At 60.6% G+C, this 114,531-nt stretch carries 101 protein-coding genes and 2 pseudogenes (2 of these 103 cut by a window edge); 54 read left to right on the top strand and 49 right to left on the bottom strand.

What is annotated here, in order from left to right:
* The 4 genes from GLW01_RS14080 to GLW01_RS14065 form a co-directional block, all read right to left on the bottom strand.
* A protein-coding gene (locus GLW01_RS14080; RefSeq protein ID WP_160899455.1) for a BMP family ABC transporter substrate-binding protein crosses the window boundary here: on the bottom strand, window positions 1–904 show its 5' portion. It extends 173 nt beyond the left edge of the window; 904 of the gene's 1,077 nt are visible here — the first part of the coding sequence; its start codon is at window positions 902–904; its stop codon lies off the left edge, out of view.
* 36 nt (window positions 905–940) lie between these two features.
* The gene (locus tag GLW01_RS14075; RefSeq protein WP_160899454.1) at window positions 941–1,864 is read right to left on the bottom strand and encodes an ABC transporter permease; all 924 of its coding nucleotides are present in this window, start codon (window positions 1,862–1,864) and stop codon (window positions 941–943) included.
* Window positions 1,861–2,778 (bottom strand): ABC transporter permease, encoded by a 918-nt coding sequence (locus tag GLW01_RS14070; protein ID WP_340162460.1) that lies wholly within the window; start codon window positions 2,776–2,778, stop codon window positions 1,861–1,863. Before GLW01_RS14070 ends, GLW01_RS14075 begins: the two co-directional genes overlap by 4 nt.
* A 175-nt stretch (window positions 2,779–2,953) precedes the next feature.
* Window positions 2,954–4,501: an ABC transporter ATP-binding protein gene (locus GLW01_RS14065; protein WP_160899452.1), complete on the bottom strand. Its 1,548-nt coding sequence runs from the start codon at window positions 4,499–4,501 to the stop codon at window positions 2,954–2,956.
* Window positions 4,502–4,667: 166 nt separating this feature from the next.
* On the opposite strand from GLW01_RS14065, the gene GLW01_RS15675 reads away from it, so the two are divergent.
* The 7 genes from GLW01_RS15675 to GLW01_RS14030 are packed head-to-tail and all read left to right on the top strand — an operon-like array spanning window position 4,668 to window position 12,696.
* Window positions 4,668–6,146: a xanthine dehydrogenase small subunit gene (locus GLW01_RS15675; RefSeq protein ID WP_202405748.1), complete on the top strand. Its 1,479-nt coding sequence runs from the start codon at window positions 4,668–4,670 to the stop codon at window positions 6,144–6,146.
* Complete coding sequence (xdhB, locus tag GLW01_RS14055; RefSeq protein ID WP_160899451.1) at window positions 6,139–8,466, top strand: xanthine dehydrogenase molybdopterin binding subunit; 2,328 nt, start codon at window positions 6,139–6,141, stop codon at window positions 8,464–8,466. The genes GLW01_RS15675 and xdhB overlap by 8 nt, the downstream gene beginning before the upstream one ends.
* 5 nt (window positions 8,467–8,471) lie before the next feature.
* Window positions 8,472–9,308 carry a xanthine dehydrogenase accessory protein XdhC gene (gene xdhC, locus GLW01_RS14050; RefSeq protein ID WP_202405747.1) on the top strand — a complete coding sequence of 279 codons (837 nt, stop codon included), beginning with the start codon at window positions 8,472–8,474 and terminating at the stop codon, window positions 9,306–9,308.
* Window positions 9,305–9,823: a 2-oxo-4-hydroxy-4-carboxy-5-ureidoimidazoline decarboxylase gene (gene uraD / locus GLW01_RS14045; protein WP_160899449.1), complete on the top strand. Its 519-nt coding sequence runs from the start codon at window positions 9,305–9,307 to the stop codon at window positions 9,821–9,823. Before xdhC ends, uraD begins: the two co-directional genes overlap by 4 nt.
* A complete protein-coding gene (uraH, locus tag GLW01_RS14040; RefSeq protein WP_160899448.1) occupies window positions 9,813–10,151 on the top strand; it encodes a hydroxyisourate hydrolase in 339 nt (112 codons plus the stop codon). Before uraD ends, uraH begins: the two co-directional genes overlap by 11 nt.
* A gap of 5 nt (window positions 10,152–10,156) precedes the next feature.
* Entirely contained in the window at window positions 10,157–11,497 is a 1,341-nt protein-coding gene (gene guaD, locus GLW01_RS14035; protein ID WP_237416597.1) for a guanine deaminase, read from the top strand.
* Entirely contained in the window at window positions 11,497–12,696 is a 1,200-nt protein-coding gene (locus GLW01_RS14030) for a urate hydroxylase PuuD (RefSeq protein WP_160899447.1), read from the top strand. The genes guaD and GLW01_RS14030 overlap by 1 nt, the downstream gene beginning before the upstream one ends.
* 28 nt (window positions 12,697–12,724) lie before the next feature.
* Here GLW01_RS14030 and GLW01_RS14025 read toward each other — a convergent pair whose 3' ends face one another.
* From GLW01_RS14025 to GLW01_RS13995, 7 genes are read right to left on the bottom strand one after another with little or no spacing between them, the layout of a single operon-like run.
* Window positions 12,725–14,038: an MSMEG_0569 family flavin-dependent oxidoreductase gene (locus tag GLW01_RS14025; RefSeq protein ID WP_160899446.1), complete on the bottom strand. Its 1,314-nt coding sequence runs from the start codon at window positions 14,036–14,038 to the stop codon at window positions 12,725–12,727.
* Window positions 14,035–14,322 carry an MSMEG_0570 family nitrogen starvation response protein gene (locus tag GLW01_RS14020; RefSeq protein ID WP_160899445.1) on the bottom strand — a complete coding sequence of 96 codons (288 nt, stop codon included), beginning with the start codon at window positions 14,320–14,322 and terminating at the stop codon, window positions 14,035–14,037. The genes GLW01_RS14025 and GLW01_RS14020 overlap by 4 nt, the downstream gene beginning before the upstream one ends.
* Before the next feature lie 2 nt (window positions 14,323–14,324).
* On the bottom strand, window positions 14,325–15,305 hold the full coding sequence (locus GLW01_RS14015) for a sll0787 family AIR synthase-like protein (protein ID WP_160899444.1): 981 nt from the start codon (window positions 15,303–15,305) through the stop codon (window positions 14,325–14,327).
* Window positions 15,305–15,859, bottom strand: coding sequence for an MSMEG_0567/Sll0786 family nitrogen starvation N-acetyltransferase (locus GLW01_RS14010; RefSeq protein WP_160899443.1), 555 nt, complete (start codon window positions 15,857–15,859; stop codon window positions 15,305–15,307). The genes GLW01_RS14015 and GLW01_RS14010 overlap by 1 nt, the downstream gene beginning before the upstream one ends.
* Complete coding sequence (locus GLW01_RS14005) at window positions 15,849–16,949, bottom strand: MSMEG_0568 family radical SAM protein (protein WP_202405746.1); 1,101 nt, start codon at window positions 16,947–16,949, stop codon at window positions 15,849–15,851. The genes GLW01_RS14010 and GLW01_RS14005 overlap by 11 nt, the downstream gene beginning before the upstream one ends.
* On the bottom strand, window positions 16,888–17,925 hold the full coding sequence (locus GLW01_RS14000; protein ID WP_160899442.1) for a Nit6803 family nitrilase: 1,038 nt from the start codon (window positions 17,923–17,925) through the stop codon (window positions 16,888–16,890). The genes GLW01_RS14005 and GLW01_RS14000 overlap by 62 nt, the downstream gene beginning before the upstream one ends.
* Window positions 17,926–17,943: 18 nt before the next feature.
* The gene (locus GLW01_RS13995) at window positions 17,944–18,426 is read right to left on the bottom strand and encodes an MSMEG_0572/Sll0783 family nitrogen starvation response protein (protein ID WP_077531005.1); all 483 of its coding nucleotides are present in this window, start codon (window positions 18,424–18,426) and stop codon (window positions 17,944–17,946) included.
* 273 nt (window positions 18,427–18,699) lie between these two features.
* Between GLW01_RS13995 and GLW01_RS13990 the strand changes: the two genes are divergently transcribed.
* From GLW01_RS13990 to GLW01_RS13930, 14 genes and pseudogenes are all read left to right on the top strand, one after another.
* Window positions 18,700–20,100, top strand: a complete 1,401-nt coding sequence (locus GLW01_RS13990) for a PLP-dependent aminotransferase family protein (protein ID WP_160899441.1) — start codon at window positions 18,700–18,702, stop codon at window positions 20,098–20,100.
* 579 nt (window positions 20,101–20,679) lie between these two features.
* The gene (locus tag GLW01_RS13985; protein ID WP_160899440.1) at window positions 20,680–21,084 is read left to right on the top strand and encodes an FxLYD domain-containing protein; all 405 of its coding nucleotides are present in this window, start codon (window positions 20,680–20,682) and stop codon (window positions 21,082–21,084) included.
* 557 nt (window positions 21,085–21,641) lie between these two features.
* A complete protein-coding gene (locus GLW01_RS15885) occupies window positions 21,642–21,746 on the top strand; it encodes a PEP-CTERM sorting domain-containing protein (protein ID WP_160899439.1) in 105 nt (34 codons plus the stop codon).
* A 563-nt stretch (window positions 21,747–22,309) separates the two neighbouring features.
* The gene (locus tag GLW01_RS15880) at window positions 22,310–22,777 is read left to right on the top strand and encodes a PAS domain S-box protein (protein ID WP_353653838.1); all 468 of its coding nucleotides are present in this window, start codon (window positions 22,310–22,312) and stop codon (window positions 22,775–22,777) included.
* Window positions 22,707–23,036, top strand: a pseudogene (locus GLW01_RS15875) (PAS domain-containing protein); the annotation flags it as partial. The gene GLW01_RS15880 and the pseudogene GLW01_RS15875, both read left to right, overlap by 71 nt.
* Window positions 23,016–23,534, top strand: coding sequence for a GGDEF domain-containing protein (locus tag GLW01_RS15870; RefSeq protein WP_353653837.1), 519 nt, complete (start codon window positions 23,016–23,018; stop codon window positions 23,532–23,534). The pseudogene GLW01_RS15875 and the gene GLW01_RS15870, both read left to right, overlap by 21 nt.
* A gap of 205 nt (window positions 23,535–23,739) precedes the next feature.
* Complete coding sequence (locus GLW01_RS13965; RefSeq protein WP_160899436.1) at window positions 23,740–25,317, top strand: methyl-accepting chemotaxis protein; 1,578 nt, start codon at window positions 23,740–23,742, stop codon at window positions 25,315–25,317.
* Between the two features lie 18 nt (window positions 25,318–25,335).
* Window positions 25,336–25,623 (top strand): annotated as a pseudogene (locus tag GLW01_RS15865) (diguanylate cyclase domain-containing protein); the annotation flags it as partial.
* A 92-nt stretch (window positions 25,624–25,715) separates the two neighbouring features.
* Complete coding sequence (locus GLW01_RS13955; RefSeq protein ID WP_160899435.1) at window positions 25,716–28,340, top strand: sensor domain-containing phosphodiesterase; 2,625 nt, start codon at window positions 25,716–25,718, stop codon at window positions 28,338–28,340.
* A gap of 99 nt (window positions 28,341–28,439) precedes the next feature.
* Complete coding sequence (locus GLW01_RS13950) at window positions 28,440–30,017, top strand: methyl-accepting chemotaxis protein (protein ID WP_202405745.1); 1,578 nt, start codon at window positions 28,440–28,442, stop codon at window positions 30,015–30,017.
* Window positions 30,018–30,263: 246 nt separating this feature from the next.
* Entirely contained in the window at window positions 30,264–30,932 is a 669-nt protein-coding gene (locus tag GLW01_RS13945) for a cupin domain-containing protein (RefSeq protein ID WP_160899434.1), read from the top strand.
* A gap of 40 nt (window positions 30,933–30,972) precedes the next feature.
* On the top strand, window positions 30,973–32,031 hold the full coding sequence (locus GLW01_RS13940; RefSeq protein WP_160899433.1) for a flavin monoamine oxidase family protein: 1,059 nt from the start codon (window positions 30,973–30,975) through the stop codon (window positions 32,029–32,031).
* A 30-nt stretch (window positions 32,032–32,061) separates the two neighbouring features.
* A complete protein-coding gene (locus tag GLW01_RS13935; protein WP_160899432.1) occupies window positions 32,062–32,613 on the top strand; it encodes a DUF2058 domain-containing protein in 552 nt (183 codons plus the stop codon).
* A gap of 197 nt (window positions 32,614–32,810) precedes the next feature.
* Window positions 32,811–34,913: a putative bifunctional diguanylate cyclase/phosphodiesterase gene (locus tag GLW01_RS13930; RefSeq protein WP_160899431.1), complete on the top strand. Its 2,103-nt coding sequence runs from the start codon at window positions 32,811–32,813 to the stop codon at window positions 34,911–34,913.
* An 18-nt stretch (window positions 34,914–34,931) separates the two neighbouring features.
* Here the strand turns inward: GLW01_RS13930 and GLW01_RS13925 are convergent, their stop codons facing one another.
* The 4 genes from GLW01_RS13925 to GLW01_RS13910 form a co-directional block, all read right to left on the bottom strand.
* Window positions 34,932–35,153, bottom strand: coding sequence for a hypothetical protein (locus GLW01_RS13925; protein WP_237416596.1), 222 nt, complete (start codon window positions 35,151–35,153; stop codon window positions 34,932–34,934).
* A gap of 16 nt (window positions 35,154–35,169) precedes the next feature.
* On the bottom strand, window positions 35,170–36,381 hold the full coding sequence (locus tag GLW01_RS13920) for an enoyl-CoA hydratase (RefSeq protein ID WP_202405744.1): 1,212 nt from the start codon (window positions 36,379–36,381) through the stop codon (window positions 35,170–35,172).
* A 119-nt stretch (window positions 36,382–36,500) separates the two neighbouring features.
* The gene (locus tag GLW01_RS13915) at window positions 36,501–37,325 is read right to left on the bottom strand and encodes an SAM-dependent methyltransferase (protein WP_160899429.1); all 825 of its coding nucleotides are present in this window, start codon (window positions 37,323–37,325) and stop codon (window positions 36,501–36,503) included.
* 78 nt (window positions 37,326–37,403) lie between these two features.
* Window positions 37,404–38,174, bottom strand: a complete 771-nt coding sequence (locus GLW01_RS13910) for a class I SAM-dependent methyltransferase (RefSeq protein ID WP_160899428.1) — start codon at window positions 38,172–38,174, stop codon at window positions 37,404–37,406.
* 150 nt (window positions 38,175–38,324) lie between these two features.
* Here GLW01_RS13910 and GLW01_RS13905 point away from each other — a divergent pair, with 150 nt between their 5' ends.
* Together GLW01_RS13905 and GLW01_RS13900 are read left to right on the top strand one after the other, a co-directional pair.
* Window positions 38,325–39,764 carry a PLP-dependent aminotransferase family protein gene (locus GLW01_RS13905; RefSeq protein WP_160899427.1) on the top strand — a complete coding sequence of 480 codons (1,440 nt, stop codon included), beginning with the start codon at window positions 38,325–38,327 and terminating at the stop codon, window positions 39,762–39,764.
* Window positions 39,765–39,836: 72 nt separating this feature from the next.
* Window positions 39,837–41,009, top strand: coding sequence for a response regulator (locus tag GLW01_RS13900; RefSeq protein ID WP_160899426.1), 1,173 nt, complete (start codon window positions 39,837–39,839; stop codon window positions 41,007–41,009).
* Here GLW01_RS13900 and GLW01_RS13895 read toward each other — a convergent pair.
* The 5 genes from GLW01_RS13895 to GLW01_RS13875 are packed head-to-tail and all read right to left on the bottom strand — an operon-like array spanning window position 40,983 to window position 49,633.
* Window positions 40,983–42,758, bottom strand: a complete 1,776-nt coding sequence (locus tag GLW01_RS13895; RefSeq protein WP_160899425.1) for a sensor histidine kinase — start codon at window positions 42,756–42,758, stop codon at window positions 40,983–40,985. The two genes, GLW01_RS13900 and GLW01_RS13895, sit on opposite strands and share 27 nt — an antisense overlap.
* Window positions 42,755–45,115: an ATP-binding protein gene (locus GLW01_RS13890; RefSeq protein ID WP_160899424.1), complete on the bottom strand. Its 2,361-nt coding sequence runs from the start codon at window positions 45,113–45,115 to the stop codon at window positions 42,755–42,757. The genes GLW01_RS13895 and GLW01_RS13890 overlap by 4 nt, the downstream gene beginning before the upstream one ends.
* The gene (locus GLW01_RS13885; protein WP_202405743.1) at window positions 45,116–47,587 is read right to left on the bottom strand and encodes a GAF domain-containing protein; all 2,472 of its coding nucleotides are present in this window, start codon (window positions 47,585–47,587) and stop codon (window positions 45,116–45,118) included.
* A gap of 8 nt (window positions 47,588–47,595) precedes the next feature.
* Complete coding sequence (locus tag GLW01_RS13880) at window positions 47,596–49,254, bottom strand: diguanylate cyclase (RefSeq protein WP_160899423.1); 1,659 nt, start codon at window positions 49,252–49,254, stop codon at window positions 47,596–47,598.
* Complete coding sequence (locus GLW01_RS13875) at window positions 49,247–49,633, bottom strand: response regulator (protein ID WP_160899422.1); 387 nt, start codon at window positions 49,631–49,633, stop codon at window positions 49,247–49,249. The genes GLW01_RS13880 and GLW01_RS13875 overlap by 8 nt, the downstream gene beginning before the upstream one ends.
* Window positions 49,634–49,910: 277 nt before the next feature.
* Between GLW01_RS13875 and GLW01_RS13870 the strand changes: the two genes are divergently transcribed.
* Window positions 49,911–50,441, top strand: a complete 531-nt coding sequence (locus GLW01_RS13870) for a glutathione peroxidase (protein WP_160899421.1) — start codon at window positions 49,911–49,913, stop codon at window positions 50,439–50,441.
* 69 nt (window positions 50,442–50,510) lie between these two features.
* A complete protein-coding gene (locus GLW01_RS13865) occupies window positions 50,511–51,014 on the top strand; it encodes an MOSC domain-containing protein (RefSeq protein WP_225741640.1) in 504 nt (167 codons plus the stop codon).
* Here GLW01_RS13865 and GLW01_RS13860 read toward each other — a convergent pair.
* On the bottom strand, window positions 51,007–51,351 hold the full coding sequence (locus GLW01_RS13860; protein ID WP_151439102.1) for a DUF6482 family protein: 345 nt from the start codon (window positions 51,349–51,351) through the stop codon (window positions 51,007–51,009). The two genes, GLW01_RS13865 and GLW01_RS13860, sit on opposite strands and share 8 nt — an antisense overlap.
* 51 nt (window positions 51,352–51,402) lie before the next feature.
* Entirely contained in the window at window positions 51,403–52,086 is a 684-nt protein-coding gene (locus GLW01_RS13855) for an SOUL family heme-binding protein (protein WP_202405742.1), read from the bottom strand.
* Between the two features lie 101 nt (window positions 52,087–52,187).
* Here GLW01_RS13855 and GLW01_RS13850 point away from each other — a divergent pair, with 101 nt between their 5' ends.
* Window positions 52,188–52,661, top strand: coding sequence for a nucleoside deaminase (locus GLW01_RS13850; RefSeq protein ID WP_151439103.1), 474 nt, complete (start codon window positions 52,188–52,190; stop codon window positions 52,659–52,661).
* Window positions 52,662–52,680: 19 nt separating this feature from the next.
* On the opposite strand, the gene GLW01_RS13845 is transcribed toward GLW01_RS13850, so the two are convergent.
* Entirely contained in the window at window positions 52,681–53,289 is a 609-nt protein-coding gene (locus tag GLW01_RS13845) for a trimeric intracellular cation channel family protein (protein ID WP_095617385.1), read from the bottom strand.
* A gap of 110 nt (window positions 53,290–53,399) precedes the next feature.
* Here GLW01_RS13845 and GLW01_RS13840 point away from each other — a divergent pair, with 110 nt between their 5' ends.
* A complete protein-coding gene (locus tag GLW01_RS13840; RefSeq protein WP_160899420.1) occupies window positions 53,400–53,885 on the top strand; it encodes a GNAT family N-acetyltransferase in 486 nt (161 codons plus the stop codon).
* A gap of 14 nt (window positions 53,886–53,899) precedes the next feature.
* On the opposite strand, the gene GLW01_RS13835 is transcribed toward GLW01_RS13840, so the two are convergent.
* From GLW01_RS13835 to pobA, 6 genes are all read right to left on the bottom strand, one after another.
* Entirely contained in the window at window positions 53,900–54,622 is a 723-nt protein-coding gene (locus GLW01_RS13835; protein ID WP_151439106.1) for an ABC transporter permease, read from the bottom strand.
* A gap of 3 nt (window positions 54,623–54,625) precedes the next feature.
* The gene (locus GLW01_RS13830; RefSeq protein WP_160899419.1) at window positions 54,626–55,330 is read right to left on the bottom strand and encodes an ABC transporter permease; all 705 of its coding nucleotides are present in this window, start codon (window positions 55,328–55,330) and stop codon (window positions 54,626–54,628) included.
* Between the two features lie 18 nt (window positions 55,331–55,348).
* Entirely contained in the window at window positions 55,349–56,101 is a 753-nt protein-coding gene (locus GLW01_RS13825; RefSeq protein ID WP_160899418.1) for a transporter substrate-binding domain-containing protein, read from the bottom strand.
* 112 nt (window positions 56,102–56,213) lie between these two features.
* Complete coding sequence (locus GLW01_RS13820; RefSeq protein WP_160899417.1) at window positions 56,214–57,002, bottom strand: ABC transporter ATP-binding protein; 789 nt, start codon at window positions 57,000–57,002, stop codon at window positions 56,214–56,216.
* A gap of 175 nt (window positions 57,003–57,177) precedes the next feature.
* Window positions 57,178–57,972 carry an IclR family transcriptional regulator domain-containing protein gene (locus GLW01_RS13815; protein ID WP_160899416.1) on the bottom strand — a complete coding sequence of 265 codons (795 nt, stop codon included), beginning with the start codon at window positions 57,970–57,972 and terminating at the stop codon, window positions 57,178–57,180.
* A gap of 106 nt (window positions 57,973–58,078) precedes the next feature.
* A complete protein-coding gene (pobA, locus tag GLW01_RS13810; protein WP_160899415.1) occupies window positions 58,079–59,263 on the bottom strand; it encodes a 4-hydroxybenzoate 3-monooxygenase in 1,185 nt (394 codons plus the stop codon).
* Window positions 59,264–59,435: 172 nt separating this feature from the next.
* Between pobA and GLW01_RS13805 the strand changes: the two genes are divergently transcribed.
* The 9 genes from GLW01_RS13805 to GLW01_RS13765 all read left to right on the top strand — a co-directional run bounded on the left by GLW01_RS13805 (window position 59,436) and on the right by GLW01_RS13765 (window position 69,290).
* Entirely contained in the window at window positions 59,436–60,332 is an 897-nt protein-coding gene (locus GLW01_RS13805) for a helix-turn-helix domain-containing protein (RefSeq protein WP_151439112.1), read from the top strand.
* A gap of 85 nt (window positions 60,333–60,417) precedes the next feature.
* On the top strand, window positions 60,418–61,752 hold the full coding sequence (locus tag GLW01_RS13800) for a class-II fumarase/aspartase family protein (protein ID WP_160899414.1): 1,335 nt from the start codon (window positions 60,418–60,420) through the stop codon (window positions 61,750–61,752).
* 123 nt (window positions 61,753–61,875) lie between these two features.
* Window positions 61,876–62,706, top strand: coding sequence for a CoA transferase subunit A (locus GLW01_RS13795; protein ID WP_160899413.1), 831 nt, complete (start codon window positions 61,876–61,878; stop codon window positions 62,704–62,706).
* Entirely contained in the window at window positions 62,706–63,485 is a 780-nt protein-coding gene (locus GLW01_RS13790) for a CoA-transferase subunit beta (RefSeq protein WP_160899412.1), read from the top strand. The genes GLW01_RS13795 and GLW01_RS13790 overlap by 1 nt, the downstream gene beginning before the upstream one ends.
* A 9-nt stretch (window positions 63,486–63,494) precedes the next feature.
* Entirely contained in the window at window positions 63,495–64,697 is a 1,203-nt protein-coding gene (gene pcaF, locus GLW01_RS13785; protein WP_160899411.1) for a 3-oxoadipyl-CoA thiolase, read from the top strand.
* Window positions 64,698–64,709: 12 nt separating this feature from the next.
* On the top strand, window positions 64,710–65,894 hold the full coding sequence (locus GLW01_RS13780) for an alpha/beta fold hydrolase (RefSeq protein ID WP_160899410.1): 1,185 nt from the start codon (window positions 64,710–64,712) through the stop codon (window positions 65,892–65,894).
* A gap of 40 nt (window positions 65,895–65,934) precedes the next feature.
* A complete protein-coding gene (gene pcaH, locus GLW01_RS13775; protein ID WP_425356597.1) occupies window positions 65,935–66,657 on the top strand; it encodes a protocatechuate 3,4-dioxygenase subunit beta in 723 nt (240 codons plus the stop codon).
* A 13-nt stretch (window positions 66,658–66,670) separates the two neighbouring features.
* Complete coding sequence (gene pcaG / locus GLW01_RS13770; protein ID WP_151439118.1) at window positions 66,671–67,306, top strand: protocatechuate 3,4-dioxygenase subunit alpha; 636 nt, start codon at window positions 66,671–66,673, stop codon at window positions 67,304–67,306.
* Between the two features lie 16 nt (window positions 67,307–67,322).
* A complete protein-coding gene (locus tag GLW01_RS13765; RefSeq protein ID WP_160899409.1) occupies window positions 67,323–69,290 on the top strand; it encodes an FUSC family protein in 1,968 nt (655 codons plus the stop codon).
* Here the strand turns inward: GLW01_RS13765 and GLW01_RS13760 are convergent.
* A complete protein-coding gene (locus GLW01_RS13760) occupies window positions 69,285–70,997 on the bottom strand; it encodes a sigma-54-dependent Fis family transcriptional regulator (RefSeq protein WP_160899408.1) in 1,713 nt (570 codons plus the stop codon). The two genes, GLW01_RS13765 and GLW01_RS13760, sit on opposite strands and share 6 nt — an antisense overlap.
* Window positions 70,998–71,305: 308 nt before the next feature.
* On the opposite strand from GLW01_RS13760, the gene GLW01_RS13755 reads away from it, so the two are divergent.
* The 6 genes from GLW01_RS13755 to GLW01_RS13730 all read left to right on the top strand — a co-directional run bounded on the left by GLW01_RS13755 (window position 71,306) and on the right by GLW01_RS13730 (window position 77,434).
* On the top strand, window positions 71,306–71,683 hold the full coding sequence (locus GLW01_RS13755) for a c-type cytochrome (RefSeq protein ID WP_202405741.1): 378 nt from the start codon (window positions 71,306–71,308) through the stop codon (window positions 71,681–71,683).
* A gap of 4 nt (window positions 71,684–71,687) precedes the next feature.
* Complete coding sequence (locus tag GLW01_RS13750) at window positions 71,688–72,227, top strand: twin-arginine translocation signal domain-containing protein (protein ID WP_160899407.1); 540 nt, start codon at window positions 71,688–71,690, stop codon at window positions 72,225–72,227.
* A gap of 28 nt (window positions 72,228–72,255) precedes the next feature.
* The gene (locus tag GLW01_RS13745; RefSeq protein ID WP_151439122.1) at window positions 72,256–73,803 is read left to right on the top strand and encodes an FAD-binding oxidoreductase; all 1,548 of its coding nucleotides are present in this window, start codon (window positions 72,256–72,258) and stop codon (window positions 73,801–73,803) included.
* 21 nt (window positions 73,804–73,824) lie between these two features.
* Entirely contained in the window at window positions 73,825–75,291 is a 1,467-nt protein-coding gene (locus GLW01_RS13740; RefSeq protein WP_151439123.1) for an aldehyde dehydrogenase family protein, read from the top strand.
* Window positions 75,292–75,363: 72 nt separating this feature from the next.
* Window positions 75,364–76,272, top strand: coding sequence for a SphA family protein (locus GLW01_RS13735; protein ID WP_160899406.1), 909 nt, complete (start codon window positions 75,364–75,366; stop codon window positions 76,270–76,272).
* Window positions 76,273–76,345: 73 nt separating this feature from the next.
* On the top strand, window positions 76,346–77,434 hold the full coding sequence (locus tag GLW01_RS13730; protein WP_160899405.1) for an NAD(P)-dependent alcohol dehydrogenase: 1,089 nt from the start codon (window positions 76,346–76,348) through the stop codon (window positions 77,432–77,434).
* A gap of 326 nt (window positions 77,435–77,760) precedes the next feature.
* Here the strand turns inward: GLW01_RS13730 and GLW01_RS13725 are convergent, their stop codons facing one another.
* The gene (locus tag GLW01_RS13725; RefSeq protein ID WP_202405740.1) at window positions 77,761–78,135 is read right to left on the bottom strand and encodes an ArsR/SmtB family transcription factor; all 375 of its coding nucleotides are present in this window, start codon (window positions 78,133–78,135) and stop codon (window positions 77,761–77,763) included.
* Window positions 78,136–78,270: 135 nt separating this feature from the next.
* Between GLW01_RS13725 and GLW01_RS13720 the strand changes: the two genes are divergently transcribed.
* Window positions 78,271–78,891: a fused DSP-PTPase phosphatase/NAD kinase-like protein gene (locus GLW01_RS13720; protein WP_160899404.1), complete on the top strand. Its 621-nt coding sequence runs from the start codon at window positions 78,271–78,273 to the stop codon at window positions 78,889–78,891.
* 196 nt (window positions 78,892–79,087) lie between these two features.
* On the opposite strand, the gene GLW01_RS13710 is transcribed toward GLW01_RS13720, so the two are convergent.
* The 7 genes from GLW01_RS13710 to GLW01_RS13680 form a co-directional block, all read right to left on the bottom strand.
* Window positions 79,088–79,399, bottom strand: a complete 312-nt coding sequence (locus tag GLW01_RS13710) for a monooxygenase (protein ID WP_160899403.1) — start codon at window positions 79,397–79,399, stop codon at window positions 79,088–79,090.
* 54 nt (window positions 79,400–79,453) lie between these two features.
* The gene (locus GLW01_RS13705; RefSeq protein WP_340162461.1) at window positions 79,454–80,311 is read right to left on the bottom strand and encodes a sensor domain-containing diguanylate cyclase; all 858 of its coding nucleotides are present in this window, start codon (window positions 80,309–80,311) and stop codon (window positions 79,454–79,456) included.
* A 507-nt stretch (window positions 80,312–80,818) separates the two neighbouring features.
* On the bottom strand, window positions 80,819–83,590 hold the full coding sequence (locus GLW01_RS13700) for a cation-translocating P-type ATPase (RefSeq protein WP_340162458.1): 2,772 nt from the start codon (window positions 83,588–83,590) through the stop codon (window positions 80,819–80,821).
* Window positions 83,584–84,267: a Crp/Fnr family transcriptional regulator gene (locus tag GLW01_RS13695; RefSeq protein WP_160899401.1), complete on the bottom strand. Its 684-nt coding sequence runs from the start codon at window positions 84,265–84,267 to the stop codon at window positions 83,584–83,586. The genes GLW01_RS13700 and GLW01_RS13695 overlap by 7 nt, the downstream gene beginning before the upstream one ends.
* Window positions 84,268–84,405: 138 nt before the next feature.
* Window positions 84,406–85,026: a response regulator transcription factor gene (locus GLW01_RS13690; protein WP_160899400.1), complete on the bottom strand. Its 621-nt coding sequence runs from the start codon at window positions 85,024–85,026 to the stop codon at window positions 84,406–84,408.
* Window positions 85,019–86,551: a PAS domain S-box protein gene (locus tag GLW01_RS13685; protein ID WP_160899399.1), complete on the bottom strand. Its 1,533-nt coding sequence runs from the start codon at window positions 86,549–86,551 to the stop codon at window positions 85,019–85,021. Before GLW01_RS13685 ends, GLW01_RS13690 begins: the two co-directional genes overlap by 8 nt.
* Before the next feature lie 62 nt (window positions 86,552–86,613).
* Entirely contained in the window at window positions 86,614–87,585 is a 972-nt protein-coding gene (locus tag GLW01_RS13680; RefSeq protein ID WP_286173316.1) for a 1-phosphofructokinase family hexose kinase, read from the bottom strand.
* Between the two features lie 107 nt (window positions 87,586–87,692).
* Here GLW01_RS13680 and GLW01_RS13675 point away from each other — a divergent pair, with 107 nt between their 5' ends.
* Window positions 87,693–88,463: an SDR family NAD(P)-dependent oxidoreductase gene (locus GLW01_RS13675; protein WP_160899397.1), complete on the top strand. Its 771-nt coding sequence runs from the start codon at window positions 87,693–87,695 to the stop codon at window positions 88,461–88,463.
* Window positions 88,464–88,467: 4 nt separating this feature from the next.
* Here the strand turns inward: GLW01_RS13675 and GLW01_RS13670 are convergent, their stop codons facing one another.
* Window positions 88,468–89,484: a hypothetical protein gene (locus GLW01_RS13670; RefSeq protein WP_160899396.1), complete on the bottom strand. Its 1,017-nt coding sequence runs from the start codon at window positions 89,482–89,484 to the stop codon at window positions 88,468–88,470.
* A gap of 166 nt (window positions 89,485–89,650) precedes the next feature.
* Between GLW01_RS13670 and glgP the strand changes: the two genes are divergently transcribed.
* Window positions 89,651–92,212, top strand: coding sequence for an alpha-glucan family phosphorylase (glgP, locus tag GLW01_RS13665; protein ID WP_160899395.1), 2,562 nt, complete (start codon window positions 89,651–89,653; stop codon window positions 92,210–92,212).
* Here glgP and malQ read toward each other — a convergent pair.
* The 3 genes from malQ to glgC are packed head-to-tail and all read right to left on the bottom strand — an operon-like array spanning window position 92,160 to window position 96,623.
* Window positions 92,160–93,677: a 4-alpha-glucanotransferase gene (malQ, locus tag GLW01_RS13660; RefSeq protein ID WP_160899394.1), complete on the bottom strand. Its 1,518-nt coding sequence runs from the start codon at window positions 93,675–93,677 to the stop codon at window positions 92,160–92,162. The genes glgP and malQ overlap by 53 nt on opposite strands.
* Window positions 93,674–95,356 (bottom strand): glycoside hydrolase family 57 protein, encoded by a 1,683-nt coding sequence (locus GLW01_RS13655; RefSeq protein ID WP_160899393.1) that lies wholly within the window; start codon window positions 95,354–95,356, stop codon window positions 93,674–93,676. Before GLW01_RS13655 ends, malQ begins: the two co-directional genes overlap by 4 nt.
* A complete protein-coding gene (gene glgC, locus GLW01_RS13650; RefSeq protein WP_160899392.1) occupies window positions 95,346–96,623 on the bottom strand; it encodes a glucose-1-phosphate adenylyltransferase in 1,278 nt (425 codons plus the stop codon). Before glgC ends, GLW01_RS13655 begins: the two co-directional genes overlap by 11 nt.
* A gap of 152 nt (window positions 96,624–96,775) precedes the next feature.
* Between glgC and glgB the strand changes: the two genes are divergently transcribed.
* Window positions 96,776–98,749, top strand: a complete 1,974-nt coding sequence (glgB, locus tag GLW01_RS13645; RefSeq protein ID WP_202405739.1) for a 1,4-alpha-glucan branching protein GlgB — start codon at window positions 96,776–96,778, stop codon at window positions 98,747–98,749.
* A complete protein-coding gene (gene glgA, locus GLW01_RS13640; RefSeq protein WP_160899391.1) occupies window positions 98,715–100,181 on the top strand; it encodes a glycogen synthase GlgA in 1,467 nt (488 codons plus the stop codon). The genes glgB and glgA overlap by 35 nt, the downstream gene beginning before the upstream one ends.
* Before the next feature lie 45 nt (window positions 100,182–100,226).
* On the opposite strand, the gene glk is transcribed toward glgA, so the two are convergent.
* Window positions 100,227–101,285, bottom strand: coding sequence for a glucokinase (glk, locus tag GLW01_RS13635; protein ID WP_160899390.1), 1,059 nt, complete (start codon window positions 101,283–101,285; stop codon window positions 100,227–100,229).
* A gap of 230 nt (window positions 101,286–101,515) precedes the next feature.
* Between glk and GLW01_RS13630 the strand changes: the two genes are divergently transcribed.
* The 3 genes from GLW01_RS13630 (at window position 101,516) to GLW01_RS13620 (ending at window position 103,482) form a co-directional block, all read left to right on the top strand.
* Window positions 101,516–101,716 (top strand): dodecin family protein, encoded by a 201-nt coding sequence (locus GLW01_RS13630; RefSeq protein ID WP_160899389.1) that lies wholly within the window; start codon window positions 101,516–101,518, stop codon window positions 101,714–101,716.
* 68 nt (window positions 101,717–101,784) lie between these two features.
* Window positions 101,785–102,786 (top strand): type I glyceraldehyde-3-phosphate dehydrogenase, encoded by a 1,002-nt coding sequence (gap, locus tag GLW01_RS13625; protein WP_160899388.1) that lies wholly within the window; start codon window positions 101,785–101,787, stop codon window positions 102,784–102,786.
* A 123-nt stretch (window positions 102,787–102,909) separates the two neighbouring features.
* Window positions 102,910–103,482 (top strand): ACP phosphodiesterase, encoded by a 573-nt coding sequence (locus GLW01_RS13620; protein ID WP_160899387.1) that lies wholly within the window; start codon window positions 102,910–102,912, stop codon window positions 103,480–103,482.
* A gap of 9 nt (window positions 103,483–103,491) precedes the next feature.
* Here GLW01_RS13620 and GLW01_RS13615 read toward each other — a convergent pair whose 3' ends face one another.
* Window positions 103,492–104,373, bottom strand: coding sequence for a LysR family transcriptional regulator (locus GLW01_RS13615; protein WP_160899386.1), 882 nt, complete (start codon window positions 104,371–104,373; stop codon window positions 103,492–103,494).
* A gap of 113 nt (window positions 104,374–104,486) precedes the next feature.
* Between GLW01_RS13615 and GLW01_RS13610 the strand changes: the two genes are divergently transcribed.
* The 4 genes from GLW01_RS13610 (at window position 104,487) to GLW01_RS13595 (ending at window position 107,552) form a co-directional block, all read left to right on the top strand.
* Window positions 104,487–105,596 (top strand): S-(hydroxymethyl)glutathione dehydrogenase/class III alcohol dehydrogenase, encoded by a 1,110-nt coding sequence (locus GLW01_RS13610; protein WP_151439138.1) that lies wholly within the window; start codon window positions 104,487–104,489, stop codon window positions 105,594–105,596.
* Window positions 105,597–105,605: 9 nt separating this feature from the next.
* The gene (gene fghA, locus GLW01_RS13605; RefSeq protein WP_160899385.1) at window positions 105,606–106,448 is read left to right on the top strand and encodes an S-formylglutathione hydrolase; all 843 of its coding nucleotides are present in this window, start codon (window positions 105,606–105,608) and stop codon (window positions 106,446–106,448) included.
* 198 nt (window positions 106,449–106,646) lie between these two features.
* Window positions 106,647–107,021 (top strand): DUF6746 family protein, encoded by a 375-nt coding sequence (locus GLW01_RS13600; protein ID WP_151439140.1) that lies wholly within the window; start codon window positions 106,647–106,649, stop codon window positions 107,019–107,021.
* A gap of 36 nt (window positions 107,022–107,057) precedes the next feature.
* Window positions 107,058–107,552 (top strand): ankyrin repeat domain-containing protein, encoded by a 495-nt coding sequence (locus GLW01_RS13595; protein ID WP_160899384.1) that lies wholly within the window; start codon window positions 107,058–107,060, stop codon window positions 107,550–107,552.
* Window positions 107,553–107,579: 27 nt separating this feature from the next.
* On the opposite strand, the gene GLW01_RS13590 is transcribed toward GLW01_RS13595, so the two are convergent.
* From GLW01_RS13590 to GLW01_RS13570, 5 genes are all read right to left on the bottom strand, one after another.
* The gene (locus GLW01_RS13590) at window positions 107,580–108,845 is read right to left on the bottom strand and encodes a sensor domain-containing phosphodiesterase (protein ID WP_160899383.1); all 1,266 of its coding nucleotides are present in this window, start codon (window positions 108,843–108,845) and stop codon (window positions 107,580–107,582) included.
* Between the two features lie 410 nt (window positions 108,846–109,255).
* Complete coding sequence (uca, locus tag GLW01_RS13585) at window positions 109,256–112,855, bottom strand: urea carboxylase (protein WP_160899382.1); 3,600 nt, start codon at window positions 112,853–112,855, stop codon at window positions 109,256–109,258.
* An 84-nt stretch (window positions 112,856–112,939) separates the two neighbouring features.
* On the bottom strand, window positions 112,940–113,581 hold the full coding sequence (locus GLW01_RS13580; RefSeq protein ID WP_160899381.1) for an urea amidolyase associated protein UAAP2: 642 nt from the start codon (window positions 113,579–113,581) through the stop codon (window positions 112,940–112,942).
* Entirely contained in the window at window positions 113,581–114,327 is a 747-nt protein-coding gene (locus GLW01_RS13575; RefSeq protein ID WP_160899380.1) for an urea amidolyase associated protein UAAP1, read from the bottom strand. Before GLW01_RS13575 ends, GLW01_RS13580 begins: the two co-directional genes overlap by 1 nt.
* Window positions 114,324–114,531, bottom strand: the final stretch of a protein-coding gene (locus GLW01_RS13570; RefSeq protein ID WP_202405738.1) for an ABC transporter ATP-binding protein. It continues 608 nt past the right edge of the window; the window shows 208 of its 816 coding nt (coding positions 609–816); its start codon lies off the right edge, out of view; it ends in the stop codon at window positions 114,324–114,326. The genes GLW01_RS13575 and GLW01_RS13570 overlap by 4 nt, the downstream gene beginning before the upstream one ends.

Genomic DNA, 114,531 nt, shown 5'->3' with positions numbered 1-114,531 from the left:
GTTCAACAACGGCTTCCGGGATATCCGAGTGCATAGGAGCCATTTTGACAACGCCTTCGGAGAGCCCGTACCAGATTGATTCGGGCTCCCAGCTGTCATTCAGCACCGCCTGAATCTTTTCCTGGTAGATCGGTTCCCAGTGCATCATTACCGATGTGAGATGAGCGTCCGGGCCATAGGATTTCATGTTTGAATTGTAACCGATGCCGTAGACTCCTTCGTCTTGGGCCGCCTGCACGACCGCAGGGGAGTCCGCGTGCATGGTCAGCACGTCCGCGTCCTGACGGATGAGGCTGGCTGCGGACTCACGCTCCTTGGCCGGGTCATGCCAGGAGTTGATCCAGGAGACGCTTACAGAGGCGTCCGGATTCACTTCCCGGACGCCAAGAGTGAATGCGTTAATGCCGCGCAGTACCTCGGGGATTGGGAATCCAGCGACATAGCCGATGGTGTCGGTCTCGGTCATGGCTCCAGCCGCCATGCCTGCCAGATAGCGACCCTGATAGGCGCGTGCCTGATAGTTCCCGACATTCTCCGCCGTTTTATAACCCGTGGCGTGTTCGTAACGCACATTGGGGAACTGCCGGGCTACCCGGAGGGTTGGGTTCATGTAGCCGAAGGAGGTGGTGAATATGAGGTCATGGCCATTGGCGGAGAGGTTGCGGATGACCCGCTGCGAGTCTGAGCCCTCTGAAACGCTCTCCACATAGGTGGTTTCGACCCGGTCGCCGAATTCCTTGTCGACGATCTTGCGGGCGCGGTCGTGCATGTAGGTCCAGCCGGCGTCACCGATGGGGCTGACATAGACAAAGCCTACTTTGAGGGGATCCTCTGCGGCGTGCAGGGGACTGCTGAGGGCCAGCGCCGCGCTCAGGCCCAGGCTGATAAGGGTGGGTGCTTTCATCGGGTGATCCTCCGTAAGTCGGTTGTTTTGAGCAGCCTAATTCTGTGGGTAGTAAGGTTGCCCCAGCGAACGGGGCGCGAGCTGCGCGGTGCCTGCGCGCTGCATCATCATGACCAGGGCGATGATGGTGGCCAGATACGGGAGCATGGCCAGTAGGTTCGGAGAGATGTCGTATCCGAAACCCTGTAGGACCAGGTGAAGGATGCTGGCGAAGGCGAAAAGCCAGGCTCCGATCAGGACCCGTTCGGTGCGCCAGCTTGCAAAAACAACCAGTGCCAGAGCGATCCAGCCACGCCCTGCCGACATGCCCTCCGTCCACATCGGGGTATAGGCCAGGGACAGGTACGCGCCACCGAGGCCCGCCATGGCGCCGCCGAACATCACCGTTGCGTAGCGCACCAGGATAACCCGGTAGCCCATGCTGTGGGCGACCGCTGGGGCTTCGCCGACTGCACGGATGATCAGCCCCAGGCGCGTGCGGCTCATGACGTAATAGATGGAGGCGAAAAGGATGAAAGCACCGTAAACGAGCAGGTCCTGGGCGAAGAAAGCCTTGCCGATCAGCGGAATACTGTGGAGCAGCGGGATCGGCTGCTCGTCGAGACCGTCGATGGACAGGCCAACGTAGTCGACGCCAAGGAAGGCGCTGAGGCCGGTTCCGAAGATGGTAAGTGCCAGGCCGGTGGCGATCTGACTGGACACGAGGCTGATTGCAATGACCGCGAAAATCAGTGAGAAGAGGGCACCGGAGGCGAGCCCGCTGGCTACTCCGATGAGCAGGCTGTCGGTTGTGTAGGCGCCGATGAAGGCGCAGACAGCGCCTACCAGGATCATGCCTTCCTGCCCGAGGTTCAGCACACCGCTGCGTTCTGAAATCATGGCACCCAGTGCTACCAGGAGTAGGGGCGTTCCGGTTCGTATAGTGGCGAACAGGATGTTCTCGATGATGTCCATACTCATGAGCTCGTCACCTCCCGGGTCGAGGTGTTGGAGGGCCGATGACCCCGCATCGGCGTCAGTACAATCCGATGGGAGATCAGGAAGTCGCAGGCCAGCAGGAAGAACAGGAGAAGCCCCTGAAAGACGCCGGTGATCGATTTTGGCAGCCCCAGTGTCATCTGGGCATTCTCGCCGCCAAGATAGGTTAGGCCGAGCAACAGGCTCGCAAGCAGTACCCCCAGCGGGTGCATCCGGCCCATGAACACGATAATGATGGCCGTGTAGCCGTAGCCCAGCGCCAGGTTGGTGGTTAGTTGCCCAACCGGGCCGTTGACTTCGGAAACGCCCGCCATTCCCGCCATACCGCCGCTGAAAAGCAATAGTACCCAGATCAACCGGTTGCCGTTGAATCCAGCGAAGCGGGCAGCCTGGCGGTTCTCGCCCATAACCCGTGTCTGGTAGCCAAGAAGTGTTCGGTTCAGGACCGTCCAGACCACCGCCAGCATGAGAAGGGCGATGAATATGGCGATCGTGACCCGGTATTGACCCCAGAGTGTCGGCAGCAGAGTCTGGGGGCTGAACAGTTCCGACTCCGGGAAGTTATAGCCCGAGGGGCTTTTGAGGGGACCATGCACACTCCAGAGAAGAAGTTGTATGGCGATGTAGTTGAGCATGATGGTGGTCAGGATTTCGTGGGCCCGGAACCGGGTCAGTAGTAGGGCGGCGATCCCAGCCCAGGCCATGCCCGCGAGCACCCCACTTGCGATCACTACCGGGAGGACCCAGAACCCCTGGTGATCGGCAAGCTGAAGCGAGACCGCGCCCGCGATCAGGGCACCGAAAACGAACTGGCCCTCAGCCCCGATGTTCCAGACCTTGGCTCGGAAACACAGTGTCAGGCCGGTTGCACAGAGCAGTAGGGGAGTCACTTTCACGAAAAGCTCTGACAGCCCATAAACCGTCGAAACCGGTTCTATGAAAAACGCATGCAGGCTGGCGAGAGGCGCTTTTCCAAGGGCGCTAAAAATGGCGGCGCCGGTTATGAGTGTCAGCCCGAGAGCGAGTAACGGAGAAAGGTAGCGCATTGTAGGTGATGGGGTTGGGCGGGCTTCAATGCGCATTTTGGACTCCCTGTGTCTGTGGGGCGCTGAACGTCCCCGCCATCCACTGACCCAGGGTTTCCATCGATACCTCATGGCCGGGTTTCAAAGGAGAAAGCTGGCCGCCACAGATGGCGCCCACGCGATCGCAAAGCAGATAGAGTTCGTCCAGGTCTTCTGTAAGGATCAGGATGGCCGTGCCCTCATCACGCAACCGCGCCAGCTCCACATGGATCCGGTTGGCGGAACCCACATCCACTCCCCAGGTGGGGTAGAAGCAGACAAGCACCTTCGGCGCTTGGGCGATTTCACGCCCGATGATGAATTTCTGGAGATTGCCTCCGGAAAGACTGGCTGCCGTGTCATCAGGCCCGGATGCTTTGACCTGGTAATTCTGGATCAACTCCCGTGTACGCTCCGTCAGTGGTCGCCAATGGAGAAAACCGTGGGCGTCGGAATCCGTGACATAAGCTGTGAGGAGCCGGTTCTCAGTGAGGGACATGGCCCCTATCGAGCCGCGTCCGAGCCGGTCCGCGTGAACGGTCGCAAGGCCGGCCCGTCGCCGGGCCAGGACGCCTTCGGCAGTCATATCCCGACCATCCAAAAGCAGCTTGCCTGCGTCAGGGGCAAGTTCACCATTGATGAGGTCAACAAGTTCGTCCTGACCATTTCCGGCTACCCCTGCAATACCGGTGATTTCGCCGGCCCGGAGCGTGAGGTCGATGCTGTGGAGCGCAATGGCGAATGCTCCTCCAGGTGAGACGGATACCCCTTCAAGTGAGAGGCTGTCGTCACCCGGTGCGCCCACCCCCATGCTTTTCTCAATATGCAGGTCGTCACCCAGCATCATGCGTGATATCTGCTCCGAGGTCGTCTCCGCCGGGGTGCAACTACCCGTTACTCTGCCGCCTCTCAGGATGGTGGCGCGGTCGCAGAGCGTTCTGACTTCCTCCAGCTTGTGGGAGATGAACAGAATGCTGCAGCCCTCACTCGCCAGCTGCTTGAGTACTTTCACCAAGTGAGTAACTTCGCCAGGCGTCAACACGGCCGTGGGCTCGTCCAGAATCAGCAGTTGGATCTCCTGCAGCAGGCAGCGCACAATCTCTACGCGTTGCTGCTCCCCGACCGAGAGCGTATGGACATGCCGGTCAGGATTGATATCAAGCCCGTACGCCTCGCCAACGCTCAGGATCCTGTCGCGGAGGCGGCGGAGAGAGCCGTATTCCTGCCGCGGAAGATAAAGAGCGATGTTCTCTGTCACGGTCAGGGTCTGGAAAAGTGAGAAATGCTGGAAGACCATGCCCATGCCGAGCCTGCGTGCATGAGCCGGCCCCTCGATCAGGGTTTCACGGTCGTTCCAGATGAGCTGGCCGGCATCGGGTTTGACCACCCCGTAGATGATCTTCATGAGGGTACTCTTACCCGCGCCGTTCTCTCCCACCAGGGCGTGGATCTCACCGGGTTTTACGGTCATTTCCACCCGGTCGTTGGCAATGCAGCCAGGGTAGGCCTTGGCGATGCCGACCAACTCCAGACGTCTCGATGCTGTTGCTCCCATAAAACTGACCACCAGGACAATACACTCCGGTTCTGGAAGCAATCTATGTGCCAGCTTCTTCGCATCATCTGTCCCGGAAGTCTTTTTTAATAACCTGTCTAGTTGGCCAAAAATTTGCAAAGCAGAGGATGGAAAACAGTCATGAGACTGCGATTGGAATCATTGCGTGGGGGATCGTTTCGTGCGCCTCAAGGTCAACAACCGCCTATACGACAGCGGCGATGAAGCCCCGGACAGGACACTTCTGGCATTTCTCAGGAACCAGTGTGGGCTGACCGGGACAAAGGAGGGATGCGCGTCTGGAGACTGTGGCGCCTGCACCGTCATGGTCCATGATGAACGTGGGGAAAAACCCCGTTCTTACACGGTGAATAGCTGCATATGCCCTGTTGAAAGTCTTAGAGATCAGTCTGTTACAACCGTAGAAGGTCTGGGTGGCGATGGCGTCCACGGAGAGCTTCATCCGGTTCAGGAAGCCATGGTGGCATGCGACGGCTCCCAATGCGGTTTCTGTACGCCGGGGTTCGTGATGTCGTTGGCCGCGCTTCACTCAGAGACACTGGAAAGGGGGATGCCGGAAGATCCCCGGCGGGCGGTTCTGGATGCCATCTCCGGGAACCTGTGTCGTTGTACCGGCTATCGACCGATTGTTGAAGCCGGAATACGAGCTCTCAACAATCCTGACTTTTTGACCAGGAATGGAACAGAGCCGGTGAGTGGTGCACCGTTATCGGGCAGCATGGAAACCCCAAACGAGCCGTGTTCGTTCTGGCAGCCGGGGACAGAAGCCGAACTCCAACGTCTTCTGTCGGCTAACCCCGAGGCGCGGCTGGTGGCAGGGGGAACCGACCTGATGCTGGAGCACACCCAGCTTTTCAGGCGCTTACCCAAGCTTATTGATCTCAACCGGATCGAGTCGTTGCGGAGAATCGAGCTCGGCCCGGAGCACATCGATATAGGCGCGGCTGTCACCTACACGGAGATGGAGACCGCGTTTGCGGACATTGCACCTGAGCTGGTCCGAATGCTTGAGCGTCTGGGGTCCCGACAGATCCGTAATCGCGGGACCATCGGCGGGAATATCGGCAATGCCTCCCCCATTGCTGATATGCCCCCGTTTCTGCTGGTGATGGATGCCGAGCTGGTGATCCGGGATGCCAGGGGAAACAGCCGAAGTGAACCTCTGTGTGAATTCTACCAGGACTACAAGCAGACAACACTGCAGCCGGGTGAGTACATCGCCCTGGTACGGATCGATCGGCCTCGGCCCGGTCAGTGGCTTCGCCTGCACAAGCTCTCAAAGCGTTACGAGGATGACATCACGACCGTCATGGGGGCTTTTCTGTGGGATGCCGAAACCGGGCTGCGCGTGGCCTACGGCGGTATGGCGGCGGTGCCGGCACGGGCCTGGCGATGTGAGCAGGTGATCAATTATGGAGGAACTGCGATTCCGACGTTGGACGACCTCACGATAGAGCGGGCCTGTGCCGAGTTGAATGAAACGTTCTCACCCATTGGGGATGTGCGGGCCTCCGCCGACTATCGCCGGGTGATGGCTGCCAGCCTGTTTGGCCGCGCCTGTCGCGGGCTCAAATCATTTGCCAGCGGCGAGGAACCCAAAGAGGAGCTGCATCATCATGGCTGAGCAACCGGAAAGGGCGGCTGGCAAAGCCTCCCCCCACGAGTCTGCGCGCAAACACGTCTGTGGCAGCGCCCGCTACATCGATGATCTGCCGGTGATGCCGGGAATGGCTCACATCGCCACGGGCAAATCACCCCACCCGCATGCCCGGATCACGCATCTGGACCTTGAGCATGTGCGGCGCTACCCGGGCGTGCTCGATGTTGTCACCCAGGCGGATATTCCGGGAAAGGTGGATGTCGCACCAGTATTCGACGGTGATCCCCTGCTGGCTGGAGAGGTAGTCGAGTTCGTTGGGCAGCCCGTATTCGCGGTCGCCGCGGTCAGTATGGAGGTGGCACAGCGCGCGGTGGCCGAAGCCCGGATCGGCTATGAACCGCTGCCGGCGCAGCTATCAATCGAGGACGCGCTGGCGGCCGATGCGCACGTACTTCCACCCCATGAGATGCGTATGGGCGACGTTTCCGCTGAGATCTCGGCGGCTCCCCAGCGTCTTAACGGTGAGCTCTATGTCCGTGGCCAGGAACATTTCTATCTGGAGGGGCAGGTTGGTCAGGCGGAGCCTACCGAGGATGGGGGCATTCACGTGATCGCTTCCACCCAGCATCCGACCGAGATCCAGCATTTGGTCGCGGAGGTCCTCGATATCCCTTTTAACCGGGTCGTAGCGGAGGTCCGGCGTATGGGAGGCGGTTTCGGCGGCAAGGAAACCCAGGCGGGACCGATCGCCTGCATGACGGCCCTGTTCGCCCATCGTCTCGGGCGGTCGGTGCGTTATCGGATGCCTCGCCGTGATGACATGGTTCAGACCGGTAAGCGTCATGATTTCCTGAACCGCTGGAGCGTCGGGTTCGATGATCAGGGGGTGATCCATGGGCTTGACCTGATGCTCGCCGGCAAATGTGGCTATTCCGCGGATCTTTCCCAGGGAATCGTGGACCGCGCCATGTTTCACGCGGACAACGCCTATTTCCTCAACACAGCGCGAATCGAGGGGCTGCGATGTCGTACCCATACGGTCTCGAACACCGCCTTCCGTGGGTTCGGCGGACCCCAGGGCATGATGGCGATTGAAACCGTAATCGAGGACATTGCGCGCGCCACCGGCCAGGATCCGCTGGATGTCCGGAAACGGAACCTTTATTCGCCCGGGCGGGATGAAACCCCTTACGGCCAGACGGTAGAGCAGCATGTGTTGCCGGAACTGGTGGAGCGGCTTGAAGCGGACTCGGACTACCGCGGTCGCCGGGCCGGGATCGAGGCGTTCAACCAGAAACATCGCTATCTGAAGAAGGGGCTGGCTCTGACGCCGGTGAAGTTTGGGATTTCATTTACGGTCAAGCATCTTAATCAGGCGGGCGCTCTGCTGCAGCTTTATACCGACGGCAGCCTGATGATCAATCACGGTGGCACGGAGATGGGGCAGGGCCTGTTCACCAAGGTCCAGCAGGTGGTCGCCTCCGAGTTCGGGGTTTCTCGAGACCAGGTGATGGTGACCTCGACCCGGACCGACAAGATTCCCAACACCTCGGCTACGGCGGCCTCCTCGGGGAGCGATCTCAATGGCATGGCGGCTCGGGATGCCTGCCAACGGGTCAGGGGAGTGCTCTGTGAGTTTGCCGCTTCAGAATTCGGGGTTGAGCCTGATGCTGTGAGATTTGAGCGAGGGCTTGTCGTGATCGGGGAACGGGAGTGGACGCTGGGCGAGTTTGCCGAGCTTGCCTATACCCACAGGGTCCCGCTGTTCGCGACCGGCTTCTACCGGACCCCAAAGATTCACTATAACCGCGAGGAGGGCAAGGGCAGGCCCTTTTTCTACTACGCCAATGGCGCTGCGGTCTCCGAGGTAACGGTGGACACCGCGACCGGTGAGTATCGGGTGGAAAGGGTGGATATCCTGCACGATGTGGGTGATTCCCTGAATCCGGCCATTGATATTGGCCAGATCGAAGGAGGATTCGTCCAGGGTATGGGGTGGCTGACCACAGAGGAGCTCCTCTGGGACAACCAGGGCCGCGTCATTTCCAACAGCCCGTCCAACTACAAGATACCGACTGCCGGCGACGTACCGGCGGATTTCAGGGTTTCCCTCTACGACCGGCCGAACAATGAGGAGACCATCTACCTGTCCAAGGCAGTTGGTGAGCCGCCGCTCATGCTGGCCATCTCGGTCTGGGCGGCTCTGAGAGACGCCTGTGCCGCCACCACCCGTTATCGTTTCAGCCCTAGGCTTGATACACCTGCCACACCGGAGCGTGTTTACTGGGCCTTGAGGGAGTGCGAGACCTTCAATCTGGAAGGGCACTCAGGGGGGCACGGATGAATGTCATGTCCTGGCATCAGGCCATAACCCAGTGCATGCACGCTGGCCATGCCTATGTGATCGCAACCGTGGTCAATACTCAGGGATCAACTCCCCGTGATGGCGGAAGCAAGATGGTGATCACTGCGGATCAGACCTACGACACCATCGGAGGGGGTCGATTCGAGTTGCTGGTGACGCAGAGAGCCAGGGAACTGCTGGCGGCGGGTCAGGGCTGTCAGCGTCTGGAGCCCTTTCCGTTGGGAGCCCAGGCGGCGCAGTGCTGCGGTGGCAATCTGACGGTCATGCTTGAGTGCATTCCTTGCCGGGACTGGCAGGTGGCTGTATTTGGGGCCGGGCATGTGGGGCAGGCATTGTTGGGCATCCTGGCTGGTCTCCCTTGCCAGGTTACCGTAGTGGACTCAAGGCCTGAGCTGGCGCCTGAATCGATGCCTCCCAATGCCCGCATGGCCATCGACGACAATCCCGTGAGCGCACTGGATACCCTCCCTGATAACACCTGGGTAATCGTGTTGACCCATGATCACGGCCTGGACTTTTCCCTTTGCTGTCGGTTGCTTACCGACTATCGATGGTCATTCACGGGCCTGATCGGCTCGCGGACCAAGGCTGAGCGGTTCCGAGCCAGATTATCGCGTGAAGGGTTCAGTGGCGAGGCGATACGTCGTATCCAGTGCCCTATTGGTCTGGAAGGTGTCGAGGGCAAATACCCCATGGAAGTAGCGGTTTCCATCGCTGCTCAGCTGCAGTCGCTTTACTACCAGAGGCATGAACGCCCAACAGGCGTTTCCACGACCTGGAGAGAGATCAAGTCGGTCCTGAACGGAGAGCAAATGGAATGACCCTGGATGAACTCAACGTACTTACTCAAAGGGCGGCATTCGACATGTTTCATGAATGCTGCCATTGCGAGCGGTGGGCAACCCGCATGGTACTCGCCAGACCCTTCGCCAGCATCGCGAGCCTGCTGGATAAGGCCGACGAGTTTTGGTCCCAGTCGTCGCGAGCCGAGATTCTGGAGGCGTTTTCCGGGCATGCCCGTATTGGCGATATGGAAGCGTTGCGTGAAAAGTTCTCTGGTGCAACAGGCCATGAACAGGGTCAGGTCCTGGAGACCAGTGAGGCAACGCTTGAGCAGTTGTACGAACTCAACCTGCTGTACGAACAGCGCCACGGCTTCATCTTCATTATCTGCGCCACCGGCAAGTCGGCAGACGAGATGCTTGCCGCCCTGAAGGCTCGGATCGATAACCCCACGGGTACCGAAATCATCAATGGAGCCCGGGAGCAGGGCGCCATCAATCAATTGCGCCTTCAGCGGGCTCTGTCGGACACGGGAGAAGGTCATGACGAGTAAAGCCTCCATCAGCACCCATGTTCTCAATCTGGGCACAGGACGCCCGGCGGCTGGTGTCACTGTTGTGCTCTACGGCCCCGATGGTGGGGTTCTGTCTCAGGCCACCACGAATCCTGATGGACGGGTCGACGAGTGGAGCACCGATTTCGAGCTGGTATCCGGTGAATACCAGCTGGTGTTCGAGGTGGGTGACTGGTTCAAAGCGCGTGGTGAAGACAGTTTCTATACCCGCATACCGATTGCATTCCGGATTGAGCGTCCGGATGAGCACTATCACGTGCCACTGCTGATGAATGCGTTCGGTTACTCCACCTACAGGGGAAGTTGAGTTTTATGGGTCATCAACAGATGGGCACTTCGTTCAGGGTCTTCCGAGCGCCAATACTGCACTTTACGGCAAGGCCGGATCCGGTGTCAGGCGGTGGTTATGAATACTTCCCGGATGGGGTGCTTGTGGTGCGTGATGGGCATGTCGAAACCCTGGGTAGCGCTGCTGATCTCAGTCGGCAGGGCCTGGCACTCGAGCAGTGTGAGCATTACCCCGACAAGCTGCTGATGCCGGGTCTGATTGACCCGCATATCCATTATCCGCAGACGGGGGTGATTGCTTCCTACGGGGAACAGCTCATCGACTGGCTCAACCAATACACCTTTCCCGCAGAACAGGCGTTCCGGGACCCTGAGCATGGGCGGATCCGGGCCAGTGAATTTCTGGATCTGCTCCTGGAGAGCGGTACCACAACGGCGATGGTCTATACGACCATATTCCCGCAGTCTACGGAGGCATTTTTTGAGGCGGCTCTTGAACGCAATCTAAGAATGGTCGCTGGTAAGGTGATGATGGACCGCAACGCGCCACAGGGGCTTCGCGACACAGTGGCCAGCGGGGTTGCGGATACGCGCAGTCTGATTGAGCGTTGGCATGGAAGGGGACGTCTGGATTACGCCGTTACACCGCGGTTTGCACCAACCAGCTCCCGCGAACAGCTGGCCGCTGCCGGCCGGCTGCTGCGTGAATACGAGGGTGTCTATCTCCAGACGCACCTGTCCGAGAACAGGGGCGAGATTGCCTGGGTTGGGTCGCTGTTTCCGGAAGCCCGGGACTATCTGGATGTCTACGATAGTTACGGATTGCTGGGCCCAAGGAGTGTCTTCGGGCACGGGATCCACCTCAGCGAGCGGGAGCGCGGGCGTTTGGGGGAGACAGGATCCCGGATTGCCTTCTGCCCCACCTCCAACCTTTTTCTAGGGAGTGGCCTTTTCGATCTTGCTGCAACGGAAGAGGCGGGTATTGGGGTAGGGGTAGCCACTGACGTCGGTGGAGGAACCAGTTTTTCCCTTCTGGAGACGCTGGCCGAGGCGTACAAGGTGCTTCAGATCCAGGGCCAGCCATTGCACCCACTGATTGGTCTTTACATGGCCACGCTCGGCAATGCCCGAACCCTCGCGCTGGATGATCGTATTGGCAACTTTGAGTCGGGGAAGGAGGCTGACTTCATCCTGGTCGATCCTGGTGTCTCGCAGGTCCAGAAACAGCGCCAGGAAAGGGCACGGAGTCTGGACGAAGTCCTTTTTGCACTGATGATGCTCGGAGACGAACGCAATATTGCCGCGACCTATATTCAGGGAGTGCCTGTCTTCCAGCGCGACCAACTGGAACGGGAGAGTGCCTGATGCAGGGAATGATGTTGGAGTGGCTTAATGCAGGATTCCGGCTTTTTCACGTAGTAGCTGCCATTGCCTGGATCGGGGCTTCGTTCTACTTCATCTGGCTTGACCTGAGCCTCGAGGAACCTCCCCGCAATAAACGGGACCGGGGAGTTAAGGGGGATCTTTGGTCGATCCATGGTGGGGGTATCTATGAGATCAGCAAGTACCGACTCGCTCCACCCCGCATGCCACAGACCCTCCACTGGTTCAAATGGGAAGCCTATACCACTTGGCTGACAGGGTCCGGGCTGCTCGTGCTGCTCTATTACGTCCAGGCCCAGTCCTATCTGGTTGGAAACGGTACCTGGCTCCAATCCCCAGCGGCCGCGATTGCTGGCAGCATCTGCTTTCTCGCAGCGGGCCAGTTGGTCTACGAGACCCTCGTTCGCAGTGCGCTGGGCCGGAGGGCAGGCACCCTGGCAGTGGCGCTACTGGTAACGCTGAGCCTGGCGAGCTGGCTGGCTTTCCAGCTGTTCTCGGCGCGTGCTGCCTACATTCACATGGGGGCCCTGATCGGTACCTGGATGGCGGGCAACGTTTTTTGGGGCATTATTCCCGCACAGAAGGCTTTCGTCGCGGATGTCGGTGCGGGACGGGAGCCTGATCCGGAGCGGGCGCGCTTCGCCAAACTGCGTTCGACGCATAACAATTATCTGACACTGCCCGTCGTATTCGCGATGCTGAGCAATCACTATCCCTTCCTTTACGGCGGTGAGTATGCGTGGTTCTTGTTGGTGGTTGTCGGTGCTCTGCTGGCCTGGATTCGGCACTTCTTCAACCTTCGACACCAGGGGCAAAGCCGACCTGGCGTTCTGGTTGGAGCCGGGCTGGCGCTGATATGTGTCGCGCTCCTGACCGCTTTTGCTGAGCATGGGCCAGGCATCGCCGAAAAGAATGATGGTGCGGCTGCCTCGCCGGTCAGTAGTGATTCTGCAAGTGCCATGGTCGCCGAGCACTGTTCGGGATGTCATGCCAGAGAGCCCACCATGGGAGGGTTCCAGGCGCCACCAGCGGGCCTGGTTTTCGAGTCGGAGGCAGACCTGCTCAACCACCGGAGCCGATCTCTGACGGCGATCAGCTCCGGGTATATGCCACTTGGAAACCAGACGGAAATGAGCGAGGAGGAGCGCGGCCGACTGCTCCGGTGGCTCCAGAGCCAGTAAATGGCAGCGTTGCTGGTGTCTCGGGTGATTAAGCCCGCATGGCCTCCTGCTCGGAAGCTGATACCTCTGTGGTAGCCTCCGTACGGTTGGCAATGAATTCCACGACATGGCGTGCGTCGTCGCCAACCGAGGCAAAACGCCCTGACCCCCAGGTATGCAGCCAGGGGAGACCAAGAAAGTAGGCGCCCGGCGTTGGTGTAATGCCACGCTGGTGCACCGGTTCCCCGGCGCCGTCGAAAACCGGGAGATGGACCCAGCTGAAATCGCTGTGAAAACCGGTTGCCCATATAACAGTGGTGATGCTGGTGGCTTCCAGGTCCAGTTCCCTGGGTTCGCGTTCTGGCTCCCAAATGGGGCGGTATTCGGGCTCTGAGGGGGCCTGTATATTGTTCTTTTCGATGTAGCGGTCAATGCTCTCCCGGATCCGGCAGTAGGTGTCGTCCGCCCCGTCCAGGTTCTGTTTCAGATCCTGTCCGAAGATCAGGTGGGTTCCGTTACGGATGTCGGCAACCCGACCATAGAGCTGCATCCCTTCCAGGGCGAAGCGACGCAGGTCGATCTCGCGCCCGCCGTCACGGCCGGTCATGTAGTGGTTGGCCTTGTGGCGCAGATCCCAGGCCGGTTCCGGGTGTTCGTCCACGGTGACCTCATAGGTGCCCATTTCCTCCAGCCAGTCCACGGAATCACGGCCCCGGTACCAGCGCGGCGCCCGGGGTGCCCGGCCGACACAGAGGTGAACCCGGCGTCCGGCCAGGTGCAAGTCCTCCGCGATCTGGCACCCCGACTGGCCCGTGCCGATAACCAGGATCTCCCCGGCGGGCAGCGTTTCCGGGGACTTGTAGTCGGATGAATGCAACTGCTCAATGGACGTTGGCAGGCGTTCGCTGAGCCTTGGCCAGTTGGGGACGTGATAGCCGTTGACCGCCATGACCACCTGGTTTGCGGTAAACCTTCCCTCGGTGGTTACCAGCTCGTAGCCTCCGGAGTCGTGCCGTTGCAGGGTCTCAACCGTCACACCCTGGAGCAGGGGCGGTTTGACGAAGGCGGCGTAGCGTTCGATGTAATCAACGATGGCATCGCGGGGCATGAAGCCGTTCGGGTCATTGCCGTCATAGGGGAAGCCCGGGAGCCGGCACTGCCAGTTCGGCGTTACCAGGCAGAAAGAGTCCCAGCGGTTGTTGCGCCAGGCGTGGCCCACCGAGTGTTTTTCCAGCACCAGGTGCCGGATGCTGTGCTGCTGGAGCCAGTAGCTGGCGGAAAGGCCGGCCTGGCCGCCGCCGATCACGATTACGGGCCAGTGGATCTGGTCACTTACGGGGGCAAAGGGCGTCTGCCAAGTCATGATTCAAACTCCTCCACACGGATCATGGCATCCGTCTGCTCGAGAAAGGGTTGTGCGGTGTGCTCCAGCATGTCGAGCTGGTCCGCTGCACTGCTGCAGGCATAGCCGTATTTCTGTCGGACGCGCTCGCCGGCCTGTGTCAGCGCCTGGCGGCTGCGTTCCAGAAAATCGGCAACAGGGTAGTCTGTCTGCGGCGCCAGATAATCGCGGATCGCGGTGGACGGCGAGTAACACCGGGTCACGCGCTCATCCGGCCAGCGTACGTGAAACCAGACCTGAGGCATGGTTAGGCTCCTTCTTCGGTTGTGACGGTTGGGCACCCCGTCAAAGAGGTCTGACGGAAGTCCCAGATCTCACGCTCACCCTCGCTGCTGCGCAGTCGCACGGTCCGGGTGTCATCGCAGGTGCCGATGCGCGCACACACAATGTCCCTTTCGGCGAAGCGTTTGATCACAGCTTCCTCATGTTCCGGAGACACGGCCAGAAGAAAGCCGTAGCTGGGGAAAGTGTGTACGAGCCAGCGTATGGGGTCCGTGGATTCCGGAATCGGGATATCGTCGATGTAGAGCGTGGCGCCAACGCCTGAGCTTTCGAAAAGCATGAGGGCGGTACCGATTAATCCGGCCATGCTGATGTCCTTGGCCGCACGGCAAAGGCCGGCTTCCGCGATCTCCGGCAGCAGGGCGAGATCCTGACGCAGGCGTTGCGGGTCCTGGCCTGAGCTGGCATCCCAGTTGGACCAGGGTTCGTGGTAGTGGCCCCGAAGGTCGATGGCGGCGAGCAACTGGTCGCCGGGGGCAGCATCAAAGCTGGTCAGCAGTTGGCGGGCCCGGCCGATGATGGCCACTGCCAGCTGTTCCCCGTTGCTGGCCGTGCTGCTGTGGCCGCCTACGACGGGCAGGTTGTAGACGCTGGATGCGTCCATCATGCCCTCGATAATGGGCGTCATGTGTTCCTGGTCGCGGCTCCAGACGGCGTCGGCCACGGCGGTGGGGCGACCGCCCATGGCAGCGATGTCGCTGATGTTGACCAGAACCCCGCAGTAGCCAGCGAAATGGGGCTCTTCCGCAACCAGGGTGTTCAGGAAGCCTTCCATCGCGAACAGCAACCAGCCGTCGCCATCCGGTATCGCCGCGCAGTCATCACCGAGTCGGATAGCACCGGATTCGGCACCATGCGGGGCGAGCCGCTCCATCACCGGTGCGATGTCGGCCTTACCTGCGATGCCAGGGCTGGCATGGATGGCCTCAACCAGCGCATCAAGCATCAGGCGACCCGGTGGCTGGTGGTGACAATGCCCAGCTCGCTCTCCGCGCAGGGCGGGTACTGGGCCAGATCGGCTTCCATAAAGGCGTGGGGCCGACCGCGTACATCGATGGTTTCAAGTACCTGCCAGTGCAGGGACTCGAACAGAGGCACATTGCGCTGCTGAACCTGGGCCAGAAAGCGAGTGCAGCCCCGCGCATGGGCTGTACCCACCGCAAGCCGGATGAGTTCGGTGCCAAGGCAGGCCATGCGGCGGTAGCCTTCGGCCACAGCCAGTCGTGAGCCGTACCAGAGACCGGGGCTGGCCTCGTGGATTCTGACCGTCCCCACGACCTGGTCCGCCATACCGGAGTACCAGGAAAGGGCTACGATTGGCTGGGCGTGGCGGTCGACTTCATCCCTGTCGGATTTGCTGAACAGGCCCTGCTCGACACAGAAAACCTGGCGTCTCAGGGCCAGCGCATGATCCCGCTCCCAGCCCCGGTTGGCCAGCCTGACGGTATAGGCGCCGGGGCGGAAGGGAACTACCGTGTTGTCGGGGGTATCAGGTAACATCGCTGATCGACTCCTCTTCATAGGCGGACAGGGATGAACAGGCCCCACACCGGCCGCAGCCGGCCTTGATCTCGCTTGAATGGAGACCAGCCTCGGAGAGCATCCGGCCTAGGGGCTGCAGTAGCTCGTGCATGAAGGTCGGGTCCGGTGACGGATGGTCCTCAAGCGGTGTGCCCGTTATCGGGACGAAGGGCACCACAAAGGGATAGACCCCGAGTTCGATCAGCTTTTCACTCATCTCGAGAATCGCCTCGCGGCTGTCCCCCAGGCCCGCCAGGATGTAGGTGCTGACCTGGCCGCGTCCGAACACAGCCACGGCCTCCTGGAACGCCTCGAGGTACTGCTCGGGGGTGACCTGGGCCTTGCCCGGCATGATGCGTTCGCGGACCTCTGGCGTTACCGCCTCAAGGTGCATGCCCAGCGAGTCGACGCCGGCGGCCTTCAGGCGCCGGAACCAGACGGGGTCATCCGGGGGCTCACACTGGGCCTGGATGGGAATGTCCACGGCGGAACGCACCGCAAAGACGCTCTCGCACAGAACACTGGCGCCCCTGTCGGTGAAGTTTGGCGTGCCCGTGGTCATCACCATGTGTTGGACGCCGTCCAGATCCACCGCAGCCCGGGCCACTTCCGCCAGCTGCTCCGGGGACTTGCGCTTGATAGTGCGGCCCTCTTCGAGGGACTGGCCAATGGCGCAGAACTGACAGGAGGTGCTGCGCTGGTTGTAACGTACACAGGTCTGGAGAACCGTCGTGGCCAGGACATCACTGCCGTGAAGCTGGGCGATCTTCCAGTAGGGAATACCATCCTCAGTCTGCCGCTGGTAGAAAAGCGGTTCGTGGGCAAACTCGATGGTCTGGATCGACTCGCCGTCACGGGTCAGGTTGCCGTCCCTGTCCGTGGCGAAGGGGGATTCCCGGGCCAGCTCCGTGTGTATGGGAACCATTACGGTCTGGCCGTCCACCGTTACCGCCTTGTGGTCCGATGGGCCGGCACCACCACGGCGGCTGGGCGCCCCGGTCTCCGTTTCAACCAGGCGCAGGCCCTGTGACTGTAGTTCCGTCAGGAGCTTCTGGTTCGGATTGCTCATGGCGTGTTTCCTCCGGAATCGGATGGTGGTGTGACGCCCCGGTTACTCCACGGGTCACGGTGTCCTGGCAGCAGTCATTCATCCAGAGCTGCAGCAGCTCGGGGCGTGCGTAGTGGCCAACGGAGTCCATCATGCGCTTGCGCTTGGTGATCAGGTCCAGGTTGATCGTGGCCGTTACCCGCCCGGGTCCGTCGCGCAGTGGCTCGGTGGCATGAGAGCCGTCGGGCTGGATGATGGCGGTGTAACAGCCACCGGAAATGCCTTTCTGGAGTTTGGCGTCCTCGGTGACGCTGGCGATCTGGTCCGCGTCCAGCCAGGCTGTGGCATTAACTACGAAGCATCCGCTTTCAAGGGCGTGGTGACGCAGGGTCACTTCCTGTTGTTCGGCAAAGATGGGGCCGACGAGCGACCCCGGGAATTGGCTACAGTGGATCTGCTCGTGATCCGACATCAGGGCATAGCGGGCGAGCGGATTGTAGTGTTCCCAGCAGGCCAATGCCCCAACACGCCCGACGGTTGTGTCCACTGCGTGAAGCCCGCTGCCATCACCCTGACCCCAGACCATGCGTTCGTGGTAGGTCGGGGTGATCTTGCGGCGCTTGAGTGCGATACGCCCATCGGCATCAAACACAAGCTGGCAGTTGTAGAGGGTGCCGTGGTCGCGCTCATTGACACCCAGAACGACTACGATGCCGTTTTTGCGGGCAGCGCCGGCCACCGCATCGGTGACCGGGCCGGGGACCGTGGGTGCGTGCTCATAGAGGGCCAGGTGCGCTGGTCCCATGGCCATGGGAGGCATCACGAAGGACCAGTAGGGGTAGTATGGGACCGCTGTTTCGGGAAACACGATCAGTTCCACCCCATCTCTGGCGGCTTCGGCAATCTCTCCGAGCACGCGTTCCACTGTCCCGTCCGGTGAATCGAGCACCGGTTGCAGCTGGACGGCGGCAACGCGCACGGTCTGCGGTTCGGCCATCGTCTTGCTCCTTTGCGCCTACATGGTCCAGGTGTGGACGACGTAAGCGTTTTCGTTACGGTGAATCAGCTGGAGATCGAGCACATCCAGGGGGTTGATGGGACGGATGCCCTCGACCAGTGCCGGTTCCCCGTGGCCGTAGAGGGCCTGCAGCGCAAACCGGCAGGCATAGACCTTGCCCCCTTCGGACATGAAGGACTTGAGCTGTTCCTCGTAGTTCTGGTGCCCGGGAAAAGCCTCGTCACCGATGGTGGGAAAGCCGCGCTGTACGCCCAGGGTGACGCCGGGGCCGTAGAGCAGGATGCTGGTCTCGAAGCCCTTGCGCTGGAGGCGCTTGGCCTGCAGCAGGTTCACGAGGCCAATGGAGCCTTCAAAAGCCACCGTATGAAAGGTGACCAGGGCTTTCTCGCCGGGTTCGGCCTGGACGTCCTCGAAGACCTTTTCCTCGTAGTCGACGTAGAAATCACCCTTCTGATAATTGGGAGCACTGACTTCGGGCATGATGGATACTCCTGGTAGCGGTCATGGCTGTAAGAGGAAGGCCGGCCTGGCATAGCGCCGGCCGCCTTCATCGGGAGTAATTCAAGCTCCGTGCCAATCATTGCGATCGATATCCGATCATTGACCCATCAATTGCCGTAAGTATAGGCTGCACCGGAAACAAAGAATTGTGTGCAGATACCCCCCGCCAGTGTCCTGCCCTAAACGGGCGCGGGTTGGATGCACCCCTTGGAAGCAGGAGGTGTCAGCGTTGAACCAGAGTGGAGCACAGGGATGAGCAATGATCTCAACCGATGGGCTAACCGGATCCACCGCAGTGAACGGCCCACCTATCATGCGATCGCTGATGCGATCGATGAGGATATACAAAGCGGCCATTTGCGATCGGAGCAGAAACTGCCCGCCCTGAGGACAGTGGCGAGGGCCCTCGGAATCAACTTCACCACGGCGGCACGAGGCTACGCGGAAGCCGCAGACCGTGGCCTGATCCGGGGGAGGCCTGGGAGTGGCAGTTACGTCAGGGGGGAGGTGGCTTCCACGCCGGTTAAGCGCAGCAGCCCCATCGGTGTCATTGATATGTCCATGAACATGCCCCCAGAACCCCATGATCCCGATCTGATGAACCGGTTGCGTTCAGGGTTCGCCAGCCTGGTAGAGGAAGAGGATCTTTACGGTTTGCTCCGTTACCAGGAGTTCGGTGGAACCATGGTGGATCGCGAGGCGGCGGCGAGCTGGCTGTCCAACCGACTCACAGGCGTGGACCCGGCCAATGTGCTGATCTGTCCGGGCGCTCACGGTGCGCTGTTGGGGCTTTTCGCCGCACTGGCCCGATCCGGCGACAGCATCGCCTGCGAGGCGGTTACCTATCCCGGCATCAAAGGCATTGCGGCGCATCTCGGGGTGCGCCTGGTGGGGCTGTCGACAGACACCCAAGGCATGGACCCGGAGGCGTTTGCCGCGCTCTGCGCCTCAGATCCCCCCAAGGCGCTCTACATCAATCCCACCCTCAATAATCCTACTACGGTTACCATGCCGCTGGAGCGGCGGCGTGCGATTGCTGAGGTTGCCCAACGCTATGGCATCCCGATCATCGAGGATGACCCATATGGTTGCCTCCCGGAACAACGCCCGGCGCCCATTGCTACCATGGCACCGCATCTGACGTTTTACGTAGCAGGCCTTGCCAAAGTCCTGGGGCCGGGGCTTCGAATCGGTTTCCTCGTCCTTCCCAACGTCCGCTATACAGCACGTCTCAACTCCACCCTCTCGGGACTGGCGGTGATGGGGAACCCGGCCATGATCCGGCTCGCTACGCGCTGGATCGAGGACGGGACGGTGCGAGCGATGACCCGGGCCATCAGAGAGGAGTCCCGGGCGCGCCAACTACTGGCCAGGGAGGTTCTGGAGGGTATGGATTACCGCGCGCAACCCGACGGGTTTCACCTCTGGCTTACGGTGCCAGCGCCCTGGACCCGGGTTGAGTTGGGCAATCGCCTTCGCTCCTGCGGTGTCCCTGCAGTGGTTTCCGATACCTTTACGATGCGGGGCCCTGCTCCTGAAGCGGTGCGGATCTGCCTTGGGGGCGCAAGCAGTCGCACCGAGTGTCATCGTCATCTGGAGATCATTCATGACGCGATTGAGTACTTACCGGGAGTCGTTGCCAGCGCTGAATAATCTTAGATGGTTCTTATCCCTGGTCATGATTCAGAGCGTTCTGTGCATGTTAAGTGCACCTATGTGTTCCGTGTAGGCTAATAGTTCTCCTTGGGTAACTTTATGGTCCGTCGCTTCTGTGGCCATCGTTACCGATTGAGATAGCTAGAGTCCAGCACAGGAATCAGCACACGCGGTGAGTGATGCAGCCTGAGAAACCGGGTGTGCCTTTTTTAAGTTGCTGATTTATATACTATGGAACACCCTGAAACCCACGCCGTACAGGTTCAAATCCTGTCGTCCCGACGAGCTAAATCAATAAGTTGGGCCAACCTTGAGGGGCGGGCTGTTCTGTGTCTGAGCATTGGGGACAGGTAGGGCATTTTACCTGTCCCTGTAGGTGCCCCCCGGGCTTTGGCCGCTTGCAAAGGATGCCCAGCGGTCGCGCCACCTGCTCAGTGGTGGCGCTGCCAGTAGGGGCTGGCACTCTCTTCGTAGTTCTATGCGGATTTGACTCCCCATTACTGCCTAACCATGCTCATCATGAAGCGCGTGTAATCAGCGGGCGCTGTTGTTAAAGCAGAAAGAGGGACGGTTTCGATGAAAAAGGTGTTGCAGTGGATCGGCGGAATCTTCGTTGTACTGATCGTAATTGGGCTTGTTGCGGGCGATCCAGATTCAGGGCCTAACTTTTCGACAGACTCGGGGTCGAGTGAAAGCACGTCTAGCGGTTCCGACGATGGGCCAGACTATGAGATTTCGGATCTCGGTGTGGAAAGGGGTGAGTTCGGAAACGAGCGGATAACCGGCATCCTAGAGAATAACAGCGGTCATGAAGTCGGCTATGTGCAGGTTGAGATCAACCTTTACGACGCTGAAGGGGTGCAGACCGGAAGCACAATGGCGAATACCAATAATCTTGAGGCCGGTGGTAAATGGCGCTTTGAGGCCATGCCGACCAGTGACTTCTCAAAATATAAGGTCACGGGTGTAAGCGGGTTCTGACGCTTTTCGCTTTTGCCACTAAGAGGCCACCATTAGACGCGTTCTGTTGATCCTGCCCGCCCTGGCGTTCGCTCAGGGTGAGCGGCGGCAATATCCGGCGGAGAAGAATGTATAGGGTCGGTATTTACAGTGTGAAAGAGCAGATGGACATTCTAACTGTAAGGCTGCGGTATCTGTTGCGCAGGTTGGAGGATGAAGTATAACCAACGCCCAACGGTTACTGACTTCTGGGCCCTGAGGTCTGAAAATGAGTGGTAAAATACAGTATATAAGTCCTTGATTGCGCGTGCCGCGTGAGGTGCGTTCGCTGCGGTCTACTGCTGCCCCTCAAAAGCTTCATGGGCAATGACTTATGCCGCTTGGGTCACCGCCTTGACATGGCAGAGGTCGGCGGTTCGAATCCGCCCGGTCCTACCACCTGATTCTAAAGGGGTTTTCGGTTTTCCGGAGACCCCTTTTTCATTTCTGAAAGTGCAACTCGTTTCCAGTCTGACTTCAGCCTGGCGTTCAATGACATCCTGGATTGGAAACACGGCACGGACTACACGGTAACGGCCATGCTGAAAGGGAAATCGATTAACCAGGTTCCAGAGCCTGGAATCCTCGCACTACTTGGCGCCGGGCTCCTTGGTATTGGTGCCAGGAGCCGGCTCAAGACCTGATCCTTCCTAATAGCTTGCCGCGGTAAATACACCGCCATGCCTCTCAGTGAGGCGTCGCGCTCAGGCGAGCAAGTACCGGCGCAGCCTTATTACTTCATGCCTTCTAAAAAGGTGAGAAGTGGAGTTGACCCGCTTTGGTGGACATCCGATCCTTTGAACTCAAATCGGAACCTGTCCACTGAAACGGGTTAACTCCAGTCTTGGCCGTGTCCTGAACGGTGGAGGCCGTCGGTCCACCGTTCAGGCTGCCCGGCGGGGACAACCGAACAATAACGGAGGCTCAGGCCCTGTGTTCGGAGTGAACGGTGCAGGTGGCCGGAACGGGAAATCCGACCGGGTAAGGCGGTATCTGAACGCGCAGGCGGATTGGCCGATCATTGTTTTTCGGTGCGCCGTCATTGAACGCTCCGAATGAAATTGGGGTCTGATTTCAATACCATCAGGGTCGGTGTTTCAAGCAGCGCTTGCTGGTTTGATGGAAGAGATTCCGTACCGGGGCCGAATCCATCTGACCGCGGAGGGCAGTGAGCTTGTTAGGGCGTCTCGGCATTTACCGCCAGGCCATGGACCAGGCCTACAACTGTGTCATGATCACGACGGCGGGTCTGGATCGGCCGGGTCCTGCCATCGTCTACGTGAACCGGGCCTTCTGCATCATGACCGGTTACACCCCCGAAGAGCTCATCGGGGCTACGTCGCGTATTCTCCAGGGGCCAAGGACCGACCCCTCAGTTCTTCAGCGACTGCGCCGCATGCTGTCGGCAGGCGAGGCCTTCCAGGCATCCACGTTCAACTACCGCAAAGATGGCACACCCTATCTCGTCGAGTGGAATTCAGCCCCATATGGGACGAGGAGGGGCGCCTGGAGTACTTCCTCTCGGTGCAGCGGGACATCACTTCCCGCGCCGAGGCGGAGCAGTTCAGCCAGACGCTGCTCAACAGCCTCGGGGAGGCGTTTTCGGCATCAACGCCGAGGGGGAGTTCACCTTCGTCAATCCGGCCGCCTTGCAACTGCTTGGTTACGACCGTGAGGAGGAACTCCTCGGCCAGAACAGCCACCAGCTCACGCACCACACGGACCCCGACGGCCAGCCCTATCCTGAAGAGGCCTGCCCCAACTACCGGGTCATGCAGACCGGCGACCCCCTGGAGGCCTGGCAGGACGAGTTTTGGCGCCGGGACGGTAGCCGTTTCCAAGTTGAAACCTATGCCACGCCGCTGTGGCGGGACTTGGGCTCTGTCTTCGGTGGCGTGGTCATTTTCCGGGACATCTCCGAGCAGAAGCGCCTGGAGAGGGAGCTGGAGCAGCAGGCTACGCACGACCGACTAACCGGCCTGTACAACCGGGGCTTCTTCGATCAGGTCCTTGACAAGGAGATCGGCCGCGCCGCCCGATACGGGCACCCCTTGAGTCTGATCCTGATGGATATCGATCATTTCAAGGCGATCAACGATACCTACGGCCATCTCGTCGGGGACGAGATCCTGAAGGGGCTGGCTGCCAGCATGGCCAGACGCCTGCGCGAGCCCGACACCCCCGCATGGTGGGGCGGCGAGGAGTTCATCGCGCTGCTGCCGGCTACGCAGGCAACCGAAGCACGGGAGCTGGCCGAGGGGATACGCAAGCAGGTCGCTGATGAGGCGTTTCCCGACGTCGGCCACATTACGATCAGCTTGGGCATGGCCGAGCTGGAGCCAGGGGAATCCCTCAAGGACCTTACCAGACGCGGGGACGATGCGTTGTACGCAGCCAACTCGGCGGGCCGCGACCAGGTTCGTATGGCGTAGCCGAAGGCGGACCCTGCTTACCCCGGATTGTGATGGTGTGTAACCGTGCCTGGTGTCGGGGGCATGCCATTCATCACCACTAGTTGTTTTTGCAACCTTTTAAGTGCGCTCTAGCGTATTCTAAATTAGAATATTCTTAAGCGTTAATGCGATAGCGCTCCCGTTGCGCGTTAAGCCTAGGAATTGGTGGTGAGCCGAGGGCATCATGAGACAGAACTTGCCAATTACTGACACCGAAGAAACCTTCCAGGAAGACGAGCGCCTTATCAGTACGACCAATCTCAGAGGCGTCATCCAGGACGCTAATGAGACCTTCATTAAAGTCTCCGGGTTCAGTGCTGAAGAGCTACAGGGCCAACCCCACAACATCGTGCGCCACCCTGACATGCCCGAGGCGGTATATGCTGATTTCTGGGCAACCCTCCAAGCTGGAAAACCCTGGATGGGCCTGGTCAAGAACCGCTGTAAGAACGGCGACTACTATTGGGTCAATGCTTACGTCTCACCGATCTATCAGGGAGGCGAGCAGATTGGCTTCCAATCGGTGCGAACCCGCCCTAAAGACGTTCATCGTAATCGTGCATGGACGATCTATAACCGAATTAAGGCGGGCAAGACAGCGGCGTCACTCAGCCAGCGTTTAGGGCTTGGAGCTCGGCTCTTTGCTGCAGGACTGGTTCTGCTTATTGGGGGTGGTTTAGGTGGCTACCTGTCTGCAAGTGGCAGCCCTGTAGCGCTAAGCGCTGTAGTTCTTGGCACTGTTCTGGGAGCAATTGGTTGCTGTTACCCGTTGGTGGGTCGTCTTAAAAGGCTGGATAGTGAATGCCGGGCCGTTTTTGACAATGAGGTGGGTGCGCTCGTCTACGGTGACGGACGCGACACTCTTGCCATGGCTGAGCTCGCTTTGGCGATGCAACGTTCGCAGTTGGCGGCCCTACGCGGACGGGTTGAGGATCTTACCTCGGAACTGACGCAGGCTGCGACGGACGCACGCGAGGCGGCTGAATCTGGCCATGAGGCTGCGGATCAACAGGAAAGCGAGATCCAGCAGGTGGCTGCAGCCATGGAGGAGATGAGCTCAACCGTAGAGGAGGTTTCCAGCAACACGTCTAAGGCCTCTGAGCTGGCAGCGGATGTAGCGCATCAGGCCGACTCTGGCCGGGAGACCATTCTTCAGACAAATCAGGCCATGGAATCCCTCGGTACCAACGTTTCTGAGGCTAATGAGGCTGTTCAGCAGCTACGCGATCAGGTCCACTCCATCAACTCGGTTGTTCAGGTCATCAATGGGATTGCGGAGCAGACCAATCTACTGGCGCTGAATGCGGCGATCGAGGCGGCCAGAGCTGGGGAAAGTGGCCGAGGATTTGCGGTAGTAGCGGATGAGGTGCGCAAGCTCGCGCATCGAGTCAGTGAGTCAACAAAAGAGATTCGCGACACGATCGAAGCCTTGGACGCGAGCTCGGATGAAACCGTTGCCACAATGGAAAGCAGCCACCAATTTGCGGTTTCGGTGCAATCCCAGGCCCAGGAGTCCAGTGAGCGTATACAGAATATAGAATCAAGCATTGAGACCATTCGCAGCATGGCGGACCAGATTGCGGCCGCTGCTGAGCAGCAATCCAGCACTGCCGCTGATATGACTCAGCGGATCAATCAGATCCATGGCAGCGCCGAGACCAGCGAGGCGATATCAGGCAAGACACGCCACAACAGCGATAACCTCGTTGACATGGTTGAGCGTCTCAGAGGCGTGGTACAGCAGTTCAGGCTCAGATCATGAGCACCACTCGATAGCCTAACTGGACTTTACAACCGGGAGACCTTTGAAGAAGTTCTGCAGGATACGTTAACCAACAACTGCACTGAGACACATTGCCCTCACTGGCTTGCGTGGCTCGATCTGGATGGTTTTAAGGCGATCAATGACTCTCATGGTCACCAGGCAGGTGATGTCTTTCTGAAAGGTCTTTTCCAACTCTGGGTGGACCTAATACGGGGTCAGGGTCAATCGTGCAAAGAAGAACGAGCGCGCATGATAAGGCGCATGAGATGGACGGCAAGGTTCATATCGAATACGCAGTTCTAAAATCCTCGCAAGCTTACTCCATCCCCTGTGATCTCGCCGGCCAGATCTATCGTATTCGCTCATGCTAATGTATATCGAGCGAGCAACAGGGCATGAAAGGTGAATTCCAGGATGTAATCAGTGCACTGTCATCGACCTTGAGGGCTGCTGAGCCAAAGCAATTCGATACAGCCATGCTGGATGTCCTGACAAGGATCGGTGAGCACCTCGGAGCTGACAGAGCATACATGTTAACGCTCTCGGAGGATGGTAGCTCCCTAGAAAAAGTATTGGAGTGGATTCGGCAGAGTAGCCAATTCGCCAGGGGCAGGAACAGAAAAACTCCACTCAGTCGCTACCCGTGGCTTATGAAACAGCTTCGCCTGCAATCCTGCGTTATTATTGATGACCCCCAAGGGCTGCCGCAAGAAGCCAGAACTGAAAAACAGGATCTTGATGCGCTGCAGATTCAGTCACTGATCTTCTTGCCTCTATGGCAAGACGCACAGCTTCTGGGTTTAATTGGTTTTGACAAAGTTCATGGTCTTTTAACCGCGTCGATTGAAACCCGCGAAAAACTCATCGCACTAGCAGAGACTGTAGGCTCCACCCTGAATCGCATAAAGACCTCTGGTGTGCAGCTCCAAACTAATTCTGATCTTGATCAATTCATGAAGCTGGTACCAGGAATGGTTTTTCAATATGAAGTTGATTCAATTGACGAACCTCGAATGCCGTTGGTCTCCCAGCAGTTGGAGGACGTATTCGGTCTCCCTTCGGAGAGGCTGGCGAAGACAGCAAACCCCCTCCTGAACCGCATTTATGAACGGGATTATTACGGAGTAATCGATAGTATCAGGCTCTCCAGGGAGAACGTCACGCCGTTTCGTGAACACTTCAGAGCGTGGACCGCAGAAGACGAACTCCATTATTTCCGCGTGATTTCAATCCCAGAGCAGTTGCCGGACAAAGTCCTCTGGCACGGGTATATGGCCGACGTAACTGATCAAATTCAGTCAGAACAGGCTGTTATAGACCAGATGGTTTGGACTCGGGCAATTCTGGATAACATTGATGACGCTATTTTCTCGATAGACCCAAGTGGGACTATTCAGACAGTAAACCGCTCGGCAGAAAAGCTATTTGGGTATTCGGCCAAAACGCTCAAGGGTAGCAAGATCAATATGGTAATGCCTGAACCTTATCGGTCCCGACATGACAGCTATATTGAGCGATACCTGCTCACGGGTGAGTCCTCCATAATGGGCCATAACCGGGAGCTCGAAGCAATGAGCAAGGACGGAACGGTTTTCCCGATCGAGCTTCAGGTTTCGGAAATCAAAATAGATGAAAGTCAGTATTTCATTGGTGTTGTGCGTGATATCACCGAGCGTAAGGATAATGAAAAGAAAATCGATCACCTGGCTTATTATGACCCGCTGACGAACCTTCCAAACCGACGACTGCTTCTGGAACGAATGCAACAGCAACTTATTGCCAGTACCCGTCACCAGTCTAGGCAGGCGATTCTCTTTCTTGACTTGGATAATTTTAAGAATCTGAATGACTCACTGGGACACTCCGTGGGAGATCAGTATCTTCTGCAGTTGGCCCACCAACTTGAAAACAATGTCACGAGCGACGACACGGTTGCCCGCATCGGAGGCGACGAGTTCGTAATTTTTTTGACAGCGCTTGACTTCGAACATCAGGTAGCAGTCAACCAAGCACATCAGGTAGCGAACGATATCCGTCAGACGGTAACAGCACCTGCGAAACTGGCAAGCCACGAGTACATTGGCAGCTTAAGCGTCGGCATCACAGTCTTTCATGGTCGTGAAGACACACTGGAGGACTTGCTTAAACAGGCAGACATTGCTCTTAACCAGGCAAAGAATACGGGGAAAAACACTGCCTGTCTGTTTGATCCTTCAATGCAGAAAGCTGCAGAAAAAAAGCTCCAGCGTGAGAGTCAGATTCGATATGCCATGGTGCAGAACCAGTTTGAACTGCATTATCAGCCTCAGATTTTAAATCCGAGCAGGGTGACCAGTGTTGAAGCGCTAATACGTTGGCAGCATCCCGATGAAGGCTGGATTTCACCCGCAGATTTTATTCCTGTTTGTGAAGAATCTGGTTTGATCTTGGAGCTTGGTGAATGGGTTGTCGATACTGCCTGTCAACAACTCGCTGCGTGGTCTTTTGACAAATCGAAAGCTCACTTAATCGTGGCGATCAACATCAGCGCAAAACAGTTTCATCAAAAAGACTTCGCGAATCAGGTAATTAAAACTGTCGAACGAACCGGCGCACCGGCCGAAAAGCTAGAGCTAGAGTTGACGGAATCGCTGGTTGTTCAGGATATAAATGACGTCGCCAGCAAAATGGATGAATTGCGTGAGTATGGCATAAGGTTTTCTCTGGACGATTTTGGTACTGGCTACTCCTCACTTGCATACCTGAAGCGGCTTCCATTCAATCAGCTTAAGATCGATAAAAGTTTTGTCCAAGATATATTGAATGACGAGAGCGATCTTGAGATTGCCAAAATGATTGTCGCGCTGGCGCAGACCATGAATCTGGAAGTTATCGCTGAGGGTGTTGAGACATGGCCGCAGGCAAGAGCACTGGCAGACATCGGCTGCCACCGTTACCAAGGATTTCTGTTTGCAAGACCTATCTCTGCTGAAAAAATCACAGATACCATAGCTGGCCTGAATCAGTCTGTGAAGCCATGAGCAAACTCTTTTAAAAGTCTTCAATAAAAAATATAAATAAATGAGTCTTTACTACCAGAGTTCACTAATTAATTTTCTGCCGTATCAGAAGAGTGTTGTATGATTTTGAAAAACTTCTTTAGGGATCTCGCTGTTGGGAAAAAACTCGCTGGCGGTTTCGTCATGCTTCTTCTACTGCTCACCGTCATATCGACCGTTAGTTATCTTTCGCTTAATGGCTATAGCCACAACGTAGCGAACTTAAAACATGCCAACGCTGCTGAAATTGCACTTCTGGAAGCTGAAAGAGACGAAAGAAACTTCAGGATTACTCAAGACTCAAAATACATTCAGCGCGCCTATGAGTTCGTTGATGAAGCTAAAGGTGCGCTGAACTCCCTGATCGAGCTGAATCAGGAAGGTAGCGAAGTCCGCCAAAAGGGCGAACGAATTCTTGAAGGGGCCAGATCGTACGAGGAGCTTCTGCAAAGGTATGAAGCCAACATTTCTGGGGAGCCGGAAACCGTCAGCTCCATTGAAGAGGAGATGTACGCTGCTGCAACCGATACCATCGATCGGATGGAGGACCTTAAATACGCTGAACAGGAAAAGTTGCAGGAAATGTATGACCTTGCGGTTGCCGAAATCATTGTCGTGACGGTGGTCGCTTTTTTCACTGCCATCGTCTTTGGATGGCTACTGACCCGATCAATTACCCGTCCAATCCGCGAAGTGGTTGGCATTGCGAATAAGGTTGCCTCGGGCGACCTGACTGTGAACGGGCGGAGTGAGCGGGGCGATGAGTTCGGCCAGTTGCTTGCGGCCTTTGACACCATGATCACCAGCCTTAGAGAGCTGATTAGCCAAATCGAATCCGGAGTATCCAGTATCGCCTCATCGTCTGAAGAGCTCTCCACGGTGACCGACCAGACCAGTAAAGGCGTAACGGAGCAGCAATCTCAGACGGATCAAGTTGCCACCGCCATGAATGAGATGGTGGCAACGGTCAACGACGTCGCGAAAAGTGCTGAAGCGGCTTTTGACGCAGCGAATCAGGCAAGCGAAAAATCCAGCAACGGCGAAACAGCTGTCACAGAGACCCTGGACTTTGTCGCGGACCTGAACACGCAAAGCGACAATGTAATGGAGCAGCTTAACGGCCTGAAGGCACAGACCGACAACATTGGCACGGTGCTGGAAGTGATCAAATCGGTTGCCGACCAGACCAACCTGCTTGCACTAAACGCCGCCATAGAAGCCGCCCGTGCCGGCGAACACGGGCGTGGCTTCTCGGTGGTGGCGGACGAAGTACGGTCCTTGGCCCAGCGCACTCAGAGCTCCGCAGCCGAGATTGAAACCCTGATCGACAACCTCATCACCAGCGCGCAAACATCGGTTGCCAGTATGCAGTCTGGAAAAGATCTTTCGGAACGTACGCTTGAAAGGGCTAAAGAGGCCGGCAGTGTTATTCAGGAAATGGCGCAGTCGGTCGAGGAAATCCGCAAGCACAACAGCCAGATTGCTACGGCCACTGAACAGCAGAGGTCCGTAGCAGAAGAGATCAACCAGAACGTCACGCTGATCCGCGATGTGGGTGATCAGTCTGCCACCTCCGCCGAGCAGGTTTCCTCGTCCAGCGAAGAGCTGGCTCAACTTGCCGAAGACCTTAATACACAGGTTGCACGATTCAGTGTCTGATTAAACAGAACGGTGGAGAAGCTTGATGGAGTTAACCCGTTTCAGTGGACCGATTCTGGTTTGAGTTCATGAGCGTGCTCAGCATGCTTGCGCTCTATCTTACCGATGACATCTGGCCGGTGGCTGAATGGCGTTGGTGCTGGTGATACCAAGCTTCCATGAACCGGAAAACCTCCATGGATAAGCCGTCATCATTGCCTCGCCTGCTATAATGGTCTCATCTTAAATGCAGAGTAGGGGGGCAACATGGACACCAACGCCGACTTCACCCAACCAGCTCTGGTTCACGCCGAGCAGGAGCCCTGGGTAGCCTCGCCGATGCCGGGCGTGGAACGGCGGATGCTCGACCGCGTTGGTGGCGAAGTGGCCCGTGCCACCTCCATCGTGCGCTACGCGCCGAACAGCTCCTTTTCACCGCACACTCACGGAGGCGGCGAGGAGTTTCTGGTGTTGGAAGGCACGTTTGAAGACGAATATGGGCAATTCCCAGCCGGCACGTACGTCCGCAACCCGCCAACATCGCGACATACCCCAGGCTCTACCGAGGGGTGCACCATTTTCGTCAAGCTTTGGCAGTTTGATCCGAATGATCGGCTGCAATTTCATACAGACGTGCGTACCAACCTCCAGGCGACAGCACCAGGGCTATCTGAGGCTCTGCTTCACCAGGGCGATAGTGAGCGTGTTACCTACACCGAAGCCGAACCAGCCAGTAGTGTCATCGTGGCACCCTCCGCAGGAATCGAAATCTTTGTGCTCGGCGGGTCACTGATCTCGGAAACACAGACGCTGGAGCGCTATTCCTGGCTCCGTCTTCCGCCAGGTGAAGGTTACCAGGGAGCTGCCGGTGAGAGCGGTGCGCGCTTCTGGATGAAGACTGGCCATCTGGAGAGTGTCCAACGGCCGCCGCAGTGACCGTACGCCCCTCAGCCTCTTCTCTTGATATCGAGGTCCGATGAACCAGACAGATATCGCCATCGTCGGCGGCGGACTGGCCGGCGTCGCGCTTGCCGAACAGCTTCAGCGCGAAGGCGTGGATTATCAAATCTTTGAAGCTCGAGACCGGCTTGGCGGTCGGATCGAGTCCACAGCCTATGATGGGGCCCGTTTTGATCTGGGGCCTGCCTGGTTCTGGCATATCCAGCCCCGGCTCATGGCCGTCTGCGAGCGACTCGGCGTCGGCGTCTTTGAGCAGTTCAGCGAGGGCGAACTGCTGTTCGAGGATAGTGTAAGACAGGTCCATCGTGGTCTCGGTTTCGCCAGCATGGCCGGTTCTCTCCGCATTGAGGGCGGCGTTTCCGCATTGATTGATGCCTTTGCCCGCGACCTGCCGGTGGCACGGCTGCATCTCGACGCAGCCGTGCAGTCCGTGTCAGATCGGGGCTACCTGCAGTTGAAGAACGGCAGCGTCTGGCAGGCACGACGGATTGTCCTGGCGATTCCGCCGCGTATTGCGGCTCAGCTGTGGTTTGACCCGGAACTCACCGCTGACCAGCAACGACGGCTCACGATGACGCCAACCTGGATGGCCGGACAGGCGAAACTCGTAGCCATCTACGACGAGCCTTTCTGGCGTCAGGATGGTCTGTCGGGTGATGCGATGAGTCAGAGCGGCCCGTTGATGGAAATCCATGACGCCTCACCAGCGGCCGGGCGTCCAGGGGCGTTATTTGGTTTTTTCGGTGTGCCGGCATCGGCGCGCAATGCCAACCGGCAAGCGCTGGTCTCGGCCTCACTGGCGCAGCTGGGGCGCCTGTTTGGCAATCGGGCGGAAGAACCCGTCAGAACCGCTATAAAAGACTGGGCAACGGAACCGGAAACCGCCACCGACGCCGACCAGGCATTTGGCATGGAGCATCCGTCTGCAGAGATCACAGGCAGTATTCAAAGCATCTGGCACGGAAAGGTTCTTTTCGGCGCCTCAGAGATGGCACCCCAATTCGGCGGCTACATGGAAGGCGCCCTGGAACAGGCAGAGCGGATCGCTCAACACCTGCTCGGCGATACAATCTGATCCATCCACTCAACCGGGAGATCTTCAGGAATGCCGTCACTCCAGGACCAATTGCTGAAACAGGGACTGGCCGATGAGAAACAGGCCAAGGCTGTTAAAAAGGAAAAGAAACAGCAGCAGAAGCAGCGTAAGCAGCAGCCCAAGGGGACGCAATCGGTCAACGAAACCCGTGAGCGGGCCCGGCAGGCACGGGAAGAGCAGGCTGCCAGGGATCGGGAACTGAACCGCCAGCGCGAGGAGGAATCGCAACGGCGGGCGGTTCAGGCGCAGATCCGCGAGCTGGTGGAAACCAACCGTTTGAGCCGGGAAGGCGCTGAGACCCCTTATCAGTTCGTGCATAACAGCAAGATCAAGAGGCTGTATGTGGACGAACAGGCCGTGGATGCCCTGGCCCGGGGGCAGTTGGCGGTCGTCTGCCTTGAAGGCACCTACGATGTGGTTCCGGAAAATATCGCCCGCAAGATTCAGGAGCGTGACGAGTCAGTGGTCATTGTTCTCCATCAGCGTTCTAAAGCTAAAGAGGACGATGACGAGGAAGATCCCTACGCGGGGTTCGAGATCCCCGATGACCTGATGTGGTAGTTCCCGCGCCTGACCGCCAGCCCCCCCCGCTATCCGCACGCTGCGAGGGCAAGGGCCATACCAGCCGCCAGGAGTAAAGCGAGGAGCAGGTACGGCAGTGTTGCAGGGAGGTCTCTCGGATGGAACGCCTGGCTCGAGGGGGGCGTGTATGCCAAGGTGGAATAATCAGTCCCCGTCATGCGAGCTTTGATAAAAGAATGGATAAGATTCCGGAACTGTCAGGGACAAATCTGATCGAGGCCGCCTTTCTGGCTCAGGACCAGGCTGTTTTTGTTGTGGGGTGGCAGACGCGCCGTATCTTCGCGGCCAGTGAGGCCGTATACCGTGTTTTCGGCTGGCGGCCGGAAGATCTGCGGGGCTGCACCACGGAAATGCTGCATGTGGATGATGACAGTTTTCGGCGCTTCGGCGAGATATCCGAGAGAATACTCGAGTCGGAAAAGGACACCTTCCATTGCTCCTATCGAATGCGTCGCCGTGACGGCTCCACGTTCGATACAGAGAATATGATCGGCATTATACGGGGAGAGGGCGATGCGCCAGTCGCGGTGGTAAGCGTCGTCTATGAAATTTCGGAAGGACGCTCTTTTAAGCTTCCCACCGAACATAACCTGGAGCCAAGTTGGTTCGGTGATCGCCTGCCTGGTGGCATATTTCAGCGTGTGCAGCGCCCGGATGGCAGCGTCGTCTATAACTTCATTCACAACGCCCTGGCGGAACAATTCGGGATCGATCCTGGGCAGGGAAGGGTTGATTCGAGCGTCGTTTTGGAGCGTATCCATCCCGAAGATCGGGAGCGGCTCATTGATTCCACGGAGAGGGCCCAGAAAAACCTCTCGTTACTCGATATCGAAGTGAGCGCCTATACCACCAGCGGGGAACTCCGGTGCCTGCGTAGTATTTCACAACCCCGGCGGCTGGATGACGGCTCCACCGTCTGGGATGGCTTGATTCTTGATCTCACCGAACAGCGCTCGGCAGAGAGTCGAGTCCAGCATCTGGTTATGTATGACCGTGTGACCGGGCTGCCGAATGTGGCGACCTTTGAAGAACGCCTTCAGGGCGCGATGACTCATGCCTTAGAGCAGGGCAGCCTGCTGGCGGTCGGCGCGCTGAACGTTAATCGCTTTTATACGGTCAATGAAAGCCTTGGTTTTAAATGCGGGGACGACGCACTACGCAAGGTGGGTGACCGCCTTCAGTCGATGCTCCACGGGAATGACATGGTGGCACGTTATGAAGGCGCTGAATTTTTGTTTCTTGTCCAGGGCCTGGAGACGTGGGAAAGCATTCGAGGGTTGGGGCAAGAGGCTGCAACCCTCTTTGACGTGCCGCTGCAACTGGACGATGGCACCTCTCTGTCTGTATCGGTGAAGGTCGGTCTGTCCGTTTTTCCGGATGATGCCGAAACACCGGATGGGTTGCGCCGGAAGGCCGATCTGGCGTTGCAGCGGGTGCGCAAGGATCCGGACGGGCGTTTCGAGTTCTATTCCGAGGAAATGAGCCGGGCTGTGCTCGACGCGGTTGCGCTGGAAAAGGATCTGAAAGAGGCTGTGCACAACGGTGTTATTGTGCCCCACTATCAGCCTCAATTTGACACGGTCAGCGGCAGCCTCCGCGGCATGGAGGTATTGGCCCGCTGGCCACTGACACAGGGCGGCATGGTGTCGCCCGGTCGCTTCATTCCCTTGGCTGAGGAAACCGGGCTTATCCATCCACTGATGGAACATCTGGTGGAGGCAGTGCTTGGTCAGGTATGGCGCTGGCGTCAGGAAGGTCTTTCGGTGCCGCCGGTGGCGATCAATGTGTCCGCTCACCAGATTCGTCGGCAGGGGTTTTTCGATTGGTTATTTGAACGGCTTGCGCACTACGGTCTGGGCATTGAAGTGTTGACCGTGGAGATCACGGAATCAGCCTTTCTGCTCGATTTTGTGCATGTGCGGTCGATTCTGGACAGTCTTGCGGAGAAGGGGGTGCGTCTGTCCATCGATGACTTTGGCACAGGCTATTCCTCGCTGAGTTATCTGAGCCAGTTGCCCTTCCGGGAACTGAAAATCGACCGGGCTTTTGTCTCGGAAGTCGATTTGAGCCGCCGGCAACAGGCGGTAGTGAAAGGCATTATCGAGCTGGCCCGTGCATTGGAGCTTGAAGTGGTGGCGGAGGGTGTGGAAACGGAAAGTCAGTTGTCCGAGCTCAATGCTCTTGGCTGCGATTCGGTTCAGGGGTTTTATCTGGGGCGCCCCATGGATGCTGCTGCCTTGACGGACCTCTTGCGGGCCATGACATCCCCTGAGTCATAACCGTTCGCGAAGGATCGGTCAGCAGCCCGCTAAAAACCTATAGCTTTCCAGATACTCCGCCGCCTGATCTTCCAGCGGCATTGCTTGCCAAGCGGTCGACTGGATACGCCATGCTTCGCTCAGATCCTCGACTTCCAGTCCTACAGCCACCAGCGCGTTAGAGTCTCCTTCCAGGTAGCGCGCAGCCGCTTGATAAACGGCTTCAGCACCATGTGTATCAATCGCTTGTTCTACCTGCATGGTCATTCCTCTCGCTTCATTGATCCGACCATTGTGGTCCACGCTTTTCGATAAAAGCGTTGATGCCTTCTTCGGCGTCAGGTTTCATAAGATTATCAACCATGACCCTGGAGGTGTATTCATAGGCGTCGGCGAGTGACATCTCCTGTTGCCGGTAAAACGCTTCCTTACCGGTTTTCAGGGTCATGCTGGATTTCGAGGCAATCGTCTGTGCAATCCCGTGGGTGTAGTCACTGAGCTGTTCTTCCGGCACTGCCCGGTTGATGAGGCCAATGTCCGCCGCCCGTTCCGCCTCAATCATCTCCCCTGTCAGGAGCATTTCCATCGCTGCCTTGCTTCCAACATTCCGGGACAGCGCCACCATCGGAGTTGAGCAGAAAAGGCCAATCGTGACACCCGGGGTTGCGAAACGGGCGGAAGGGGAGGCATAGGCCAGGTCACAGCTGGCAACCAGCTGGCAGCCGGCCGCCGTGGCAACGCCATTAACCTCGGCGATTATGGGTTTGGGGTTGGTCACGATCCCCTGCATGACACCACAGCAGGCGGCCATGGTTTCCTCGAAGAAGGCCCGGCCGCCATCCGGGGCCAGGCGTGCCTGTGTCATCTCGCGCAGGTCATGGCCGGCACTGAATGCGCGACCGTTCGCTGCGAGGATGATCACGCGGACGGAGGCATCCTCTGCGGCTTGTTCCAGAGCTGTCCCCAACTGGTTCAGCATGTCCATGGAAAGGGCATTGCGCCGTTCGGTGTCATTCAGGGTCAGGCGCAGGATGCCTTCACTGCTGGTCTCCCGCAGAAGGATGGGATCAGCCAGTTCGATCTTGGGGCACCGGTCCATGACCACCTTCATGCCACTCTGTTCGGCAATGCGTTCCGCCTCTTCATCGTGGATTCCGAGTTGTGCCCAGAATACGTTGGCGCCGATCTGCTGGGCGTCACGGACGATCCCCTCCAACTCACTGGATGGCCGGAAGACGTCCACCATATCCACGGGCCGCTCGATGGATTGCAGTGATGGATAGACTCTGAGGCCGCAGATTTCAGTTACATCCGGCCGGGGATTGACCGGTATCACCTCGTATCCGGCTCCAGTCAGGAACTGCAGCACCTGGTTGCTTGGTTTGGCTGGGTCAGCGCTGGCACCCACCATGGCAATGCTTCTGACCGATCCCAGAAGCTGCTGAATGTAGGCATCGGAATACTTGGCACCGTATCGGGTATCCGTCATAGGTCTTCTCCCACCACTCATCCCCCGACCTTAGCCATATGGCAGGAATGCCACAAGGTCAGCGCCCACAGAAGCTGGGGGCCAGCGCGGCGGAACGCCGAACCGCCGCGCTCCGCCGCCTATTTTTCCGCGACGTAGTACACCCAGCCGATGCTGTCGGCGTCGGCCTGGTCTACCCAGAACTGCAGTGCCTGTGAGGTGGCATCGACCACGTCCCGGCCCACACGCTCCTCGAATTCCGCGCGCCGGCGTTCCAGCTCGGAGCGTACCCAGCCATAGGACAGGGCAACATTGAGCGACCAGTCTTCATGGCGCTGGATGGTAAAGCCAAGGTTTTTGAGAGCGCGTTCGTAGTCGCTGTCATCCCACATTTCCGGCGCACCCACGCGCTCATAGATGCGCTGGCGGTCGGTTTCCGGTGTACCGGCCCGGACCAGCAGTTCTGAGAAAACCAGCTTGCCGCCGGGCTTGAGGACGCGATGCGCTTCCTGCAACACCTTGTGTTTATCCGCGGCATGCAGGAAAGCCTCCTGTGACCAGTAGACGGAGAAGCTCTCGGCGTCGTAGGGCAGGGCGTGGAAGTCCGCCCAGGCGAAGTCAACCTTACTGTCGAGGCCGGCGTCACGGGTGAGCTCACGACCCCATTCGAGTTCCTTATCGGATATGTTGGTGGCAAGTACGGAGCACCCGTACTCGCGCGCCAGGTAGCGCGCCATGGCGCCGTAGCCGCAGCCTACGTCCAACACCTGGTCGTCAGGGCCGAGCCCGAGGTTTTCGCTCATGGTGCGGTTGGTGCGCTCCATGGCCGCGGGGAGGTCTTCGTCCGCGTGCGCGAACAGACCCATGTGGATGTTTTCGCCCCAGATGTCCTTGTAGATGGCATTGGCGGCGCCGTCGTAGTAGTCGCGCGTCTGCGCTACCACGTCTTCAATCGCGGTGTTCATGGTTCCTCTCCGGGTCATTCGGGTTGACGATGAACCCGGGGCGCATGAGGCCCCGGGGTGGTCAAGGCGGAAGGGGGGTCAGGCTTTCGGCTTGATCGCGACCTGCTGAACGAAGTCCACTTCGTTGCGGTCAAAGGGCCGTTCGAAGTCGCCGTATTGGGTCACATTGGTAAAGCCGGTCTGTTCCAGCAGGTCGGACATGTAGTCCTGGCGCAGCGGGAACATGTTGAGCTGGAAGTGCGCGCCGTCGGGGAATCTGTACTCGAAACGCGCCAGCGTTGATGTCAGCTCGGCGGGATAGGCTTCCACGCCCTTGCCGGTGTAGTAGTGCTCGTGCTTGGAGCTGTAGCCGCCGTCGAGCATGGAGTCATAGTTGCGGTGGTCGATGATGATGATGCCACCGGGGCGCAATACCCTGTAGAAGGCCTGCATGGCCTGCAAGCGGGCCTCGTGCTCGAAAAGGTGGGTGAAAGAGTTGCCCAGGCACACCAGGGCGTCAAAGCGTTCCTCGCCCAGTTCCTCATCCAGCTTGACCCAGTCGGCCACCTGGCTGTGCGTGAAGTTCGCGCCCATCTTCCGGGCGTTCTCGCGTGTGCGGGCGAGCATGTTCTCCGAGCCGTCGGTGGCGGTCACCGCGAGGCCGGAACGGGCCAGGTTGATGCTGTTGAAGCCGGTGCCGCTGGCGACATCCACTACGTCGCTCGCGCCGGCTTCCTTGAGTAGCTTCTCGTAGAAGCCGCCCTCGGATGCCGCACGGCCTTCCCAGCCCACAAGGTCGTCCCAGTAATCGACGAAGTCGGGTGTGTACTGGCCGTATTGATTGCCGGTTCCGAGATTCTGAATAGTCATCTTGCCTCCGTTGGTTTCGACGGTCCGTCCGTCAACGAGGTGTAGTCTGGCGGTGATCCGGTTATCATTACAGATTCAATGGGAGACTGATGTATCGGTACAGTTTTGCATTTAAACGAACTGTACCGATTGAAGGAGGCGGTAACTGCCATGAATGATGCAACGGAACCCTGTCGCTACGAGACGGTGGCGAATGCCCTGGAAGCCCAGATCGAGGCGGGAACCTGGGGCGCTGGAGCACGGCTGCCTGGGATGCGCAAGCTGGCAGCGCAGTTCGGAGTCAGTGTTTCCACCATCGTCACCGCTGAGCAGCTGCTGGAGGATCGGGGGCTGATCGAGGCGCGCCCGCGTTCCGGCTACTACGTGCGGGAACACCCCTGGCAGCCACCCGAGGCGCCGGAACGGTCCGCGCCGGAGAGCACGCCCACCGCGGTGACCGGGCAGGAGCTGGTGTTGCAGGTGGTCAAGGCGGCCAATGCAACGGACCAGGTGCGCCTGGGAGCGGCGGTGCCTCACGCCAGTTTTCTGCCCGCCCATGCGCTGCAGCGCTGTTTCGCTGGGGTGGCACGGAACTGGGGCGACCGTGCTCTGGAATACGCCTTTCCGCCTGGGCCGCCGGAGCTGCGCCAGCAGGTCGCCCGGCGCATGGCCGATGCCGGCTGCCAGCACGCGCCCGAGGAGATCATCATCACCAATGGAGCCCAGGAGGCTCTTTCCCTGTCACTGCGGGCTGTGGCCAATCCTGGTGACGTGATCGCCATTGAATCACCCACTTTCTACGGTCTTCTTCAGACCATCGAAGCCCAGGGGCTGCGCACCCTGGAGATTCCCACGGATCCTGATGAGGGCATTGCGCCCGAGGCCCTCGCTCTGGCGCTCGATCAATGGCCGGTAGCCGCTGTCATGGTGATGCCCAACTTCGGCAATCCGCTGGGGCACTGTGCGTCCGACGAGCGCAAGCAGGCTCTGGTGGAGCTCTGCGAGGCCCGGCAGGTGCCGCTGATCGAGGACGATGTCTACGGCGATCTCAGCTTCGAGGCACCGCGCCCCTGGGCGGCCAAGGCGTATGAAAACAGTGGCGGGGTTCTCTACTGCGGTTCTTTTTCCAAGACGCTCTCGCCCGGGCTGCGCGTGGGTTGGGCGGTGCCTGGACGTTTCCATGAGCGGCTGGAGCACCTTAAGTACGCCCATAGCGCGGCAAGTCCTGCCTGGCCCGGCTTTGCCGTGACGGATTTGCTGGAACGCGGTGGCTATGATCGCTACCTGCGCCGCGTGCGCAGCGACTATGCCCGGGTGGTAGAGGCCATGCGCCGGGCCGTGGCGCGCTACTTTCCGGCAGGCACCCGTACGACCCGGCCCATGGGTGGTTTCGTGCTCTGGGTGGAACTTCCCGAGAGCGTCGACGCCATCCAGCTCTACCGTCGGGCGCTTGCGGAGCGCATCAGTATTGCGCCCGGGCCCATGTTTTCCCCGACGGGCAGGTTCCAGCGCTGTATTCGACTCAATTGTGCGCAGCCTCGGGATGCTCTTGTGGAAAGGGCTCTGGCGCGTGTCGGTGAACTTGCCGTTGAGTTGGCCGCAGGATCCTGAGTCCCTTGAGACCGGCTTCTGCTGCTACACTTGCCTGGAGGGTGGGGTGGCGCTCAGACAAGAGGCGAATATATGGCAGATCCCTGGTCGATCCTGGTGTTGGAGGATGATGTCTGGATACAGGAGCTGATTCATACGCTGCTGGAAGCAACCTATCCGCGGGCGAGGATTCTGATGGCCGGGTATCTGGAACAGGCTGAGATATACTGGAACTCCCATCAGCCTGTTCTGGCGATTGTGGACTGGAATCTGCCGGATGGGTATGGCACACAGCTGATCCGTACCATCCGGAAAACCGATAGGGATACCCCAGTGATCATGCTGACCGGACGTTCGGACCGGGAAAGCGTGTCAAAGGCGGCCAGACTGGGGATTCAGGGCTTTATCGCGAAGCCATTTGATATTGAGATCCTTAAGGATCGACTTGAGTCCATCCTGCCGCCTCCGGAAGAAAGTGCTGTCGCCTCCGAAAGCGGCTCCGACCTTGAGGTTATGCTCAATGAGGCCTGGGAGCATGGTGTACGCCTCCCGGGTGGAATGGATCCGGTAGAGCTCTCGGAACTGCTGAACAAAGCGGAGTCGTTGTCCATCAATGACCTGGCCGTGCGTTGGGGCGGGCACGCCCAATTGGTGGCGGTGCTGCTGAACGCTGCCAACTCCGCCAGTCTGCGGCGTTCGGGGCAGGCGTGCAGCACGCTCAGGGAGGCCCTCGCGGTTCTGGGTGTCCAGATCAGTCTTGGGCATGCGTCTGCATTGGCACTGGACGTCCGCGGTGCCTTACGCGATTCGCGGCTGCTGGCGTGTGCGGACGAACTGCTGCAAAGAAGCGCGGATGTTGGTGCCTGGGCAAGCCGCTTGGCCCGGACAGTCCGAGGCAAAACCGCCCTCTGTTTCACGGCCGGGCAATTGTATTGCCTGGGGGAGTTTGCTGTGCTGAGCGTGTGTCAGCGCTTTCTGGATGCCGGTGGCGAGCTTGTGGACGGGCGCCTGGAGAGCGTCCTGAGTGAGTGGAGTCCAGCGCTCGGCAATCGATTGAAGGCTGACTGGCGCCTGCCGCTTGAGCTCAGGGACATGATCGGGGCGACCCACGTTCTGAGTGGCGGCCATCAGCCGGCGGGCCGCCTCGTTATGAGGTCCGCGCTGTTGCTGGGAACGGGGCAGCAGGATCAGCCCGAGTTGGACAAGCTTCTTGGTCGGCTGGGTATTGATAAGGATGCGCTACTGGCTGCTGCCCAGACTGGATAGAGGAAGGGTGATCCAGAAGTGTGCACCTTGCTCATTGTAGAACCCGATACCCCCACTCATACCTTGGATGAGCTCCCGGCTGATTGCCAGGCCGAGACCGGTGCCGGCAGTGGCGCGGGTAGTGCCCCCATCGGCCTGGGCGAAGCGCTCGAAGATACGGTTCCGGAACCACTCGGGGACTCCGTTGCCCTGGTCGCGTACGGTGATGCAGGCTTGTTCCGGGGCTTCTTTGCGCGCATCGATTTGAACCTCGCCACCTTTTGGTGAATGCTTGATGGCATTGCTGATTAGGTTATCGAGAACCTGACGCAGGGCCTGGGGATCCGCATTCACGTACAATCCAGTGGAGGCATTGGGTACCAGGTGCACCTGGTACATCCTGGCCATGCTCTGGTTGCCCTCGATCGCATTGTGGACGCTTTCGTCAACAGAACAGCTCTCAATCCGGAATTCCCGCTTACCCGCGAGCAGTTTGTTGAAGTCAAGCAGGTCCCGGATCAGGCCGTTCAGCTGTTCGCTGTTGCGCAGCGCGATACGCGCCATGGAGAGGGCCTTGTCAGGAAGTTCCCCGCTGACGCCGGCAACCATCATCTTCAGGCTGCCTTCAATGGAGGTGAGAGGGGTGCGCAGTTCGTGGCTGACGCTGGATATGAAGTCGTTCTTGAGTTCATCGAGCTGGTGTCGCTCGTGAGAGAGACGGTTGAAGGCGATAGACAGTTCACGGATTTCCCTGGGCCCCTTTTCGGGGAGAGCCTTACTGCTTTCAGGCGCTTCAGCCATGGCATTAATGGTGCGGGTTGCCCTGGTGAGGGGGCGTGTCAGCGAACGCGCGGCAAGCCATGCAATCACCAGCAGCAACAGGGTGACGCCAGCGCTGATGAGCAGGAACTGGTTCAGCGAGGCGATGAGTGGGGCCATTGCCTGATCGTAAGGAGCAGCGCGGGCGAAGACCCAGTGGAGCCTTTCAACCGAGTCCGTGGCAAGAAGGTATTGCTCTCCCTGGTAATCAATCACCCTGGTTTGAGTCTCTTTTTCCAGAATCGCGTCGACCAGGGAATCCTCACCGGCGGGAGGCAGGGGTTGGAGTTCATTACCGGGCTTTGAATCCGGTGATTCGATAAATAGCCGGTGTTGTCTGTCTAGAATCAGCGAAAGCGTGTTGTCTGGTGAGTCGTCGCGGCCAGCCCTCGGCGGCAGAATGGACTCGTCTCCGAGCTTGATGATACCCCCGATGCTGCCAATCATCCTGCCCTCGTGATGGATGGGCACCAGGAATGAGAGCAGCGGAACTTCCGTGGTCCTGCCCATGATGGGCTCGGAGATTACGGGGTCGCCAGTGCTGTGCAGGCGCTTGAAGTGATCGCGATCGGCGTAATTGGTACCGATCCGACCGCTCACATACGTGTTTTCGGCGATGGCGGTATCCTGAGCGTCAAAGACCAGGATGCCGCCGGGAAACGCGCGGTTCAGGTAGGCTTGCTCTTCAATCACGGCTTCAAGAGCCTCTGGCTCAAGAAGGTGCCCGTTACGGGTAAGCAGCGGGCGGGCCACGGACAGGGCCATGACTCGTTGCCGGATGTTCTGGCTGACCTTTTCCGTGAGGCGCTCGGTTTCGAGCTTTTCCTTCTGGACGATCAGCTTGCGTTGATCTTCCCCCAGTGACTTGTAGGCGGTGATGGTGATGGCGAGAACCGTAAGCAGACTGGTCAGGGTAACAATGGCGATGACGCGATTACGCAGAGAGTTCATTGTTTGGGCAACCATAGCCAGAATGTGGATCCATGTCCTTCGACTGATTCAAAGCCGGCATCCCCACCCATCTGTGTCATCAGCTCTTTGGTGATGGCGAGGCCCAGACCGGTCCCTGGTTGCTGGCGATTATCCGATGTGTTGACCTGGCTGAATCGCTCGAAGATCCTGTCCCGGAAGTGTTCCGGAATGCCCGGCCCCGCATCGTGTACCCGGAGTGCAATCCCAGCGCTGTCTGAGGTGAAGTCAATCCACACGCGTGATCCAGCCGGTGAAAACTTGATGGCATTGGAGAGCAGGTTCGACAGTGCCTGGTTCAGGCGCTGAGGATCGACGCTGGCATAAAGGGGGGCCTCCGGCTCATTCACCGCCAGCGTGACGCGTCTCTGATCCGCAAAGGCGGTGTGGTTGTCCAGGGTTTCCCGCGCGATACCCCGGATATCCTCCCGCCCCAGGTTCATTCTGATTTTGCCTGATACAAGCTTTTCCATATCGAGAAGGTCATTGACCAGAGCGCTTAGTTGGTCGGTGTTACGGTGCGCCACGTCGGCCATCTTCTGGGCTTTTGCCGGGAGATCACCGGTAGCGCCCTGCGTCATAAGTCCCAGTGCGCCGGCTATGGACGTGAGCGGGGTCCTCAGTTCATGACTGACGGTCGAGATGAATTCGTTCTTCATGCGGTCAAGGCGTTTGCGTTCGGTAATGTCCTCAGCGATACCAAGGTAGCCGGTGAGCTGGCCGGATTCCGAGCGCGTCGGCGTTATGGTCAGCCAGACGGGAATGCGCTCGCCATCTTTACGGATGAAGGTCCATTCGCGTGCGTCAAGACCGTTTTCCGTGGCTCGGGCTACGATCCGGCTGAATACATCCTGACTATGAGCCGAGGCGTTGTCTGGACCAGGGTCAGGGATATCCTCGGGGGCGTGGAACAGTGCCGGCGTATCGTCCTCATCGAGATCGTCAACGCTGTAGCCGAGTAGTTTTTCAGCGCCACTATTGAACAGGATGATCCGCCCCTGCAGGTTTGTGGCAATGATGCCGAATTCCGTGGCCGCCTCAAGCACACTGCGCAGCAGGCGCGCGGTTTCATCCAGCTCATGGGTTCGCTGTTCCACCTGTTCCTGGATCGCGGCGCGCGACTGGTGGAGTTGTGCAACGCTGTCGCTGAGTCTTTTTGACATGGCTGCCAGCGTCTCGCTCAGGTGGTTGAATTCAACAATGGAGCTGCGCGGGAGTTGGATGGTTTCCTGGGCGGCTATCCGGTCATCCAGTGTCTCGCTGGCTCTGGTCAGGGCCCTGATGGGGGCGGTCAGCCAGCGGCTCAGCGCAGTCGTGGCGATCATACCCAGAAAGAGCACCAAGGTCAGAACCGTGAACAGCGTTATGTATTTCTGCTGTACGGCTTTGATCACAGGGCCAGCTGGGACCTCGGAAACAATGGCTGTAATGTCGGTGCTTTTGTCGACCGGAGTACGGTAAACATAGCGCCCCTGGCGCCATCGCTGCATCAGGGACATCTCACCAGGCGGCAGCCACGCGCTGAGATGTTCATCAATCCTGCGGAGCTGCCCCTCATCTGAAAGGGATTTCAGGGTTCCTGTCCGCAGAAGAACCCGACGCTCTCCAACCAGCAAGGCTTGAGCGAGTGCTTCCCGGTTCCTGGTTGTCCAATAGCGGTGATACTCAAGTTGGCGGTCGTTAAGATGAGTGGCGAGCCTCAGGTTGTCTTCACCCAATTGTTTTGAGATGCGTTCCTGTTCTCCCCATAGCTGGGCATGGGCTTCATAGATAATCGGGGCAGCTCCCGCGATGAACACCAGTGAGAACAGGGCATGGAAGAGGATTTCCTGGGTCTTGACCCCCTTGTGTGAAAGGATGCCCCTGGCAGCGCCTGTGAGTTGTGTAACCAGAATCAGCAGGGACGCAATGAGGGCATTAAGAACGCCGTTGAGAGGCTGTTTAAAAAGAATGGTCTTAACCGCTTCCGGCGGCATGTCCATGACAGTGCTGTAGAACACAAACACCAGGGGGGCACCCAGGAGAAGCCAGAAAGCCGCGTCCGCAATGACCGGGTTGAGCCCCTTATGCCGGTAAAGCAAGGCCACAGCGAGGGCTTCGGTGGCAAATATAACCATGGCGTAGGGGTGGCCCCAGAGCATGAGCGTGTAGAAACTGCCTACCAGCGCCACTATAACGGCCGGAATGGTGCCGAGCAGCATGGCGGCAAGAATGACGGCGACTGAACCAAAGATCAGGTCTACCCCGAAGAAAAGCGGCACACTTGCCATGTTGCCGGCGAAGGCGACAACAGACAGAAGTATAGTCGTGAAGAGGCAATACCCGTTGGATCGGATCATTCAGCAGTCCGGCTCAGCTACCGGTAGCACGATGGTAAAGGTGGCTCCGCCACCGTCACGTGCCTGGTAGTGTATTGACCCGCTCATTTGTTCCACCAGCTCGCGGGTGATGGCCAGCCCGAGGCCGGTACCCGGTTTTTTGCGGTTGGAGGCTTCCGCCTGGGCAAAGCGGTCAAACAGGTTGTACTCGAACTCTTGTGGCACGCCCGGTCCCCGATCTTTAACATGGATCGCGATCAGTTGATCATCGCATGAACACCGGATCTCGACGCTGCTATGGTCCGGCGAGAACTTGATGGCATTGGAAAGCAGGTTGGAGAACGCCTGAATCAGGCGCTCGCGGTCCACGTTAACAACAATGTTGGATGCGCCTTCGCGATACACCAGGGAAATACCCCGTTCTGTTCCCAATTCCCTGTTGGCTTCAAGGGCTTCTTCGATGATCGGGTTGAGGCGTTCAATCCGCGTACTGATCCGTAGCTTGCCGGAAACCAGCTTTTCCATATCCAGAAGGTCGTTGATCAACTGCGCCAGACGCTCACTATTACGCTGGGCGATGGTCAGCAGACTCCCAGCCTTTTCCGGCAATTGTCCGGCAGTGCCTGCGTTGACCAGTTTCAGTGATCCCATTATGGCGGTCAGAGGGGTTCTCAGTTCATGGCTGACAGTGGCGATGAACTGGTTTTTCATGTTCTCGATCTGTTTGCTCTCGGTAATATCCTCAATGAGCGACCAGATCAATGGCTTGCCATTGGCGTCCCTGATTTGCATGCCCTGAAGGCGCACCGGATACCGGCTGCCATCTTTACGGATGAACTCCTTCTCATAGGGACCATAGCGTCCAGTGGTCCTCAGGGTTTCCAATGCCTTGCGCTCCCGGGGTTCGTACTCGATGGGCGTGAGTTGCCAGTGGGTCAGCTGGGGAAATTCCTCCCGCGTGTAGCCTGTAGGCGCCAGCAGGGCATCGTTCAGTTCAAGAAACCGGCCTGTTTCAAGGTCATTCAGGGCAATGCCGATGGGGGAAAACTCAAACAGACCGCGCAGGCGTGCTTCGCTGGATTCAAGTGCCAGTTCGGCCTGTTTCCGCTGGTGTATGTCGCCAAGAAATCCTTGCCAGAGCACACTTCCATCAGGCAGCTTCTCGGGTACGGAGGACCCCTTAATCCAGCGGGGTAAGCCATCATCCCTTTGGGCGCGGAACTCAATGTGCCATGGCTCAAGCGTCTCAAAGGAGCGCTGAATCGAGGCATTAATGGTCGCCAGATCCTCGGGGTGGGTCTGTGAGAAAAGACTCTGCGCGTCCCGCATGGCCTCGTCAGGCGTCACCCCATAGAGCGCCTCCACACCGCTCGACATGAAGGGGAATGCCATCGTGCCATCCGGCCAGAGCCTGAACTGATAGATTGCGCCTGGAATCTGCTGGAGCAGCTTTTCGAGTTCGTGTTGACGGTTGTGATGAATGAGCTGGTGGCTGATCCACTGGCCCAGAAGCCGAATGAAAAGGCGTTCACTGTCATTGAATGGCTCTCTCGGCTGGGGCGATGAGAAGTTGACGGTGCCGAAAACGTCATCCTGGGTTTCGCCTTCAAGGCGCGTTCCAATATAGGCTTCCAGCTGGAACGCCTCATAGCAGGGGTGAGCGCTGGCGTCCGAATCTTTCATGCTGCTGATGGCCAGTTCCCGCTTTTGCGATAGGGCCATGTCGCAGTAGGTGTCGCCGAGGGGAAACTGCTGGCCCGGCTCCAGTGGCACTCCGTCAGTGGCATCACACCAGCGGACCGTGTACCAGCCACCGGTAATGTCACTGACAATGCCGATATCCAGTCCCAGGAACTGCCGTCCAAGGGCCAGTGCCTGCTGGATCTGTTCATCCAGACTGCCCTGTAGCTCGAAAGCAATGTCATTGAGCAGCGCCAGGGCACGGTTGGTGCGCGCCAGCTCAAGTTCCCGTTGCCGCTGCGCTTGGTCCAGGGAGCGGGCCTGGCGCTGGTCCTGGCGTATGCTCTCTTCGGCCAGATCCGCTAGGCGCTGCAGGCATTCCATTTGGGATTCATCAAACGTCCGGGGCTGGGTATCGATCACGCAGAGCGTACCCAGCGGATACCCGTTTTCATCATGAATGGGTACGCCAGCATAGAAGCGGATGCGAGGGGAGCCTGTTACCAGCGGATTATCCGCGAAGCGCTCGTCTTCAGTGGCGTTGGGGATGATCACCGGGGTATCCCAGTAGACCGCATGGCCGCAGAATGAGATATCGCGGCTCGTTTCCGATACTCTCAGCCCCTGCCGGGATTTGAACCACTGACGCTCGTTATCGACAAGGGTGACGAGGGCAATGGGAGTGGATAGGCTGAACCGGGCAATTTCGGTTAATCGGTCAAGGCGGCTGTCCGCTGGGGATTGCAGTAAGCCAGTCCCCTCCAGGGCCCGCTGGCGGGCGCTCTCGTTGCAGGGCTGGCGGGGGACTTTCATGAGGTACCTTATTGCGCCGGTGCGACGGAGACGCAGTTGCGTCCGTTCTGCTTGGACGTATAGAGCGCGGCGTCAGCCAGCTCCAGCAGTTGTTCTCCCATCAGACCGGGAAAATTGCGTGTGTCTGCTATACCAGCGGAAAGAGAGCAGGAGAAGCTGGTTTCCCGGTCCACGAACTTGATTTCCGCGAATGCTTCACGGAGCCTGTTGACGAGCCTTTCTGCAGCATTGGCGTCACAGTTGGGCAATACGGCAACGAATTCCTCGCCACCATAACGTCCAAGGCGGTCGGAACGTCGGAAGTGCTGTGTGAGCAAGGTTCCAACCGTGCTGATGACAACATCGCCCAGGGCATGTCCATAGGTGTCGTTCACATGTTTGAAATGGTCGATATCGAGCATCACAACGGACAGGGGATTGCCGCTTCGGGCTGCACCCTGAAGTTCGGTTCCAAGGGCCTCTTTAATATTGGCGTGCCTTAAAAGGCCGGTAAGACCGTCAAGGGCAATCGCGTGCTGCATGTCCCGCAGTCGCCTGACCCTGTTGCGGCAGGTCTTGATCAGGAATTCTTCGCCTACCGGTTTGTTGATGAAGCCATCACCGCCGCGCATCAGCGCGTGTGCGCGCTCCTGCTGATCCTGTTCCTGGGTCAGGTAAAGAATGGGCAGGTTGTTCCATTTTTCGAACTGTCTGAGCATGGCAGCGAGTTCATCCCCTGAAACCTCTGGCATATGCAGGTCGAGTAATACCAGTTCTGGTTGGAAAGAGGACGTCCTATCAAGCAGGTGGGAAGGGTCCTGGAGGGTTTCCACGGTCATCCCCGCGTGGGTCAGGACGGTGTTAAGGTATGCCAGAAGGTCTACATCGTCATCGATGATCAGAACCCGTTCTTCCCCCTGGTGGCGTTTACGTATTGAGCGGGTGATTTTCGCGGCTACGTTGGGAATATTCAGGGGTTTGACGAAGTACCCCTCTGCGCCGGCCCGTACCGCTTCCAGTCGCACCTGGAAGTCTTCGTGTCCGCCCATGAAGATAACCGGGCATGCCACCTCCCTGAGCAGAGCCCTCCAGTGGTCCGTCGGTGTTGCGGCGACTTCGGAAGCGCCGGCACGATGGTCCAGCAATAAAAGGTCCATCTCGCCCTGGTCGTTGTTGAGCAGCTCATGGGGATCCTGATAGCTCTGAACCCGGAAGCCGAAGCTTTCAAGCTGGTGGGCGATGTAATCCGCCAGGATGCTGTCGCGTTCGATCAGGGCAATAGCGGGGGAGTTTGAGTCGGCACTCTGTTCCGTGCTTTCGACGCCCACGGCGGATGAAAGGGCTTCATCGGACCCCAGGTGCCTGGCAAGATCACTCAGTTCTTCGTTGAGTTGCTGCAGCTCCTGTGGTTTTACCGGTTCCGATTGATTGATCCATCGCTGGACCTGCTGCTCCAGATACCGTGCATGATTACCCAGCTGGTGAAACCCGAAAGTGCCGGCAGAGCCCGCCAGTTTATGCAGCCTGTGGCGCAGCTTTGCGAGCGCTTCTCCTCGATCGTCGTGGATATGGGCCTCTTGCGCCTGTTCGCTGATCCGCTCCAGTTCCTCGTTCAGCCGGGACCGGTAGGCTGACCTCAGTTTGTTCAGCTTGGAATTCACCTGGCTATCGGATGAGTTGTCAGTCATGGCAGCGCTCCCAGATACGGGCTATCTCCTCGGAGACAGTCATGGGGTCGAAGGGTTTGGGAATCACGTCTACCACGCCCATCTCCCTGTATCGTGCCATCTCTTCAGGATGGACCTTGGCAGTCATCAGAATCACCGGAACCCCATCCAGTGCCCCCTGATTCTGCAGTTTGTGGAAGGTTTCGATGCCGTCCATGTCGGGCATCATGACGTCGAGCAGGATCAGGTCCGGATTGAAAGAGGCAACGCTGTCCAGCGCCTGTTGGCCGGATTCGCAAAGCATGACCTCATACCCGCCAACGTCTTCCAGTGCCAGCTGGGAAACCTGTCGAATGTCGTCATCGTCTTCGACGTACAGAATGCGGTTGAGTTCGGGCATCTATCAGCTCTTGGTAAAGGGTCCGCAAAGTATAGAAAAGAAGGGGCCGGGCTGCGATGTTTCAGGGGCGCAAATGAAATCTGGCCGATGTGTTTGAGGCAAAAGCAGGCAAGGCCGCGGCTTCGTTAGGTCAGCGTTTGGGGTGGGGTGGCAGCTTATCAGCGCGGTTCTGGTCCAGCGCGCCCAGGAGCTAGGTTACGGGACCAGGGCCGGCAGCCACCCTGATCCGACAGTAACCGCCTGCACGTAGTAGTTTAGAGGCAGAAAAGGGGCAGTCATGAAAAAAATCGTTGCAACCATACTGGTTCTGGCAGCAAACAGTGCTTGGGCTTGCCCCGGCTATCTGGATCAGACGTACCGACAGCTTCATTCGAGAGACAGCATCAACCTGTGTGAGGCTTACGAAGGGCAGCCAATGCTGGTCGTCAATACGGCGAGCCAGTGTGGCTTCAGGGGGCAGTTCGGGGAGCTCGAGGAGCTGTATCAGACCTACCAGGATCGGGGCCTGGCCGTTGTGGGTTTTGCCAGTGATGATTTCAATCAGGAGGCGGATACTGAGAAAGAGGCGGCTGACGTGTGCAGGGTGAATTACGGGGTCAGCTTCACCATGATTGCTCCCACGCCGGTAACCGGAGACAATGCGAATCCGCTTTTCAGCATGATCCGATCCCAGGGAGAAGGGCCGGAATGGAACTTCTACAAGTACGTCCTCAATCCGGAAGGGGCGCTGACGGCCAGCTTCCCCAGCCGGGTTGCGCCCTCAGACGAGGAACTGGTCGATGCTGTTGAGTCAGTGCTGAAACAGTAGTGTCTGAGCAGGATGCTCTCTGCTGATCGGTGTCTGACAGGGTCTGTTACAGGATAGGGAATAGCCGTCGTGTCAAAGTCAGAGTCTCTCACAACGCTTCTTGATACCCTGCCTCAGGTGGGGAAAGTGGGCTGGATCGGCATTCGTCCGGCCAGAGGCGAGCCGATGGAGTCACTGGAACGGGTTAGGGTTCACCAGGGCAGCGGCCTTGAGGGCGACCGGTATAATGGGCGGGCAACCAGCCGCAGGCAGGTTACCCTGATCCAGCAGGAACACCTTCCGGTGATCGCCTCGTGCGCAGGTCATGAAAGCCTGGAGGCAGCAGCTTTGCGGCGTAACCTGGTGGTCTCGGGCATCAATCTTCTGGCCCTGAAGGATAAGCGGTTCCACGTGGGTGAGGTGCTTCTGGAATACACAGGGCCCTGTGACCCATGCAGCAAGATGGAAGCCCTTCTGGGAGCAGGCGGATACAATGCCATGCGTGGTCATGGTGGTATTACAGCCCGGGTTCTGGAAGAGGGCGAAATCGCGCTCGGCGATGATGTATGGCAGGCTGGTTCATCGCCTACCTGAAAGAGATCCTTGTGCCATTGGCCAGAAGTTCTTCCTGGCTCTGCGCCTGGCCCTCAATGCCAATCATTTCGTCCCCGCACTGGTCGCGCCATGTCAGTACACCATGGGTCAGCCCAATGCTGCCGAGCAGCTCCCGAATTTTGCCTGTGCCGTGAAACGTCAGAGTGCGACCCTGGTCGTTGCTGAGCTGTGTATTACTCTCACCGTCATGCAGGCGCACGGTATAGATGCCATCCATTGACTGAACCTCAACAAGAGGCGCCAGTCCATTGCTCATCGCCTGGGACAGTTCCTTGAGGGTCGCGTGATCGCCCAGTTCATATTTTTGAATTGCCATGGTTGTGCCTCAGCTGATTGTTATTGGGTAGACCTGATTGCACAGGCCCATTTATTCATTGTGGACTGGGATCATGATTTCATTTCGCCGTAAAAACCAGGGTGTGAATGGCGGATTATAGCGCGCCCACACTGGCTCGCCCTCTATCTCCAGATTCTCCTCAGCGATCCATTCCCGGAGTTTTTCAAGGTGGCGGCGGTAGCGTTCTCCCGTCCAGGTTCCCGAGTACTCGATCACTGCGACACGGCGTGCAGGAACAACCCTCAGTGTCACCTCCGGGTTAGTGGGTTCCGGCAGGCTTTCAAGGGTGTAGGAAGCTGGCATCACGAATGACACAGCCCAGCCTGTGCCCGTTTTCCGCTGTTCCACTGGCGCGGTCATATCGATTTCCACTGGATTCGCGGACTGCGTGACCGGTGCCGTCATTGAAATATCGGCGCGGGCCCTGTTGTCGCCGGATATGTAGCCGAACAGACGCTCGAACGCTTTGCCTCCGGCCTCTTCAAACGGAGTATCGACGATGGTTTCGGCGACGATGGTGCTGTCGTAGTCTCTGACCTGAAAGTCGCCCTTTCCCTGTACAACCCTGTAGGCGGGCTGATCCACAAACATTGAACACCCAGAGCCACAGGTAACAATCACGCCGAGTAGTAGAAGTTTTGAAACGTATCTCAAAGGCATTGCATCTTCTCCAGGAGTAAAGGTAAATACGTGGCCTGAGAGAATGTCGATCATTACGAATCCAGCCGATTGATCACTGGTGATATCCGTGTCTGTTGTGCACTATCGGTTTCCTACCACTCCGACCCATGAGGTCTCCAGTCAAGGGGCATGCCATGTTGAAAGAAAGTGATACCCAGCACCTGAACCGATGCATTGAACTGGCCCGGGAGGCGCTCGAGGCGGGGGATCTGCCTTTTGGTTCAGTCCTGGTCGATGGCAGGGGCACTGTACGGGCAGAGGCGCGAAACCAGAGCATTACCGGTGATCCCACGCGGCATCCGGAGTTTGATCTGGCTCGCTGGGCGGGCATCAACATGACGGCTGAGGAGCGGGCGGAAGCTACTGTGTACACTTCGGGAGAACATTGCCCCATGTGCTCAGCCGCGCATGCGTGGGCCGGCCTTGGGCGGATTGTCTTTGCCAGTTCCGGGGAGCAGCTGAAAGGGTGGCTATCGGAGCTGGGTGTTGAGGCATTCCCCGTGCATCTCCTGCCGGTTCAGGACATTGCACCCGGGGTTCGGGTGGACGGGCCGGTCAGCGGACTGGCAGAGCAGGTCCGTGAGCTCCATTACCGATGTCATGAGTAAAGGCTGGATCAATGGGGGTTTAACGGCCCTTGGGAATGGAGGGAAGATGCAGGCCGCGGCGGATCGCGACCAGACGCAGAGCAATAACAACCACCACACCGGCGGAAAATGCCAGCGTTCCCGGAGTGGATAGTGCCAGCAGTGTGAGATACACCGCGATCCCTGCGATCGCGGCAGTGGCATAGATTTCCTTCTGCAGGACCAGTGGCACACGGGCTGTAATCACATCCCGGAGCATCCCGCCCATGACGCCTGTCATTGCGCCCATGATGACCACAATCAGCGGTGAATGACCCGCTTCCATGGTCAGCTTTGCCCCGGACATCGCGAAAATGGCCAGTCCAAAGGCATCGGCAACCAGAAAGAGGAACCCGGGAGGCGGTCGCCTGGCAAGATACAGAACCGTGGCTGCAACAGAGGCCAGTATCGTAACCAGGTACCACTCGTTGACCACCCAGAAGATCGGATGGTGCCCGAGGATCAGATCCCGGAGTGTGCCACCGCCAATCGCCGTCAGTGTGGCGACAATGACCACCCCGAAAATATCGAGGTTACGGTCACGGGTAGCAAGTACGCCACTGGCGGCGAACACGGCAACCCCGATCAGATCCAGGTAATAGAGAAGCATGGGGGCATCGTCATCAACTATGAAACTTGGCTCGGTCCGTTAGTATAATGCGCTCAACTGTCTACTGTATCAGGGTCCTGGCAGTGTTCTGTTGGTTACAGGAGTAGTAAGTGTCCGAAATAGAAATCCGCCCGGCCACCATTGAGGATGCGGCACTGATCCTCGGATTTGTCCGGGAACTCGCGATCTATGAAAAAGCGGAGCAAGAGGTATCGGCGACAGTGGCCGATATTGAAAAGGCGCTTTTCCGCAGTGAAACACCAACGCAAGCCTTGATCTGCAGCGCTGCCGGCAGGCCCATCGGTTTTGCGGTCTATTTCTTCAATTTCTCAACGTGGCTGGGCAAGCATGGGCTCTACCTTGAGGATCTCTATGTATCCCCTGAATACAGGGGGAGGGGAGCCGGCAAAGCACTTCTCAGGCACCTCGCTCAGATCGCCGTATCAAAGGGGTGCGGTCGCTTTGAATGGACGGTGCTGAACTGGAACGAACCGGCAAGACGGTTCTATGAGTCCATCGGCGCGGAACCCCAGAGCGAGTGGGTGAACTATCGGCTGGCGGGGCAGGCGCTGGCGGACTTTGCCGCCAGCTCGTAGGTCTGACGTAAAGGTTACTGGTTCAGAGGGCTCTGGTGCTTGAGCAGATGGCGCTCCAGACGCCGGAAGGCATAGACGATCAGGAACGTCAGCGCCATATAGATCAGGGCAACGGCAATGAACGCCGTGAATGGGGCGTAGAAGCGGGAGTAGATGTCCCGGGCGGCACCGGTCAGATCCACGATGGTGACCACGCTGGCAATGGCGCTGGCGTGGAGCATGAAGATGACTTCGTTGGAATAGGCCTGGATAGCCCGGCGGAACGCACTTGGCAGGATGATACGGCGCATGCGCAGGGCCCAGGACATCCCGTAGGCTTTGGCCGCCTCGACCTCGCCCGGGGGCGTTGCCATCAGCGCGCCGCGGATGATCTCCGTGGTGTAGGCCGCAGTGTTGAGTGTGAAGGCCAGAAGCGCCGGGTAGAACGGATCCCGGAAGATATCCCACCAGAAGGTCTCCTGGATGCCCTCAATCTGGCCAATGCCGTAATAGATGATGTAGAGCTGGATGAGCAGTGGCGTGCCCCGGAAAAGGTAGGTGTAGAGCCAGACCGGGCCTGACACGAACGGGTTTCTTACGGTACGCAGAATGGCCAGGGGGACGGCCATCAGCAATCCGATCACCAGCGACAGGAACACCAGCTGGACGGTCGTGGTCAGCCCGCCCCAGTAGTGCATCACCGTGGTCGCAGTGAAGATCTCGTTCTGGTTGAGCAGCTCCGAGAGGAATTCGGGCATGGCTCAGATGCCTCCCACGACGCCGGCATTGGCGCGCCGGTTCAGCCACTTGATGGCCAGCTCGGTGATGGCCGTCAGGGACAGGTACATCACGGCGACCGGAATGAAGAACTTGAACGGGGCGTGCTCCGCCTTGCTGGCCTGTTCGGCGATGCGGACCATGTCCGACAGACCAATGACCGAGACCAGGGCCGTGGTCTTGAGCAGTACCTGCCAGTTGTTGCCGATGCCGGGCAGGGCATGGCGCAGCATCTGGGGGAACATGATCCGGCAGAAAACCTGGAGGCGGTTCATGCCATAGGCCCGCCCCGCCTCGATCTGACCGGTCGGGACGGCCAGGAAGGCTCCGCGGAATGTCTCCGTCATGTAGGCACCGAAGATCAGCCCTATGGTCAGGACCCCGGACATGAAGGGATCAAACTGAACGAAGAAGTCGATCCCGTGGTTGTAGTAGAGGTAGTCCGACAGCTGGTTCATCAGAACCTGGCCGCCGTAGTAGAACAGCATCATCATCACCAGATCCGGAATGCCGCGGATTACCGTGGTGTAGAAGGTAGCGACGCCCCTTGCTGACCGGCTGCCCGAGAGCTTGGCGGAGGCTCCGAGCAGCCCGATGGCGAGGGCCAGCGCCAGGGCGGCGAAGGCGAGCTCCGTGGTGACGATGGCACCGCGGAGCAGCTCCGGGCCATAGCCGTGGAAATCAAGCATGGATATGGCCATCCGTGACTACATCTTGATGCTGTAATCGAAATAGCGGTTCATGATGGCGTCATAGGTACCATCGTTTTTCAGCGTCTCAAGCGCCTTATTGATTTCTTTCGCCAGCGCCTTGTCACGCTTGCGCATGGCCACCGCCACGCCCTTGCCAAGCTTGACCGGTTCGCCGATTTCCTTGAAGTTGTCCCGGGTCAGGAAGTATTCCTCGCCCACCGGGTAATCCACGAACACCAGATCAAGCCGGTCGCTCTCAAGATCCAGCGCCATATCATCGGCGGTGGTATAGCGCTTGACCTCAACAATGCCGCCCAGATTCTCAGTCACGTAATTGTCCATGGTGGTGCCACGCTGGACACCGACAACCATGCCTTCCATCGCCGAGCGATCGCTCACGTCCACGTTGGTGTCCTTCTTCCCGAACCAGCCGCCGGGTGTCCGGTAATAGGGATCCGAAAACAGTACGCGCTTGGCGCGCTGCTCGGTGATGGACATGGAGGACATGATGGCGTCGTACTTGCGCGCCATGAGGCCGGGAATCATGCCGTCCCAGGCCTGAACCACGAAATCACACTCACGGTTCATCTCCTCACACATGGCTTCCGCCAGCTCCACCTCGAAGCCGGTCAGCTCGCCATCCGGCGTCCTGTATTCAAAGGGTTCGTAGGGGACGTCAAACGCGATGCGGAGCGGGCGCTCCTGTGCCTGTGCCAGGCCGGTCACCATGGCAAGGATACAGCCTGCGGCGATCAGGATTTGTTTCATGGTGGTGACTCCGTGCTTGTGTTGTTGAGGCGTTGGGTGAACGGGTATCACTGCAGCAGTGATCGTTTGAAAAGCGCACAGGATAGCAAGGATCAGGCCAGCCCGGGAAACATCACAACGTCGATCTCTGGAAGTTCGGTGCCAGGAACTGTTTGACGCGTTCGGAGGACGGGTTGTTGAAGACCTGCTCAGGGGAACCCTGTTCCTCGATCCGGCCCTGATGCAGGAACATGACCTGGCTGCAAACATCCCGGGCAAAGGCCATTTCGTGGGTGACCACGATCATGGTGCGGCCTTCCTCTGCCAGCTTCTGCATGACCCTGAGCACGTCACCCACCAGCTCCGGGTCCAGCGCGGATGTGGGTTCATCGAACAGCATGACTTCCGGCTCCATGGCCAGTGCGCGGGCGATAGCGGCACGCTGCTGCTGCCCGCCTGATATCTGGGCCGGGTAGTAGTCCTTGCGTTCACGGATGCCGACTTTGTCGAGATAGGCTTCCGCGCGTTCGATGGCTTCTTTCTTCGGCACCTTCAGGACGTGGACCGGCGCCTCGATGATGTTTTCCAGCACCGTCATGTGGGACCAGAGATTGAAGTTCTGGAACACCATGGAGAGCCGGGCGCGGATCCGCTCCACCTGGCCCTGATCCGCCGGAACGCGGACCCCCTTGCGGTTCTGTCTGAACTGGATGGGCTCCCCGTGGACGATCACCTCACCGGACGTCGGCGTTTCCAGCAGGTTGAGGCAGCGCAGGAAGGTGCTCTTGCCGGAGCCGGAGCTACCGATCATGGACACGACGTCGCCTTTGCGCGCCTCCAGGTCCAGTCCCTGAAGAACCGGCGTGTCCCCGAAAGACTTGTGGATATTGCGGCAGACGAGAGGCGCACTGTCATCGGCCATGGGGAGGCTCCTGAGTTTGTGGTAGGCGCTTTTTACGGACTGTGACGGCAAAAATCAATAGTGCATTGGCGAAGTAACGGGAGCCGGGAAGCCATCATGACTCTGAGCGTGAGTATGGTGGATTGACAGATGGCGACTGACGGACCTTCAGGTGGAGCCTATGGCAGGCGCTCCGTTATGAGGAGATGGACGACTGGATCGCCTTAGCCTTGTCCCGGAGCAGCGTCAGGTACTCGCTGGTGAGTGTCTCCATATCCACCCGCGCTGCGTTGGTGCTGATGTTGATGGCGCCCAGGAGACGGCCATTGGCGTCGAACGCGGGTACGGCCAGGGAGCGCAGTCCGGAGTCCAGTTCCTGATCGGTGATGGCGTAACCGTGACGCCGCACCGATTCGATACAGGCTTTGAGCTCCCCTTTGTCCGTGATGGTTTTCGCCGTGTGGGGCTCCAGAGTGATCCGTTCGAGATAGGCATCGAGCTCCGGCTCCGGGAGTTGGGCCAGCAGGGCACGCCCCATGGAGGTGTAGGCCGCGGGCAGGCGCGTACCCACCGAAAGCGTGATGGCCATCAGCCGGTGCGGTGCGGAGGAGCGGGCCACGTAGATGACGCCATCGCCATCCAGTACGCCAAGGGACGATGATTCACCGCACTGGTCCGTGATCTCCTCGAGATACTTCTGGATGACGTTGCGGTAGCTGTTGGAAGCCAGATAGGAGTAGCCCAGCTGCAGGACCCGGGGCGTGAGCTCAAAGTAGCGCTGGGTCTTGCGCACGTAGCCCAGCGAGTGCAGCGTCAGCAGAAAGCGCCGGGCCTTGGCGCGGTTCATGCCGGTGCGCTCCGCCACTTCGCTCAGTGTCATGCGCGGATGCGCGTCATCAAAGGCCATGATCACATCCAGGCCGCTGGCCAGCGCCGTTACGTAATCGCGGTTCTCGGGCTTGATAACGTCGTCCGGTGAAGTATCAGGCATGGGTCTCCAGTCGCTGTCTGTGCAGGTTGATCATCAGGAACAGCGGATGGTAGCACAATGTTCGTATGGCGAACAAATGGTTGTGCCATACGAACCCCCGCGCTGGTTACTCCAGTGACTCGTAGGGCAGTCCCACGTAGTTCTCCGCGATGGTCTTCAGCCCTGCTTCGGAACTGGTGACGTAGTCGATCTCTGCCTGCTGCATACGCGTGGCGAAATCCTCCTCCTCCGTGAAGCGGTGGAGCATGCTGGTCATCCACCAGGAGAACCGCTCCGCCTTCCAGACGCGCTTGAGGCAGGTGGGGGAGTAGTTCGGGATCAGGTCCGTCCGGCCCTCGTGATATACCTTCACCATCAGGCGGTACAGGGTGTTCACATCACTGGCGGCCAGGTTGAGCCCCTTGGCGCCGGTCGGGGGTACGATGTGCGCTGCATCCCCGGCCAGGAACAGCCGGCCGTGCTGCATCGGCTCGGCAACGAAACTCTTCAGCGGCGCGATGCTCTTCTCCAGCGAGGGCCCGGTGACCAGGTTGGCTGCCACATCGCTCGGGATCCGGCGCTTGAGCTCTTCCCAGAAGCGTTCGTCCGACCAGTCCTCAACCTTTTCGTTTGAGGGCACCTGGAGGTAGTAGCGGCTGCGGGTTTCAGAGCGCATGCTGCACAGCGCAAAACCGCGCTCGTGCTGGGCGTAGATGAGTTCCTCCGTCAACGGGGGCGTATCCGCCAGCAGGCCCAGCCAGCCGAAGGGGTAGACCCGTTCGAACTCCTTCAGCCGGTCCTGCGGGATGGATTTGCGGGAGACGCCATGGAAGCCGTCACAGCCGGCCACGTAGTCGCAGTCCAGGCGGTGGGTCTCGCCATCCTTGTCGAAGGTCAGGTAGGGATGATCGGTTTCCAGATCATGGGGCTGGACATTCGTTGCCTCATAGATACTGCGACCCCCGGTGGCCTCCCGGCCCTCCATCAGATCCCGGGTGATCTCGGTCTGGCCATAGACCATGACCGTGCTGCCTCCGGTCAGTCCCGCCAGATCAACCCGCACGCGGCGATTGTCAAAGGCCAGCTCCACGCCGCTGTGGGGCAGACCCTCGCGGTCCATGCGCTCGTGGACCCCCGCCTCCCGCAGCAGGTCCACCATGCCCTGTTCCAGAACGCCGGCCCGGATCCGACTGAGCACGTAGTCGCCGGATTTGCGCTCGACGATGACGTTGTCGATGCCCTGGCGGGTCAGAAGCTGGCCAAGCAGCAGCCCCGAGGGCCCTGCACCGATGATGGCGACCTGGGTTTTCATGGTGTTTGCTCCGTTGTGTCCCGGTTGATCGAAGTAACGGACATCTGTTCGTTATGCGTATTGTATTTTTCAATGAAAACGATCGATAATTTAAGGCACAATCCCAATGGGATTTTGGACATTTCCAATATCTGGGGCGTTTCCTGCTCCGGATGGCTCAGACGGAGGTCCCATGGCCGGCGCCAGCGTTCCCGTTTTCAAACTCTATGGAGAAACCCATCACTGGCCCACGCCGGATCTTCTCCACTGCGAGTCCATCCCGGAGCGCAGTCAGCTGCACGACTGGCATATCCACCCGCACCGTCATACCGACCTGGTGCATCTGCTGTATGTCTCGGCGGGCAGACTCACGCTGGAAATGGAAGGTGAGAGTCGGGAACAGGTGGCACCGCTGCTGATTGTGGTTCCGGCCATGAGTATCCATGGGTTCCACTTCTCGCCGGATACCGATGGGGCAATCCTGACGCTGGCCCAACCCATGGTGGAACAGCTTGAGTCACGCCTGGGATCCGTGGCCCGGGTGCTGCTGCGCCGGGGGGCTTACCCGGCCGGAGGTACTGTTCAGGGAGGGCGTATTGCGGCGCTGTTCCGCCAGCTGCGCGAAGAGTACCTCCAGCCAGCACAGGGCAGGGAACTGATTCTGGAGTCGTTGGCGTCAGCGCTGACCGTGGAGGCCTGCCGCCTGATGGAGACACAGGCGCCGCGGGGATCGGTCCATTCCGGGCCATCGGATCGCGCCGAGGAACACATTCACAACTACCAGGCGCTGATCGAGGGCCAGTTCCGGCAACAGCCAAGCGTGGAGGCTTTTGCGGGCCAACTGGGGCTGACCGGGGCGCACCTGAACCTGCTGTGCCGGCGGCTGGTGGGGCGCAGTGCCCTGGAGCTCCTGCATGAGCGACTGCTGCTGGAGGCCAAGCGCCAGCTCACCTACACCAACATGGGCATCGGGCAGGTCGCTGAGAGCCTGGGGTTCTCGGAGCCTGCGTATTTTACCCGTTTCTTCAAGCGCCTGACCGGGTATGCGCCCCGTGATTTCCGTCAGCGTCAGCGTTCGCTGCCAGCCTGATTCCTGCCGGGGGATGGCATCCGCAATCCGAACAAATGTACGCTATAAGTCTGTCCAGACACATCCGCCGCCCGGGAGGTTTGCAATGACGGCGTCTTTCCTGAAACACCCCTTCATGGGGCAGAGCGCGCTCAGTGAGTGTGATGATCAGGCCGTGGTCACGGCCATGCTGGAAGTGGAGCTGGCGCTGACCCGTGCCCAGGAGGACGCGGGTGCGTTTCCCGTCGGCGTGGCGGACCAGCTCAGGGAACATCTGGAAGGGGCGGATTTCGATCTTGCCGGTATTGCCCGGGAAACCCTCAATGGCGGCAATGCGGCCATCCCGTTTGTGAAGCAGGGCCGGGCGCTTCTGCCACAGGAGCTCAGGTGCTACTGGCACCAGGGCGCTACAAGCCAGGACCTGGTGGACAGCGCGCTGATGCGCCTGATGGTGCCCCGGCTAAGGGCGGTGGACGGGCTGCTGCAGCGCTGCGGCAGTGCGGCTCTGACGTTGATGGAACGGCACGCGGCAACCCCCATGGTCGGCCGTACCCTGATGCAGCAGGCACTGCCGATCACCTTTGGTGTGAAAGTGGCCCATTGGGCCGTCGGGCTGGAGCAGTGCCGTCGCCGGCTGATGGCTGTTGAACTGCCGGTGCAGTTCGGAGGTGCGGTCGGTGTGCATTCAGGCTGGGACAGCACAGGGCTTGGTTTGATGGATGCCATGGCCCGACAGCTTGGGTTGAGCGCTTCGGTGATGCCCTGGCATACCGATCGTTACCCCATCCACGCGCTGGGCACCGCTCTGGACGCCGTTGCCGGTGCGGCCGAGAAGGTGGCGCTTGATGTGGCGCTTCTCACCCAGACCGAGATTGGTGAGGTCGCGGAACCGGCCGCCCCAGGCATGGGGGAGTCCTCCTCCATGCCGCACAAGCGTAACCCGGTACGCAGCGCCCTGATCCGCAGTGCCGCGCGTCAGGTCCATGGCCACGCCGGCACCCTGATGAACGCCGCAGCCCAGCCGCTCGAGCGGGGGCTCGGTGAGTGGCACGCGGAGTGGGCGCCGTTGATGGAAAGCGCTCTGCTTGTGGAGGGTGCCCTGGAGCAGCTGGTGCCGCTTCTGGAAGGCCTGGAGGTTCACCCGGAGGCCATGCGGCGCAACCTTGCGGTGACCGGGGGCGGCATCATGGCTGAACCGGTTGCCCGCCTGCTTACCCCCGCTCTGGGCGCGGAGGCGGCCAGGGCCGTGAGCGCCGAGGCCGCGGAAACCGCCCGCAGGGAGTCGCGTCCCTATGCGGAGGTCCTTGCGGCGCATCCCCGTGTTGCGGGCCAAGTGCCCGCAGAGGAACTGCACACCGCCTGTGATCCCGCAGCCTATACCGGGAGCAGCAGCGCCCAGATTGAGCGGGCCAGGCAGTGGCTCACGGCTCCAGCGCGCTGAGGGTCTTTTTCGGCCATTTGACTTGGCAGGGTGTTCGGGAGTAATTTGTTCGTATAAAGAATATATGTTCGTTGAGCGAACTTATAGTCTGCGAGTCCCAACAAGTCAGAAGAGGCATCCACCATGGCCGAGTTTCTCAGCCTTCATGACGCGGTGGCGCGCTACGTTCAGGACGGTTCCACCGTGGCCATGGAAGGCTTCACCCACCTGATCCCCTTCGCCGCGGGCCATGAGGTCATCCGGCAGAAAAAGCGGGACCTTACCCTGATCCGGATGACGCCGGACCTGATCTATGATCAGCTCATTGGCGCCGGCTGCGCCCGGAAAGTGATCTTTTCCTGGGGCGGCAACCCCGGGGTCGGCTCACTGCATCGCCTGCGCGATGCCGTGGAAAAGGGCTGGCCGCATCCGGTTGAGATTCTGGAACACAGCCACGCCGCCATGGCCTGTGCCTTTGAAGCTGGCGCGGCCGGTCTGCCGATGGCGGTGTTGCGCGGTTACATTGGCAGTGAACTGCCGAGCGTGAACGAGCAGATCCGGTTCATCGAGTGCCCGTTCACCGGTGAGCGGCTGGCTGCCGTGCCCTCCGTCCGTCCGGATACTTCCATCGTTCATGCCCAGAAGGCGGACCGTCACGGCAATGTCCTCATCGAAGGCATTGTCGGGGTCCAGAAGGAGGCGGTGCTGGCGGCGAGTCAGAGCATCATCACGGTTGAGGAGATCGTCGATGAGCTGGATACACACCCGAATGCATGCGTGCTCCCCAGCTGGGCCATCGATGCCATTGCGGTTGCGGAGAAGGGGGCGCTGCCCTCTTACACTCACGGCTATTACGAGCGCGATAACCGCTTCTACAAGAAGTGGGATGAAATCGCCCGCGACCGTGACACCTTCACCCAGTGGCTCAATGATCATGTGCTGAACAGCGCCGAAAGCGCGGGAGGTCAAGTCTGATGGGTTCCGAGTACACCAACTCTGAAATGATGACGGTAACGGCGGCCCGCGCGCTGGAGAACGGCACAACCTGCTTTGTCGGCATTGGTCTCCCTTCAGAGGCGGCCAATCTGGCCCGGCTGACCCATGCCCCGGACGTGGTGCTGATCTACGAATCCGGCACCCTGCAGACAAAACCCGACATCCTGCCCTTGTCGATCGGCGACGGCGAGCTCAGTGATTCCGCGCTGACCACGGTGGCGGTTCCGGAGATGTTCCGGTACTGGCTCCAGGGCGGCAAGGTCGATGTGGGCTTCCTGGGCACGGCACAGATTGATCGCTTCGCCAACCTCAACACCACGCTGATCGGCGACTACAGGGAACCCAAGGTTCGCCTTCCGGGCGGCGGTGGTGCCCCGGAGATCGCAACCAGTGCCGGGGAGGTCTTCATCACCCTCAAGCACTCGAAGCGGGCGTTGGTGAAGGACGTGGATTTCATCACCACGGTTGGCTTTGGTCGTGACGGCAAGGCGCGCGACGGTGTCCCGAACATCGGCCGTGGCCCGAGCCGTGTGATCACGGACCTGTGCGTGATGAAGCCGGACGCAGAGACCCGGGAGCTGGTAGTGGTGTCTCTGCACCCCGGCGTGACCCGGGAGGACGTCGTTGAGGCCACCGGCTGGGAGATCCGGTTCGCGGAGCAGCTGGAAACCACGCCGGTGCCCGATGAGAATGAACTGTCGATCCTGCGCGAGCTCAAGGCGCGTACGGAACGGGCCCACTCCGGTCAGCAGGAATAGGGAGGCATCATGGAAAATGTTTATCTGTGTCATCCGCGCCGCACGGCGGTCGGTCGTTTCGGCGGGACCCTGGCGAGTGTGCGCCCGGATGATGTTGCCGCCACTATTTTCAGGGCTGTGCTGGAGCAGGCGCCCGGGCTCGAGCCCGCGGCTATCGATGATGTCTTCATGGGCTGCTCCAACCAGGCGGGCGAGGATAACCGTAATGTGGCGCGCATGGCGTCGCTGCTGGCCGGCCTGCCGACATCCGTACCCGGAACAACCATGAACCGCCTCTGCGGGTCCGGTATGGATTCCGTGGGCACCGCCTTCCGCGCCATCCGCGCCGGCGAAATGGGCGTGGCACTGGCTGGTGGCGTGGAGTCCATGTCCCGCGCGCCCTATGTGATGGGCAAGGCCGAAAGCGCATTTGCGCGCGGGCAGCAGATCGAGGACACAACCATCGGCTGGCGCTTCGTCAATCCGGTCATGAAGCGCGACTTCGGCATCGACTCCATGCCCGAGACGGCCGAGAACGTAGCCGAGGAATTCGGCATCGCCCGGGAGGATCAGGACGCCTTTGCCCTGCGCTCCCAGCAGAAGGCCGCCAGCGCCCAGCAGTCAGGGCGGCTGGGGCAGGAGATCACCCCCATCGAGGTGCCCCGTCGCAAGCAGGACCCGCTGATCTTTGATCAGGACGAACACCTGCGCGAAACCAGCCTGGAGAAGCTGGCGACCCTGCCCACCCCCTTCCGTGAGGGTGGGACCGTGACCGCCGGTAATGCCTCCGGCGTGAATGACGGTGCCGGCGCGATGCTGGTCGCCGGTGAGCAGGCCGTTAATACACACGGTCTCAAACCCATGGCCCGGGTCATCGGCATGGCGACAGCCGGGGTCGAACCGCGCATCATGGGCTATGGGCCGGTACCGGCGGTGAAGAAGCTGCTGGCGCGCACCGGCATGAGCCTGGATGACATCGAGGTCATCGAGCTCAATGAGGCGTTCGCTTCCCAGTCGCTGGCGTGCATGCGCGATCTCGGCCTGGCGGACGACGACCCCAGGGTCAACCCGAATGGTGGCGCCATCGCCCTGGGTCATCCACTGGGGATGTCCGGCACCCGCCTGCTGGTGACCGCCATGCATGAACTGCAGAACACCGGCAAGCGCTACGCACTGTGCACCATGTGCATTGGCGTTGGGCAGGGGATCGCGACACTGATTGAGCGGGCATAAACGGAGGCTTCCATGGCGTTTCTTTCTCACAATGGCCGCAGCGTGGCCTACCGCCTCCTGGGCGCCGAGGCGAATCCACTGGTGGTGCTGGCCCATCCCCTGGGCATGACCCAGGCCGTCTGGGACGACATCCTGCCGGCGCTTCTGCCCCGTTACCGGGTGCTGACCTGGGATCTGCCGGGCCATGGCGCCAGCGAGGCCGTGGGTGGCGACCGGGTGAGCCCGGAGGATCTGGCCGCCGAGGCACTGGCGCTGGTGGATCATGCAGGTGCTGGCCGTTTCCATTTCGTGGGCACCTCCATCGGGGGCGTGGTGGGTCAGCAGCTGATCGCCGCCCACAGTGACCGGCTTCTTTCCGCCACTCTGACCAACACCGGTGCGGTCATCGGTAATGCTGAACTCTGGAACACGCGCGCCCAGCGGGTGCGCACCGAGGGTCTGGCCACGGCGGCCGCTGACATCGTGCCCCGCTGGTTCGCGCCATCGGCGTTTGAGGCGGAACCCGGACTGGAAGCGGGGTGGTGTGTCCAGATGGGGCGTGGCGACGATGAATCCTACGCCCAGCTCTGCGAGCTGCTGGGGCGTGCCTCGTTCATGGGGCAGTTCAAGGGCGTGGCTTCCGATGCCGCGGCACCGAAGGTCTGCCTTTTCGGGGGTACCGAAGATCAGGCAACGCCCTCCGCGACCCTGGAAACCCTCGCGGGTGAGCTTAATGGGGCTCCCCTGGAGATCCTGCAAGGCGTCGGGCACGTGCCTTCCGTCGAGGTTCCCCGGCTCTTCGCAGAGAAGCTGGTGAAGGTTCTGGCGGTCGAGCGTGGGGATGTGGGCGCGAACGGCGTTGACTACGCCACCGGCCTGGAAACCCGCAAGCAGGTACTGGGTGAGGAGCACGTGGCCCGCTCCACCCAGAACATGAACAGTCTCGATGCCCCCTTCCAGCAGATGATCACCCGCCTTGCCTGGGGCGAGCTGTGGGGCAATGAGGATCTTGGGCGCCGAGAGCGCAGCCTGATCACCACCGGCATCCTGGCCGCCCTGGGGCGTGAGGAGCTGGAGCTGCATCTGAAGACCGCGAAACGCATCGGCATCACCGAGGCGGAAATGCGCCAGGTTCTGATGCATGTAGCGGTCTACGGTGGGGTGCCCGCGGCCAATCATGCCTTTGCCATGGCGAAGGAACTGGGCTGGGGCGAGTGATCCCGGAGACCGTCAGACACAACGTTTGAGGATGATGACAATGCACGATGAGAAAACGCGCTTTGTGGAGCGCGACCGCAACTGGCACCCGCCGGCCTACGCACCCGGGTACAAGACCTCGGTGGCGCGGTCTCCCCAGCAGTCGCTGGTCAGTATGCAGAGCCCGAGTGTTTCCGAGATCGGCGGCCCGGATTTCAGCGGGCTGCGCATGGGCCGCTACGACAATGATCTGCTCCTGAACTTCACCCAGGGCCAGGCGCTGCCGGTGGGTGAGCGCATCATCATGTTCGGCCGCGTGATCGACCAGTTCGGCAAGCCTGTACCCAATACACTGGTTGAGATGTGGCAGGCGAACGCCGGCGGCCGCTACCGGCATCGCAATGACAACTATCTGGCACCGCTGGATCCGAACTTCGGCGGTGTGGGCCGGACCCTGACGGATGAGCAGGGCTGGTACCGCTTCCGCACCATCAAGCCTGGGCCCTATCCCTGGCCGAACGATCCCAACAGCTGGCGTCCGGCGCATATCCATGTCTCCGTAATGGGGCCGTCCATTTCGACCCGGCTGATCACGCAGATGTACTTCGAGGGCGATCCCCTGATCCCCCGCTGCCCGATCGTCAACACGGTCAACGATCCGGACGCGGTTGAGACCATGATCGGACGCCTGGATATGGCGCACAGCAAGCCCATGGACTGCCTGGCCTACCGGTTTGATCTGGTGGTGCGGGGTAGGCTTCAGACCTATTTTGAGAATCAGTGAGGGAGGGAAACGCATGCAACAGCCCAACACCCAGTCCACCAGCGAGCTGATTCTGCGGGAGACGGCCTCACAGACCGCGGGTCCCTATGTCCACATCGGCCTTGCCCCATCCGTGGCCGGGCTCCCCGCCCGCGACGAGGAGATCTGGAACCGCATGGCCGGGCCGGAGGCTGAAGGCGAGCCGATTGAAGTCGTGGGCACCGTCATCGACGGCAATGGCGATCTGGTGCGCGATGCGCTGATCGAGGCCTGGCAGGCGGATGCGAAAGGGGTCTATCAGCCGTTCTTCGATCTGCGCAACGCCTTCAACAGCTTTGGGCGCACGGCGACCACCTTTGAGGGCAGCAGTGAATGGTCCCTCCAGACCATCAAGCCCGGGCCGGTTGCCCATGCCAGTGGTCAGCCCATGGCACCGCACATCAACCTGTCCATCTTCGCGCGTGGCGTTAACGTGCACCTGCAGACGCGCCTCTACTTCGATGACGAGACGGACGCCAACGCGCACTGTCCGGTCCTGAGCCGGATTGAATCCCCGACACGGCGCCAGACGCTGATCGCCTCGCGGGAAGCGGGTGATGGCGATCGGGTACGCTACCGTTTTGATATCCGTTTGCAGGGTGATGGAGAAACCGTTTTCTTCGACTTCTGATGGTGGCCGATACAGCATGACCAGCCCACGGAGCCTGCCGGACTGGTTTGCCGGCAAGGGATTTGACGTTGAGCGTCTGCGGTTCGGTCTGCAGACTGCACTCACCGCCTGCCTTGCTCTGGCCCTGGCGTGGATCCTGGGGCTGGAGCATCCCCAGTGGTCCGCCATGACGGTATGGGCCGCCTCCCAGCCCCTGCGCCAGCAGCTGATAGCCAAGAGCCTCTACCGGATGCTCGGAACGGTGATTGGCACGGGCGTGGGGCTGATGCTGCTGATGGCCGCCGGCGATCACCTGATCTGGCTGGTGGTGGGTCTTTCCCTGTGGGTGGGCCTCTGCGCCGCCGTCGGCAATGCCCTCTACAGCCTGCTCTCCTACGCAACCCTGCTTTCCGGCTATTCGGCCGCAATGGTTGCGCTGCTGGGGATGTCCGCCTCCATGAGTGTCACAGAGCTGGGCATCGACCGGCTCCTGACCGTTCTGCTCGGCGTTGTAATGGCCATGCTGGTGGGGCTGGTGTTCACGCCCAAGGCCTCCAGCAGTGAACTGATCATGCGCGGCCGGCGCCTGACCTCCGGGGTCCTGCATCAGCTCGTTGCCCGCCTGGACGGCATCTATGACGACGAACCCCGGGATCCGAACAAACTGGCGGTCGGGATCGCCTCCCTTGAGGTGAAGCTGGAAACCGTGGCAATCGGCCTCCGGAAAGCCTCGCATTCGGCGCGCTCCCAGCGGGCCATTCTCTCGGCGCTGATCGCGATTCTTCTGTGGCTCAGACGCGGTCGTCTGTCGCGCCTGCCGGGTCCGCAGACCCGGGATGCCGTGCGTGAGGCGGCGGTCGCCATGGACCGCGGGGCGCCACCGGCTGAAGTGGCGGCGGCGGTCCAGCGCGCCAGTGACCTTGCTACGGACACCACGCCGGCTCTGGCCGACGCACTGGGCCGGCTCGCCCATGCGCTCAGGGAGCGCCAGTATTTCCGGGATACTGGCCGGATCCGCCTGGAGAATGACCGGCGCCACATCATCCGCCACCGCGACTGGATCCATGTGCGCCAGGTGATGCTGCGCACCACCGGTGTGCTTCTGATTGTGGGGCTGTGCTGGATTGCCTCGGGGTGGTCCGCGGGCGCCTATGTGATGCTGGGGACCTCGGTCAAGGTGACCCTGTTTTCCACCTTCGAGAACCCTGCCTGGATCATGCGGCGCATCTTCGCCTGGCAGTCGGTGGGTGGCACTTGCGCGGTAGTGCTGCAGGCACTGGTCTGGCCGCTGGCGGGGTACGAGTGGGTCCTGGTTCTGTCGATGCTGCCGTTCATCCTGTTAACGGTGATCCCATTCTCCCATCGCAGGACCCAGAGTGGATCCATGGATGTGGTGATGATCTTCCTGCTGCTGTCCCAGCCGGATCTGCCGCTGACCGCGACCTTCGCGGAGTCCCTGACCAAGGCACTGGCGGTTGTGGCCGGGCCATTGCTCGCGCTTCTGGCATTCCGCACGATCTACCCGACAGACGCACGCCGTCGACAGCAGCAGCTGCACCGGATGATGACCCGCGAACTGGTGGCGCTCGCGGGTAAGGACAGCCGGGAGGGATTGCGCTTCTGGCAGGCCCGCTTCTACCACCGGGTCATGCGCCTGCTGTACTGGGCCCACCTGCGTGGCTTACCCACCCACCAGTTCCTGGATGGCAGTCTCGCCGCCCTGATCCTGGGGCAGGCTCTTCAGGCACTGCAGCAGTACCGGCTGAGTGCGGATGTGGACCCTGGGACTGCCAGGCGTGTGGAGGCGGTGTTGCGCCGGGTAGGGGATCTGCAGACCCATCCGCGGCAGGCGGCAAGGGCGCTTGAGCGCCTGGCGGATACGCTGGAGCGGCGCCAGCACCTGGAGCTGGCCCGGCTGACGCGCCACGCGGCACGGGAGCTCCAGCGCCATCAGGCCTTCTTCGTCAGTGAGGCGGACCCGGCGGAGGCGTTGCCTGCCTCATGAACGAATCCCGTATTTCTTAAGCCGGTAGGCATAGGCTGCCCGGGTCATCCCCAGGCGCCGGGCCGCTGCAGTAACGTTGCCGTTGGCTTCGGCGTGCGCGGTCTCAATGAGTTTCTGTTCCACCTCTTCCAGCGTCATGCCGGCGTCGAGCAGGGGCTGGATACGCTCTTCCGCGGTTGGCTCGGGTGTTGCAGTGCTGTCACCGCCGGTCAGCATGCCGGCGTTATCCAGTCCCTGTGCGTGGTCCCGTTCGACCGTGGGAACACGGTAGGCTCCGAACAGGGTCTTCTCGGTGATGTGCTTGGAGTCGGCGGTGAGTATGACCCCCCGCTCGATGGTGTTTTTCAACTCGCGGACATTACCGGGCCAGTGGTACTGCTGCATGGTTGAGCGGGCCTGGTCCGAGAATCCCTGGGTGCGGCGCTGGTAATGCTGTTCGGCCTGCTGGAGGAAGTGCTGTGCCAATGGCAGGATGTCGTCCACCCGCTCGCGCAGTGGGGGCACTGTGACGGTGAAGGCATTGAGCCGGTAGAACAGGTCCTCCCGGAACTGGCCCTGGGCGACACGATCGGGCAGGTCGGTATGCGTGGCCGCAACAATGCGCACATTCACGTTGCGCACGCTCTCGCCGCCCACCCGTTCAATCTGGTGTTCCTGCAGCGTGCGCAGCAGAGCGGCCTGGGCACGCGGTGGGAGTTCCGCGAGCTCATCCAGGAACAGGGTGCCACCGTTGGCCCGCTCAAACCGCCCCATGCGTGACTGGTTCGCGCCCGTGAAGGCGCCCTTCTCGACACCGAAAAGCTCGGACTCGATCAGCTCCGGCGGTATGGCGGCACAGTTCATGGCCACAAAGGGGCCATCTGCCCGCGGGCTGTGGTCGTGCAGGCGCCGGGCCAGGATCTCCTTGCCGGTGCCGGTCTCGCCAAGCAGCAGCACCGGCACCTCGGAGGGTGCCGCACTGTCGAGCATGGACAGCATCTCACGGAAGGCTGGAGCGGTGCCGATCGGGCCCCAGCTCTCCTGGTCATGGCTGCGCGCCAGGTTGCTTTCCAGGGTCGCGATCCGGTCCTGGAGTTCATAGAGCTCGTCGATCAGAGGGGCTTCGCGCAGCATATCCGCGAATGCCTGGTAGTCGGACCACTCCCCGGCGAGGCGGCCCACGATGTGGCATTCATCGTGACCACAGGCCCGGCAGGCAACCTCCCGGTACTGGACTTCACGCCCCAGAAGCTGGGTGGCGTAGCCCGAGGCATAGCCCAGCAGTGTCCAGCAGGCCGGCTCGTCCTGGATGCCCCGCTGGCGCGCGGCATCCGCCTCGAAGGAGCCTTCCCAGATGAACTCGCTGTAGAAACGGTCGTTGGCCAGATCCAGCTCGAGGTTGACCGGTACCGCCTTGACGTGCCCCTTGAGCGCATGCAGCTGCGGCCCCGCGAAGAACTGTTCCTCCAGACTCAGTGTCTGCCCCCTGAGGGACTCACTCAGTTCCGCGTCCATGCTCCCGGAGTAATAGCCGAGGCGCATGAACAGCCCCTTCGCGCGCTCCACGCCCAGTGTCTTGATCAGTTCATTACGGAAGAAACTGGATGCCGCAACCGGCATGACCAGCATGCGCTGCTCGCCCAGCCAGACCTGGCCCTGCTCGGGAAGAAAGCGCAGGGCATCCATCAGGTCCCGGGCACTGGGATAGTCGGAGGATGAGAGACGCATAGAACTCCGGTGCGTTGGTGAAGTGTGAAAGCCTACCACGGCGCTGCTGATCACAGGGATTTGATCATTTCGTTAAGTGTTGATCATATCATTGATCATGAAAACGAACATATGTTCGTAAAGCGTACCATAATAGGGTGAGGTCATAGCCAAGTTACCGCACAACGGACTGTTTCAGTTTTGTGGCATGGAGGTTGTATTCCCCTCAGGGGATGCGCAGTGCCTGCCTTCCGGAGCGTTCAGGCCGGTGCCGCACTGCGTGGACAAGCCGATCACATGCCCCTGGCGAAATGACGGGTGACAACACTATGAAGAACACAACAACCGCACCACTGCGATCCATTTCCAGGATGAGGCCGCTACGCCTTGCCCTGATCAGCGGCGCCGCGCTCACCGCGGTGTTCTCAGTAACCGCTGCCATGGCTTCCGAGCCGCGCGAGCCGGCCGAGGTTTACGACCAGGTCTGTGCTCACTGCCATGACCCTGCCATGGGAGTCGGTCCGGTCATCACCCAGAAGGTACCCAAGTCATCAAGGGAAGGGCGCGCCTCCTTTATCCGGACCATGGTGCGCCATGGCAATGCCGCCATGCCCGCCTTCCGCAAGTCCGAAATCAGCGATCCGGAGCTGAAGGCGCTTGCCGATGCACTGGCGCGTGGTGAGTTCGCGCAACAGGATGGGGAGTAGAGCCATGACCATGACGCGCAGACAGCTTCTCCGCAATGGTGCTGCACTGGGAGCCGCCGTGCCGGTGTCACTGAGCACTGGCTGGGTTGGGCAGGCCATGGCGGAGGGCCTGGCAATCAACGGTGAGATCCGGGTTTTTGGCAGTGACCGCTCCAGCTCGGAGCTGGCCCGCGGGCTCCGTGGCGCCGGCTGGCGGCCCGTGGAAGCGGGGCGCTTTGACCCGCTGGTGCTGGCGGATCTGCCCAGGGGAACTCTGGCTGCCGGCTTTACCGACGAGGCGGGAATGGCTCTGCTGACCAGCCAGCTGGTGGGTCGCGGTCGGATTCTGGCGCTTGGTCGTCACGGCGCGGACGGTCACCAGTTGGTGAGCCAGCGCGGGGCCGTTGTCGACAGCCTCGCACAGGCGGACAGCAGCTGGCAGGCGGCGCTGGGCCGCGAATACGCCCGCCTGGCGCAGAACCCGCCATCCGGACGCCGGGACCATAACCTCCGCGAAGCCGGCACAGCGGGTACCCGCGAACTGAGTTTTCTGGTCCGGGTCTGAGCCCAATCACAATAAAGAGAGATGAACCATGAGTACGCAGCGAATTCTTCCCAAAGGCGTATCCGAGGCGGACTTTGACAGGGCCCTGGCAGGCCTGCGCGAGGCCCTGGGCGCCGACAATGTCCTGACCGAAAGCGATGCACTGGCCCCCTACACCAAGATCATGATGGCAGGCGCGGACGAGGACTACATCCCGTCAGCGGCCGTGATGCCGGGCACCACCGAGGAAGTGCAGGAAATCGCCCGCCTCTGCAACGAGTACACCATTCCCATCTGGACGATTGGCACGGGCAAGAACCTCGGCTATGGTTCTGCCGCACCAGGCGAGACCGGCCAGGTCATTCTTGATATGAAGCGGATGAACCGGATCATTGATGTGGATCCGGAAGTCTGCACCGCCCTGATCGAGCCGGGCGTCACCTACCAGCAGCTTTACGACTACATCCAGGAGAAGGGCTACCGCCTGATGCTGGATCCGCCGGCGCCGTCAGCGATCGCCGGCCCCGTGGGCAACACCCTGGACCGGGGGGTGGGCTATACCCCCTATGGTGATCACTTCATGTTCCAGTGCGGCATGGAGGTGGTGCTTGCCAATGGCGAGAAGGTCCGCACCGGTATGGGCGGAATCGAGAACTCCAGCTCCTGGCAGGTGTTCAAGTGGGGTTATGGCCCCTACATCGATGGGCTGTTCACCCAGTCCAACTACGGCATCGTCACCAAGATGGGTCTCTGGCTCATGCCTGAGCCGCCGGCGTACCGGCCGTTCGTGATCCAGTACCCGGATCTCGAAGACCTGGACGAAATCGTTGAAACCCTGCGCCCGCTGCGTATCTCCCAGATCATTCCGAACGCTGTGGTGATTGTACATACCCTGTGGGATGCGGGTACCCACGTTGAGCGCAAGAACTACTACACCGGTGATGGCTCCATCTCCCGCGAGGCGCTTGAAGCGATCAAGCAGGATGAGGGCATCGGTGAGTGGAACGTCTATGCCGCGCTCTACGGCACACCGGAGCAGATCGAGGTCAACTGGAAGATTGTCGAGCAGGCCTTTGGCAAGAGCGGCAAGGCCAAGATCATGTACGGCGAGGAGGCCGAGCAGCGCGGCGGTGGCTTCCGTTACCGCTCAGAGTTGATGAAGGGCGAGATGAACCTGGAAGAGTTCGGCCTCTACAACTGGCGTGGTGGCGGTGGTTCCATGTGGTTCGCGCCGGTGTCCCAGGCCAAGGGCAGCGAAACGGCCGACCAGACCCAGTTGGCTCTGTCGATTCTGGACAAGTACGGGTTTGACTATGTGGCTGAGTACATCGTTGGCTGGCGGGAGATGCACCACGTCATCGACCTGCTCTACAACCGCCAGGACCCGGAGGAGACCCAGCGGGCGCATGACTGCTTCTCTGAGCTCATCGATGAGTTCTCCAAGCGCGGCTACGGCCTCTATCGGACCAACACCGAGTTCATGGAGAAAGTAGCTGGCACCTTCGGTGAGCCACTGCGGGAAGTACACAAAACGCTGAAGAACGCACTGGATCCGAAGGGGATTCTGTCGCCTGGTAAGTCGGGGATCCGGCAGTAACCCCAGCTGAGGAGGGTAATGATGAGTAATACCTATACGGGTTTCGAACGCCAGTTCATCGCCGGCGAGTGGTCTGAGGGCAGCAGTCAGCGCAGCGTCGAGGTAAACAACCCTTACAGTGGCGACACACTGCTGTCGATCGGGCTGGCTGATCGCGCCGATCTGGATAGAGCCTTCAGTGCTGCCGAGAAGGCACAGGTGGAGTGGGCTGCGCGCGGCCCCTCCGAACGCAGCGCCGTGCTCAAGCGGGCGGTGGAGATCTTTGATGAACGCCAGGAGGAGATCATTGACTGGCTGATCCGCGAGTCCGGCAGCACACGCCTCAAGGCCACCATCGAGTGGAGTTCCGCCCGTGGCATCACCCAGGAGGCAGCCGGTATGCCGTTCCGTGTCCACGGGACCACCCAGCCATCGGATATTCCCGGTAAGGAGAACCGGGTGTATCGCGGGCCACTGGGCGTGGTGGGCGTCATAAGCCCCTGGAACTTTCCGCTCCACCTTTCCCAGCGTTCAATCGCGCCAGCGCTTGCCCTTGGTAACGCGGTGGTCGTGAAGCCGGCGGGTGATACACCGGTCACCGGTGGGCTGTTGATCGGCAAGATCCTTGAGGAAGCCGGCGTTCCCGCTGGTGTGTTCAATGTGGTGGTCGGTGCCGGCAGCGAAATCGGCGATGCCTTTGTTGAGCATCGGGTCCCCCGATTGATTTCATTCACTGGCTCCACGGAAGTGGGCCGGGGCATCGGCCGCGCCGCCAGCGGCGGTCAGTTCATCAAGAATGTGGCGCTGGAACTGGGCGGCAACAGCCCCTTCGTCGTCCTGGACGATGCGGATGTGGACCAGGCCGTCAGTGCTGCGGTCACCGGCAAGTTCCTTCACCAGGGCCAGATCTGCATGGCCATCAACCGCATCATTGTCGACCAGAGCGTCTATGACGACTTTGTCGAGCGGTTTGTCGCCAAAGTGAAAACGCTGCAGGTGGGTGATCCCGGTGACATTGCTACCGCGGTGGGTCCGGTGATCAATCCGAAGCAGCGCGAGGGTCTTGAAGAGAAGATCGCCACCGCCCGGAAGGAGGGTGCGACCGTGCTTCTCGATGGCGAGATCCATGGCCAGCTGGTGCCACCGCATGTTTTCGGTGACGTGACACCGGACATGGACATCAGTCGGGAGGAGATCTTCGGTCCCCTGGTCGGGATCCAGAAAGCACGTGATGAGGCCCATGCGCTGGAGCTTGCCAATGATACTGAGTACGGCCTTTCCAGCGCGGTATTCAGTGGTGACCTTGAGCGCGGCGTACGGTTCGCTCAGGGCATCCAGGCGGGTATGACTCACGTCAATGACATGCCGGTCAACGACGAGCCCCATGTGCCTTTTGGTGGCGAGAAGAACTCCGGGCTGGGTCGCTTCAACGGTGACTGGGCCATTGATGAGTTCACCACCGACCACTGGATCAGCGTCCAGCACACACCCCGTGACTATCCGTTCTGAATTTTCCTCTGAGACGTACCGGCGCCTCCCGGGCGCCGGATTCATCAGGCTGAACAAAAGAGACAACAGGCCATGAAAAAGACTACAGCAATCTGCCTCGCCGCACTTGGCGCCACCACCGCAATGCCCGCCGCAGCACTGAACGGGCACTACCCCCTGGGCATCGAGGGGCTGGGCGCGACCGCTACACCACCCGAGGGGCTGTATTACCGCGGTTACCTGTTCCATTACGACATTGATGAGTTCAACACCACCTCCGGCGATGCCGCGCCCGGTAGTAACACAGGCTCGGTCACGGCGCTTGCCCACCGGTTCATCTGGATGACGGATGTGGATGTACTCGGGGCTGATTACGGCATGGAGGCGATTATTCCCATGCTGGATAACGAGTTTGAGCTTGACGTGGCCGGCGGTAATACCTTTGACGATGACGGGGTGGGGGATATCTTCCTCGGGCCTGTCATCCTCGGCTGGCACGGCAAGCAGTGGGACGCCACCTTCGCGGCCGGGCAGTGGTTTGATACCGCTGATTTCGATCAGAACAACCCAGCCTCGGTCGGCAAGGGCTATCAGACCACCATGATCACCCTGGGTGGCATGTGGCATTTTGATGAGGCGAAACGCTGGAATGTTTCGGCGCTGTCGCGCTACGAGACCAAGGGCGAGCAGGAGGATACCGGTGTTACCCCCGGAGACAGCTGGCTGGTTGAGTGGGGCTTCGGGCATCGTCTCAGTAACGGCGTTGAGCTGGGCCTGGTGGGCTACAACGCCTGGCAGCTGGAGTCCGACGAAGGTACCCCCATTACGGAGAAGGCCGAGCGGCATGCCTTGGGTGCCGAGGTTGGTTACGGTTGGCGTTCCCTGGGGCTGAACCTGAAGGCCGCCTATTACCATGAATACGATGCCAGTGCAGGCGGCGTGAAAAATGGTCTGGAAAGCCAGGGTGATACCCTGAGGCTGCAATTGACCAAGGCGCTGTAAGACTGGACCCATGGGGCGGACCAGTGGCCCGCCCCGGTTCCCGCAACGGAATTACTGGAATGAGGAGCTACTGATGCAGATTCAGGCTGCTGTAACAACGGGTCAGGGCGAGGACTTCGCTCTTGATACCGTGGAGCTGGCGGAGCCCGCCCTGGGTGAGATCCGGGTTCGGATCGTCGCCACCGGCGTTTGCCACACGGATGCCGTGGCACGGGATCTGGGCATCTCCCCCTATCCCATTGTCCTTGGCCATGAGGGTGCCGGGGTAGTTGATGCGGTCGGCGAGGGCGTGACCGATCTGGCGGTCGGGGACCATGTTGCTCTGTCGTTCGCGCACTGTGGCCAGTGTGGGCGCTGCCTCACAGGTCATCCCACGGTGTGCTCGACCTTCAATGAGCTCAATTTCGGCGGTGCCATGGATGATGGCAGTCACCGGCTGCACAAGGACGGTGAAGCGATCTCAACCTTTTTCGGGCAGTCCTCGTTTGCCACCCACTCCGTGGTGAGTGCGCACAACGCGGTGAAGGTGGATAAGGATGTGGACCTGGCCCTTCTCGGCCCTCTGGGCTGTGGCATCCAGACCGGTGCGGGCACGGTGCTCAACCGTCTCAAGCCGGAGTTCGGGACCAGCCTTGTGGTCTATGGCTGCGGTGCGGTTGGCCTGAGCGCAATCATGGCCGCGGCCATTGCCGGGTGTCACCACATCATTGCCGTTGATGTTCACGACAGCCGTCTTGAACTGGCTCGTGAGCTGGGCGCGACCCACGTGCTCAATGGTGGAAAGGACGACGTGGTTGAGGGGATCCGCGGGATCTCCGGCGGCGGCAGTGAGTACGCTGTTGAGACCACCGGAGTGCCCGCAGTGGTCCGCCAGTCGCTCCAGGCCCTGCGTCCGCTCGGGGTATCAGCGATCGTGGGTGTCACGCCGGACGTGACGCTGAATGTGCACGAGGACCTGATGGCCGAGGGCAAGTCCATGATCGGCGTGATCGAGGGGGATTCGGTGCCCCGGGTCTTCATCCCGCAGCTGGTGGATTATTACCGGGACGGCCGCTTTCCGTTCGATAAGCTGGTCCGTTTCTACAGCTTCAGTGAGATCAGCCAGGCGTTTGAGGACTCGAAGAACGGGACCACGGTCAAGCCGATCCTCCGACTGGAGTGAGTCGGGCCCGGATCATGAAGATTGTCGTATTGGGGTCTACCCTGTGAACAGAACCCTCAGTTCTCATGGATAGTCCTCATGCCGCTCGCCCCTCTGGTTCTTGGTCTGGTACTGGTAGCGGCTTCCTGCTCTGCGAGGAGCGGTGATTCCGCTACTGACAGGGTGGAAGTTGCCGTCATCAAGGATGTGCCCAGTACCTGCGCCGTGTGCCCTCTCCCTTACTGCAGGGCAGGCTGATGGCGGTATTCCCGGATAAAGCCCCTGGCGGAGATCATGGAGCGCCAGTCTGTTACCCGCCAGTGCCGCGGCAGAGAAAGCGCGGGTGATCAGTCCTCCCCCCGACCTGTTGAATCGGGCGCGCAGTAGAGCTCGTACAGGCGGCTCATAAGCGCCACAATCCTCGGGTCGCGGATCCGGTAGAGCACCGACTGTCCCTCCTTCCTGAAGGTGACAAGGTTTTCATCCCTGAGACGTGCCAGATGCTGGGAGAGCGCTGACTGGCTGAGCGGCACACTGCTGTTGATAGACCCCACGGACTTCTCGCCCTCAGTCAGCGTGCACAGAATCATCAACCGGTTGGGGTTGGCGATCGACTTCAGGACCTGGGTCGCCTCGGCCGCGTGCTCAGCCATTTCATCCGGCGTAAGGGCGGATGTGTCGCTGAACTGCTGGAGGGTACTGGCGTAGTCGTCTGGTTCCATGTGTCGCTCCCCGGGTTTGGGCCCCAATTATACTGCGTTGAACGGCTCTTGTATTTGCATTGGATGCTCTTCAGTCTTTATATTAGAAATTATTAATATAGAGAAAGGAGAGAAACGATGATCAGGAATCGCGTGATGAAAGCAGCACTGCCCGTTGGTCTGGTGCTCACTCTCAGTCTGGGGGCCACAGGCTGTGCCCATTTCCAGGCAGACGATGCTGACCGTCATCAGGCATCCGTAGCGGAGAAGGCCGCCCAGCGGGGGCTGCCTTTCGATATCAGCCGTGATATCGGCTTGGCGCCATACGGTGACGAAATGACCCGAGCGGTGGGCAACTATAACCGCCCGGCGCCGTTCATCGGAACTGGTGGCCAGCTGGCCGATGGTGCGATGGCGGAGCTGAAGGGTATGGGCTTCAAAACGGTTGTGAGCCTGCTCAATCCCCACGAAGGCCTGGAAGCGGAGCGTGAAGCCGCCCATGACGCCGGGCTGAATTTCTACAGCATCAGTGTCTCCAGCAAAGCTCCGACCGAAGAGCAGGTGCGAGAGTTCGCAGGGATCGTCTCCGCGACGGGCAATTACCCCATTCTCGTGCACTGCGCCAGCAGTAACCGGGTAGGCGCGATGTGGGCACTGTATCGCCATCAGATGGGCGTGCCCGCCGAGATCGCTCTGGAGGAAGGCAAGGCCGCCGGGCTGAAGACCAGCCGGGAGCCGGCCGTGCGTGAACGTCTCGGCCTGGAAGAATCCCAGTAGCGGCCTCAGGACGCAGAGGGCGCGGAGCATCGGACAGGATCAGGGGTAACGGCCTGAAAGGCGGTTTTCCACCAGGAACCCTTGATGAGCAGGCAGAGCCGATCCTGTTCCTGGCCTCGGATGCGGCCAGCTACATCACTGGAACTGTCCTTCCCGTCGCTGGTGGGGACAGCGGGTAGGGCACTGTCCGGGCCTCCTAAGCGGGCCCGACAGGCCCATCATCAATCGCGGTGAGGGCCTCGTTGACCCGGAACAGCTTGGCGTTCACCTCTGTGATGCCGAACGCCTCGAGCCGGGCCCGGTGCTTCTCAAGGTAGGCCCGGGCGCTGGCGTCATCATGGAACAGGTAGATCCCACCGGCCTCGCTGGTTTCCGGGATCTCGGTCCATATCTTCCAGATGAGGCCGGGCTCCTCGGCGATAGAGATGGCCAGATCCTTCATGGCGTCGGTCATGCCCTCACCAAAAGGGCCGGGGAACGGGAAGTCGATCTGTAGCAGTGTTTTCATTACACGCTCCTGCCGATGACTGGATGCTGTGGTTAATGTTAGCAGTGCGGGGCTTTATGGCGTCATCTGCCCGGGGTGCCCTTCGCCCTGGGATTCAATCCTGTTGCGTCCGTTGGCTTTTGCCAGATAAAGCATGTCATCAGCCTGTGCAACCAGCTGGTCCATGTCCGAATCCGTGGTGGGGACAATGGATGTCAGCCCGATGCTGGCCGTGAGGTACTTCTCGGTGGGCGAGTGTATGTTGAGAATCCTTGAATCACTCAGGTTCCGAAGGAACTGGTTCAGCAGCTGCCTTGCCTGTTCCTGTGCCGTGTCACCCCAGATCAGAGCGAATTCCTCACCACCGTATCGGGCGCAGAGATCGCTTGGCCTGTTCACGGTTTCCTGTAGAAGGGCGGCCGTCTGGCGCAGGCACTCGTCCCCCACCTGATGGCCATAGGTGTCATTCAGCAGCTTGAAGTGGTCCAGATCCACAATGGCGAGACTGATCGGTTTCCGGAGCCTCATACACCGGCGGCATTCCTCATGAAGGAATTCGTCAAAGGCGCGGCGATTGGGGATGCCGGTAAGCCCGTCGATTCTCGCCAGCGCGCTGACTTTTTCCTCGGCAAGTTTCCGTTCAGTGATGTTGTGGTGGACGATCACGAAGTAACCAGCCTCGTTCAGCTGGAGTGGGGCGACCCGCATCATGAACCAGCGTTTTTCATCAGGACTATGGCAGGGGTATTCAAGATAGAATTCAGGTTGGCCGCCATTCAGGACACTCCGTATGCCCTCAGCGGCATTCGCGCCGAATTCATCCCCCATGGCGGATGCCTTGTCACACTCCGCGAGGTAATTCAGTGTTTGCCAGTCATCGCCGGACATACAGGCATTGTTGCTGTTACCGAAAGCGCTCCAGGATCTGTTCACGTACTGAATATCGCCAGCCGGATCAATGACCACGATGTTCTCGTTAATGGAATCAAGTATCGCGTGTAAGAACCCCGGTGTGTGTTCCACTATCAGCTTCCTTCAGGACTGGGGCAGCAACGGGACATAAGTGGATACGCTTCCCTCAGATTGGTGGTCCCTGACGTTCTGATTGTATTGTCGCTTCTGTCGCTGCCCAGCGCCACCCGGGCGATGGAGATGGCGAGCCTGTATGCATCATCAATTATATTGGGCTGGAAGCCACCTTTATCGGTGACGGTCAATTGCCGTCGGCTCCCGGGGCGGGCACCATGGACATATGAATCATCTCGCGCATGTTTTTCTCGCTCCGGAATGCCTTTTGCGACCGCGCCGTGCTCATCGCCTTGTAAGAGTCAACCCGCAACCTGTGTCCGCACCGATTGGCGTTATCGGCTTTTACAGGAACCTGCAGGAGGTTAAGGCCAGCCTCTCAGTCGGACCACTTTTCAGCAAGTCGGACGTTTTTCATGGACCGGGTTCAACGGTGGAGTCGGGCAAGAGTGTCTTCTCAAGCTCCACAATCAGGAAAAGAACGATACTGGCGCCAAGGATGACCCCCCAATAGGAGAGCGGCAGCCCCTCGCTGCCGAAAATGCCCTGTAAAAAGGGGGTATAGGTCCAGGCAACCTGGAGTCCCGTGACTAGAAATATGGTCAACCAAACGGATGCGCTGCTGAAAAGGCCCTGGAGTGACAGGGCGCTTCTGGTCAGGAAGCGGCTGTTGATCAGATAGCCAGCGCTGCCCATGACCAGCATGTTGACGGCGCCCGTGCGTGCCAGTGCCTCGCTTCCCCCTTCGTATACCATAATCCATGTGAATATGGCGAAGACCCCGGTCACCAGCAGTAGTGACACAAAAACAACACGCCAGAGCATGAACCCATCGAGCAGGGGCGCGGAGGGATCCCGTGGCCGTCGCCGCATGATGTCGGCCTCGGGCGGTTCGAAGGCCAGGGCGAGGCCAAGCGTCACCGCGACGACCATGTTCACCCACAGGGCCTGCAGCGGCGTTACCGGCAGGGTGATGCCAGCCAGAACGGCGACCATGATGGACAGGCCTTGGCCCACGTTGGTTGGCAGCAGGAAAGCAATGGTTTTCCGGATGTTGTCGTAGACTTTCCGGCCTTCACGGATGGCGCTGACGATGCTGGCAAAATTGTCGTCCGCCAGGACCATTTCGGCGGCGTCCTTGGCGGCATCAGTTCCCTGAATGCCCATGGCGACCCCAACATCCGCGCGCTTAAGGGCCGGCCCGTCGTTGACGCCGTCGCCGGTCATGGCGCAGACCCCGCCGCAGGCCTGCAGGGCCTCGACGAGCCGCAGCTTGTGCTCCGGGGTTGAACGCGCAAAGACATCGACCTCCATGACGCAGTTCGCCAGATCGGCATCGGACATACAGTCCATATCGCTGCCAGTCAGTACCCGTCTGGTGTGAACAAACCCAATCTGGCGCGCGATCGCCAGCGCGGTGCCCGCGTGATCACCGGTGATCATCACCGGCCGTATGCCTGCTGAAAGGCATTGCGCCACGGCCTCGACAACGTCGTCGCGGGGCGGGTCGTACATGCCGACCAGCCCCAGAAGCATCAGGCCGTTCTCGGCGTGTCCTTCCTCCAGTTGGGGATCATCGAGGTCCGCGACATCCCGCTCGGCCAATGCCAGTACCCGCAGCCCCTGTTCAGACAGCGCCTGGATGTGCTCATGCCAGGTTTCGGCATTGAGCGGGCCGTCACCATCGACGCTTCGGAAGCCAATACACATCTCGAGCAACCGGTCGGGGGCGCCCTTGACGATAAGCCGCCGGTGTCCGTCCACTGCATGCAGGGTGCCCATATAGCGGCGTTCGGATTCGAACGGAATCGTGCTGAAGCGTGGGTGATGGCGTCGCAGGGTGGGTGGATCAAGTCCGGCCTTGATGGCGGCTACCACCATTGCCCCTTCTGTTGGGTCGCCGTGGATCTGCCATTGTTCCTGCGCTTTAGCGAGCTCCGCATCGTTACAGAGGATGCTGGCCTTCAGTAGGTTCAAAAGGTCGGAGTCCCGCGTGGGATCCAGCGGTTCTGGGGCATCCGGTGTGTGAAAACGGCCTTCCGGGGCAAAGCCGGTACCGGTGACCGCGTATTCCCGATTGGGGAGCCGTATTGTTCGGACGGTCATCTCGTTGCGGGTGAGCGTGCCGGTCTTGTCCGTGAAAATCGTTGAAATGGAGCCCAGGGTTTCGACGGCGGGCAGGCGACGGATGATGGCGTTCTTACCGGCCATTGCCTGAACACCAAGGGCCAGGGCAATTGTGACAATGGCGGGGAGTCCCTCCGGAATGGCCGCCACGGCAAGCCCCACCGCGGCCATGAACATCTCGCTGGCCGGATAGCCGTGAACCATGATGCCGAAAAGCGCCATGAAGACGGCAGCGCTCAGAATGACAGCGGCGAGAACCCGCCCGGCATGGTCCAGCTGCCGCAGCAATGGCGTTCTGAGCTTTTCAACCCCGCGCAGCATCTCCGAGATCCGCCCGATCTGAGTGGTCCTGCCGGTTGCCACCACCAGGCCCAGAGCGGTGCCCTGAACCACGATAGTGCCGGCAAAGGCCATCGAGTAACGGTCGGCGAGCACCGCATCCCCGGGGACGGGCGCCACCTGTTTGTCGACCGGCACGGACTCGCCTGTCAGGGCGGCTTCATCCGCACGTAGTTGGGAGGCCTGAACCAGGCGCAGGTCGGCTGGGATGCGGTCGCCGCTTTCCACCATGACGATATCGCCGGGAACCAGCGCCTCCGCACTGATGAGCGCTCTCTGACCACCCCGGACAACGTTGGCTCTGAGCGTGAGCATGTTGCGGATGCTCTCAATCGCCTGCTCCGCCTTACCTTCCTGAAAGAAGCCGATAAGGGCAATCACGAGGACCACGGCCAGAATTGCACCGGCGTCCGGATAATGCCGCATGCCCAGACTGGCCAGTGCCGCCGCGATCAGAATCAGGATCAGGATGTTGTTGAACTGCGCGAGAAGGCGCTGCCACCAGGGTCGAAACGCGGCACGTTGCAGAAGGTTGGGGCCGTGGCACGCGAGTCGTCGGCCTGCCTCGTCTTCCGCCAGCCCCGAGGTGGTGGTTGTGAGACGGGCAAGTGCCTGCTCCGCATCGAGCGCATGCCATTTGTCAGTGGGCGCCTGCCAGGGCGGTTTGGGCTTGGTATCCCGGCTGGTGGGAGCGCTGGCCCGTGGCCAGCGCCTCAGCACGTCAACCTTGCCTCGTCCGTCACCATACCGGATACGTTTCGGAGTCGCTCCGGATCAAGGATCTTAAGGTGGTTGGTGCTTACCATCAGGATGTCGTGATCACGGAGACGACTGAGCCCCCGCGACAGGGTTTCCGGCGCCAGTCCCAGATACCCCGACAGATCTCGCCGCCCCATGGGAAGAATGAACTCGTAGCGGCTGTACCCGCGCCGGGCCTGCGAATCGGAATAATCAATAAGAAAGGCGGCGAGTCGAGCATCCGTGGAGTACTTGCGCTCAAGGTGAAGCTGGCGGGTGAGGCGTCGGCTCTCGTTGCACATGCTCTCGATGAGAAGGCAGCGGGTATCGCTGTCGAGATGATCCAGTCTTCGGACACTGGATGTATCCAGCGCTACGACATCACGGCCGGAAAGCGCATCCAGCAGTATTTCATGCCCCAGCACATCGCCGGGGACATGGAACCCCAGAACCTGGCTGTCGCCGTTTTCATAGTTGATGGTGCTTTTGAACACTCCACTGACCACCAGGTAGGGGGATCTGACCGTATCGCCTGCATGGATCAGATGTTCATGGCGTCGGAGAATCAGGTTGCCGGCTCGCATCCGGGCTGCCAGACCGGTTCGGATAGAGTATCCCTGTTTCAGGGTTTTGCTGTAAGGCTCGGTGTGTATAGTCATTACGCCCCTCCCTGTGGGCCAACCCCTGGTGCTGATCCGTACAGACCTATCTAAAAAGACTATGACATGGGAGGACCTGCAACCATGAGGGGAACCACGCAACCCATCAGCGATGCGGCCACAGGGCGGCCATACCGCTCAAGCGTCGGTCTCTTCCAGTGCTTTTTCAGCTTTGATCAGATCCGCCGCGCGCCGCAGGCCGAGCTTCTTCATAGCCCGCCCTCGATGGGTTTCCACAGTGCGCTCACTTATCCCCAGCTCCATGCCGATCACTTTATTGGCATGGCCGGCGGCCGCCAGACGTGCAACCTCGAGCTCGCGGTGACTCAGTGAGCCAACCAGTGCCTGAACCGACCGTTTTGCTGCATCGGCTTCGAGTTGCTCCTGATGGTCGATCAGGGCCTGACGGATCGTCTGGATCAGATTCTGGCGATCGAAGTCTGGCTTCTGGAAAAAGTCGATGGCCCCGTATTTGAGGGCTTGGACAGCTACCGGTACATCACCGTATCCGGTCAGGAAAATGACCGGAATCCCCGGGGTTTCCCGGTGAAGCCGCTGTTGTACCTCCAGGCCATCCAGATCGGGCAGGCTCAGGTCGAGCAGCACGCATGCCGGCCCATTGGGCTTGTCCGCCGCAAGCAGTTGACCGCCGGAAGCGAAGGATTCTGAGGCCAGTCCCGCGGATTTGAACAGCAGCGTCAGGGCCTGCCGGATGGCGGGATCGTCATCCACGATCAGCACAGTGGGGGCATCACGCATCAACGGAGGCCTCCGCGTCCCGGTGTTCCCGGGGCAGCAGGATCCGGAACCGCGTGCCGCCCATCGCCAGAGGTTCTACCTTCAGGCTGCCACCATGGCGTTCAATAATGGACCGGCAGATGGCCAGGCCCTGCCCCATGCCATGGGTTTTGGTGGTGAAGAACGGGTCAAAGAGCCGGTTCATGTGCGCTGGAGGAATGCCCGGGCCTGAGTCGTCGATGTCGATCTCGCACCACTGCCCGTCCGGTCTGAGCCGACTGCGGATCTGCAGGAGGCGCTCGCCATCGTGCCCTTCCATGGCCTCAATGGCATTACGCAGGATGTTGACCAGGACCTGCTCGATCTGAATCCGGTTGATCAGGCAGGCGCACAGTGGTGTCTCATGGTGATAGACCACGCGCACCCCGGCGCGCTCCAGTTCATGGGAGAGCAGGGGCAGTACATTATTCACCAGCGATTCAGGGTCGTGCCGGCCTATCTGGCCGGGGCTGCCTTTGCGCACGAAATCGCGAAGCTCCCTGACGATGCTGCCGGTGCGCTGGCTCTGTACTGTGATCTGCTCCAGAGCATCGGCGAGCATGGTCGGGTCCGGGTTGTCTTCCTTCAGCATTGACCGGCAGGCTTCCGCGGTCGCCTGGATCGCGGTCAGAGGCTGGCTTATCTCATGGGCAAGCCCGGCTGCCAGTTCCCCCATGGCGGTAATCCGGTTGGCATGGGCGAGGTTTTCGCGGGCTTCAAGCGCTTCCCGCTCTGCCCGCTTGCGGCTGCTCAGGTCATGGATAAAGCCCACGAAGTGCTGTTCCTGGCCAAGGAAGAACTCGGCAACGGCGAGCCGTATGTCGATCGGGTTGCCATCCCGGCGCATTGCGGTTACATCGCGTCCGGTGCCGATGATCCTGGGCTCATGGGTGCGTTGATAGTGCCGGATATAGTCGTCATGACGATGGCGGTCCGGCTCCGGCATCAGCATCGCGATGTTATTGCCTATGGCCTCATTTGCGGTGTAACCAAAGAGCCGTTCCGCCGCTGGGTTGAAGGACTGGATGATCCCGTCGTGGTTGAGCGTGACGATGCCGTCAATGGCATGCTGAACAATGGTCCGGCTGCGCAGTGTCTCGTCGGCGAGCTGCCGTCGCAGGTTGTGGTAGGGCGTGAGATCGCTCACGACCATCTGGACGCCGGTTCCCATTTCCTGCCCTAAGGCGTGCGGCGTATAGACGCTGTGGACGAAGCGGTGACCGCAATGGGCGTAGGGTACCTGTCCGTGAAAGGTTGTCTGGGTGCCCGAGAGGGCAGTACGGAACCGGTTTTCGAGCCTGGTGAACGCGTTCGTTCCGATGATCTCGCGTATGTGACGCCCGATCTGGTGCTGGGGATCGACGCCGAACCAGGCCCTGTGTCCGTCGCTGGCGAACTGCACACGGTAGTAGTCATCGAGTTGAGCCACGATGATCGGCAAGGCACTGACCGAGCCGTTTCCGAATGCCTCTGATTCGCTGGATGCCGAAGGGCCATGCGCTTCCATGGGAACGGCTCCGATAAGGGGGTGAGGATTTTATTGATCATAGTGACCCCCATTGACAGAGGTCAACAGCTGACGTTATTTAACAGACTCTCAATGTGGAAGCGATCACGGATCCGGTTGCCGTCGGTGCTGATGGCCGCTGCCGCGCCGGCGACGCCCTGGGCCAGGGCGTCGGCCATGGGGGCCTGCCGTATCAGGCTGTGGACCATCAGGGCTACGAAGCTGTCGCCCGCGCCGACGTGGCTGACCACCGTAACCGGGGGCGGTACGGCCCGGAACCGGCCACCGGCGCTGGTCGCCAGCAACGCCCCCTGGTCTCCCTGGGTCACCACCAGATTGTCTGCTGCCCCCTCCTGAACCATTTGTGCCATCGCCTCCAGCTGGCTTTCCGGGGTCCAGTCGCCGGTGTAGCCGAGCTGAGCCAGTTCTTTACGGTTGAGCTTGATCAAATGGACACCCCTGCCAACGGCCGCCGCCAGCGGGGCGCCAGATGTGTCCAGAACCACGCGGATGGCATGGGCTTTGGCCGCTTCGGTCAGACGCGCGTAGAGATCCTCGGGGGCGCCCGGAGGCAGGCTGCCGCTGAGCACCAGGTAGGGGGCTCTGGCCATGGCCCGCTGGATCGCCGCGTCACAGCTCTGCCACTCATCCCGCGTCAGAGCGGCGCCCGGAAAGACAAGGTGCACCATACGGCCGGTAGCGGTTTCGGTAAGCGCGAGATTCTGGCGGGTCTCATTGGCAACGCAAATGGATTCGTAGGGAATGCTCTCCCGGCACAGCAGGGTCTCGAGCAACTGGCCGTTGCCGCCACCGGCCGGGAAGACTGTATGAACCCCGTGGCCGAGCATGGCCAGGTTGCGCGCCACATTGATCCCGCCACCCCCGGGTTCCCGGCTGGATTCGCGGCATCGGGTCTTGGCGTCGATGACCAGGTGATCGGTTGTCCCAAAGAGGTCAACCGAAGGGTTCATCGTCAGGGTCGTGACGGTTGTATTGATAGAGCACCCCCTCTGAGCGGGCGTGTACCGGATCAAGTATAGCGTCGCTTGATGCCCGATTTTTGAGGCGCGTCAATTCCGCTGTGGATGGGAGGCGTAGACTCGCTAGTGAGGTTCATTGAAGCATACCGAGGAGACATTCGATGAAGCGTGTTGAGGGAAAGGTTGCACTGGTAACCGGGGCTGCACTCGGGATCGGCAGGGCCTGTGCGTTGCGCCTGGCGGGTGCGGGTGCCAGGGTCGCGGTGACGGATGTCGATGACCGTGAGGGTGGTGCCGTCGTCGCCCGTATCCGGGAGGAAGGCGGCGAGGCCGACTACTGGCACATGGATACCGCCAACGAGGCGCGGGTGAAAGAAGTGTTCTCGGATGTGGTGAGAACTTTCGGGACTCTGGATGTGCTTGTCAACAATGCGGGCATCGCAGGCGTCAACAAGCCCACACACGAGGTGACGCGCAAGGAGTGGGAACGGGTGATGGACGTGAATGTCACCGGTGTTTTTTGCTGCACCAAGCACGCCATTCCGCTGATGCGCACGGCGGGTGGGGGCAGTATCATCAATCTGTCGTCAATCTACGGCATTGTCGGGGCTGCTGACCTGCCCCCCTATCATGCGTCCAAGGGCGCGGTTCGCCTCATGACCAAGAATGACGCCCTGTTCTACGCAAGGGACCGCATCCGGGTGAACTCCGTCCATCCCGGTTTCATCTGGACGCCGCTGGTCGCGGATCTGGCGGAGGCTTCGGAAGAGGGCGCCGACGCCTTTCGCAGCCATCTGGATGGACTGCATCCGGTTGGCCACGTGGGCGAGCCGGATGATATCGCCTATGGGGTTCTGTATCTGGCCTCGGATGAATCCAAGTTTGTGACCGGCACCGAGCTCACGATTGATGGAGGCTACACCGCTCGCTGATGGATCAGCGTCGCGCCATCTGCTCGGTGAAGGTGTAGGCCAGGGCATCATGGGCGATCAGGTCCTGGAGCAGGGCCAGAACCACAGCGGTGCCCGCCTCCACCGCCGAATTGTGCTGGCCGATCTGTTCACGCAGCGCCGTGGCGGTGTTGTGGCAGATCAGGGGCGGTCGGTGTACGGGCTGGTTGGCGAGGAAAAGGCTGTCCCGGACTTCATGGAGCTCGGTGAAACAGTCCGCGGGCTCGGGAATGGGCCCAAGAACCAGTCGGGCGCGGTTGCGCAGCTGTTCCAGATTGCGGGTCTCACGGCAGTCCAGCAGCACTTCCAGTTGATACACGATGAGCAGGATGGTTCGGGCACTGTATTCATGGCGCTGTTCAGCAACCTTCAGCAGCGTGAACAGAACCCGATCTACATCACTGATGGCGGTGGCGGCGCGCGCCACACCGGTGTGGTCGAGCCAGTGCCAGACGGTCTCCAGGCCCGGGGTTTCCAGGCCCGGCCAGCCGTTGGCCATTGCCATTCCAAGCGCGCCATGCAGAATGCGGGCATCGTACTGCTGGGCCTCGAACCGGTGGGCGCCCTCACCAAGGAATCGGGCGTTGAGCATCTGGAAGGCACCCGGATGGATGAGGCTGGTGGCCAGGAGCAGCTGCTGCAGGAAGACCGTGGCGACCTGGTAGCTTTCCAGTTCCCCGGGTAGACCGGCCTCGCCGGTGATCGTGATGCTCAGCTCCGCATCGATCCGGTTTCCCGGATCGTCAATATGCGCGCTGCGGTGATTGCTGAAACTGCCGTTCTGCTCGATGGCGGCTTCCATTGCCTGCAGCAGCCGGCTGCTGTCGAAATGGACCCGATACGCCCGGGCACCATCCTGGAGACCGCTTTGCGCCTCGAAGGGGCGGTCGCTGAACGACGTTCCAATCTGTCGCCAGAGTCTGATGATCTCCACGCTATTGGCAGCGCCTGCCGGAGGTATGGCATTGCCAATATGCAGCCGTATGGTGGTGGATGAAGCCATTGTGACTCCTCGTGCCTTCAGGTTCGGACCAGTGGAATCTGAGTGTAACCGAAAGCAGGCACCCACGCCGCGCCAGCGCCAGCGCCGGGGTTGACCGCGGTCAATACTGCGGCAGGAATCCGCCCCTAGCATGGAGTCTTCGACCCTCCAGACAGGGAGACAGCGGATGAGCGGTAATGAGTATTACCTGGAAGTACGGCCGCGCCTCCCTGATGTCTTTTCACGGCTTGAGGAGCTGGCGAACAACCTTTTCTACAGTTGGGATCGTGGTGTCCGTGGGCTTTTCTTCCGGATCGATCCTGAGCTTTGGGCAAGCTGTGGTCACAACCCCAAGGTTTTCCTGCGGCGGGTTGCTCAGCACCGGCTGGAGGCGCTGGCTCAGGACACGGATTTCAACCTGCGATACCAGGAGGTTCTCGCCGCATTTGATGCCTATCTCGATCCGTCGATCACCAGCCCGAGAGAGCGTGAGGTTCAGGGGCTGGATACCGACCGGGACCTGATCGCCTATTTCTGCATGGAGTATGGCCTGCACGAGAGTCTGCCTCTCTATTCCGGGGGCCTCGGGATTCTGGCGGGGGACCACTGTAAGGCAGCGAGTGACCTGGGGCTGTCGTTTGTGGCGGTTGGTCTGATGTACCGCCAGGGTTACTTCTGCCAGACGATCAACCGCACTGGTGGCCAGGAAATCCATCTCAACCCCTACAGCCTGGATGAACTGCCGGTCACGCTGGTGCTGGACGAGCAGGGCGAGCCCATCCATATTCCGGTGGTGTTTCCCGGGCGTGAGGTGGTAGTCCAGATCTGGCAGGTGACCGTTGGCCGTGTCCATCTTTATCTGCTGGATTCCGACGTCGCGGTCAATGAGCCCGAGGACCGCCCCATTACCTACCAGCTTTACGGGGGGGACAGGCGCATGCGTATTGCCCAGGAACTGTTGCTGGGTGTGGGCGGCGTTCTCGCACTCCGGCGGCTGGGCCTGACCCCGAGCGTCTGGCATATCAATGAGGGCCATTCCGCGTTCCTGATTCTGGAGCGGTGCCGGGAGTGGGTCGCGCAGGGGCTGGATTTCCAGGCAGCGCTGGAGGCAACGGCGGCTGCGACCGTGTTTACGACGCATACGGCGGTTCCCGCCGGGCATGACCTGTTTGATCAGGATCTCGCCTCCGAGTACCTCTGGGGGCTGGCTGAGGCCATGGCGGTGCCCGTGAAGACGCTTCTGGATCTGGCGCGATCGCCCCAGAACCGGGGTCGATTCAACATGACGGCACTGGCACTTCGTGGCGCCCGGCGATTCAACGGGGTCAGTAGGGTCCATCGTGATGTCGCCGCGCAGATGGAATCCCATGTCTGGCCGGACATTGAGCCGGCGGAGAATCCGCTTTCATCGGTCTCCAACGGGGTTCATATACCCACCTTCCTGGCGCGGGAGTGGGTCAACCTGTTCGACGGACACTGTCCGGACTGGAAAGCCCACCTTGATGATACGGAATTCTGGCAGCGGACCATCCAGCGGATTCCGGACCACCGTTTCTGGAGTCTGACCCAGTCGCTGAAAAGCGACATGCTTTCGGATCTAGGTGAGCGCCTGGGGGAACAGTATCGCCGCAACAATTTCAGTCGCGCGCGTATTGAGGGCATGCGCCGTGTCATCACGGCCGAGAACACGCAACCCCTGATCATCGGTTTCGCTCGGCGCTTCGCCACCTACAAGCGGGCGCTGCTGATCTTCGAGGACATGCAGCGCCTGACGCGGATCCTGGGCGACCCCGAACGTCCGGTCATCCTGCTCTTCGCGGGTAAGGCCCACCCCCAGGACATGCCTGGCCAGGCGTTGATCCGGCGTGTTCACGAGTTCGCGTCACAGCCGTCATTTCTGAACCGTGTCTTCCTGATAGAGGGGTATGACATCGCGCTGGCACGCAAGCTTGTGACCGGTGTGGACGTGTGGCTCAACACCCCGGAATACCCGTTGGAGGCCAGCGGAACCTCGGGCCAGAAAGCGGCCATCAATGGCGGGCTCAATCTGAGCATACTGGACGGCTGGTGGGCCGAGGGCTTTGATGGCCACAATGGCTGGGGGATCGCACCGCACAGTGACGATCTGCCCAGCGATCAGCGCGACCTGGTCGAGGCCCAGGACCTTCTGGACATGCTTGAACATGAAGTGGTCCCAAGCTACTTCGATGTCGGTCCCGGCGGCTACTCGAGAGACTGGGTAAGCCGGTGCAAGGCTTCCATGTACACGGTGCTGCCGCGCTTCAGTGCGGAGCGGATGGTCCTGCGGTACGCCGAGGATATCTATGCGCCGGCCGTCGCCGGTGCGCGTGGTCTCTCGGAATCAGGGGGTGCCGGCGCCCGTGAGCTCGCTGAATGGAAGGCGCGGGTCTGCGCGGCCTGGTCCGGTGTGACAATGGCCTGGGCGGAACAGCCGCCGGAGGCAACCGAGGGGGACAATGACGCCATCCTGACGGTGGATGCCAACCTCAACGGGCTGTCACCGGATGATGTGGTCGTGGAGTGCCTGCTTACTCCGGACATGGCAACGGATGCGGCTGAGCGGGTCTATCGTTTCAGCGCCCGGGACGAGGATGCATCCAGAGGGCATCGTTTCGTCCTTGCCATACCCGCGCCCGAGAATGGCCTTTTCCGGATGCACGTCCGGATGTACCCCTTCAATCGCCGTCTCCAGCATCCCCTGGAGATGGGGTGCATGCGCTGGGTGTGACCGGCCCGCAGCGGCCGCTGATCGTCAGGGCATGGCGCAGGTGCGGAATCAGGCTCAACGGCGGATCCCCCGGTTCGAGTTGCCATTGCCAGTTGCCGTGAGTGGTGCCGGGTGTGTTCATGCGCGCTTCGCTCCCCAGTCCCAACAGATCCTGTAACGGAATTATGGCAAGTTGCCCGACGGAGTTGAGGGCCGTCTGGATGAGGGGCCAGGGCATGGGGCCCGAGGGCGTTGCGAGATAGTCCATCGCTGTGGTGCGGGTCGTCGCGTCACAGGCGTGCCACCAGCCGAGCGTGGTGTCGTTGTCGTGGGTGCCGGTGTAGACAACGGTGTCGACCCGGTGATTGTGGGGGCGGTGCGGGTTGGTGGCATCGCCGTCGAAGGCGAACTGCAATACCCGCATGCCAGGGCAGTCCAGGCCCTGCCGCAAGCGTTCAACAGCCGGCGTGATCTCGCCGAGGTCCTCGGCAACCAGGGGGAGCGGGCCCAGGGACTCGTACATGGCGTTGAAGAGCTGAATACCGGGTCCCTGGCGCCAGCGCCCCTCGGCCGCCGTGGCCGCGCCAGCGGGAATCGACCAGTACGCCTCGAATCCCCGGAAGTGGTCCAGGCGCAGGAGATCAAACCGCCGCAACTGGTGCCCGAGGCGGTCGATCCACCATCGGTAGCCGTCCTGTTTATGGCGATCCCAGCGGTAGACCGGGTTGCCCCAGTACTGTCCGTGCTCGGCAAAGGCATCCGGCGGAACACCGGCGACCTCGGCCGGATGGCCGGCGTCATCCAGTTCAAACAGTTCCGGGTGGCACCACACATCCACGCTGTTGTGGGCCACGTAGACCGGAAGATCCCCGAAAAGCTGGATCCCGCGATCGGCGGCGTAGTCATGAAGGGCCTGCCATTGCAGGGCGAACAGATACTGCCCCAGGCACTCGAGTTCGATCTCGGGCGCGAGGTCCGCATGCAGCGTCGCCAGTCGCTCCGGATCACGGTGGCTCTCCGCCGTCGGCCAGCGCGGCCAGGGCCTGTTTCCGTGGTGTCGTGCAAGGCAGCGGAAAAGGGCATAATCATCCAGCCAGCCGCCATTCGCCTCGCGGAAAAGTGCCAGAGCATGCCGGTGTTCCGGGTGATCGGGAAGGGTCCCGTGGACCTGCGTCAGGAGTTCGCGGCGCTCCGGGGACTTCAGGTTTTCCGGGTCGATGCCATCGGGCAGAAGACCGAGCCCGACTATGTCGTCAGGACTGATCAGGCCGGTATTGCCGGCAAAGCTTGACTGGGACAGATACGGTGAGCCGTCCGCGTGAACGGGACCAACCGGAAGCATCTGCCAGACACGGAATCCCGAGGCGGCGAGAAAATCCACGAAGTCACGTGCCGCAGGGCCGAGATCACCCCCGCCGGGCAGGCATGTGGGGTGCAGCAGGACGCCCGCCTGGCGCTGCCCCTGCCACGACAGCGGCAGGGTCATTCGTGACTTCGGCGCATGGCGCCGCCCATCTCGGGGCCTCCGCTGCCGACGCTGATGGGCGTATCAAGGGTCGGGGGGCAGGGTGCCTCCAGCAGCTCATAGAGGGTGGCGAGGTGGCGCCGATAGATGCGGTCGAACTCATCGACCGCCTCCTCCGGGTTGTAGTCACCAAACCACCAGAACCAGTCCGAGCCCTCACAGACGGCGAGCTGACGCAGCGTCAGCGCCTTGTGCGCCGCGTCATGGAGGTGGGGGTAGCGTTCATCGAAGACGGCCTTGGCGTCACACAGCAGATCCCAGGCACGGTTTTTGTCCGGGTCGCCAACCCAGGTGCCGAAGTCGCCATAGACCCAACTGCCGGCGACCAGGTGTGGCAGGTGCTCCACCGGTACGGCCGTGTCGTCCAGGCAGCGGCTGAAGGTGGTCAGGAGCAGTTCTCCGCTCTGCAGGAGTGCCCTGTAAAGTGCCGGGACAAAATGGAAACCATTGTCGGGGTAATGTTCCCAGGGGTTCTCGCCATCAAGAATGACCGCGACGACCCGCCCTCCATCCCCTTCGGCGGCGATGCCCTCAAGGCGTTCCACGAAGTCGGCCACCGCATCATCACCATGCCAGTGGCTGTAGCTGAACCCGATCAGGTCGGCCAGTTCGTCATCCCTGAAAAAGCAGACAGGACCGTCTTCATCGAGCCGGTAGGGCCGGTGCAGCTGGCCGGAGTCCGGGTCCGCGTCCGCCAGGCTGTGTCTGAGCACGCCCTGGCCGCTGGCGGTCCAGCGAAAGCCGGACTGGCCGATCAGCTGCAGGGTTGCCGCTGACACACCGCCCTCGGAGGGCCAGCATCCTGTTGGCTCGTGGCCAAAGTGTTCACTGAAAGACCGCCTCGCCTTTTGCAGTTGCCACTGGGCCCTCTCCAGGCCGCCAGGGTACGGATGCTGCGGCAGGGGTGTGTCCGGCCGGGCCTCGGTGGCGGCCTTAAAGTCGATCAGAAGAGGCAGCATGGGGTGGGTATAGGGCGTCGTGGACAGCTCCAGGCGTCCCGCGTCCACCAGGGCGCTGAACCGGTCCAGTAGACCGGCCAGGAGCTCTCCGATGATCGTGACCAGAAGGCGCCTGTCGGCCATCCCGTAATCCTGTTCCTTCTCCATCAGGGTTCGGACGCGGGGGTCGCGACGACGGACCGTTTCGCCCAGCCAGGCGAGGTGGTACCAGGTCACCAGGTCCGTGAGATGGATGTCGGTCAGGTAACCGGGGCCAGTGTCGGTCTCCAGTGCCCTGCGTGCCAGGGCCGCCAGCCGCGCGTACGGTGGAAACCGATCGATCATGGTCTGCTGGTGCGCCTGAAGGCAGCGCTGGAGCAGGGCGCGGCGCGTCTCCCGGGGCTGGACCGGCGGCTCCAGTGCGAGTGCCGCGAGCAGTGGGTCGCCCGGATGCCTCTCGCACTCCAGAAGATCATGGACCCGACGGGCGTAACTGGTGATCTGCTCCAGAAGTACGGGCGGGAAGTTGATCACCGCCTGCACCCCCTCAGGCGCGTCCTCAAGGTGGGCCGCCATGTCCACGTAGTCCTTGATCGCGTGCAGGTAGGTCCAGGGTGTGAGGTATTCCCCGGTCAGGGGGTCCCTGTATTCCGGCTGGTGCATGTGCCAGCACAGAACGACGCGCAGGCGCTTATCGGACATGATTCACCTCCTGTCCCAGCATCTCGGGTGTGACGAGGATGATGCCGCCGTCGCTGCGCTCAAACCGAGTGCCATCCAGGACGGCGTCGAATCCGATGTGCATGCCATCCGGTATGGTGCAGCCGGTCTCGATCACGGCGCGCTTGATATGGACATCGCGTCCGACCCTGACGTTTTCCAGCAGGACGGCACTCTCGATGGTTGACCCTTCCGCGACGGTCACGTGCGACGACAGAACCGAGTTGCGCACCGTGGCGCCGGAGACGATGCAGCCACCAGCCACCATGGAGTTGGTGGCCACGCCGCAGCGACCCGGTTCATCAAGTACGAACTTGGCGGGCGGCGCCTGACGCTGCCAGGTCAGGATGGGCCAGCGCTGATCATAGATGTTGAGTTCGGGGTTGACGCCGATCAGCTCCATATTGGCCCTCCAGTAGGAATCAATACTGCCCACATCGCGCCAATAGGCAGAGGTCTCGCCATCATGTCCCAGATACAGGAAGGCGAACACATCACTGTCGGCAACGGCAGCCGGAATAATGTCCTTACCGAAGTCGTGGCCGGATGTCGCACTGTTGGAATCCACGAGCAGGCGTGACAGCAGGTAGCGCGTATTGAACACATAGATGCCCATGGAGGCGAGGGCGTAGTCCGGCTGGTCCGGCATGGGCTCGCAGTGCGTGGGTTTTTCAGTGAACCGTTGAATGCGGTTGGTGGCATCCACTTCCATGATCCCGAAGCTGGACGCCTCACTGATCGGCACCGGCATGCAGCCGACGGTGACATCGGCCCCGCTGCTGACATGCTGCGCCAGCATCGGGCCGTAATCCATCTTGTAGATGTGGTCGCCACCCAGCACCAGAAGGTAGGTTGGGTCATGCAGTCTCAGGATATCCATGTTCTGGTAGACCGCATCGGCGGTGCCCAGATACCACTCATCGCCGGTTCGCTGCTGGGCGGGCAGCAGCTCCATGAATTCGCCCAGTTCCGGGCGCAGGAACGCCCACCCCTGATGGACGTGCTGGATGAGGGAGTGCGCCTTGTACTGGGTCAGGATGCCAATGCGGCGTATTCCCGAATTGACGCAGTTGGAAAGGGGGAAGTCGATGATCCGGAAATGCCCGCCAAAGGGTACAGCCGGCTTGACCCGGTGGGATGTGAGCGACCCCAGCCGGGTCCCCTTGCCGCCGGCAAGAACGAGGGCCAGCGTGTTCTGGGTAATGCGACTGATGTAGCGTTGATTCGACACCTTGGCGGATACGTTCATCCTCTCTCCGGTCTGGAACATGGCGGCCATTCCATTCGAGCATCGGATACCCCGTTGTGCGTTGACGCGGGTCAATACGCGTGCCGGCGCACTGCGGGAAGATCCCGGGAATAGCCGTTAACCCTGGTCCCCAGAGGCCTAAGGATCGAACAGTGGCAGAGGGAACCCCGGTGATGGAGAATCCAGCAACCGCCGCAGGCGAATGGCATCCGTTGCTGGCGTTACAGTCGGCGGATCTGGCGCGCTTCAGCAGGGGCGAGCACTGGCGCGCGTGGCAGCTTCTGGGGGCGCACACGGGCGAATGTGAGGGCATACCCGGAACCCGGTTCAGCGTCTGGGCGCCGAATGCGGAATGGGTCAGTGTGATCGGTGATTTCAACGGCTGGGATGGGCACCACCACCGCATGAGCGAACACTCCCCCCATGGCGTCTGGGAATGCTTCATTCCCGGCGTGCAAGCGGGCGCGCTCTACAAGTTCCAGCTCCGTAGCCGCTACACCGGCGAGGTCGTTACCAAGATTGATCCTTTCGGGCGACACTTCGAAGCCCGCCCACGCACCGCCAGCATTGTCGCACCGCCCCCCGAGCACCAATGGCATGACCGCGCCTGGCAGCGCCAGCGGGCGCGCTGGCAGGACGCCCCCCTGAGCATCTACGAGATCCATGCCGGTTCGTGGCGTCGCCACCCGGACGGGTCGTTCCTCAACTACCGCGAACTGGCGGATGGGCTGGTCGAGACGCTCCACCAGAGCGGTTTCACGCACGTTGAGCTGATGCCGGTCACCGAGCATCCCCTGGATGCCTCCTGGGGCTATCAGGCAACCGGTTTCTTCGCCCCGACCAGTCGCTTCGGTACGCCCGACGACTTCCGTTACCTGGTGGACCGGCTTCACGGCGCCGGTATTGGCGTGATCCTTGACTGGGTGCCCGCCCACTTCCCCAAGGATGATCATGCCCTGGCGCGTTTCGACGGTACGGCGCTGTTTGAGCACGCCGACCCCGCCCGGGAAACGCCGGAATGGGGCACACTCGCGTTCAACCTCGGGCGCCACGAGGTTCAGAGCTTTCTCATATCGAGTGCCCTCTACTGGCTCGAACACTTCCATCTCGACGGCCTGCGTATTGATGCGGTCGCCTCCATGCTTTACCTCGATTACGGCCGCAGCGGGGGCGAGTGGACACCCAATGCCTATGGCGGCAACGAGAACCTGGAGGCCATCTCGTTTCTCCAGGAGCTGAACCGGGTGACCCATGGCGAATGCCCGGGGACCTTCACCATTGCCGAGGAATCAACCGCCTGGCCGGGGGTCACCCGACCGGTGCACCTTGGGGGGCTGGGGTTCAGCATGAAATGGAACATGGGCTGGATGCACGACACCCTGGCCTATATGCGGGAAGACCCTGTTCACCGTCGCTACCATCATGACCGCCTGACGTTCGGGCTCCTCTATGCTTTCCATGAAAACTTTATCCTGCCGCTTTCCCACGACGAGGTCGTCCACGGCAAAGGGTCGCTGCTGGACCGGATGCCCGGCGATGAGTGGCAGCGGTTCGCCAACCTGCGGCTGCTGTACGCGTATATGTTCGCTTACCCCGGCAAGAAGCTGCTGTTCATGGGCAGCGAGCTGGCCCAGCCCTGGGAGTGGGCCCATGAGGGGCAACTGGATGGAACGCTCGCGGAACACGGCTACCACGCGGGTGTCCAGCGGCTGGTTTTGGACCTGAATCGGCTGTATGCCGTGAATCCGGCGCTGCACCGGCAGGACTTCAGTGAGTCCGGTTTCGAATGGATCGACTGTCATGACTCCGATCAGTCAGTGATCAGCTTTCTGCGCCGGGATACCACGGGAACGGTGGTCGTGGTCTGTAATTTCACCCCCGTGCCGCGCTATGGCTATCGCATTGGTGTGCCACAGCCCGGCGTTTACCGCGAGTGCCTCAATTCGGATTCGGCACTTTACGGCGGCTCTGACGTCGGCAACCTCGGCGGCGGCGAGGCACGCGCGGTTCCCTGGATGGGGCGTCCGGCGACACTGTCGCTCACCCTTCCCCCCCTTGGCGCCGTTTATCTCGAACTGGAGGAGACTGGACATGGAATCGATGAAAATACTGCTGACCGCCGCTGAAATGGCGCCGCTGGCCAAGGTCGGCGGCCTGGGCGATGTCATGGGCGCGCTGCCGGGGGCGCTGGCGGAACGGGGCCATGACGTGAGGGTATTGGTGCCCTCGTACAAACGCGGGCTCGCTGATGAGTCGGCGACGCTGGTCCGCCTGGATGCGGGCCAGGGGCGGGTGGCCGAAATCAGGGGCCGCGATCTGCCGTGCCCCGTATGGCTGCTTGAAACGCCTGGATTCCTGAGGCGGCGTGGGCGCCCCTACCTGACAAGGGCGGGCGCGCCCTGGGCGGACAACGCGGTTCAGTTCGGCAACCTCTCGCGTGTGGCGGCAATGATCGGCGACGGCACACTGGCGACCGGCTGGCACCCGGATGTGGTCCATTGCCATGACTGGCACACGGGGCTGACGCCGCTCTTCATGCGTCTCAGTGGTGCGGCGGCGGCTTCGGTGTTTACCGTCCACAATGCGGGGTACACCGGGTGCTTCCCTCCGGAGCTGATGGCGCGGCTCGGGTTGCCGGCGCATCTCAATGACGCCGAGGCGCTGGAGTTCTACAGCACCATCTCACTGCTCAAGGCCGGCGTGAACTATGCGGACCGTGTGACGACGGTCAGCCCTTCCTATGCGGCGGAGATTCTCACACCGGAGTTCGGGGCTGGTATGGAGGGCGTTTTCCGGGCTCGCTCCGGGGTGCTCAGCGGCATTCTGAACGGTGTTGATTACCAGGTCTGGAATCCTGCTACGGATCCAGTGCTGACGCATCCTTTTGATGCGGCACGCGTCGAAGGTAAGGCTCGCCAACGCCAGGAGCTGATCCGCGACCTCGGACTGGCGTTCGATCACAGCGACAAGGCACCGATCATCGCCTGGGTCGGTCGGCTGACGGAACAGAAGGGGATTGATCTGCTGCTGGAGGCGCTGCCGGACCTGATGCGGCGTGACCTGCGCCTGGTGATCCTCGGTGCTGGCGACGCGCATCGCGAGAGTGAACTGCATGAGCTGGCGCGAACCCATGCGGGCAGGCTGGCGGTGCACACCGCCTTCAACGAGGACATGGCTCACCGACTGTACGCCGCAGCGGACATGCTGTTGATGCCATCGCGCTTCGAGCCCTGTGGCATCGCGCAGATGATCGCCATGCGCTACGGAACCGTTCCGCTGGTTACCAACGTCGGGGGGCTCAGGGATACCGTTACGGATATAGATATGGATGCCGCCTCTGCGACCGGTATCCGTATCGCCCGCCCGGATGCGGCCTCGGTGCTCACCGCCGTGGATCAGGCCCGTGGGTACTTTGACCAGCCGGAAGTCTGGAACCAGCTCATGACCAATGCCATGCGTGCCCGTTTTAAATGGAGCACGGCCGCCGAAGCCTACGAGGCGCTCTATCATGACGCGCTGCGGGATCGTATGACGGGCCATTTCCCGAGGGTGGCCTAGTGCCGTTGATATGGGGGAGGCCGCTGAACATTCCGGAAGATGGGCCTAGCGTATCCAGCTGGCCTCTTCCGGGCTTGATGCGGTTGAAGAGTCGACGGGACAGGGCGCAATGGGGGTCCCGGTTACGGCGTAACGGGTGCCAAGTGCGGTGATCCCGTTGAGACCCACATCGGTACTAGTGATGGTCCATACGGGGACCTGATTCATGATGGGTTTCATCCGCCCCTTGTCCTGAAACGTCTGTCGGAACCTGGTGCCGGTCAGGTACGGGTGCAGCCGCGTGGCAACGCCACCGGCGAGGTAGACACCGCCAAACGCCGCCGAGAACAGGGCGGCATTGCCGGCGAAACGCCCGAGCAGTTCGGCAAACAGTTCCATGGTGTCCAGTGCCATGGGCGCATGGCCGGACGCTGCCTGCTGATTGACGGTTGCCGCCGGGTCCGTTGCTTCCGTGATTGCCGGGTCCGGCGCGCACACATGCTCCCTGCAGACAAACCGGTACAGGTCAGCCAGCCCGGCGCCGGAAAGCACCCGTTCCTGGCTGGCATGGCTGTAGTGTTCACGCAGGTATTCCAGGAGCCGGAAATGGGTCGGGGTGGTGGGTATGAAGTCCGTGTGGCCCCCTTCCGAGGCGAAAACATCCGCTCCCTGGTCCGAGACCCTGTAGGTGGCAACCCCCAGGCCGGTACCCACGGCAATGACCAGATGGGTATCGTTGCCGCACTGACCCTGCTGGACGGGCGCCAGATCGCGGGGCCCCAACGCGGGAACCGCATGGGCAAGCGCCTGCAGGTCATTGACCAGGAATGCCCGTCCCCAGCCGAATCGGGCAGCGAGCGCGTGGGCATCCGCCCGCCAGGGCAGGTTGGTGAAGGTGACACGCGAGCCGTGAACGGGGCCCGCAACGGCAAGCCATGCTTCGTCGATGGTGACTCGTTCAAGGCTTGAGAAGCAGGCCGTCAACTCCTCAATCAGGGCCTCCAGGGACTCAAACCGGGTACTTGGCCAACTCGACTGGTGCCGTAGGCACCATTGCTGACCCTCGCCCTCAAGGAGCCGGAAGCGGGCATTGGTGCCCCCGATGTCGCCAACAAGCAGTCTCATCCCAGGCCTCCTCCTGTTTTGACCCATCAACCTGAATCCCAACTCTCCTCCTGAATCGCCGCATGAATCTTGACCCGTATCATCAGTCCTTGGGAAGCCGGCAGTGGCTTAAGAATCCGGTGGCATCCATTGACCCGGGTCAACACAGTGCCAGCACTTGTGTCACACCATTCAACCAAGGGTGAGCGCATTACCCTCTTTAACCAATGACCTGGAAAGAGGCCATCATCATGTCACTAGGGAAAGTTATTGAAGTCAGCGCGGAATCCGACAAGGGGTTCGAGGACGCCATCCGGAACGGTATACAGACAGCGTCGCGCACCGTTGAGAACATCAAGGGTGCCTGGGTATCCGAGCAGAAGGTGCATGTCGAGAACGGGCGTGTCACCGGCTATCGCGTGGATATGCGGGTCACGTTCGTACTTGAGTGACCCTGAGTCGACCAGGCTGGTGACAATCTTGCGCCGGCGGTCTGTCATTCTCTGACAAGGAGAGGTCGATGTTGCGCGTTGCGATCAGCGGTTTCGGTCGAATCGGGCGCTGCCTGGTCTGGGCGATCCATGAGCAGGGACTCGAGAAGTCAATACAGGTCGTGGCCATCAATGACCTGGTCGAGCCTCATATTCTCAGCCATCTGTTGCGCCATGACACCACTCATGGTCATTTCCGAACGCCGGTGACCCTGGAGGGCGACCGGTTGAGCGTGGGCAGCCAGGTGATTCGGTGTGTGGCCGAGAAGGACCCGGCGAAGCTGCCCTGGGAGGCGCTCGGCGTTGACCTGGTGCTTGAATGCACCGGCAAGCTGAAAACGCGGGCCCTGCTTCAGGGGCACCTGGATGCGGGGGCCGGGCGGGTCCTGGTGGCCTACCCGGTGCCGGATGCGGATCGCACCGTGGTCTACGGCATCAACCACGACGAGCTCATCACGGACGATCGTGTGGTCTCCAACGCCAGCTGTACGACCAACTGCCTGGCACCGGTGGTCAAGGTCCTGGATGATGCGTTTGGTGTGGTGCAGGGCCAGATGACCACCATTCACTCCTACACCAACGACCAGAACCTGATCGATAAGGCCCACCGGGATCTTTATCGCGCCAGGGCGGCGGCCAGTAACATGATTCCCACCCGAACCGGGGCGGCTGACTCAGTGGGCCGGGTCCTCCCGGCGCTGGCCGGCAAGCTGGATGGCATGGCGGTGCGCGTGCCCACCATCAATGTATCGATGGTGGACCTGCACGCGATCCTCGCAACCGGGGCGGACGTGGATGCCATCAATGCCGCCATGAAACGCGCCTCGGAGGGGAGCCTTCGCGGTGTGCTCGGGTACAGCGATGAGCCGCTGGTCTCCGTCGATTTCAATCATTCGCCGTTTTCGGCGATCCATGATGCCGGCCAGACCCGTGTTCTCGGCACCCAGGCGAAGGTGCTCGCCTGGTACGACAACGAGTGGGGCTTCACCAACCGCATGCTGGATGTCGCGTGTGTGATGGCGCAGCAGTGAGCCTGACGGTTGGCGTCGCTCAAGAGATGCGGCGAAACCTGCGCGAGTATCAGGATGCTGGGCAGCTCCGTAACCGGCCCAAGCAAGTTGAGATGGGGATCCGAGGTGGGCATGATGGAGACCATGAACCATCTTGCGCATGTTTTCCTCGCTCCGGATACGCCGGAGGCGAGAGTCGGCAGCATCCTGGGCGATTTCTGCCGGGGCATTTCAGTGGCGGATCTTCCCGGTGATGTCCAGCGGGGTGTCGAGCATCACCTGTCGGTGGATAGCTATACGGACCGGCACCCGCAGGTCTGTGCGAGCCGGCGCCTGTTCTCACCGCAACGGCGCCGCTTTGCCGGCGTCGCGCTCGACATTCTCTATGATCACTATCTCCTGAAGCACTGGCACCGGTTCACCGACGTTGACCAGGATGGTTTCATCCGGATGATCTACCGGGAGTTGCCGGAGCACGAATACCTGATGCCCGAGCCGATGCGCCGGGTTACCCGACGCATCGCCATGGATGACTGGTTCGGCCATTATCGGGACCTCGACAATATCGGCTACGCGCTGGACCGGGTTGCTGCCCGTATCCGGTTCCCCAACCGGTTCGACGGCATCATCGAGGAGATCGAAGGTCACAGCGAGGAACTGGAATCGCGCTTCCTGTGGTTCTTCCAGGATCTGCAGCGTGATGCCAGCACCCTGTGAGCTCCGGCATCAGCGGGGATAGGCGCCCATGTTCTCAACCAGAAAGTCCACGAACTGGCGCACTTTCGGCGAGATATGCCGGTGGCGCGGGTAGACGACCCAGACGGCCGTGTGGGTACACACGCAGTCATCCAATACCGAGATAAGCTGGCCGTTCGCCAGATCCTCCCACACGTAATAGTCGGGCAGCTGCGCCAGCCCCAGGCCCTTGCGGGCGGCGTCCAGGACGGCCTGCCCCGAGTTTCCCCGCCAGTTGCCATGGACCCTGACAGAACGGTGCTGCTGCCCGACATCAAAGGTCCAGTGATCGTTGGAGCCCTGCAGGCAGTTGTGCTTTGAGAGATCCTCCAGGGTTCGGGGAGCCGGATACTGCTGGAGATACGCGGGCGATGCGACCACGTATTCACGTCTCTGGCACAGTCGCCGCCCGATCAGTGACGAGCTCGGCATGGAGCCGGCTCGAACCCCCACATCAAAGCCCTCGTTGACGATGTCCACCCAGCGGTTGGTGAACTCCTGATCGACCGTCAACTGAGGGTGTTGCCGTAAAAAGTCGTTGACCAGTGGCGCAATGTAGCGCTCCCCGAAGGTGGCGGCACAGGTCAGCCTGAGCACGCCACTGGGCCGTTGCTGGTAATCACCAATGGCGTTGAGCGCTTCCTGGAAGCCGTCGAACAGGTGCGAGCAGTGGTTGAAGTACACCTCGCCCGCGTCCGTGAGCCCGAGCTGGCGGGTCGTGCGGTACAGGAGCTGGGTGTCGAGCTGGGTCTCCAGACGCGTGACCAGCCGGCTCACGTGGGAACTCGAAACGTCGAGTTGACGAGCGGCGTTGGCGAATGACCCCTGGCGGACCACCTGAACGAACGCCTCGATCCGGTCCCAGTGTTGCATTGTTGCTCTCCAGCAATAATCCCTTGCCGTATGGTGCCTTAAAGCGGTGATTGTTGGTACCTATACTGAGTCAACTGAAACGCAACCAACCATCGCCTTATTGGAGAATAATCATGAAATCCCGTGCAGCGCTTGCCATGGAGGCGAACAAGCCTCTGGTTCTCGAGGAAATCGATGTGCAGGGCCCTAAGCAGGGCGAAGTCCTGGTGCGGATGGCCGCCACCAGTGTCTGCCACACTGATGCCTATACGCTCTCCGGCGCGGATCCCGAAGGCCTGTTCCCGTCCGTTCTGGGCCATGAAGGCGCTGGCGTGGTTCAGGAGGTCGGTCAGGGCGTGACCAGCCTGCAGCCTGGTGACCACGTTATTCCGCTCTATACGGCGGAATGCGGTCAGTGCAAGTTCTGCCGTTCCGGCAAGACCAACCTCTGCAGCGCCGTGCGGGCGACCCAGGGGCAGGGCGTTATGCCGGATGGCACCTCACGCTTCTCGCTCAACGGCAAGCCACTGCACCACTACATGGGCTGTTCAACGTTCAGTGAATACACGGTCCTGCCAGAGGTCTCGCTGGCCAAGGTCTCGAAAGAGGCACCGCTGGACAAGATCTGTCTGCTCGGCTGTGGCGTGACCACCGGCATCGGCGCTGTGCACAACACGGCCAAGGTGGAACCGGGCTCGACCATCGCGGTATTCGGTCTCGGCGCCATCGGCCTGGCCGTGATCCAGGGCGCGCAGATGATCGGCGCTGAGCGGATCATTGCCATTGATGTGAACCCGGAGAAGTTTGACCTGGCCCGCCAGTTCGGCGCGACCGACTTCGTGAACCCCAACGACTACGACGACCCCATCCAGCAGGTGATCATCGACCAGACCGACGGCGGTGTGGACTACTCCTTTGAGTGCATCGGCAATGTGAACGTCATGCGTTCCGCCCTGGAGTGCTGTCACAAGGGCTGGGGTGAGTCCATCATCATCGGCGTTGCCGGCGCCGGCGAGGAGATCAGCACCCGGCCCGTGCAGCTGGTTACCGGGCGCGTCTGGAAGGGCTCCGCCTTCGGTGGTGTGAAGGGGCGCAGTGAGCTGCCCACCTATGTGGATGACTACATGAAGGGCAAGGTGAAGATCGACGAGTTCATTACCCACAACATGCCCTTCGAGCAGATCAACGAGGCGTTTGAGCTGCTGCACCGTGGCGAAAGCATCCGTACCGTGCTGCATTACTGAGGAGTACCCATGACCGACACACTGGAACTGGTTTCGGAAAACAAGAGCTTCGGCGGCTGGCTCCGGCGGTACCGCCACCGCTCGGAGGTTCTCGACTGCGATATGGTCTTCGGGATCTACCTGCCGCCGCAGGCGGAAACCCAGTCCATACCGCTGCTCTGGTGGCTCTCGGGCCTCACCTGCACGGATGAGAACTTCATGCAGAAAGCCGGCGCGCACCGCGTGGCGGCGGAGCTCGGGATGGCGATCATCTGCCCGGACACCAGCCCGCGCGGTACGGATCTGCCCGGCGAGCATGAAAGCTACGATTTCGGATCCGGCGCTGGCTTCTATGTTGATGCCACCGAAGCGCCCTGGAACCAGCACTATCACATGTACAGCTATGTAGTGGATGAGCTGCCGGACCTGGTGCACAACGCCTTCCCGCTCAGCGGGCAGGAGGCCATTTCAGGGCACTCGATGGGCGGGCATGGTGCCCTGGTCTGCGCCCTCCATAATCCCGAGCGCTACCAGTCCGTTTCCGCGTTTGCGCCCATCTGTCACCCGGTCAACTGCCCCTGGGGCGAGAAGGCGTTCGGGGGCTACCTGGGCGATGACCGTGACGCCTGGAAGGTATGGGATGCCAGTGAGCTGATCCGCTCCCATGGCACTGCGCACTCGGTGCTGGTCGACCAGGGGAATGCGGACAACTTTCTTGAGGCGGGCCAGCTCCAGCCCGAGGCCCTAGAGGCTGCCTGCACCGAGGCCGGTGTTGATCTGAACCTGAGGTACCAGCCCGGGTACGACCACTCCTATTTCTTCATCGCGAGCTTCATCGAGGACCATCTCCGGTTCCATCACGCCCGCATGTAACCTCCGAAGGCGCTTTGATGCCACCTGCCCGTGCAAGCGCACGGGTGGGTACTGACCTCCGTTCCTGCTGACTCTGGATCCTTTTAATCTTTCGCTATCGAGGTGTTAGTCAAGCACAAAGATTCAGTGGTTCTAGTATTAGAATAATCTGATATATTGCCTGCTGCGTTGAATGAAAAATCACGTCTGGGAGGCGCTATGAAAATATTGGCCCGGTATGCTGTTGTTCTCTCACTGGGGTTGAGCGTGCTGAGTGTCAGCGCGGAGGATCAGCCGGATCACTTTGAAGGCAAGGATTCTGAGACTCTGGAGGAGGCTATTGAGAATCTTGAGTCGTCAAGTGAGCGGATGGAAGAACTTCTGGAGGAAGAAGATCTGCGCGGTTCGCCGATGGGTGAGATTCACAGGCTGACCTATACGCTTGAGAAAGCAATGGCAAAAATCCGTGAGGAGACCGGTTTGATGGCTGAGGATCTTGAACAAGCGCATCTTGGGTCGGAAGCTGGTGATGTGGAGCGCGTTCGGCGCTATGGGGAGAAGTTCCTCGAGAAAGCTGAGATCCTGGCGGATTGAAGCGTTGCGCACCCAGTAATAACCGGTTGATCCGCTGTGACGGTATTTGAGCGCTGGGCTGGGCTCTGGGGCGCTGTTCTGATGCTGGCGGTTTTCGCTGGCATGGCGTTCTGGCTTTTCAGCGATACGGATCTGGAAAGTCGTGATAATCGGGGGCGTACACCGCTGATTGTGGCGGCAGAAGAGGGCGATGCCGTACGTGTACGGCAGCTGCTTGAGCGAGGCGCCAGGATTGAGGCGCAGGACAGCTGCCAGTGGACGCCACTTATGAGGGCTGCTTCCCACGGGCATCTGCCAATCGTCAGGACACTGCTGGAGCACGGTGCCTTGGTCAATCATCAGGGCGAGATTGGATTCAGTGCTCTGATGGCTGCCGCCATGAATGGACACCACGATGTGGCGAGAGTGCTGATCAGCCATGGCGCCGATCTGTCGTTTCGGGAAACAGAAACCGGGAAAACCGCGTTACAGCTGGCAATCATGAACGATGACGAGGCCATGATCGAACTTCTTCTCGACGCTCGATCATGAGCTCTCCGCAATGCAGTGCCAGACGCTCTAGATATGATGCGGAAGGTGGTGGTGAGACCCCGGAAACGCCTGTTCCGGATGGATATCGAGGCACAGGATCCGGTAGCCGTAATACGTGAAGGTCATGTGTGAAACGGTGACCGTCCTCGCCGAATCCGGGAGTGCCACATAAGGGCGTGACAGATGGATCTCGCCGGGCCTGTTCGTCGCACTGCGGAAGTATTCCCGGTGAGACCAGCTGGCGCCCTCGGCGCTCAGGAGAGGGTTGAATGCGGCGCCCCTGCTTGCATAGCCGGCGGCGAAGGCGGTCTCGCCCTGTTGCACGCCCCGGGTGTCCAGCAGGTAGCACCGTTTGGCGCCAGGGCTCGTGAGCAGATGCGTTGCGGCTTCTGCGAGGGCAGTGCCACCAGCGATCTGGTGACAGGTCTCAAGCACCTCGTGACGCAGGTTCCGCAGGCACTGGATCTGCTCCGATTCCTGCTGGTCATTCAGGGCCGTAAAGTGTTGCTGGGCCAGGAAAAGCCGCGGTTCCGCTTCCGCCGAGGCCGTTCTCAGTTCAGTACGGGGATGGCTGTACCAGAATCCCTGGTAGAAATCCGCCTCGGATTCCCAGGCAAGGGCTGCCTGTTCGCGGGTTTCCAGTCCCTCCACAAGGACCAGGCTGCCGTTCTCGCGGATCATCCTGATCAGGCTCAGGAAGAGTCTGGAAGCGCGGGCGTTCTCGGCGGCGTGGACCACCATCGTCCTATCCATTTTCACGATGTCCGGGCGGATGCGCCAGATCCGTTCGAAGTGGGCATCACCGGCGCCGAAGTCATCAATCGCGATCCGGAATCCGTGGTTCCGGCACCCGGCCACGAACCGTGCCAGCGCTTCCTGGTCACTGACGGCGTCTTCCACGATCTCGAGCACAATCCGGTCGCAGGAGAGGCCGGACTGGTGTACGAGTTGCGCCAGGATATCCGGTGCGGTGCGCGAATCCACCACGCTTGCCGCGCTCAGGTTCAGGAACAGCCATGCATTAGGCCTGGTTTCCGCATAGGTGCGGAGCGCCTGTTGCCAGAGAACGATATCGAGACAGGGCTCATCGCCCTCTGATTCGGCTTCCGAGAACAGGACTGCGGGTGAGACCGGATCGTTGCAGCGGCGGGCCCTGGCCAGTGCCTCGAAGCCAACGGTCCGACGGTGCGTTGGGCTGACGATCGGCTGGAATTCACAGGAAAGCTCGAAATCCCCAAACCATGTGGGCAGGCAGCTGCCCTGTTCGTACATACAACCAGTGAGATCATTCATCGGGTTTCGCCTTGGATTCTCCAGTCAACGACGATTCAATGAATAAGCAACAGAAGTACCAGGCAGGGCGGGGCAATGTTTCTGTTTGTTACCTGTGTTGCTGGGGGTTGAGGGGTTTTCCTTATTATTCATTTTTTTGGCTGTGCCTGTTGATCTTTTTTCGGGGCTGTTATTTGGGTGATAAACACTTGGAGTCTGTATGTCTGCTGCAACAATCCATGGATCTCGGGGATTGAGTGAAATCGCGTAAAGCGGTCATGGGGCCGTGTTCCAAAAAGGTGCACGGTTGATGGGTGCCAGTGCATATTTAATCGAGGAACAAGTGAACATGACCCCTGCGGGTGGGGCTGCCAGGGCAAATGCCAGCCCCCAGTGCCAAAAAGGCTCTGCAGCTGGCTCTTGATGGCGGGTCAGAACCCGGTGCCAACCACCATGACCGCCTGCCCAGCATCAATCTGCTGTCCCTCCTGGCGGGTAATGTGGGTGATCTTGCCGGCCTCGGGCGCCGTTACCTCGATCTCCATTTTCATGGACTCGAGGATCGCCACCACCTGACCTTCTTCCACGGCGTCTCCCTCACTGATCAGCAGCTGCCAGATGTTGCCGGCGGTCGGTGATTCCACCGGGGTGCCCTCAGGCAGCTCATCCGCCTCGTGCTCGCCCAGGTCCTGCTGGGATTCGTAGTTGATGGCGCCGCTGGCGACCCAGCGTTCGAGCTCCTCCTCGAAGGCCTGGTTGCGGGCTTCGGTGAAGGTCCGGATGCTTTCGGCGTTGGCCTCCAGGAACTGCTGGTACTCGTCCAGATCGAAGGTGGTTTCCTCGGTCTGCAGCGGAAAGTCGCCCTTGGGGTGATCCCGCCGGATCTGCTGCAGTTCCTCCGAGCTGACCTCGTAGAAACGGATCTGGTCGAAGAAGCGCAGCAGGTGCGGCTCGGTGAAGTGGCGCGTGCGCCGGTAACGGTTCCAGACCTGCAGGGTGCGGCCCACGAACTGGTAGCCGCCGGGGCCTTCCATGCCGTAGACGCACAGGTAGGAGCCGCCGATGCCCACGGAGTTTTCCGCCGTCCAGGTCCGTGCCGGGTTGTACTTGGTGGTGACCAGGCGCTGACGTGGGTCATAGGGCGTGGCGACGGGGGCGCCCAGGTAGACGTCGCCCAGGCCCATGACCACGTAGCTCGCCGAGAACAGGATCTGCTTGACGTCATCGATGCTGTCGAGGCCGTTGATGCGCCGGATGAATTCAAGGTTGCTGGGGCACCAGGGCGCGTCGCTGCGCACCGATTGCATGTACTTGCGGATGGCCTCGTGGCAGGCCTCGTCGTCCCAGGACAGGGGCAGCCAGACGATGCGCGAGGCGACCTTCTGTTCCTTCTGGCGCTGGAGGTGGTCCTCCGCCTCCTTCAGGATCCGCAGAAGCCGCTGACGATCCATGACCAGCGGATCAAAGTGGATCTGCAGCGAACGGATGCCGGGTGTGAGTTCCAGCACACCCGCCAGGTCTTGCTCCTTGAGCCAGAGCATCAGGGCGTGGGCGCGGAAGCGCAGGCGAAGGTCCAGCTCGATGGGCCCGTATTCCACCAGCAGGTAGCGGTCGCCGCAGGGGCGATAGGTGACGGCCACGCCGGCTTCGTCGGCGCTCAGTGACTGGAGGATGGGGCTGGCCGGGCGCTGCGGTGTGACTGCCGGTGCCTGGTCCTCGAGCGCCGCGATGCTCCGGTTGCGGGCCTCGGTGAGACGGTCGGCATCGTCCAGGCTGACAGGCTCGAATCGCACAGTGTCACCGGCCTTGAGCTGGCCCAGTTTCCAGAGGTCGGTCTGGATGACCGTCGCCGGGCACACGAAGCCGCCCAGCGAGGGGCCGTCCGGGCCCAGTATCACCGGCATGTCGCCGGTAAAGTCGACCGTGCCGATGGCGTAGGCGTTGTCGTGGATGTTGGAGGGATGCATGCCCGCCTCGCCGCCATCCCGCCGCGCCCACTCGGGCTTGGGGCCAACCAGGCGGATGCCCGTACGGTTGGAGTTGTAGTGGATCTGCCAGTCCGCGCTGAAGAAGGTCTCCATGTCCGCTTCGGTGAAGAACTCCGGCGCGCCGTGGGGCCCATAGGTGCAGCGCAGGGTCCAGTGGGTGGTGAGCCCGGGCGTCATGGCCCCCGGCAGGTTCATCGCCTCGGGCGCGGAAGCGTCTGCATCCAGATGCAGCACATCGCCGGTGCGCAGCGCCCGCCCGCCATGGCCGCCGAACTGGCCGAGCGTAAAGGTGCTGCGCGAGCCCAGGTGGGGCTGGCACTGGATGCCCCCGGCGATCGCCAGGTAGGCGCGGGCGCCGTTGCCGGTCACCTTGCCCAGCTTGAGGGTCTGGCCCGCCGTGACCGGGACGGTGCGGTTCAGTGGCAGGGTTTCGCCGTCCAGGGTGGCGTTCAGGTCCGCGCCGGTCAGTGCGATAGTGGTGGCGCTGTTGAAGCGCAGGGTGGGGCCGTTCAGCGTCAGTTCCAGCCCGGCGGCGCCTTCGTCATTGCCCAGCAGACGGTTGGCCAGGCGGAAGCTAAGGTTGTCCATGGGTCCGGAGGGCGGGATACCCACCGGCCAGTAACCGATGCGTCCCGGGTAGTCCTGGACCGTGGTCATGGTGCCGCTGGCCAGTACATCGATGGTGGCGGGCTGATAGCTGAAGCCGTTCAGGTAGCGCGTGGTCATTCGGCCATCGGCAAACACGGCGTCGCCAAGGATTGCCGCGACGTATTCCCGATTGGTCTCGATGCCCTCGACAATGGTCTGATCCAGAGTGTCCCTCAGGGCGGTGAGGGCCTGGTCCCTGTCGGCTTCGTGCACGATGACCTTGGCCAGCATCGGGTCATAGAGGGGCGACACCTCCAGACCGGCCTCGATCCAGTGGTCAATGCGGCGCCGGCTGCCATCCGCGTCCGGGAATTCAACATGGGTCAGAAGCCCGGCGCAGGGCTGGAAGTCCTTATTCGGATCTTCCGCGTAGAGGCGGGCCTGGATGGCATGGCCGGTTGGTTTAAGCTTGGCGGCAAGCTGCTCGATGTCACCCAACTCGCCAGCGGCCAGCCTGACCATCCACTCGACAAGATCCACGCCGTAGACCTGCTCGGTCGCCCCGTGCTCCACCTGGAGCCGGGTGTTCATCTCCAGGAAGTAGAAGCGGTTGGTGGCCTGGTCCAGAATGAACTCGACCGTGCCCGCATTGCGGTAGTTTACCGCCGAGATCAGGCGCGGTGCGGTCTCATTCAGGGTGGCGCGGACGGCGTCCGGCAGGTTGGGGGCGGGCGCCTCTTCGAGGACCTTCTGGTGGCGACGCTGGGCGGAACAGTCCCGTTCGCCCAGGGCCACGGCCTTTCCGCTGCCGTCACCGAACACCTGCACCTCGATGTGCCGGGCGTGCTCGATGTACTTCTCCAGGAAGACGCTGTCGTTGGCGAAGTTATTGGCGCTCAGACGACGCACGCTGTCCCAGGCCTTATCCAGCGTCTCGCTGTCGTGGCAGATCTGCATGCCAATGCCGCCACCCCCGGCGGAGCTCTTGAGCATGACGGGGTAGCCGATGTCGTCGGCAGCTTTGAGGGCGCTGGCTTTGTCCTCCAGCAGGCCGGTGCCGGGGAGCAGGGGCACCTCGGCCTTTTCGGCGATTTCGCGGGCGGTGTGCTTGAGGCCGAATTCGGTCATCTGGTGCGGGCGTGGGCCGATAAAGGCGACACCCGCGGCTTCGCAGCGTTCGACGAAGTCGGGGTTCTCGCTGAGGAAGCCGTAGCCGGGGTGGACGGCGTCGATGCTTGCGTCTTCGATGATGCGGAAGAGCTTGTCCTGGTTGAGGTAGGTTTCCGTGGCGGAGCCGTCACCCAGGGGCCAGGCTTCGTCGGCCTCGCGGACATGCAGGGAGTCCGCGTCGGCTTCGGCGTAGACGGCGACACTGGTAACGCCCAGCTCGCGCAGTGTGCGGGTGATGCGGCGGGCGATGGCGCCGCGGTTGGCGATCAGTACCTTGTTGAACATGATCCTGTTCTCGCTTTTGCGGGTCGTCCCGCCTGGTTGTTCCGGCCCCTTCGAGGTCGTCCCCGGGTGGCGTTCAACGGTTCTTCAGTTGTCCCAGACCGCAATCTCCAGTGGCGTTGGATCAAAGCCACTGCAGGGGTTGTTCAGCTGCGGGCAGTTGGAGATCAGGACGATCACATCCATCAGCGCCTTCATCTCCACGTACTTGCCCGGCCCAGAGATGCCGTCGGCAAAACTCAGGCCGCCTTCCGGCGTAATGGGCACGTTCATGAAGAAATTGATGTTGTGCGCGATGTCGCGCTTGGTGACCCCGAAGTGCTCGTTCTCCTGGATGGCGTTCATCCAGTTGTCGCGGCACGAGTGCATGCAGCGGCGGTCGTGGGCATAGCGCACGGTGTTGCTCTCCGAGGAGCAGGCACCGCCCAGGGTGTCGTGGCGGCCGCAGGTGTCGGCGATGATCTCAAGCATCGGGTTGTTGCGGTTGGAGCGCAGCACGCTGCCGGTGCCCAGGTAGACGTTGCCCTGTTCACGCACGGTGTCGTTGGCGCTGTAGCGCTCGGCCGGGTCCAGGGCGCTGTAGAACAGCGTGTCGGCGGCTTCGTTGCCGTCCACGTCGGTAATACGGACGGTTGAGCCCGCCTTTACGGTGCGCATGAAGTAGTCGCCGGCACCGATTTTCTGGCTGTAACGGGCATCATGGGTCTGGCGGAAGCTTTCGGTCAGCATCAGGCACCTCCTGCGTCGGTCAGGCGGACAGGGTCGTCCAGGTAGTAGAGTCGGGTGTTTTCCATGGCCCGGCGGCTGGTGTCGTGGGCGTTGACGCATTCGTCGTCGGGCGTGACCGGGTCCGTCTTCAGGAATTCCACCTGGATGGGCTTCTTCGGGTACCCGGTGGCCGGGTTCAGCGGGTGTGGGCTGGTCGCGGCGATGACCAGGGCATCCATGTCGAAGCGCAGGGTTACGCTGGCGCCGGGGCGGTTGTGGCTGTCCACGTAGCGCATATTGCCGGCCTCGTCGGTTTCCACCCGGCTGAACAGGTTGAGGTTGGCGTGCAGGTCGCGCTCACCCAGGCCGTACTTGGCCAGTTCCGTGAGGAAGCTTTCCTCGCCACTCAGACACCATTCATTCATGTACTCCTGGAAGGACCAGCGGCCAAAGCGCTCGTAGCAGGCGCCGCGCGTCAGGGTGCCGCAGGCGGAGTCGTGGCCGCCGAAGTCGTCCTCAACGATGGAGGCGATACAGCGCCCCATGTCGGAATAGAGGCAGTGGCCCTGGGTCAGCCGGAAGGTTTCCTGGGCCTTCATGGTGTCGGGCGCGTTGTAGCGCTCCATGAGCATTTCCGGGTTGAATACGAGCAGGGCGAGGTTGCCGCCGCCTTCCAGGTCCGTCAGGCGCAGGCCGGTGTTGCGGCGCATGCGGAAAGACCAGTGATGGCCTCCGGGCAGGGTGTAGTCGTAAAGGCGTCGACTCATGAGTGGTCTCCTGTCGGTTGCGGGTTATGGTTATCAATGGTCCGGGAGGTCGCATTCACGTCGGCGTTGATGTCTTCCAGAACGCCGGTGTCGTCGCGGCCCACCGCGAGGTCGTAGGTGATGCGCGCGCCGTAGGCTTCGGGGGCCTGGGGGTCCAGGCGCTCCTTGTCGAAGACCCAGAGACGGGTGCCGAGGGCGAAGCCT

Origin of the sequence: Vreelandella halophila (genome assembly GCF_009856365.1) — a bacterium.
GTDB classification, from domain to species: Bacteria; Pseudomonadota; Gammaproteobacteria; order Pseudomonadales; family Oleiphilaceae; genus Halospina; species Halospina utahensis_B.
This window is presented reverse-complemented; position numbering and strand designations above follow the sequence as displayed.

Coding starts and splice junctions, on each gene's coding strand:
- GLW01_RS14010 (WP_160899443.1), bottom strand. CDS start 15,859: ATGTTACCTGATACCCCCGACAACACGGTAGTTCCCTTCCGCCCCGGC.
- GLW01_RS13850 (WP_151439103.1), top strand. CDS start 52,188: ATGTTGAAAGAAAGTGATACCCAGCACCTGAACCGATGCATTGAACTG.
- GLW01_RS13855 (WP_202405742.1), bottom strand. CDS start 52,086: ATGATCGACATTCTCTCAGGCCACGTATTTACCTTTACTCCTGGAGAA.
- GLW01_RS13820 (WP_160899417.1), bottom strand. CDS start 57,002: ATGGCCGATGACAGTGCGCCTCTCGTCTGCCGCAATATCCACAAGTCT.
- GLW01_RS13590 (WP_160899383.1), bottom strand. CDS start 108,845: ATGAATGATCTCACTGGTTGTATGTACGAACAGGGCAGCTGCCTGCCC.
- GLW01_RS13805 (WP_151439112.1), top strand. CDS start 59,436: ATGGCCGGCGCCAGCGTTCCCGTTTTCAAACTCTATGGAGAAACCCAT.
- GLW01_RS13835 (WP_151439106.1), bottom strand. CDS start 54,622: ATGCCCGAATTCCTCTCGGAGCTGCTCAACCAGAACGAGATCTTCACT.
- GLW01_RS13720 (WP_160899404.1), top strand. CDS start 78,271: ATGAAAGCAGCACTGCCCGTTGGTCTGGTGCTCACTCTCAGTCTGGGG.
- GLW01_RS13920 (WP_202405744.1), bottom strand. CDS start 36,381: ATGACGGATACCCGATACGGTGCCAAGTATTCCGATGCCTACATTCAG.
- GLW01_RS13725 (WP_202405740.1), bottom strand. CDS start 78,135: ATGGAACCAGACGACTACGCCAGTACCCTCCAGCAGTTCAGCGACACA.
- GLW01_RS13765 (WP_160899409.1), top strand. CDS start 67,323: ATGACCAGCCCACGGAGCCTGCCGGACTGGTTTGCCGGCAAGGGATTT.
- GLW01_RS14065 (WP_160899452.1), bottom strand. CDS start 4,501: ATGGGAGCAACAGCATCGAGACGTCTGGAGTTGGTCGGCATCGCCAAG.
- glgP (WP_160899395.1), top strand. CDS start 89,651: ATGAGCGGTAATGAGTATTACCTGGAAGTACGGCCGCGCCTCCCTGAT.
- GLW01_RS13925 (WP_237416596.1), bottom strand. CDS start 35,153: ATGCAGGTAGAACAAGCGATTGATACACATGGTGCTGAAGCCGTTTAT.
- GLW01_RS13575 (WP_160899380.1), bottom strand. CDS start 114,327: ATGAGTCGACGCCTTTACGACTACACCCTGCCCGGAGGCCATCACTGG.
- glgC (WP_160899392.1), bottom strand. CDS start 96,623: ATGAACGTATCCGCCAAGGTGTCGAATCAACGCTACATCAGTCGCATT.
- uraH (WP_160899448.1), top strand. CDS start 9,813: ATGACGAGTAAAGCCTCCATCAGCACCCATGTTCTCAATCTGGGCACA.
- guaD (WP_237416597.1), top strand. CDS start 10,157: ATGGGTCATCAACAGATGGGCACTTCGTTCAGGGTCTTCCGAGCGCCA.
- GLW01_RS14075 (WP_160899454.1), bottom strand. CDS start 1,864: ATGAGTATGGACATCATCGAGAACATCCTGTTCGCCACTATACGAACC.
- pobA (WP_160899415.1), bottom strand. CDS start 59,263: ATGAAAACCCAGGTCGCCATCATCGGTGCAGGGCCCTCGGGGCTGCTG.
- GLW01_RS14025 (WP_160899446.1), bottom strand. CDS start 14,038: ATGACTTGGCAGACGCCCTTTGCCCCCGTAAGTGACCAGATCCACTGG.
- GLW01_RS13900 (WP_160899426.1), top strand. CDS start 39,837: ATGGCAGATCCCTGGTCGATCCTGGTGTTGGAGGATGATGTCTGGATA.
- GLW01_RS13600 (WP_151439140.1), top strand. CDS start 106,647: ATGAAAATATTGGCCCGGTATGCTGTTGTTCTCTCACTGGGGTTGAGC.
- GLW01_RS13830 (WP_160899419.1), bottom strand. CDS start 55,330: ATGCTTGATTTCCACGGCTATGGCCCGGAGCTGCTCCGCGGTGCCATC.
- GLW01_RS13800 (WP_160899414.1), top strand. CDS start 60,418: ATGACGGCGTCTTTCCTGAAACACCCCTTCATGGGGCAGAGCGCGCTC.
- GLW01_RS13740 (WP_151439123.1), top strand. CDS start 73,825: ATGAGTAATACCTATACGGGTTTCGAACGCCAGTTCATCGCCGGCGAG.
- xdhC (WP_202405747.1), top strand. CDS start 8,472: ATGTCCTGGCATCAGGCCATAACCCAGTGCATGCACGCTGGCCATGCC.
- pcaF (WP_160899411.1), top strand. CDS start 63,495: ATGGAAAATGTTTATCTGTGTCATCCGCGCCGCACGGCGGTCGGTCGT.
- GLW01_RS13890 (WP_160899424.1), bottom strand. CDS start 45,115: ATGATCCGATCCAACGGGTATTGCCTCTTCACGACTATACTTCTGTCT.
- GLW01_RS13945 (WP_160899434.1), top strand. CDS start 30,264: ATGGACACCAACGCCGACTTCACCCAACCAGCTCTGGTTCACGCCGAG.
- GLW01_RS13815 (WP_160899416.1), bottom strand. CDS start 57,972: ATGCCTGATACTTCACCGGACGACGTTATCAAGCCCGAGAACCGCGAT.
- GLW01_RS13965 (WP_160899436.1), top strand. CDS start 23,740: ATGAGACAGAACTTGCCAATTACTGACACCGAAGAAACCTTCCAGGAA.
- malQ (WP_160899394.1), bottom strand. CDS start 93,677: ATGACCCTGCCGCTGTCGTGGCAGGGGCAGCGCCAGGCGGGCGTCCTG.
- GLW01_RS13880 (WP_160899423.1), bottom strand. CDS start 49,254: ATGACTGACAACTCATCCGATAGCCAGGTGAATTCCAAGCTGAACAAA.
- pcaG (WP_151439118.1), top strand. CDS start 66,671: ATGCAACAGCCCAACACCCAGTCCACCAGCGAGCTGATTCTGCGGGAG.
- GLW01_RS13995 (WP_077531005.1), bottom strand. CDS start 18,426: ATGCCCGAAGTCAGTGCTCCCAATTATCAGAAGGGTGATTTCTACGTC.
- GLW01_RS13675 (WP_160899397.1), top strand. CDS start 87,693: ATGAAGCGTGTTGAGGGAAAGGTTGCACTGGTAACCGGGGCTGCACTC.
- GLW01_RS13825 (WP_160899418.1), bottom strand. CDS start 56,101: ATGAAACAAATCCTGATCGCCGCAGGCTGTATCCTTGCCATGGTGACC.
- GLW01_RS14015 (WP_160899444.1), bottom strand. CDS start 15,305: ATGCTTGATGCGCTGGTTGAGGCCATCCATGCCAGCCCTGGCATCGCA.
- GLW01_RS13780 (WP_160899410.1), top strand. CDS start 64,710: ATGGCGTTTCTTTCTCACAATGGCCGCAGCGTGGCCTACCGCCTCCTG.
- GLW01_RS15885 (WP_160899439.1), top strand. CDS start 21,642: ATGCTGAAAGGGAAATCGATTAACCAGGTTCCAGAGCCTGGAATCCTC.
- GLW01_RS13940 (WP_160899433.1), top strand. CDS start 30,973: ATGAACCAGACAGATATCGCCATCGTCGGCGGCGGACTGGCCGGCGTC.
- xdhB (WP_160899451.1), top strand. CDS start 6,139: ATGGCTGAGCAACCGGAAAGGGCGGCTGGCAAAGCCTCCCCCCACGAG.
- GLW01_RS13685 (WP_160899399.1), bottom strand. CDS start 86,551: ATGGAAGCGCATGGCCCTTCGGCATCCAGCGAATCAGAGGCATTCGGA.
- GLW01_RS14005 (WP_202405746.1), bottom strand. CDS start 16,949: ATGAGCAATCCGAACCAGAAGCTCCTGACGGAACTACAGTCACAGGGC.
- GLW01_RS13790 (WP_160899412.1), top strand. CDS start 62,706: ATGGGTTCCGAGTACACCAACTCTGAAATGATGACGGTAACGGCGGCC.
- GLW01_RS13620 (WP_160899387.1), top strand. CDS start 102,910: ATGAACCATCTTGCGCATGTTTTCCTCGCTCCGGATACGCCGGAGGCG.
- GLW01_RS14000 (WP_160899442.1), bottom strand. CDS start 17,925: ATGGCCGAACCGCAGACCGTGCGCGTTGCCGCCGTCCAGCTGCAACCG.
- GLW01_RS13710 (WP_160899403.1), bottom strand. CDS start 79,399: ATGAAAACACTGCTACAGATCGACTTCCCGTTCCCCGGCCCTTTTGGT.
- GLW01_RS13695 (WP_160899401.1), bottom strand. CDS start 84,267: ATGACTATACACACCGAGCCTTACAGCAAAACCCTGAAACAGGGATAC.
- GLW01_RS13755 (WP_202405741.1), top strand. CDS start 71,306: ATGAAGAACACAACAACCGCACCACTGCGATCCATTTCCAGGATGAGG.
- GLW01_RS13615 (WP_160899386.1), bottom strand. CDS start 104,373: ATGCAACACTGGGACCGGATCGAGGCGTTCGTTCAGGTGGTCCGCCAG.
- GLW01_RS13690 (WP_160899400.1), bottom strand. CDS start 85,026: ATGCGTGATGCCCCCACTGTGCTGATCGTGGATGACGATCCCGCCATC.
- GLW01_RS13670 (WP_160899396.1), bottom strand. CDS start 89,484: ATGGCTTCATCCACCACCATACGGCTGCATATTGGCAATGCCATACCT.
- GLW01_RS13915 (WP_160899429.1), bottom strand. CDS start 37,325: ATGAACACCGCGATTGAAGACGTGGTAGCGCAGACGCGCGACTACTAC.
- GLW01_RS13580 (WP_160899381.1), bottom strand. CDS start 113,581: ATGCTGACCGAAAGCTTCCGCCAGACCCATGATGCCCGTTACAGCCAG.
- GLW01_RS14020 (WP_160899445.1), bottom strand. CDS start 14,322: ATGCCTCAGGTCTGGTTTCACGTACGCTGGCCGGATGAGCGCGTGACC.
- GLW01_RS13985 (WP_160899440.1), top strand. CDS start 20,680: ATGAAAAAGGTGTTGCAGTGGATCGGCGGAATCTTCGTTGTACTGATC.
- GLW01_RS14030 (WP_160899447.1), top strand. CDS start 11,497: ATGCAGGGAATGATGTTGGAGTGGCTTAATGCAGGATTCCGGCTTTTT.
- GLW01_RS13610 (WP_151439138.1), top strand. CDS start 104,487: ATGAAATCCCGTGCAGCGCTTGCCATGGAGGCGAACAAGCCTCTGGTT.
- GLW01_RS13935 (WP_160899432.1), top strand. CDS start 32,062: ATGCCGTCACTCCAGGACCAATTGCTGAAACAGGGACTGGCCGATGAG.
- GLW01_RS13630 (WP_160899389.1), top strand. CDS start 101,516: ATGTCACTAGGGAAAGTTATTGAAGTCAGCGCGGAATCCGACAAGGGG.
- GLW01_RS13910 (WP_160899428.1), bottom strand. CDS start 38,174: ATGACTATTCAGAATCTCGGAACCGGCAATCAATACGGCCAGTACACA.
- pcaH (WP_425356597.1), top strand. CDS start 65,935: ATGCACGATGAGAAAACGCGCTTTGTGGAGCGCGACCGCAACTGGCAC.
- GLW01_RS13885 (WP_202405743.1), bottom strand. CDS start 47,587: ATGAAAGTCCCCCGCCAGCCCTGCAACGAGAGCGCCCGCCAGCGGGCC.
- uraD (WP_160899449.1), top strand. CDS start 9,305: ATGACCCTGGATGAACTCAACGTACTTACTCAAAGGGCGGCATTCGAC.
- GLW01_RS13875 (WP_160899422.1), bottom strand. CDS start 49,633: ATGCCCGAACTCAACCGCATTCTGTACGTCGAAGACGATGACGACATT.
- GLW01_RS13990 (WP_160899441.1), top strand. CDS start 18,700: ATGAGCAATGATCTCAACCGATGGGCTAACCGGATCCACCGCAGTGAA.
- GLW01_RS13860 (WP_151439102.1), bottom strand. CDS start 51,351: ATGGCAATTCAAAAATATGAACTGGGCGATCACGCGACCCTCAAGGAA.
- GLW01_RS15880 (WP_353653838.1), top strand. CDS start 22,310: ATGGACCAGGCCTACAACTGTGTCATGATCACGACGGCGGGTCTGGAT.
- GLW01_RS13745 (WP_151439122.1), top strand. CDS start 72,256: ATGAGTACGCAGCGAATTCTTCCCAAAGGCGTATCCGAGGCGGACTTT.
- GLW01_RS13795 (WP_160899413.1), top strand. CDS start 61,876: ATGGCCGAGTTTCTCAGCCTTCATGACGCGGTGGCGCGCTACGTTCAG.
- GLW01_RS13950 (WP_202405745.1), top strand. CDS start 28,440: ATGATTTTGAAAAACTTCTTTAGGGATCTCGCTGTTGGGAAAAAACTC.
- GLW01_RS13955 (WP_160899435.1), top strand. CDS start 25,716: ATGAAAGGTGAATTCCAGGATGTAATCAGTGCACTGTCATCGACCTTG.
- GLW01_RS13750 (WP_160899407.1), top strand. CDS start 71,688: ATGACCATGACGCGCAGACAGCTTCTCCGCAATGGTGCTGCACTGGGA.
- fghA (WP_160899385.1), top strand. CDS start 105,606: ATGACCGACACACTGGAACTGGTTTCGGAAAACAAGAGCTTCGGCGGC.
- GLW01_RS13760 (WP_160899408.1), bottom strand. CDS start 70,997: ATGCGTCTCTCATCCTCCGACTATCCCAGTGCCCGGGACCTGATGGAT.
- GLW01_RS13930 (WP_160899431.1), top strand. CDS start 32,811: ATGGATAAGATTCCGGAACTGTCAGGGACAAATCTGATCGAGGCCGCC.
- GLW01_RS13905 (WP_160899427.1), top strand. CDS start 38,325: ATGAATGATGCAACGGAACCCTGTCGCTACGAGACGGTGGCGAATGCC.
- GLW01_RS13845 (WP_095617385.1), bottom strand. CDS start 53,289: ATGCTTCTCTATTACCTGGATCTGATCGGGGTTGCCGTGTTCGCCGCC.
- GLW01_RS13735 (WP_160899406.1), top strand. CDS start 75,364: ATGAAAAAGACTACAGCAATCTGCCTCGCCGCACTTGGCGCCACCACC.
- GLW01_RS13655 (WP_160899393.1), bottom strand. CDS start 95,356: ATGTCCGATAAGCGCCTGCGCGTCGTTCTGTGCTGGCACATGCACCAG.
- gap (WP_160899388.1), top strand. CDS start 101,785: ATGTTGCGCGTTGCGATCAGCGGTTTCGGTCGAATCGGGCGCTGCCTG.
- GLW01_RS13895 (WP_160899425.1), bottom strand. CDS start 42,758: ATGAACTCTCTGCGTAATCGCGTCATCGCCATTGTTACCCTGACCAGT.
- uca (WP_160899382.1), bottom strand. CDS start 112,855: ATGTTCAACAAGGTACTGATCGCCAACCGCGGCGCCATCGCCCGCCGC.
- GLW01_RS13870 (WP_160899421.1), top strand. CDS start 49,911: ATGAAAAAAATCGTTGCAACCATACTGGTTCTGGCAGCAAACAGTGCT.
- glgA (WP_160899391.1), top strand. CDS start 98,715: ATGGAATCGATGAAAATACTGCTGACCGCCGCTGAAATGGCGCCGCTG.
- GLW01_RS13730 (WP_160899405.1), top strand. CDS start 76,346: ATGCAGATTCAGGCTGCTGTAACAACGGGTCAGGGCGAGGACTTCGCT.
- glk (WP_160899390.1), bottom strand. CDS start 101,285: ATGAGACTGCTTGTTGGCGACATCGGGGGCACCAATGCCCGCTTCCGG.